General features: G+C 61.1%; 106 protein-coding genes, 2 tRNA genes and 7 pseudogenes. 62 read left to right on the top strand and 53 right to left on the bottom strand.

Annotated features, from left to right (window positions below):
* Positions 1 to 314: 314 nt before the first annotated feature.
* Positions 315 to 1079: a L,D-transpeptidase gene (locus tag KPG66_RS10425; protein WP_237070839.1), complete on the bottom strand. Its 765-nt coding sequence runs from the start codon at positions 1077 to 1079 to the stop codon at positions 315 to 317.
* 19 nt (positions 1080 to 1098) lie between these two features.
* On the opposite strand from KPG66_RS10425, the gene KPG66_RS10420 reads away from it, so the two are divergent.
* The 6 genes from KPG66_RS10420 (at position 1099) to groL (ending at position 7862) form a co-directional block, all read left to right on the top strand.
* On the top strand, positions 1099 to 1626 hold the full coding sequence (locus tag KPG66_RS10420) for a hypothetical protein (RefSeq protein WP_237070838.1): 528 nt from the start codon (positions 1099 to 1101) through the stop codon (positions 1624 to 1626).
* 367 nt (positions 1627 to 1993) lie between these two features.
* Positions 1994 to 2908: a glutaminase gene (locus KPG66_RS10415; RefSeq protein WP_041753785.1), complete on the top strand. Its 915-nt coding sequence runs from the start codon at positions 1994 to 1996 to the stop codon at positions 2906 to 2908.
* Between the two features lie 251 nt (positions 2909 to 3159).
* A complete protein-coding gene (locus KPG66_RS10410; RefSeq protein ID WP_237070837.1) occupies positions 3160 to 3339 on the top strand; it encodes a hypothetical protein in 180 nt (59 codons plus the stop codon).
* 246 nt (positions 3340 to 3585) lie between these two features.
* Positions 3586 to 5715 carry a TonB-dependent receptor gene (locus KPG66_RS10405; RefSeq protein WP_237070836.1) on the top strand — a complete coding sequence of 710 codons (2130 nt, stop codon included), beginning with the start codon at positions 3586 to 3588 and terminating at the stop codon, positions 5713 to 5715.
* A gap of 173 nt (positions 5716 to 5888) precedes the next feature.
* Entirely contained in the window at positions 5889 to 6179 is a 291-nt protein-coding gene (gene groES, locus KPG66_RS10400) for a co-chaperone GroES (protein WP_013436121.1), read from the top strand.
* Positions 6180 to 6221: 42 nt separating this feature from the next.
* Positions 6222 to 7862 carry a chaperonin GroEL gene (groL, locus tag KPG66_RS10395; protein ID WP_237070835.1) on the top strand — a complete coding sequence of 547 codons (1641 nt, stop codon included), beginning with the start codon at positions 6222 to 6224 and terminating at the stop codon, positions 7860 to 7862.
* A 178-nt stretch (positions 7863 to 8040) separates the two neighbouring features.
* Here groL and thiD read toward each other — a convergent pair whose 3' ends face one another.
* Positions 8041 to 8904: a bifunctional hydroxymethylpyrimidine kinase/phosphomethylpyrimidine kinase gene (gene thiD / locus KPG66_RS10390; RefSeq protein WP_237070834.1), complete on the bottom strand. Its 864-nt coding sequence runs from the start codon at positions 8902 to 8904 to the stop codon at positions 8041 to 8043.
* Positions 8905 to 9075: 171 nt separating this feature from the next.
* Here thiD and KPG66_RS10385 point away from each other — a divergent pair, with 171 nt between their 5' ends.
* The 9 genes from KPG66_RS10385 (at position 9076) to KPG66_RS10345 (ending at position 14901) form a co-directional block, all read left to right on the top strand.
* Entirely contained in the window at positions 9076 to 9246 is a 171-nt protein-coding gene (locus tag KPG66_RS10385) for a rubredoxin (protein ID WP_013436118.1), read from the top strand.
* A gap of 227 nt (positions 9247 to 9473) precedes the next feature.
* The gene (locus KPG66_RS10380) at positions 9474 to 9683 is read left to right on the top strand and encodes a hypothetical protein (protein ID WP_237070833.1); all 210 of its coding nucleotides are present in this window, start codon (positions 9474 to 9476) and stop codon (positions 9681 to 9683) included.
* Between the two features lie 8 nt (positions 9684 to 9691).
* Positions 9692 to 9964, top strand: a complete 273-nt coding sequence (locus KPG66_RS10375; RefSeq protein WP_237070832.1) for a hypothetical protein — start codon at positions 9692 to 9694, stop codon at positions 9962 to 9964.
* 31 nt (positions 9965 to 9995) lie between these two features.
* Complete coding sequence (locus tag KPG66_RS10370) at positions 9996 to 10574, top strand: YqgE/AlgH family protein (RefSeq protein WP_013436115.1); 579 nt, start codon at positions 9996 to 9998, stop codon at positions 10572 to 10574.
* Positions 10571 to 11011, top strand: coding sequence for a Holliday junction resolvase RuvX (ruvX, locus tag KPG66_RS10365; protein ID WP_237070831.1), 441 nt, complete (start codon positions 10571 to 10573; stop codon positions 11009 to 11011). Before KPG66_RS10370 ends, ruvX begins: the two co-directional genes overlap by 4 nt.
* Positions 10998 to 11510: a bifunctional pyr operon transcriptional regulator/uracil phosphoribosyltransferase PyrR gene (gene pyrR / locus KPG66_RS10360; RefSeq protein WP_237070880.1), complete on the top strand. Its 513-nt coding sequence runs from the start codon at positions 10998 to 11000 to the stop codon at positions 11508 to 11510. The genes ruvX and pyrR overlap by 14 nt, the downstream gene beginning before the upstream one ends.
* Before the next feature lie 112 nt (positions 11511 to 11622).
* Complete coding sequence (locus KPG66_RS10355; RefSeq protein ID WP_013436111.1) at positions 11623 to 12687, top strand: aspartate carbamoyltransferase catalytic subunit; 1065 nt, start codon at positions 11623 to 11625, stop codon at positions 12685 to 12687.
* A gap of 46 nt (positions 12688 to 12733) precedes the next feature.
* A complete protein-coding gene (locus tag KPG66_RS10350; RefSeq protein WP_237070830.1) occupies positions 12734 to 14023 on the top strand; it encodes a dihydroorotase in 1290 nt (429 codons plus the stop codon).
* Between the two features lie 5 nt (positions 14024 to 14028).
* Positions 14029 to 14901: a lysophospholipid acyltransferase family protein gene (locus tag KPG66_RS10345; protein WP_237070879.1), complete on the top strand. Its 873-nt coding sequence runs from the start codon at positions 14029 to 14031 to the stop codon at positions 14899 to 14901.
* A 5-nt stretch (positions 14902 to 14906) separates the two neighbouring features.
* On the opposite strand, the gene KPG66_RS10340 is transcribed toward KPG66_RS10345, so the two are convergent.
* The gene (locus KPG66_RS10340) at positions 14907 to 15773 is read right to left on the bottom strand and encodes a symmetrical bis(5'-nucleosyl)-tetraphosphatase (RefSeq protein WP_237070878.1); all 867 of its coding nucleotides are present in this window, start codon (positions 15771 to 15773) and stop codon (positions 14907 to 14909) included.
* 510 nt (positions 15774 to 16283) lie between these two features.
* Here KPG66_RS10340 and KPG66_RS10330 point away from each other — a divergent pair.
* The 8 genes from KPG66_RS10330 to KPG66_RS17575 all read left to right on the top strand — a co-directional run bounded on the left by KPG66_RS10330 (position 16284) and on the right by KPG66_RS17575 (position 23852).
* The gene (locus KPG66_RS10330) at positions 16284 to 16595 is read left to right on the top strand and encodes a hypothetical protein (protein WP_237070886.1); all 312 of its coding nucleotides are present in this window, start codon (positions 16284 to 16286) and stop codon (positions 16593 to 16595) included.
* 237 nt (positions 16596 to 16832) lie between these two features.
* Positions 16833 to 17912 carry a dTDP-glucose 4,6-dehydratase gene (gene rfbB, locus KPG66_RS10325; protein ID WP_013436106.1) on the top strand — a complete coding sequence of 360 codons (1080 nt, stop codon included), beginning with the start codon at positions 16833 to 16835 and terminating at the stop codon, positions 17910 to 17912.
* 2 nt (positions 17913 to 17914) lie between these two features.
* Positions 17915 to 18817, top strand: a complete 903-nt coding sequence (gene rfbA, locus KPG66_RS10320) for a glucose-1-phosphate thymidylyltransferase RfbA (protein ID WP_013436105.1) — start codon at positions 17915 to 17917, stop codon at positions 18815 to 18817.
* Entirely contained in the window at positions 18802 to 19353 is a 552-nt protein-coding gene (gene rfbC / locus KPG66_RS10315; protein WP_013436104.1) for a dTDP-4-dehydrorhamnose 3,5-epimerase, read from the top strand. Before rfbA ends, rfbC begins: the two co-directional genes overlap by 16 nt.
* Positions 19350 to 20288 carry a dTDP-4-dehydrorhamnose reductase gene (gene rfbD, locus KPG66_RS10310; RefSeq protein WP_237070829.1) on the top strand — a complete coding sequence of 313 codons (939 nt, stop codon included), beginning with the start codon at positions 19350 to 19352 and terminating at the stop codon, positions 20286 to 20288. The genes rfbC and rfbD overlap by 4 nt, the downstream gene beginning before the upstream one ends.
* Before the next feature lie 470 nt (positions 20289 to 20758).
* Positions 20759 to 22588: a glycosyltransferase family 2 protein gene (locus KPG66_RS10305; protein ID WP_237070828.1), complete on the top strand. Its 1830-nt coding sequence runs from the start codon at positions 20759 to 20761 to the stop codon at positions 22586 to 22588.
* Between the two features lie 72 nt (positions 22589 to 22660).
* Entirely contained in the window at positions 22661 to 23131 is a 471-nt protein-coding gene (locus KPG66_RS10300; protein ID WP_013436101.1) for a hypothetical protein, read from the top strand.
* Positions 23132 to 23723: 592 nt separating this feature from the next.
* Positions 23724 to 23852 carry a hypothetical protein gene (locus KPG66_RS17575; RefSeq protein ID WP_013436099.1) on the top strand — a complete coding sequence of 43 codons (129 nt, stop codon included), beginning with the start codon at positions 23724 to 23726 and terminating at the stop codon, positions 23850 to 23852.
* 262 nt (positions 23853 to 24114) lie between these two features.
* On the opposite strand, the gene KPG66_RS10295 is transcribed toward KPG66_RS17575, so the two are convergent.
* From KPG66_RS10295 to KPG66_RS18000, 6 genes and pseudogenes are all read right to left on the bottom strand, one after another.
* Positions 24115 to 24822, bottom strand: a complete 708-nt coding sequence (locus KPG66_RS10295; RefSeq protein WP_237070827.1) for an ABC transporter ATP-binding protein — start codon at positions 24820 to 24822, stop codon at positions 24115 to 24117.
* A 14-nt stretch (positions 24823 to 24836) separates the two neighbouring features.
* The gene (locus KPG66_RS10290) at positions 24837 to 25625 is read right to left on the bottom strand and encodes an ABC transporter permease (RefSeq protein WP_237070826.1); all 789 of its coding nucleotides are present in this window, start codon (positions 25623 to 25625) and stop codon (positions 24837 to 24839) included.
* Between the two features lie 445 nt (positions 25626 to 26070).
* Positions 26071 to 26925, bottom strand: coding sequence for a glycosyltransferase (locus KPG66_RS10285; protein ID WP_013436096.1), 855 nt, complete (start codon positions 26923 to 26925; stop codon positions 26071 to 26073).
* Entirely contained in the window at positions 26922 to 28073 is a 1152-nt protein-coding gene (gene glf, locus KPG66_RS10280; protein WP_013436095.1) for a UDP-galactopyranose mutase, read from the bottom strand. Before glf ends, KPG66_RS10285 begins: the two co-directional genes overlap by 4 nt.
* A 161-nt stretch (positions 28074 to 28234) precedes the next feature.
* Positions 28235 to 28456 (bottom strand): annotated as a pseudogene (locus tag KPG66_RS10275) (IS3 family transposase); the annotation flags it as partial.
* 12 nt (positions 28457 to 28468) lie between these two features.
* Positions 28469 to 29459 (bottom strand): annotated as a pseudogene (locus KPG66_RS18000) (IS110 family transposase).
* Positions 29460 to 30266: 807 nt separating this feature from the next.
* Between KPG66_RS18000 and KPG66_RS10255 the strand changes: the two are divergent.
* The 4 genes from KPG66_RS10255 (at position 30267) to KPG66_RS10240 (ending at position 34975) form a co-directional block, all read left to right on the top strand.
* A complete protein-coding gene (locus KPG66_RS10255; protein ID WP_237070825.1) occupies positions 30267 to 31088 on the top strand; it encodes a glycosyltransferase family 2 protein in 822 nt (273 codons plus the stop codon).
* A complete protein-coding gene (locus KPG66_RS10250) occupies positions 31085 to 32041 on the top strand; it encodes a UDP-glucose 4-epimerase family protein (protein WP_237070824.1) in 957 nt (318 codons plus the stop codon). Before KPG66_RS10255 ends, KPG66_RS10250 begins: the two co-directional genes overlap by 4 nt.
* Positions 32042 to 32103: 62 nt before the next feature.
* A complete protein-coding gene (locus KPG66_RS10245) occupies positions 32104 to 33099 on the top strand; it encodes an MraY family glycosyltransferase (protein WP_237070823.1) in 996 nt (331 codons plus the stop codon).
* Positions 33086 to 34975, top strand: a complete 1890-nt coding sequence (locus KPG66_RS10240; RefSeq protein ID WP_237070822.1) for a polysaccharide biosynthesis protein — start codon at positions 33086 to 33088, stop codon at positions 34973 to 34975. Before KPG66_RS10245 ends, KPG66_RS10240 begins: the two co-directional genes overlap by 14 nt.
* 18 nt (positions 34976 to 34993) lie before the next feature.
* Here KPG66_RS10240 and KPG66_RS10235 read toward each other — a convergent pair whose 3' ends face one another.
* The 7 genes from KPG66_RS10235 to KPG66_RS10205 form a co-directional block, all read right to left on the bottom strand.
* Complete coding sequence (locus KPG66_RS10235) at positions 34994 to 36046, bottom strand: O-antigen ligase family protein (protein WP_237070821.1); 1053 nt, start codon at positions 36044 to 36046, stop codon at positions 34994 to 34996.
* Positions 36047 to 36650: 604 nt separating this feature from the next.
* The gene (locus tag KPG66_RS10230) at positions 36651 to 37019 is read right to left on the bottom strand and encodes a response regulator transcription factor (RefSeq protein ID WP_013436086.1); all 369 of its coding nucleotides are present in this window, start codon (positions 37017 to 37019) and stop codon (positions 36651 to 36653) included.
* 30 nt (positions 37020 to 37049) lie between these two features.
* A complete protein-coding gene (locus KPG66_RS10225) occupies positions 37050 to 37244 on the bottom strand; it encodes a hypothetical protein (protein WP_237070820.1) in 195 nt (64 codons plus the stop codon).
* A 31-nt stretch (positions 37245 to 37275) separates the two neighbouring features.
* A complete protein-coding gene (locus tag KPG66_RS10220) occupies positions 37276 to 38376 on the bottom strand; it encodes an MraY family glycosyltransferase (RefSeq protein WP_013436085.1) in 1101 nt (366 codons plus the stop codon).
* Positions 38377 to 38400: 24 nt separating this feature from the next.
* Complete coding sequence (gene galE / locus KPG66_RS10215) at positions 38401 to 39423, bottom strand: UDP-glucose 4-epimerase GalE (protein ID WP_013436084.1); 1023 nt, start codon at positions 39421 to 39423, stop codon at positions 38401 to 38403.
* Positions 39424 to 39431: 8 nt separating this feature from the next.
* Entirely contained in the window at positions 39432 to 40256 is an 825-nt protein-coding gene (locus KPG66_RS10210) for a glycosyltransferase (RefSeq protein WP_013436083.1), read from the bottom strand.
* The gene (locus KPG66_RS10205; RefSeq protein WP_013436082.1) at positions 40253 to 41509 is read right to left on the bottom strand and encodes an oligosaccharide flippase family protein; all 1257 of its coding nucleotides are present in this window, start codon (positions 41507 to 41509) and stop codon (positions 40253 to 40255) included. The genes KPG66_RS10210 and KPG66_RS10205 overlap by 4 nt, the downstream gene beginning before the upstream one ends.
* A gap of 236 nt (positions 41510 to 41745) precedes the next feature.
* Here KPG66_RS10205 and KPG66_RS10200 point away from each other — a divergent pair, with 236 nt between their 5' ends.
* From KPG66_RS10200 to KPG66_RS10180, 5 genes are all read left to right on the top strand, one after another.
* Positions 41746 to 43128, top strand: coding sequence for a phosphomannomutase/phosphoglucomutase (locus tag KPG66_RS10200; protein WP_013436081.1), 1383 nt, complete (start codon positions 41746 to 41748; stop codon positions 43126 to 43128).
* Positions 43129 to 43337: 209 nt separating this feature from the next.
* Positions 43338 to 44357 carry a lipopolysaccharide heptosyltransferase I gene (gene waaC, locus KPG66_RS10195; RefSeq protein WP_237070819.1) on the top strand — a complete coding sequence of 340 codons (1020 nt, stop codon included), beginning with the start codon at positions 43338 to 43340 and terminating at the stop codon, positions 44355 to 44357.
* A gap of 10 nt (positions 44358 to 44367) precedes the next feature.
* On the top strand, positions 44368 to 45252 hold the full coding sequence (locus KPG66_RS10190) for a Kdo hydroxylase family protein (protein ID WP_041754447.1): 885 nt from the start codon (positions 44368 to 44370) through the stop codon (positions 45250 to 45252).
* 18 nt (positions 45253 to 45270) lie between these two features.
* A complete protein-coding gene (waaA, locus tag KPG66_RS10185) occupies positions 45271 to 46587 on the top strand; it encodes a lipid IV(A) 3-deoxy-D-manno-octulosonic acid transferase (RefSeq protein WP_013436078.1) in 1317 nt (438 codons plus the stop codon).
* Between the two features lie 682 nt (positions 46588 to 47269).
* Positions 47270 to 48373 carry a hypothetical protein gene (locus KPG66_RS10180; RefSeq protein WP_237070818.1) on the top strand — a complete coding sequence of 368 codons (1104 nt, stop codon included), beginning with the start codon at positions 47270 to 47272 and terminating at the stop codon, positions 48371 to 48373.
* Between the two features lie 123 nt (positions 48374 to 48496).
* On the opposite strand, the gene KPG66_RS10175 is transcribed toward KPG66_RS10180, so the two are convergent.
* Together KPG66_RS10175 and KPG66_RS10170 are read right to left on the bottom strand one after the other, a co-directional pair.
* Positions 48497 to 48820, bottom strand: a complete 324-nt coding sequence (locus tag KPG66_RS10175) for a rhodanese-like domain-containing protein (protein ID WP_237070817.1) — start codon at positions 48818 to 48820, stop codon at positions 48497 to 48499.
* A gap of 3 nt (positions 48821 to 48823) precedes the next feature.
* Positions 48824 to 49477, bottom strand: coding sequence for a protein-L-isoaspartate O-methyltransferase family protein (locus KPG66_RS10170; protein WP_013436071.1), 654 nt, complete (start codon positions 49475 to 49477; stop codon positions 48824 to 48826).
* 226 nt (positions 49478 to 49703) lie between these two features.
* On the opposite strand from KPG66_RS10170, the gene KPG66_RS10165 reads away from it, so the two are divergent.
* The 4 genes and pseudogenes from KPG66_RS10165 to KPG66_RS10150 all read left to right on the top strand — a co-directional run bounded on the left by KPG66_RS10165 (position 49704) and on the right by KPG66_RS10150 (position 51855).
* Entirely contained in the window at positions 49704 to 49964 is a 261-nt protein-coding gene (locus tag KPG66_RS10165; RefSeq protein WP_237070816.1) for a YkgJ family cysteine cluster protein, read from the top strand.
* Between the two features lie 123 nt (positions 49965 to 50087).
* Positions 50088 to 50360: pseudogene (locus tag KPG66_RS10160) on the top strand (DUF6691 family protein); the annotation flags it as partial.
* Positions 50357 to 50959, top strand: coding sequence for a DUF1439 domain-containing protein (locus KPG66_RS10155; protein ID WP_237070815.1), 603 nt, complete (start codon positions 50357 to 50359; stop codon positions 50957 to 50959). The pseudogene KPG66_RS10160 and the gene KPG66_RS10155, both read left to right, overlap by 4 nt.
* A 53-nt stretch (positions 50960 to 51012) precedes the next feature.
* Entirely contained in the window at positions 51013 to 51855 is an 843-nt protein-coding gene (locus KPG66_RS10150) for an undecaprenyl-diphosphate phosphatase (protein WP_237070814.1), read from the top strand.
* A 10-nt stretch (positions 51856 to 51865) separates the two neighbouring features.
* On the opposite strand, the gene trmB is transcribed toward KPG66_RS10150, so the two are convergent.
* On the bottom strand, positions 51866 to 52654 hold the full coding sequence (gene trmB, locus KPG66_RS10145) for a tRNA (guanosine(46)-N7)-methyltransferase TrmB (RefSeq protein ID WP_237070813.1): 789 nt from the start codon (positions 52652 to 52654) through the stop codon (positions 51866 to 51868).
* Positions 52655 to 53023: 369 nt separating this feature from the next.
* Here trmB and KPG66_RS10140 point away from each other — a divergent pair, with 369 nt between their 5' ends.
* Positions 53024 to 53197, top strand: coding sequence for a hypothetical protein (locus tag KPG66_RS10140; RefSeq protein WP_237070812.1), 174 nt, complete (start codon positions 53024 to 53026; stop codon positions 53195 to 53197).
* A gap of 391 nt (positions 53198 to 53588) precedes the next feature.
* Here KPG66_RS10140 and KPG66_RS10135 read toward each other — a convergent pair.
* The 4 genes from KPG66_RS10135 to KPG66_RS10120 form a co-directional block, all read right to left on the bottom strand.
* Positions 53589 to 53663: transfer RNA gene (locus KPG66_RS10135), tRNA-Gly, on the bottom strand.
* A 426-nt stretch (positions 53664 to 54089) separates the two neighbouring features.
* A complete protein-coding gene (locus KPG66_RS10130; RefSeq protein ID WP_237070811.1) occupies positions 54090 to 54653 on the bottom strand; it encodes a YggT family protein in 564 nt (187 codons plus the stop codon).
* Between the two features lie 56 nt (positions 54654 to 54709).
* On the bottom strand, positions 54710 to 55669 hold the full coding sequence (locus KPG66_RS10125) for a Rossmann-like and DUF2520 domain-containing protein (RefSeq protein WP_237070810.1): 960 nt from the start codon (positions 55667 to 55669) through the stop codon (positions 54710 to 54712).
* Positions 55670 to 55857: 188 nt separating this feature from the next.
* A complete protein-coding gene (locus KPG66_RS10120) occupies positions 55858 to 56217 on the bottom strand; it encodes a hypothetical protein (RefSeq protein WP_237070809.1) in 360 nt (119 codons plus the stop codon).
* A 402-nt stretch (positions 56218 to 56619) separates the two neighbouring features.
* Between KPG66_RS10120 and KPG66_RS10115 the strand changes: the two genes are divergently transcribed.
* The gene (locus tag KPG66_RS10115) at positions 56620 to 56943 is read left to right on the top strand and encodes a hypothetical protein (protein ID WP_041753771.1); all 324 of its coding nucleotides are present in this window, start codon (positions 56620 to 56622) and stop codon (positions 56941 to 56943) included.
* Between the two features lie 66 nt (positions 56944 to 57009).
* Here the strand turns inward: KPG66_RS10115 and KPG66_RS10110 are convergent, their stop codons facing one another.
* Entirely contained in the window at positions 57010 to 58584 is a 1575-nt protein-coding gene (locus tag KPG66_RS10110; protein WP_237070808.1) for a UbiD family decarboxylase, read from the bottom strand.
* A 578-nt stretch (positions 58585 to 59162) separates the two neighbouring features.
* Between KPG66_RS10110 and KPG66_RS10105 the strand changes: the two genes are divergently transcribed.
* On the top strand, positions 59163 to 60329 hold the full coding sequence (locus KPG66_RS10105) for a lytic transglycosylase domain-containing protein (protein ID WP_013436058.1): 1167 nt from the start codon (positions 59163 to 59165) through the stop codon (positions 60327 to 60329).
* Between the two features lie 54 nt (positions 60330 to 60383).
* On the opposite strand, the gene KPG66_RS10100 is transcribed toward KPG66_RS10105, so the two are convergent.
* The 9 genes from KPG66_RS10100 to hemL form a co-directional block, all read right to left on the bottom strand.
* Complete coding sequence (locus tag KPG66_RS10100; RefSeq protein WP_237070807.1) at positions 60384 to 61613, bottom strand: pyridoxal phosphate-dependent aminotransferase; 1230 nt, start codon at positions 61611 to 61613, stop codon at positions 60384 to 60386.
* A 32-nt stretch (positions 61614 to 61645) separates the two neighbouring features.
* Complete coding sequence (gene nusB, locus KPG66_RS10095; RefSeq protein WP_237070806.1) at positions 61646 to 62080, bottom strand: transcription antitermination factor NusB; 435 nt, start codon at positions 62078 to 62080, stop codon at positions 61646 to 61648.
* Complete coding sequence (gene ribH, locus KPG66_RS10090; RefSeq protein WP_041753769.1) at positions 62077 to 62595, bottom strand: 6,7-dimethyl-8-ribityllumazine synthase; 519 nt, start codon at positions 62593 to 62595, stop codon at positions 62077 to 62079. Before ribH ends, nusB begins: the two co-directional genes overlap by 4 nt.
* A gap of 84 nt (positions 62596 to 62679) precedes the next feature.
* Positions 62680 to 63831, bottom strand: a complete 1152-nt coding sequence (gene ribBA / locus KPG66_RS10085; protein ID WP_237070805.1) for a bifunctional 3,4-dihydroxy-2-butanone-4-phosphate synthase/GTP cyclohydrolase II — start codon at positions 63829 to 63831, stop codon at positions 62680 to 62682.
* A 66-nt stretch (positions 63832 to 63897) separates the two neighbouring features.
* Positions 63898 to 64434, bottom strand: a complete 537-nt coding sequence (locus KPG66_RS10080; protein WP_237070804.1) for a DNA-binding protein — start codon at positions 64432 to 64434, stop codon at positions 63898 to 63900.
* Positions 64428 to 64868: a flavin reductase gene (locus tag KPG66_RS17740; protein ID WP_237070803.1), complete on the bottom strand. Its 441-nt coding sequence runs from the start codon at positions 64866 to 64868 to the stop codon at positions 64428 to 64430. The genes KPG66_RS10080 and KPG66_RS17740 overlap by 7 nt, the downstream gene beginning before the upstream one ends.
* A gap of 59 nt (positions 64869 to 64927) precedes the next feature.
* Entirely contained in the window at positions 64928 to 65563 is a 636-nt protein-coding gene (locus KPG66_RS10070) for a riboflavin synthase (RefSeq protein WP_237070802.1), read from the bottom strand.
* A 12-nt stretch (positions 65564 to 65575) separates the two neighbouring features.
* Positions 65576 to 66724 carry a bifunctional diaminohydroxyphosphoribosylaminopyrimidine deaminase/5-amino-6-(5-phosphoribosylamino)uracil reductase RibD gene (gene ribD / locus KPG66_RS10065; protein WP_237070801.1) on the bottom strand — a complete coding sequence of 383 codons (1149 nt, stop codon included), beginning with the start codon at positions 66722 to 66724 and terminating at the stop codon, positions 65576 to 65578.
* A gap of 14 nt (positions 66725 to 66738) precedes the next feature.
* Positions 66739 to 68022, bottom strand: coding sequence for a glutamate-1-semialdehyde 2,1-aminomutase (gene hemL, locus KPG66_RS10060; RefSeq protein ID WP_237070800.1), 1284 nt, complete (start codon positions 68020 to 68022; stop codon positions 66739 to 66741).
* A 125-nt stretch (positions 68023 to 68147) separates the two neighbouring features.
* Between hemL and KPG66_RS10055 the strand changes: the two genes are divergently transcribed.
* Positions 68148 to 69365 carry a Bcr/CflA family multidrug efflux MFS transporter gene (locus KPG66_RS10055; RefSeq protein ID WP_237070799.1) on the top strand — a complete coding sequence of 406 codons (1218 nt, stop codon included), beginning with the start codon at positions 68148 to 68150 and terminating at the stop codon, positions 69363 to 69365.
* Between the two features lie 88 nt (positions 69366 to 69453).
* Here KPG66_RS10055 and hpaR read toward each other — a convergent pair whose 3' ends face one another.
* Positions 69454 to 69960: a homoprotocatechuate degradation operon regulator HpaR gene (gene hpaR / locus KPG66_RS10050; protein ID WP_013436044.1), complete on the bottom strand. Its 507-nt coding sequence runs from the start codon at positions 69958 to 69960 to the stop codon at positions 69454 to 69456.
* Positions 69961 to 70540: 580 nt separating this feature from the next.
* On the opposite strand from hpaR, the gene zwf reads away from it, so the two are divergent.
* The 3 genes from zwf (at position 70541) to KPG66_RS10035 (ending at position 74667) form a co-directional block, all read left to right on the top strand.
* Positions 70541 to 71998 (top strand): glucose-6-phosphate dehydrogenase, encoded by a 1458-nt coding sequence (gene zwf / locus KPG66_RS10045; RefSeq protein ID WP_041754435.1) that lies wholly within the window; start codon positions 70541 to 70543, stop codon positions 71996 to 71998.
* An 82-nt stretch (positions 71999 to 72080) separates the two neighbouring features.
* Positions 72081 to 72767 carry a 6-phosphogluconolactonase gene (pgl, locus tag KPG66_RS10040; RefSeq protein ID WP_041754434.1) on the top strand — a complete coding sequence of 229 codons (687 nt, stop codon included), beginning with the start codon at positions 72081 to 72083 and terminating at the stop codon, positions 72765 to 72767.
* Positions 72748 to 74667, top strand: coding sequence for a bifunctional transcriptional regulator/glucokinase (locus KPG66_RS10035; RefSeq protein ID WP_237070798.1), 1920 nt, complete (start codon positions 72748 to 72750; stop codon positions 74665 to 74667). Before pgl ends, KPG66_RS10035 begins: the two co-directional genes overlap by 20 nt.
* A gap of 123 nt (positions 74668 to 74790) precedes the next feature.
* Here the strand turns inward: KPG66_RS10035 and KPG66_RS10030 are convergent, their stop codons facing one another.
* The 3 genes from KPG66_RS10030 to KPG66_RS10020 are packed head-to-tail and all read right to left on the bottom strand — an operon-like array spanning position 74791 to position 77017.
* Positions 74791 to 75570, bottom strand: a complete 780-nt coding sequence (locus KPG66_RS10030) for an ABC transporter ATP-binding protein (protein WP_272907064.1) — start codon at positions 75568 to 75570, stop codon at positions 74791 to 74793.
* Between the two features lie 28 nt (positions 75571 to 75598).
* The gene (locus KPG66_RS10025) at positions 75599 to 76312 is read right to left on the bottom strand and encodes an ABC transporter permease (RefSeq protein ID WP_237070796.1); all 714 of its coding nucleotides are present in this window, start codon (positions 76310 to 76312) and stop codon (positions 75599 to 75601) included.
* 15 nt (positions 76313 to 76327) lie between these two features.
* Positions 76328 to 77017: an ABC transporter permease gene (locus KPG66_RS10020; RefSeq protein WP_013436039.1), complete on the bottom strand. Its 690-nt coding sequence runs from the start codon at positions 77015 to 77017 to the stop codon at positions 76328 to 76330.
* Positions 77018 to 77601: 584 nt separating this feature from the next.
* Between KPG66_RS10020 and KPG66_RS10015 the strand changes: the two genes are divergently transcribed.
* Together KPG66_RS10015 and KPG66_RS10010 are read left to right on the top strand one after the other, a co-directional pair.
* Complete coding sequence (locus KPG66_RS10015; protein WP_013436036.1) at positions 77602 to 78324, top strand: response regulator; 723 nt, start codon at positions 77602 to 77604, stop codon at positions 78322 to 78324.
* Positions 78308 to 79606, top strand: a complete 1299-nt coding sequence (locus KPG66_RS10010) for an ATP-binding protein (protein WP_041753764.1) — start codon at positions 78308 to 78310, stop codon at positions 79604 to 79606. The genes KPG66_RS10015 and KPG66_RS10010 overlap by 17 nt, the downstream gene beginning before the upstream one ends.
* A gap of 42 nt (positions 79607 to 79648) precedes the next feature.
* Here the strand turns inward: KPG66_RS10010 and KPG66_RS10005 are convergent, their stop codons facing one another.
* On the bottom strand, positions 79649 to 79915 hold the full coding sequence (locus KPG66_RS10005) for a double-stranded DNA-specific endonuclease (protein ID WP_041753763.1): 267 nt from the start codon (positions 79913 to 79915) through the stop codon (positions 79649 to 79651).
* A 292-nt stretch (positions 79916 to 80207) separates the two neighbouring features.
* Here KPG66_RS10005 and KPG66_RS10000 point away from each other — a divergent pair, with 292 nt between their 5' ends.
* Together KPG66_RS10000 and KPG66_RS09995 are read left to right on the top strand one after the other, a co-directional pair.
* A complete protein-coding gene (locus KPG66_RS10000) occupies positions 80208 to 81977 on the top strand; it encodes an ABC transporter permease (RefSeq protein ID WP_237070795.1) in 1770 nt (589 codons plus the stop codon).
* Positions 81978 to 81994: 17 nt separating this feature from the next.
* The gene (locus tag KPG66_RS09995; protein WP_041754432.1) at positions 81995 to 83341 is read left to right on the top strand and encodes an ABC transporter ATP-binding protein; all 1347 of its coding nucleotides are present in this window, start codon (positions 81995 to 81997) and stop codon (positions 83339 to 83341) included.
* Positions 83342 to 83700: 359 nt separating this feature from the next.
* On the opposite strand, the gene KPG66_RS09990 is transcribed toward KPG66_RS09995, so the two are convergent.
* Together KPG66_RS09990 and KPG66_RS09985 are read right to left on the bottom strand one after the other, a co-directional pair.
* A complete protein-coding gene (locus KPG66_RS09990) occupies positions 83701 to 83859 on the bottom strand; it encodes a hypothetical protein (protein ID WP_157864421.1) in 159 nt (52 codons plus the stop codon).
* 100 nt (positions 83860 to 83959) lie between these two features.
* The gene (locus tag KPG66_RS09985; protein WP_237070794.1) at positions 83960 to 85015 is read right to left on the bottom strand and encodes a sigma-54 interaction domain-containing protein; all 1056 of its coding nucleotides are present in this window, start codon (positions 85013 to 85015) and stop codon (positions 83960 to 83962) included.
* 352 nt (positions 85016 to 85367) lie between these two features.
* On the opposite strand from KPG66_RS09985, the gene KPG66_RS09980 reads away from it, so the two are divergent.
* From KPG66_RS09980 to KPG66_RS09955, 6 genes are all read left to right on the top strand, one after another.
* The gene (locus KPG66_RS09980; RefSeq protein WP_013436026.1) at positions 85368 to 86789 is read left to right on the top strand and encodes a sigma-54-dependent transcriptional regulator; all 1422 of its coding nucleotides are present in this window, start codon (positions 85368 to 85370) and stop codon (positions 86787 to 86789) included.
* Between the two features lie 139 nt (positions 86790 to 86928).
* Entirely contained in the window at positions 86929 to 87150 is a 222-nt protein-coding gene (locus KPG66_RS09975; RefSeq protein WP_237070793.1) for a hypothetical protein, read from the top strand.
* A gap of 232 nt (positions 87151 to 87382) precedes the next feature.
* Positions 87383 to 87592, top strand: coding sequence for a hypothetical protein (locus KPG66_RS09970; RefSeq protein WP_049786413.1), 210 nt, complete (start codon positions 87383 to 87385; stop codon positions 87590 to 87592).
* A gap of 154 nt (positions 87593 to 87746) precedes the next feature.
* On the top strand, positions 87747 to 89213 hold the full coding sequence (gene otsA, locus KPG66_RS09965; protein ID WP_237070792.1) for an alpha,alpha-trehalose-phosphate synthase (UDP-forming): 1467 nt from the start codon (positions 87747 to 87749) through the stop codon (positions 89211 to 89213).
* A 140-nt stretch (positions 89214 to 89353) separates the two neighbouring features.
* Positions 89354 to 90244: a YihY/virulence factor BrkB family protein gene (locus tag KPG66_RS09960; protein WP_237070791.1), complete on the top strand. Its 891-nt coding sequence runs from the start codon at positions 89354 to 89356 to the stop codon at positions 90242 to 90244.
* A gap of 52 nt (positions 90245 to 90296) precedes the next feature.
* Positions 90297 to 90644, top strand: a complete 348-nt coding sequence (locus KPG66_RS09955; RefSeq protein ID WP_237070790.1) for a BON domain-containing protein — start codon at positions 90297 to 90299, stop codon at positions 90642 to 90644.
* Between the two features lie 190 nt (positions 90645 to 90834).
* Here KPG66_RS09955 and KPG66_RS09950 read toward each other — a convergent pair whose 3' ends face one another.
* The 8 genes and pseudogenes from KPG66_RS09950 to KPG66_RS09915 form a co-directional block, all read right to left on the bottom strand.
* The gene (locus KPG66_RS09950; RefSeq protein WP_013436019.1) at positions 90835 to 91278 is read right to left on the bottom strand and encodes a PA2169 family four-helix-bundle protein; all 444 of its coding nucleotides are present in this window, start codon (positions 91276 to 91278) and stop codon (positions 90835 to 90837) included.
* A gap of 140 nt (positions 91279 to 91418) precedes the next feature.
* A complete protein-coding gene (locus KPG66_RS09945) occupies positions 91419 to 92018 on the bottom strand; it encodes a glycine zipper domain-containing protein (RefSeq protein ID WP_041753759.1) in 600 nt (199 codons plus the stop codon).
* A 43-nt stretch (positions 92019 to 92061) separates the two neighbouring features.
* On the bottom strand, positions 92062 to 92364 hold the full coding sequence (locus tag KPG66_RS09940) for a DUF1488 domain-containing protein (protein ID WP_013436017.1): 303 nt from the start codon (positions 92362 to 92364) through the stop codon (positions 92062 to 92064).
* Between the two features lie 415 nt (positions 92365 to 92779).
* On the bottom strand, positions 92780 to 93283 hold the full coding sequence (locus KPG66_RS09935) for a YbhB/YbcL family Raf kinase inhibitor-like protein (protein WP_237070789.1): 504 nt from the start codon (positions 93281 to 93283) through the stop codon (positions 92780 to 92782).
* 169 nt (positions 93284 to 93452) lie between these two features.
* On the bottom strand, positions 93453 to 94439 hold the full coding sequence (locus tag KPG66_RS09930; RefSeq protein WP_237070788.1) for a glycosyltransferase family 4 protein: 987 nt from the start codon (positions 94437 to 94439) through the stop codon (positions 93453 to 93455).
* Positions 94440 to 94717: 278 nt separating this feature from the next.
* A pseudogene (locus KPG66_RS09925) lies at positions 94718 to 95455 on the bottom strand (glycosyltransferase family 2 protein); the annotation flags it as partial.
* Positions 95456 to 95596: 141 nt separating this feature from the next.
* Positions 95597 to 95671: transfer RNA gene (locus KPG66_RS09920), tRNA-Arg, on the bottom strand.
* 152 nt (positions 95672 to 95823) lie between these two features.
* Complete coding sequence (locus KPG66_RS09915; protein WP_237070787.1) at positions 95824 to 96006, bottom strand: rubredoxin; 183 nt, start codon at positions 96004 to 96006, stop codon at positions 95824 to 95826.
* A 157-nt stretch (positions 96007 to 96163) separates the two neighbouring features.
* Here KPG66_RS09915 and KPG66_RS09910 point away from each other — a divergent pair, with 157 nt between their 5' ends.
* The 4 genes from KPG66_RS09910 to KPG66_RS09895 all read left to right on the top strand — a co-directional run bounded on the left by KPG66_RS09910 (position 96164) and on the right by KPG66_RS09895 (position 103168).
* Entirely contained in the window at positions 96164 to 98137 is a 1974-nt protein-coding gene (locus tag KPG66_RS09910; protein ID WP_237070786.1) for an ATP-binding cassette domain-containing protein, read from the top strand.
* 150 nt (positions 98138 to 98287) lie between these two features.
* Positions 98288 to 100276 carry a DNA topoisomerase IV subunit B gene (gene parE / locus KPG66_RS09905; protein WP_041753757.1) on the top strand — a complete coding sequence of 663 codons (1989 nt, stop codon included), beginning with the start codon at positions 98288 to 98290 and terminating at the stop codon, positions 100274 to 100276.
* Between the two features lie 80 nt (positions 100277 to 100356).
* Positions 100357 to 102693, top strand: coding sequence for a DNA topoisomerase IV subunit A (parC, locus tag KPG66_RS09900; RefSeq protein ID WP_237070785.1), 2337 nt, complete (start codon positions 100357 to 100359; stop codon positions 102691 to 102693).
* A gap of 19 nt (positions 102694 to 102712) precedes the next feature.
* Positions 102713 to 103168, top strand: a complete 456-nt coding sequence (locus KPG66_RS09895) for a CopD family protein (protein WP_237070784.1) — start codon at positions 102713 to 102715, stop codon at positions 103166 to 103168.
* A gap of 9 nt (positions 103169 to 103177) precedes the next feature.
* Here KPG66_RS09895 and KPG66_RS09890 read toward each other — a convergent pair whose 3' ends face one another.
* From KPG66_RS09890 to KPG66_RS09880, 3 genes are all read right to left on the bottom strand, one after another.
* Positions 103178 to 104578, bottom strand: a complete 1401-nt coding sequence (locus tag KPG66_RS09890; protein WP_237070783.1) for a chromate transporter — start codon at positions 104576 to 104578, stop codon at positions 103178 to 103180.
* Positions 104487 to 106835, bottom strand: coding sequence for a bifunctional diguanylate cyclase/phosphodiesterase (locus tag KPG66_RS09885; RefSeq protein WP_237070782.1), 2349 nt, complete (start codon positions 106833 to 106835; stop codon positions 104487 to 104489). Before KPG66_RS09885 ends, KPG66_RS09890 begins: the two co-directional genes overlap by 92 nt.
* Before the next feature lie 474 nt (positions 106836 to 107309).
* Complete coding sequence (locus KPG66_RS09880; protein WP_237070781.1) at positions 107310 to 107768, bottom strand: RidA family protein; 459 nt, start codon at positions 107766 to 107768, stop codon at positions 107310 to 107312.
* Between the two features lie 185 nt (positions 107769 to 107953).
* On the opposite strand from KPG66_RS09880, the gene KPG66_RS09875 reads away from it, so the two are divergent.
* The 4 genes and pseudogenes from KPG66_RS09875 (at position 107954) to KPG66_RS09860 (ending at position 111169) form a co-directional block, all read left to right on the top strand.
* Positions 107954 to 108121 carry a hypothetical protein gene (locus KPG66_RS09875; RefSeq protein WP_157864420.1) on the top strand — a complete coding sequence of 56 codons (168 nt, stop codon included), beginning with the start codon at positions 107954 to 107956 and terminating at the stop codon, positions 108119 to 108121.
* 87 nt (positions 108122 to 108208) lie between these two features.
* The gene (gene htpG / locus KPG66_RS09870; protein WP_013436004.1) at positions 108209 to 110107 is read left to right on the top strand and encodes a molecular chaperone HtpG; all 1899 of its coding nucleotides are present in this window, start codon (positions 108209 to 108211) and stop codon (positions 110105 to 110107) included.
* Positions 110104 to 110667, top strand: a pseudogene (locus KPG66_RS09865) (chorismate--pyruvate lyase family protein); the annotation flags it as partial. The gene htpG and the pseudogene KPG66_RS09865, both read left to right, overlap by 4 nt.
* A gap of 25 nt (positions 110668 to 110692) precedes the next feature.
* Positions 110693 to 111169: a DNA-deoxyinosine glycosylase gene (locus KPG66_RS09860; RefSeq protein ID WP_013436002.1), complete on the top strand. Its 477-nt coding sequence runs from the start codon at positions 110693 to 110695 to the stop codon at positions 111167 to 111169.
* A 54-nt stretch (positions 111170 to 111223) separates the two neighbouring features.
* Here KPG66_RS09860 and KPG66_RS17735 read toward each other — a convergent pair.
* Positions 111224 to 111340: pseudogene (locus tag KPG66_RS17735) on the bottom strand (hypothetical protein); the annotation flags it as partial.
* 105 nt (positions 111341 to 111445) lie between these two features.
* On the opposite strand from KPG66_RS17735, the gene KPG66_RS09855 reads away from it, so the two are divergent.
* Positions 111446 to 112390: a spermidine synthase gene (locus tag KPG66_RS09855; protein WP_049786412.1), complete on the top strand. Its 945-nt coding sequence runs from the start codon at positions 111446 to 111448 to the stop codon at positions 112388 to 112390.
* Between the two features lie 570 nt (positions 112391 to 112960).
* Here the strand turns inward: KPG66_RS09855 and KPG66_RS09850 are convergent.
* Positions 112961 to 113239, bottom strand: a pseudogene (locus KPG66_RS09850) (hypothetical protein); the annotation flags it as partial.

Genomic DNA, 113239 nt, shown 5'->3' with positions numbered 1-113239 from the left:
AGCTACGCGGTGGCGGTCAGCAGCACGCCACTTGCGCCGCATGCGAGCAAGCCGCGCATGACGGTTGGCCCGACAACTAGACAGCACCGGCGCACGACAGGCGCTGGCTGGCAGAGAGTGGCACGCACCCTCGACGCGCATCGGGGCGCGAGGCGCCCGCCGCCGTAGCGGTTGGACGGTATCATCGAAGGCGGTCGTCACAGGTTCGCGGCGGGCATGCCGTCGCCATCAGGCGGCCACCGTGCCGGCATCGCAACGATGATAGCGTGCGACCGCCGGTGTGTGTGTCAAGCCTCTATCGGACGTGGATCCTATCAGTCGGCGGTGTCAATCTGTGCACCATGCTTGACCCTGGGGCCGCGCGGCGCCGGCGACCACGTCGGACGCTGCGTCGCGCCGCCATCGACGATTACGATATAGCGCCCGGCCCAGCGCGATGCCTCGCGATCCGGCTTAAGCACCCACAGGAAGTGGCCTTCCCGGATGCGCATCTCATAGTCAGCATCTAGTATGCCGTAGTGATCCAGAAACGTGTTGAGTGTGCCTGGGATTCGGATACAGCCTTTCGAGTGCCGCATGCCGAGCAGCGATTCGAGCCGGTCGGGATCGGTAGAGTGCATTTGCAGCCGCATCTGGCTCGTTGCGCGAGGACCCCAGCCGCGCTGTGCCTGCGCCCATCCAAGGTCGTAAATTCGCTGGTCGTGCGCGCCATAGCCGCGAATGCCATTATCGTTGAGCGTGCCTTCGGCGCGAAAGTCCATATTGTCCGGAGTATGCCGGAACACTCCGAGCGGCGTGATGAAATGGTCATAGCGACCCGGCATGCCGGTGGAAACAGGCGATGCGCCGATCACCTGCCAAGGGTCCGACGACGCCTGACGCCACATCAACACAAATGCTTGTACGAACGGATTGCGGTCCACGACGGCGACGAATTCGTTTGCCGCGTCAGGCAAGCCGGCTTGGACGAGCGCGTTCTGCAGCAGTTGCCCATAGTGCGCTTGGGCAGTGGCGGGTATCGACAAGGTGCGGTTGACAGTCTGCTCATATAGTTTCCGATAGTCGAGCGCGGAGAGCACATTGGTATAGCGCGGCAGTATGGGGGTGTCGCACGGCGGTGCGTGGGTGGCCGAGGCCGTGGGTTGGGCCGGTGGCCGCACGGGCGACGAGGCCGGCGTTTGCACTGGAACCGGCACCGATGATGAGCCAACGGCAGATGATTGCCTCGGGGCAGCCGGTTGCTTGGGGGCAGTGGATGAGCCCGGGGCGGCCGGTGAGGCCGGGGCAGCCGATGAGCCTGAGGCAATCGATGAGCCCGGGATGGCCGGTGAGCCCGGGGCAGCCGACGAACCTAGGGTAGCCGACGAGCCCGAGGACGTAGATGACCTGGGGACGGACGACGTGACAGGTGTGAATGCCGTTTCGATTACCGATTTGACCGTGTCGAGGGTCGATTGTGCGCTCGATCTCGGCCGCAACGCAGGCTCGGCCGCTGTTGCGCCGGCGCTGGCGTCGGACTGCTGTGATGCGCCTACCGCGGGCATCGGCGTCCAGAGCGCCAGCGCAATCCATGCGAGCGCGAGCATACGGCCGTGCAGTAATCTGGCCGAAGTGCAGTCGAACTGAGAGAGGCCGCAAGCCGGGCGCTGTGCGTTGTGCGCTGATTGATGGAGAACAGGGGAAGGGTGGTGTGTTTTTTGCATCGCCGATAGACCGTGCTGCACTGCCGGAGTTCGCGCCACTTGCCGGCGTGCCGCTGGTTACGCGGCGGCGCTCGATCCCAAAGTGCCGGAACGCAGCGGCGGCGCATACGCGGCCGACATCAACCCGAATGCCGATATAGGGGGCAATGGACCGTCCCGGCAAGCCCGCCCGACGGGTTTCGTCGACGACGTCTACGTATGTATGGCGTATCGCGCATTCGACAATGGGTCGACAGCAGTGCGCGGCCCCGATAGAATCGCGGTCCCGCGATCTCCGACGGCCTGCCGCAATGGACTATCAGGCGATCCTCCATAAAATACAGCACGACATCACGCCGTGGCTCGGCAAAGGCCGCGTCGCGGACTATATTCCCGAGCTTGCGAAGGTTGACCCGTTGCACTTCGGCATGGCCATCGTCACGTTGCGAGATGAGGTCTTCTGCGTCGGCGACGCTTGGGTTCCGTTCTCGATTCAAAGCATCTCGAAATTGTTTGCGTGCACCTTGGCCTTCCAGTTGCAAGGCGACGCGTTGTGGCAACGTGTCGGCCGGGAGCCATCGGGCAATGCGTTCAATTCACTGGTGCAACTCGAACATGAGAACGGGGTGCCGCGTAACCCCTTCATTAATGCAGGTGCCCTGGTGGTCACCGACGTGCTGTGCCGGCGTTTCGTCCAAGCGGAAACAGCGCTCGTGCAATTCATGCGCCGTCTGGCCGGGCGCTCGGATATTGACTACAGCGCCAATGTCGCGGAATCGGAGCTCGCGCATTCGGACAGAAATCGCGCGATGGCGCATTTCATGAAGAGTTTCGGTAACCTGCAGATGTCAGTGGACACCGTGATCGACGCGTATTGCCGGCAGTGCGCTATCGAAATGAACTGCGTCGACCTGGCTAGGGCGGTCTTATTCCTGGCCAACGGCGGCGTGGTGCCACACAGCGGCGAGCGCGTGCTCGGCGCAAGCCCGGCGAAACGGTTGAGCGCATTGATGCTCACTTGCGGTACGTACGATGCCGCCGGGGACTTCGTCTACCATGTCGGATTGCCCGCTAAGAGCGGCGTCGGTGGCGGCATTGTTGCGGTATTGCCGGGGGAACTCGGCATTTGCGTGTGGTCTCCTGCGTTGGACGCGAATGGCAATTCACTGGCCGGCATGCAGGCGCTCGAGTGGCTGACGACACTCAGCGGACGGTCAATATTTTGACGCGTCGCGCAGGCCTGGCGCGGGCGGCGCCCATGTCGCGGCAGCGGGAATACATCGCATTGGATCGCCGATACGGCTCGGGCGGCGTTGATACTATGATGCTCTATAAGGATGGCGGGCCAGCCGTTGCCGGAGTGGAGCCCGTCGTCGAAGTGGATGCTGATGCTTGAGATGCAGGTGTTTGTGTTGCTTCAGTCGCCGCGGCGGCGGCCGCCTCGACGCTTGTGCCGGCCAAGCGGGCCCGCAGGGGCATGGCCGACGGAGTCGACACCACGGGTGTGTTCATCTTGAGCGGGGCGTCGGCTGGGGTGGCGGCTGGTTCGAGCAGCGGCGCAACCGGTTCCTTCTCGGCGGCCTTGGCGGCAGCTGGCGACATTGCACTGTTTAGCAACATCGACGTGCCCATCGGCATGATCAGCCTGGAGTCATGAATCGGCCAGGGCCGTACCGCGACGCGCAGCATGGGCGGCGCGATGTGCATCGTTGCGGCGCTGTGACATGTGTGGTTGCGATGCTGAGTATCGTGAGTGCGTAGCGACGCGCCGTGCCTATCATGCTATTGTGGTTGATAATGCAAATAATTATCATTAGTATTATAGTCCGTTCCAAGTGCCCGCGCTGCCCGGACGAGGGCTCTAGCGCGCCTTTTTCGCCGTAACTCGTAGGCATACTTATCAATGACGCGTAATAAAAAGACTTATCGCGCCCTGCTGATCGCCACTTTATTCGTCAGCGTAAAGTTGGGTTTTGCCCAGGACGGGGTTGCCCAGCCCGTGCTGCCCACGATTGCGGTCAGCGCGTCGGCCGAGCACGGATCATACGATGCAAGCCGTTCGCGCGCCGGGACTAAGACGGACATGTCCTTGATGGATGTGCCGCAGACCATCAACATCGTGCCACGCGCGGTGATCGATGACCAGAATGCGGCATCGATGCAGGACACGTTGCGCAACGTGCCGGGAGTCGGCTTTTCGGTCGGCGATGGCCAGCGCGATCAAATCACGATCCGTGGCTTCAACAGCATCACGGACCAGTATGTCGACGGCATACGTGACGACGCGATGTACTATCGCGATTTATCCAATGTGCAGCGGATCGAGGTCTTAAAAGGACCGGCAGCGGTACTGTACGGGCGCGGCTCGGCAGGGGGCATCGTCAATCGTGTGCTTAAGCGGCCACAAGCCGAGCCAGTGCGGGATATCGGCGTGATGCTTGGCACGCGTGGCGAGCGTCGCGGTGAAATCGACATGGGCTGGAACGTGAATGATGCGGCACGCTTCCGTATCACCGGCGCCGCTGAGAATTCGCATAGTTTTCGCGATCAGTTCGCGTTGAACCGCCAAGCAGTCGCGCCTTCGGCGCAATTCAAGCTGAGTCCGGATACGGTAGTGAACGTCGAACTCGACTACCTACACGATCGCCGCACGTCCGATCAGGGTTTGCCCGCCTATATGGGGCGGCCGGTCGATGTGCCGATCAACACTGCCTACGGCTCTGCCGATGCGGCGAATAGCTCGTACAATGACGCTTTGGCGAAAAGCGCAACGGTGTCGCTCGATCACCGTTTCAGCCATTCGCTAGCTTTCCACGGCGCGCTGCGGGCCTACGATTTCTCACTGGAGCGGAAAAACTATGTCACGTTCCAGCCGATCAAGGCGGCGGTGCGCCCGATCGTCACGCTCGACCAGTCGACGCGCCAGCGGACCGAGCATGGCGTGGATGGCGTCTTTGAGTTGACGCAGCAAACGACGCTGCTCGGCATGCGCCACGAACTGCTGTATGGGATCGAACTGTCGCAGCAGCAGAAATTCGACACGATCTATGGCGTATCGAAAGTGGCAACGTACGATCTGTACCATCCACAGTTGATCGATCTACCCGGCGTGCCGCCCGGGAGGCCGGCGCGCACGAATGCTGCGACGGTCGTCGGCTTGGCCGGCGTGTATGCGCAGGATCTGATGGCATTGACACCGCAGTGGAAGCTGCTCGCTGGCCTGCGCTTTGACTATTTGGATCAGATTCGCCACGATTACACGTCGTCCAACGTGAATCTTGCACGTACCGACCGTGCATGGAGTCCGCGCGTCGGACTGATTTACGAGCCGCTCGAGTGGCTGACGCTGTATGGCTCGTTTAGCCAGTCTTTCTCGCCGCTTGCCGATACCCTGATCAGCTCGGGTGCATTCGTCAATGGTGCAGCGCTGGCGCCGCAAAAGACCACCGCATACGAAATTGGCTCGAAGTTCGACCTCGGTGGCAAGGCGACGGCTACTGTTGCACTGTTCGACATGCGACAAACGAACCAGCAAATCGGCGATCCGGCCAATCCCGGGTATGCGCTACCGATCGGCACTCAGCACGTACGGGGCTTCGAAGTCGGCTTTTCTGGCGAAATTGCACCGAAGTGGTCTGTCTACGCCGGTTATGCGTATTTGAACGGCACGGTTGACGGATCGCCGCAATCGACGGCGGCTGGGCTGACGCTGGCCAGCAACACGCCAGGCCTGATGCCACGCCATAGCGCGAGCCTGTGGCTCAAACGCGAGCTTCCCTACGGCTTTTACGCGGCCGCCGGCGCACAGTTCCAATCAGCGCGCTACGCATCTGCGAGCGATCAGGTCACGCTGCCCTCGTTTACCGTATTCAATTTGGGCGCCGGCTATCGCAGCAAGAAAATGGATGTGACGCTGACGCTGGACAACCTGTTCGATCGCCGCTATTTCATCTCGGCGCATGGCAATGCCGACATGTTCAACATGCCTGGCGAACCCCGTACGCTGACGGCCACGGTCAAGTGGCATCTGTAAGCACGATGCTGTGCGCTAAAGAAAATTCGGGTTCTTGAAATAGTCCTCACCCGTCCATATAATTAGCACTCGCCGCACGTGAGTGCTAACAACCCGTGCCATCAGGGCGCCCGGCTTGCCGGGTGCCAACGTTAAAAAAGCGTTCTTCAGCCTGAAACACAAAAGGAGTATGTATGAACCTTCGTCCTTTGCACGATCGCGTCATCGTCAAGCGTCTGGACCAGGAAACCAAGACGGCGTCGGGCATCGTGATTCCCGATGCAGCGGCTGAAAAGCCTGATCAGGGCGAAGTCCTGGCCATCGGCCCGGGCAAGCGTGATGACAAGGGCGCGCAGATCGCGCTCGACGTCAAGGTGGGTGACCGTGTGTTGTTTGGCAAGTATGCTGGCCAAACGGTCAAAGTCGATGGGCAGGAGTTGCTCGTCATGCGCGAAGAAGACATCATGGCGGTCGTCCAAAAGTAACGGTCGCAGTTCGGCTTTCCAAAGATTTCAAGGAGTTAGAAGATGGCAGCTAAAGACGTTGTGTTTAGCGATTCCGCCCGTGCGAAGATGGTCGAGGGCGTGAACATTCTCGCCAACGCAGTGAAGGTGACGCTCGGCCCGAAGGGCCGCAATGTCGTGCTCGAGCGCAGCTTCGGCGGCCCGACGGTGACCAAGGACGGTGTGTCCGTCGCGAAGGAAATCGAGCTGAAGGACAAGCTGCAGAACATGGGCGCGCAAATGGTCAAGGAAGTGGCTTCCAAGACCAGCGATAACGCCGGTGACGGTACGACGACGGCGACCGTGCTCGCGCAATCGATCGTGCGCGAAGGTATGAAGTATGTCGCCTCGGGCATGAACCCGATGGACCTGAAGCGTGGTATCGACAAGGCGGTTGCCGCCGCAGTCGACGAGCTGCGCAAAATCAGCAAGCCGTGCACGACGAGCAAGGAAATCGCGCAAGTCGGCTCGATCTCGGCCAATAGCGACACGTCGATCGGCGAGCGCATCGCTGAAGCGATGGACAAAGTTGGCAAGGAAGGTGTGATCACCGTCGAAGACGGCAAGTCGCTCGCCGACGAACTCGAAGTCGTCGAAGGCATGCAATTTGACCGTGGCTACCTGTCGCCGTACTTCATCAACAACCCGGACAAGCAAGTCGCTGTTCTCGAGAACCCGTACGTGCTGCTGCACGACAAGAAGATCTCGAACATCCGCGATCTGCTGCCGGTGCTCGAACAAGTGGCCAAGGCTAGTCGCCCGCTGCTGATCATCGCGGAGGACGTCGAAGGCGAAGCGCTTGCGACGCTGGTGGTGAACAACATCCGCGGCATCCTGAAGACCGTCGCGGTCAAGGCGCCTGGCTTCGGCGATCGTCGTAAGGCGATGCTCGAGGACATCGCGATCCTGACCGGTGGCCAGGTCATCGCCGAGGAAACCGGCCTGTCGCTGGAAAAGGCTACGCTGCAGGAGCTGGGCCAAGCCAAACGGATCGAAGTCGCGAAGGAAAACACGACGATCATCGACGGCGCGGGCGAAGCGAAGAACATCGAGGCGCGTGTGAAGCAGATCCGCACGCAAATCGAAGAAGCGACGTCGGACTACGATCGCGAAAAGCTGCAAGAGCGTGTCGCGAAGCTCGCGGGCGGCGTGGCAGTGATCAAGGTCGGCGCGGCCACCGAAGTCGAAATGAAGGAAAAGAAGGCGCGTGTCGAAGACGCGCTGCACGCCACGCGTGCCGCCGTTGAAGAAGGCATCGTGCCGGGCGGTGGCGTCGCGCTGATCCGTGCCCGCACTGCGATCGCCAGCGTCAAGGGCGAGAACGCCGACCAAGAGGCCGGTATCAAGATCGTGCTGCGTGCGATGGAAGAGCCGCTGCGCCAGATCGTGGCGAACGGCGGTGAAGAGGCCAGCGTGGTGGTCGCGGCTGTGGCGGCCGGCAAGGGCAACTACGGCTACAACGCAGCGAGCGGCGAGTACGGCGACCTGGTCGAGGCCGGCGTGGTCGATCCGACGAAGGTCACGCGCACCGCGCTGCAAAACGCGGCGTCCGTTGCTGGCCTGCTGCTGACGACTGATGCGGCGGTGTGCGAGCTGCCGAAGGAAGACGCACCGGCACCGGCCGGCATGCCGGGCGGCATGGGTGGCATGGGCATGGACATGTAAATTCGGCTCGCCGGATGGAGTCCGAGCGGCGCCCCGTGGCGGGCGCCGCTCGCCCGACTATAAAAAAACCCGCATCGCTGCGGGTTTTTTTATAGTGCGCCGACTGCTGCCCGCCACCGGTCACGGTGACCAACACAGAGCGGTGTCTTGTCTCGCGTGAATGTTAGCGGGGCTCAGGTCAATGACGCAACGCGCCGGCGGGCGTGTTCGGCTTCGCAGCCGGCGGACTTTGACCTTCGTCTGTGGTGCGGGCCCAGAAGAAGCGGTCCAGCATGTATCCGCCCATGCCCGGTCGATAGGCGTGCTTGATGGCCTGGTGCACGTACTCCTGCGCCTCGCGCACTGCCTCGCCCGGGTCTTGACCATTGGCGAGCAGTGCCGTAATCGCAGCGCCCAGCGTATCGGCAAGCCCAATCAGCCGCTCGCTGCCGCGGTCCCATGCATCCTGACGGACCTGACCTTCTTCGCTGAACAACGTGTTGAGCAGTTGCGAAGGCCGCGCGTCGGTACACAACACGTATTCACAGCCCTGCTCGAGCAGGTGGGCGATGGCACCGTCGAGCGTGATCGGATCGGCATCGGCATCCGGCTGCGCCAACTGCATGAGCGTCGCCGGGTCTGCGATCAGCAACGTCGTCTGTGGCGCGAGCAGTTCCGCGATCGACTCGCGCAACTCGTCGCCGGCCAACACATGCTGCTCATCGAGCGTGAAGTCCGGAACCAGGATCAGCGGCAGATCGTCATAATCTGCGACAACTTCCGCAATTGCGCTGACAATTTCGGCCCGTGTTGTCGCGCCGACTTTAAAGGCAGCAACTGGCATGTCCTCGAGCAGCATCCGGGCTTGCGACGCGACCGCCTCGGGGTCCAGGCCGGTCACGTCGCCGGCGGCCGCCGAATCGCGCACCGCATAGCCGGTCAACACCGACACCCCATGGCAGCCGATGCTGGCCAGCGTGAGCAGGTCGGCCTGCAGGCCGGATGCGCCGGTCGGGTCCGACAGGCCAAAGGTAAGAACAATCGGAGGGGTGTCGCTGGACATGGAAGGCGTGAAGCGTTACAGGGGGATGGCGAGGGCTGCGGCATGGCGGCACAAACCCGCGTTTTCGAATCGGCCGGCCGCGCTGCATAACCGTTGCTAGGCAGCGACGCGGCGACAAGGTACCATCGTGCCTTTCATTGTAACGGATCACTCATTCGACGCGGCAACAAGATGGAATACAAGAGCTGGATGTGCCTGATTTGCGGTTGGATCTACGACGAAGAAGCTGGTCTTCCGGAAGAGGGGATCCCGCCCGGCACGCGTTGGGAGGATGTCCCGATCAACTGGACGTGCCCCGAGTGCGGTGCACGGAAGGAAGATTTCGAGATGGTCCAAATCTGAACCACCGAGCGCCAACACGTTGCATCGATAGCGAGCAGTGTGCACGCGCATCGATTGGGGGCATGGAGTCCCCGCTGTCGCTCGATGACCTCGCCCTGGTTGCACGACCGGTGTCGGCGGCCGTTCTGTATCCGATCAGCCGCCTGGAGGCGTGGTTGCTCCTGCGCGTGCGGTAGGAGCCACGCGCTGTTTGCTGGTGCTAGTGCTAGTGCCGGTGCCGGGTGCTGATGCCGGTGCTGCGAGCCCATGCCGACGACGCGCCGGCGCTGCTCGAGCAGATCGGCGGCTGCCTGAACGAGCTGCCGGATGGCGTCATGGAGTTGAGAGGTTCAGACCCTTACGGCGTGTGTTGGCTGGACGCCGGTGCGTTGCGCTGTCCGCGTTTCGACTGCGGCAGGATGGCAGCGACGTTGCGCAGGCCCATGCCAAGCGTGTGATTGCACGATTGGACTTGCTGCTTGCGCAGCACGCGCGCAGCATGAGCTATGCACCGTCCGGATTGGTGCGCGCCACGCTCGAGGCGGCGTGGCAACGTACGCGCTGGGCTGTGCGGGGAACGGGCGAGACGCTCAAGCGGCGGTTGTACCAGATTGCCGTCGGCATTCCGCTGCCCGATCCAGCTGCCGTGCTGTTCGACCTGGACAGTGCAATCGAAGGCAGGCCGGCGCGTGGCCGGGCTATAGTGGAGTCGGCAAAGTGCCATCATCGAAGTCGCTAGGGACCCCCGGGTCTTTGCTAAAATCTGAAACATGTCAAAGACCACTGATCGCATCAACCTGACCAACCAGTTCCTGATCGCCATGCCAAGCATGGCTGATCCCACTTTTTCCGGAACGGTGGTGTACCTCTGCGATCACAGCGAGCGCGGCGCGTTCGGGCTGGTGATCAACAGACCGACCGATATCGATCTGCAGGCGCTGTTTTCTCGCATCGATCTGAAGCTAGAGATCGAGCCGCTGTTGCACGTACCCGTCTATTTCGGCGGGCCGGTGCAGACCGAGCGCGGCTTTGTGCTGCATGAGCCGGTTGGCAGCGGCAACTATACGTCGTCGATGTCGGTGCCCAGCGGGCTGGAAATGACCACGTCGAAGGACGTGCTCGAAGCGGTCGCGAACGGCAACGGGCCCAAGCGCTTCTTGCTGACGCTTGGGCATGCTGGCTGGGGCGCGGGGCAGCTGGAGGACGAGATTTCGAAGAATGGCTGGCTGACCGTCGAGGCGGATCCGAAGATCGTGTTTGACGTGCCGGCCGAGCAACGTTTCGACGCGGCGCTCGCGCTGCTGGGCATCTCATCGACGATGCTCTCCGGCGAGGCAGGCCACGCATGAGTACGGCGGCGGCCACGCTGCTCGCGTTCGACTACGGACACAAGCGCATCGGCGTGGCGATTGGCAACACGCTGACCCGCTGCGCTCGGGCACTCACGACCATCGAAAACCGCAATCGCGAATACCGTTTCGCCGCGGTAGGCGAGTTGATCGGCCAATGGCAGCCGCTGCGGCTGGTCGTCGGGCTGCCAGTGCATCCCGATGGCGCACCGCACGAGATGACGCGGCAGGCGCGGCGTTTCGGCAACCAACTCAATGGGCGCTTCAACCTGCCGGTGACCTGGGTCGACGAGCGCTATTCGTCGGTTGCGGCCGAAGCGGCAGGCGCGCGTGGTGCCGTTGTGGACGCACAGGCCGCCTGCATCATTCTTCAGCAGTATTTTGACGAACAGAGCTATCCGAGAGTCGATGATGAGTGCCGCCATTGCGTCGATTGACGCGGAACAGTTGTATCGCGCGATGCGCGACCCGTTGCAGGCTGCGTTGGGCGATGTGATACGCTCGGGCACAACCGCGCTGGCGGGGATCTATAGCGGCGGCGCGTGGATTGCCGAACGGCTTGCCCAAGACCTGGGCGCGGCCTCTTTTGGCGTCGTCAATGTCGCGCTGCACCGCGATGACTATGCGAAAAAAGGCCTGCACAGCCAGGCGCAGCCCACGTCGTTGCCGTTCGGCGTCGATGGCATGCGCATCGTGTTGGTGGATGACGTGTTGTTCACCGGGCGCACGATCCGTGCCGCGATCAACGAGCTGTACGACTACGGCCGCCCGGCGTGCGTTGAGTTGGCCGTGCTGGTCGACCGCGGCGGCCGTGAGTTGCCGATTGCCGCGCGCTTCGCTGGCGCGGTGCTCGACGTGCCGGCGACCGAGACGCTCGTGTTGCGGCGTGACAGCCACGGCGCGCTGGCGTTCGTCACCGAAGCGCGAGCGTGGTGACGACAGCGTCGCGCCTATGGGCGTACCGCGCGTTGGCTAGTGTTGCATTGCTTATTTCATCCGGTGACGGCTACGCGGCTGTCACCCCGTTCATGATCGAACCGCGCTATCCATGAATACCGCTACTCCAGAGCCCGCCGAACCGACGCGCACCGCCGCGCCGCACGCTGATGGGCAGCGCCCCGCCGCGCCAGCACCCGGCGCATTCTGCCCGGGTTTCCTGCGCGGCCACCCGCAATTGAATCGGCATGGCGAGCTCAAGCATCTGCTGACGATCGAGGGCCTGCCCCGCGCGGTGGTCACGCATATCTTGGATACCGCGGCCCAGTTCGTCAGCGTGACGGACCGCGATGTCAAAAAGGTGCCGTTATTGCGCGGTAAATCGGTGTTTAACCTGTTCTTCGAGAATTCGACGCGCACACGCACGACGTTCGAGATCGCCGCGAAGCGGCTGTCCGCAGACGTGCTGAATTTGAACATCAATGCGTCATCGACGAGCAAGGGTGAGTCGCTGCTGGACACGATCAACAACCTGTCGGCGATGCATGCGGACATGTTCGTCGTGCGGCATGCGCAAAGCGGTGCGCCGTACCTGATCGCGCAGCACTGCGCACCGCACGTGCGTGTGATCAATGCCGGAGACGGTCGCCACGCGCACCCGACGCAGGGGCTGTTGGACATGTACACGATTCGCCACTACAAGCGCGATTTCACGCAACTGCGGGTGGCCATCGTCGGCGACATCCTTCATTCGCGCGTCGCGCGCTCCGATATCCATGCGCTGACCACGCTGGGTGTGCCTGAGATCCGCGCGATCGGACCCCGCACGCTGCTACCCGGTGGGCTGGAGCACCTTGGCGTGCGCGTTTTCCACGACATGCAGCAGGGCTTGCGCGACGTTGACGTGATCATCATGCTGCGTCTGCAGAACGAGCGCATGAGTGGCGCATTGTTGCCGTCGGCGCAGGAGTACTTCAAGACGTGGGGCCTGACATCGGAGCGGCTCGCGTACGCCAAGCCCGATGCGATCGTCATGCATCCGGGACCGATGAACCGCGGCGTCGAGATTGAATCAAGCGTCGCGGACGGCCCGCAGGCCGTGATTTTAAACCAGGTCACGTTCGGTATCGCGGTGCGCATGGCGGTGATGGGCATCGTCGCGGGTAACAACGACTGAAACGCAGCGAACACAGCGGCAAGCATTCGAGAGCATGTCTACGAGCATGAAGATTCATATTAAGGGTGGTCGCGTTATCGACCCGGCGGCGGGCACCGAGCAGCAGGCGGACATCTGGATCGCCGATGGCCGCATCGTCTCGATCGGCGCCGCCACGGCGCCATTGCACGATGCGCAAACCCTCGATGCCACGGGGCTGGCGATCGCCCCGGGACTGGTCGATTTGTGCGCGCGGCTGCGCGAGCCGGGATACGAGTATCGCGCGACGCTGGAGTCCGAGATGGCCGCGGCGCTAGCCGGCGGCGTGACTAGCCTCGTGTGCCCGCCCGATACTGACCCGCCGCTGGACGAGCCGGGGCTGGTCGAGATGTTGAAGTTCCGTGCCCGCAATTTGGACCAAGTCCATGTGTATCCGCTCGGGGCATTGACGGTGGGCCTGAAGGGTGAGGTGATCACCGAGATGGCCGAGTTGACCGAGGCGGGATGCGTCGGCTTCACGCAGGCGGAACGGCCGATCGTCGATACTACGGTGCTGCTGCGGGCGCTGCAATACGCGAACACGTTCGGCTACACGGTCTGGTTGCGGCCGCAGGACCCGTACCTGGGCCGAGGTGGTGTCGCCGCCAGCGGACCGGTCGCGTCGCGGCTCGGGCTGTCGGCGGTGCCGGTGGCCGCCGAGACGATTGCGTTGCATACGATCTTCGAGCTGATGCGCGCGACGGGCGCGCGGGTTCATCTGCAACACTTGTCGTCGGCGGCAGGCCTCGAGTTGGTGCGCGCGGCCAAGCGCGAAGGGCTGCCGGTCACGTGCGACGTCACAATCAATCACGTTCACTTGATCGACGTGGACATCGGCTACTTTGACGCTCAGTTCCGCGTCGATCCGCCGCTGCGCTCGCACCGCGACCGTGATGCGATCCGCGCGGCGCTCGCTGACGGCACCATCGATGCGATCTGCTCGGATCATACGCCTGTGGACGACGACGAAAAGCTGCGGCCCTTCGGTGAGGCGTCGCCCGGGGCGACCGGACTGGAGTTGCTGCTCTCGTTGACGCTCAAGTGGGCGGCTGAGGAGAAGCGGTCGCTGGCACACGCGCTGACCAAGGTCACCTGTGCGCCGGCTGGGTTGCTCGGGTTGCCGGCGGGCAGGCTCGAGCCCGGCGTCACTGCGGACCTGTGTATGTTCGATCCCGCCGCGCATTGGCATGTTGAGCCGCGGGCGCTGAAAAGCCAAGGCCACAATACGCCGTTCCTGGGCTACGAATTGCCGGCGCGGGTGCGCGCTACGATCGTCGCGGGGCGCGTCGCGTACGACAGCGGACTCCGGCAGGCGTGAACCGGTTGTCAGTCGCATGGCGTAAGGCACGGCTCGTCGCGCACGTGCTACATGGCGCATGGACGGTCGCGACGCGCTTTTCGCGCACCGACGACGACGGTCGCCGGGCATTGACGCGACAGTGGAGCCTGCGCTTTCTCGCGCTTGCCGGCGTGCGGCTCGTCGTACACCATGACGAGCGTCGCGTTGACGCAGGCACAATGGTGGTCGGCAATCACGTCTCGTGGCTCGACATCTATGTAATCAATGCCTGGCGGCCGACACCGTTCGTCTCCAAGGCGGAGGTGCGCGCCTGGCCGGTGGTCGGCTGGCTGGCCGCCAAGCTCGATACCGCATTCGTGCAGCGCGACAAGCGCAGCGACGCAAAGCGGATCATGCACGAACTGGCGCAGCGACTTCAAAGCGGGCGGCCGATCTGCGTGTTTCCGGAGGGCACGACGTCTGACGGTGTCGAGGTGCTGCCTTTTCATGCAAACCTGTTCCAAGCGGCGGTGTCGGCCGGTGCGCCGGTCCAACCGATTTGCCTGATGTACGAGGATGCGCATGGGTGCCAGTCCACCGCGCCCGCGTATGTGGGCGACATCACGCTTGGGCAATCGTTGGGCGCGCTATTGCGCCACGGGCCGTTGACCGTGCACCTGTACATCGGCGCCGCGCTCGAGGCGGGGACGCAGCGACGGGTCGTGGCGCGTGATGCGCAACGCGTGGTGAGCGATGCGCTGAGCGAGTTGCAGCAGCGTGTAAAGCCGCCGCTGACGCGTCCGGTGCTGGCGCAGGCGCCGACGTATGCGAAACGGCAGGGTGACGCGCGATCGTGCGATTCGGCGCCGCCCGCCGCCCCGACGCTGGGCGAAGAGCCGGACCGCGCCGCGATCTGAACGCCTCAGCGTTGCTTGTCGCAGTCGATTTGGATCACGGTCCGGTGCCGTGGATCGGCGTCCAATCGTACGGCGGACAGCTTTCCTCCCCAGACACAGCCCGAGTCCAGCGCGATCACGTCGTCGCGCACCACCAGGCCGAGCGCCGCCCAGTGGCCGAACACCACCAGCGTGTCGGCGCTGCGGCGCTGCGGCACATCGAACCATGGCATGAATCCAACCGGTGCAGCATTCGGGCTGCCGTTTGCGCCAAATTCCATCCGTCCGTGCGCGTTGCAAAAGCGCAGGCGTGTCATTGCATTGATGATCACGCGTGAACGCGCGTCGCCTTGCAGCGTATCGCGCCACGTGTCCGGCTCGTTGCCCCACAGCGACTGCAGGAACGCTTTCCAAGCGTCGCCCCGCAGTTGCGTTTCAATCTCGCGCGCCAGCTCGAGCGCGACGCGGGCATCCCATTGCGGCAGCACGCCGGCATGCACGAGCAACCGTTGCCCGTCGTAGTGCGCGAGCGGCCGATGCCGCAGCCAGTCGATCAAGTCGGCGGCGTCCGGCGCGGCGAGGATGTCATCGAGCGTATCGCCACGCTTGGGGCGATGCACGCCGGCCGCGATCGCCAATAAGTGAAGGTCATGGTTGCCGAGCACGGCCACTGCACGATCGCCGAGTCCGATGATGCGGCGTAGTGCCGCAAGCGACGCGGGGCCACGGTTGACTAGGTCGCCGGCGAACCACAGTTGTGTATCGGCCGACGGACCTAGCTTGTCGAGCAGCCGATCCAACGCGTTGCAGCAACCCTGGACATCGCCGATGCCGATCGGTGGGGGGGCGGCGGCGTTGTGGCCGGGGCTGGCTACGGCGTCCGGTTCGACCATGTAGTTGGTCGGCAGCGATTTCAAAATGCGTGTAAATGACTTCATAAGGGTCGGCTGAATAGGCGCCAGAACATCCATTCGGCGCTCGTTTTTTAGAGTATGTTAAAAATTCTCAAGTGCTCAATATCGTGCACTAGCATCTCGCCTGTGCCCTTAGAGCGTCAATAAAAGATCACGGGCTGCAATAGTATCGGCATTCGCATTTTTCTGTGTCGCTCAAGCGGGGCGCCGGCGCCCTTGCTTTATGGCTGGACGCCTCGCGTCAGCCAGCAACCGCGCGTGCTGCTTCACACTTTCTCGGGGATGGATAATGACAGACGAAACGCAGCGGGCCCTGCAATACAACGCAGATTAGCAATGTTTCCCAGGTCAACAATGTTCGCGCCAATGGCGGGGATTTCTCCACGCGCTGGCCGAGGAATTTGCCGCGCAACTCGATGCGCAGCAACTGCGTGCGTTGACGGGCCGCATCACAGGCGTGCCAAGCCTCGCGGCTGTAGTGGCGCCCGCATGGCGACGCGTTTCCCATGCGGCAACGGCAACTATACGTCGTCGATGTCAGTGCCCAGTGAGCTGGAGAGGGCCGCGTTAAAGGACGTGCTCAAAGCGGTCGCGAACGGCAACGGGCCCAAGCGCTTTTCGCTGACGCACGGGCAGACTGGACGAATAGCGATGAGAGACTCGATGATGATTGCCGGTACCCCTTCGATCGATGCAGAAATGCTGTATCGTGTGATGCGTGACCCACTGTGCGCGACGCTGGGCGACGTGGTCCGCTCGAGCGCGACTGCGCTAGCAGAGATTCACAGCAGCGGCGCATGATTGCCGAACGGCTTGTGGGGACCTTGGCGCGGCATCGTTTGGCATGGTCAACGTCGCGCATTGCATTGCGACGCATGCTTCACGGCCATGGGCGTACAGTCGGCCCGATGGGGGCTGTCAGCTCCTCCTTTATAATTTACTTTTAAATACTTGTTTTCGTGCACTGATTCGGCCCAAGCCGCGATAGGGGTAGCGGGCTCGTGCACATCCGTTGGCATCTAGACCGAAGGTAGTTCAATGATTCTTGTAACGGGAGGCGCCGGCTTCATTGGCGGTAATTTCGTTCTCGACTGGCTGCAACGCAGCGAAGAGGCGGTGCTCAATGTGGACAACCTAACGTATGCCGGCAATCTTCGCACGCTAAAGTCACTTGAAGGTAACCCGTTGCATTGGTTGGCGCGCGTCGACATTAGTGATCGGTCTGCATTGGATGCCTTGTTTGCGCGACACGCGCCGCGCGCGGTGGTCCATTTTGCTGCGGAAAGTCATGTAGACCGCTCTATTCATGGTCCAGCAGCGTTTGTACAAACTAATGTGGTTGGTACCTTTACGCTGCTTGAGGCAGCCCGTGCGTATTGGAGCGGCCTGAGTGCCGATGCGAAAACTGCATTCCGTTTTCTGCACGTATCAACCGACGAGGTCTTCGGTTCATTGTCGCCGGATGATCCGCAATTCTGCGAGACGGCGCCGTATGCACCGAACAGTCCGTATTCGGCGACTAAGGCCGCGTCGGACCATCTCGTTCGTGCATATCATCACACGTACGGCTTACCCACTGTCACGACACATTGCTCGAACAACTACGGGCCTTATCAATTTCCGGAAAAACTGATCCCGTTGACGATCGTTAGCGCATTGGCGGGCAAGCCACTTCCCATTTATGGCGACGGGCAAAACGTGCGTGACTGGCTGTACGTGCGCGATCACTGCTCGGCAATACGCAAGGTGCTTTTCTACGGCGAACCTGGCCAAACATACAATGTCGGCGGTTGGAACGAAAAGACAAATATTGAAGTCGTGCAATCGGTGTGCGACCTGCTCGATGCGCTCAAACCCAAAGCCAGTGGTTCGTATCGTGATCTGATTGCCTTCGTCGCGGATCGTCCAGGCCACGATCGCAGATATGCAATCGACGCGCGTAAGATTGAGCGCGAACTCGGCTGGAAACCCGCAGAGACATTCGAGAGCGGTCTGAAAAAAACAGTTCAGTGGTATCTCGATAACCAGGACTGGGTTAACGAAGTGCAGTCCGGCGAGTACCGCCAGTGGGGCGCAGTTCACTACACTTTCAATGCGCGTGATGGTCGAGGTCGTTAAGCATGGCGAGAAATACACGTAAGGGAATCATTCTTGCCGGCGGATCGGGTACGCGGCTTTATCCTATTACGCTATCGACTTCCAAGCAATTGCTGCCGGTGTACGATAAGCCGATGGTTTATTATCCGCTGTCGACGCTGATGATGGCCGGAATTCGAGACGTACTCCTGATTTCTACACCCGATGACATACCGCGCTTCGAGGTTATGCTGGGAGATGGTGGGCAGTGGGGGATGAACATACAGTATGCAGTGCAACCTTCCCCCGACGGTGTAGCTCAGGCATTCATTATCGGACGACACTTCATCGGCAACGATGCTTCGACGCTTATTCTGGGTGACAACATCTTCTATGGTCACGATTTGGTGAAGCAATTGGATCGTGCTAATGCGCAGCAGGAGGGGGCCACTGTATTCGCGTATCATGTACACGACCCAGAGCGCTATGGTGTCGTGGACTTTGATAACAACTTTCGTGCGTTGTCGATCGAAGAGAAGCCGGCTAAGCCTCGCTCCCACTATGCTGTCACAGGATTATATTTCTATGATAACAATGTCTGTGATATTGCAGCATCGATTAGGCCTTCGGCGCGCGGCGAGCTCGAAATTACCGATGTGAATTGCGCGTATCTCAGCGCTGGCAAGCTCAATGTTGAAGTTATGGGACGTGGCTTTGCGTGGCTTGATACGGGAACACACGACTCGCTCATTGACGCGGCGACGTTCATCGCGACGCTTCAAAAGCGTCAGGGACTTGTTGTCGCGTGTCCCGAAGAAGTCGCGTACCGCCTTGGATGGATTGGTGCAGACCAGTTGCGCAAGCTTGCAGCGCCCCTTGCGAACAGCCAGTATGGCAAATATTTGCAAACAATATTGACAGATCAGATCGCATGGCAATCCAGGTAATTCCTACTTCGCTGCCCGACGTTAAGCTCATCGAGCCGCAAGTGTTTGATGACGCGAGGGGCTTTTTATTTGAAAGCTTCAATGCACGCGATTTTGCACGACTGGTTGATGCCAATGCAGTTTTCGTCCAGGATAATCACTCGCGCTCGGCGAAAGGCGTCTTGCGCGGACTGCACTACCAGATTGAGCATGCGCAGGGTAAGCTTGTGCGCGTCGTGCATGGAGAAGTCTTCGATGTCGCAGTCGATATTCGACGAAGTTCTCCCCACTTTGGTCAATGGGTTGGCGTGTATTTGTCCGCTGCGAATCGGCGGCAGCTATGGGTGCCGCCCGGATTTGCTCATGGCTTTCTGACGTTGTCCGACAGTGCCGAGTTTTTGTACAAAACCACTGATTACTGGTTTCCCGAGTTCGAGCGCAGTATTTTATGGAACGACCCGGAACTGGGAATCGAATGGCCGCTACAAGGCGATCCTGTTGTTGCTGCAAAAGATGCCGGTGGTAAGCAGTTGAGTGAAGCGGAGCTGTATGCATGACGGTCGTTGAGCGGAAACGTCGCAGCGAAGCGACGATTCTGGTGACAGGTGTGACGGGGCAGATTGGCTCTGAATTGGTTCGCACAATGCAGGGCTTGGGCAAAGTGGTCGCTGTTGATAGGGCCACTTTTGACTTGACCGAACCAAATCAAATGCGTGCCGTCATACGCGCGATCAAACCCACCGTGATTGTGAATCCAGCGGCTTACACGGCAGTCGATGCTGCGCAAAGCAATCCCGATTTAGCAATGCAGGTCAATGCGAAGGCCCCTGGTGTGTTGGCTGAGGAAGCGAGGCGGGTGGGGGCTGCGATGATCCACTATTCGACGGACTATGTCTTCAACGGCGAAAAGGATTCACCGTACGTTGAAGAAGACGAGGCTGACCCCAAGAATGTTTATGGCTTCAGCAAGCTGGCCGGAGAGCGGGCAATTGCAAGCGCCGGCGCGCACCATCTAATCCTGCGCACAAGCTGGGTCTATGGCATGCGTGGCAGAAACTTTTTGCTGACGATGCTGCGTCTCGGAAGAGAACGAGACGAAATCAAGGTTGTGGCTGACCAATTTGGCGCGCCAACATGGAGCAACACCATTGCGACGCTGACCGCACATATCGTATCCCAGGCGCTAGCCGCCCATGATACGCGACAATGGTGGCAAGAGCGCTCAGGCCTTTATCACCTGACCGCAGCCGGCTCGACATCATGGCATGGTTTTGCCAAAGCCATCTTTGATGCAATAGCGTTGGAGCGTGTGCCGACTGTGATGCCGATACCATCATCTGACTTTCCCACACAAGCGGAGCGACCTGCGAATTCTTGTTTGTCTAACGGTAAGTTGGAGCGCGTGTTTGGCTTGCAGTCACCGCAATGGGACCAGGCGTTGAAGTTGTGTCTTCAAAGCCACGCTCGGCTCCGCGATCATCCCGTCAGCTGACGTTTTTTAAAGGCGGAATTCTCTTAGCAAAAAGGCCTGCCCTGAGCGGACAGCCTATATTGGAAGAAAACTGCGCCATCAGTCAAAGCGAGCGCGGGTTCGATCAATGTCAACGACAGCATCAACAGTGTATGATACGCGGTTACCCTAAAGCAATTCATCGATTTCCGCCAGTGTGACTCGAGGCTAGCCCCCAGGCAAGGGCTGATTTTATTCGTGCGAGCGCGACCATTCCTATTTGGCAGTGATTGTCCACCGGCATTCGGTTCCCGTTGCAGGATCCCAGCCAGATTACTGGCACGCCGCGTTGCCCTCAAGCTCTGTCTCCATAGCACCGTGAATGCATTTGCTTGGTTGCAGTGCAATTTCTCGCAGGATCGTGACAGCACTCCCACTAAGAGCACCAGTAAACTTCGGTTAGTCCATTACCAGCCTATCCCTCACGGAAACGTGTTTTCTGAGATACCATCATGCAAGCGAACACCCATCAACTCCTCCAGGACATTGTCTGGTCCACGGCCGAGGTTGGTGCCCCGGATGCGCTTTATTTCCGGGCAACCCCTCGAAACGCTTGGCGTATCCGACCCGAAAGCGGCGCAGCCTGGTCGGGAGATCCGGTCGAGATGGACGGGACATTAAATTTCAGCACGTTCTTCGGCGGTTTCTCACTCACGACGTGGTGCCGTGAATGCGGATTGAACGGAATCACGCTCGAAATCGCATTCGAAGGCGATGCGCTGCTCACTATTTGGCATGACAATGGGCGCGAGCCCCGTCAGTTACTGTGGTCTGGGGACGTCGAGGCGCTGCCGCGCATCGATTCCGGCCATGTTCACGTTAACCTGAACGGCCTGGCAGGAAAGAGCGGGCTGCTGTATCCTGAGTTTCAGCCAACCTCGCCCCGCTTCACGCTAAAATCGGTGCGATACATGACCGACCAGCCGCCGCGGCGCAAGGTCAGGTTGGCAGTGGTAATGCCGACGTTCAAGCGGGAAGCTTATGTCCGGCGAAGCATGGCGCTACTCGAGCGCATCATCCGCGCTAACCCTGCCGGCGCGATCGAACTCATCGTGGTCGATAACGGGCAGACGCTTGAGCGTGAGGCTCCGCCTGGCATCCGGATCGTGCCGAACCGGAATTACGGCGGCGCGGGCGGCTTTGCTCGAGGCGTGATCGAAGCGCTTTCGGAGCAGGATCCTTTCACCCATGTGCTGTTTTGCGACGACGACATCGCCGTCGAACCGGACTCCTATGCCCGCCTGTTTAATCTGCTGCATTATGTCGGCGACGACAGGATCGTCGCGGGCGGTATGCTCAACATGCAGGATAAGGGCAAGCTGCACGAGCTCGGTGCACGCGTCCGTGGCCTTCGGTTCTGGAGCGTCAAGGGTGGCGCAGACCTGACCTCCCAGGAAGACGTCATCCGCTACGATGAACCCGAGTACGCGACCTTCTACGGCTGGTGGTTCACCTGCTATCCTCTCGCGCAACTGCGCGAGAAGCTGATGCCGTTCCCGTTCTTCGTCGGCTTCGACGATGTGGAAATGGGCATGCGCCTGTCGAACGAGATGTCGACGGTCACGCTCACCGGGATTGCCGTATGGCACGAGGAGTTTCACAAGAAGGAAACGAATTGGCGCTGGTACTACCATGCACGCAACGGTCTTGCCGCCAATTACATATACGCTAACGATGACCGCGCGGTCACGGATGTATTCCGGCAAGTCCTCGGCGCACTGCTGACGTATCGTTATGAACGGGCGGCTAACCTCCTCGATGGTGTCCATGATGCGCAAAAGGGTCCGCAGTTCATCCGAGAGCTCGTACCTGACGAATTCCATGCGGCAAAGGCGAAGGCGCAAAAGCAGCTTATGCGCCCTGTTTCCGCCATGCAATTCGTGTCCGAGAAGTTTGCGCCTAAGATGGCAAATAGCCGACTGCGCAAGCTGCTCGTCATGGCGACGCTCAACGGCCACCTCCTTCCGTCTTTCATGATGCGCCGCGCTACGAATGCGTTCGACGATGGTTGGGCAATCGAACCCCTTCACTCAATGCGGCTGCAAGCCATCTTTCGCAAGCCGACCGTGCTATATTACGAGCCAACTACTCACCAGGGCTTGCTCTGTTCGATGGACCGCAAGCAGTTCTTTACACTGGCGATACGCGCAGCGAAATTGTACGCAAGCGTGAAGATCAACGCATCGAAAACCCGCCGACTCTGGCGTTTTGCCGGTAAGGAGATCACCTCAGAATCTTTCTGGAGGACTTATCTCAGTCTTCGAAAACAGGCTGACGCATGATTGACACGGATCGCGTTTAATTCATTGAGACAAAGAAATGTCAGGCGGGGTTTTTTAACCGGTCTCGATCACATGACCGACGCACGTCGAGTATGGATTCTCGACTATTTGTCAATCTTCCGCGACTCGACCGTCAGTGCAACAGGCTTTGTTTCGGATACGATTACCTGCAACGACGAGGGTACGCGCCTCATCGAGCGTGCTCGACAAGGCTCATGGGTGATTGGTCACGAAATTCCCTCCCGACTTGCTGCGGTGCTGACTGCACACGAGGTCACTTACGTTGACATTCGCGTGTCGCCGTTCCGCTTTCTCGCGCACGACTTCATCCTTGCGATGAGAACAAACTGCCCACGAATCTTTAAGCACATATTGCCGTTCAGGATTTTGGATGCACACCTTAAATTTAGCGCAAAATCCCTCGAGCTTTCATTTCGATACCGAAATCTGGGTCAGCATTCGATTCCTGAAAATTCTGCTGTCGTCCTGACAGACCAGCATCCCAACCGACAGTATCCATTGCGATGCTCCGTGCGCGCTTGAAGACTATCGAAGCCAGCTCATTGATATTTCTGCACAGTATTCACACGTCTTCTATCTCGCCCGCTGCAACGACTCCGTCGACGACAGGCGTTTCCTTGAAGCAATGGGCATTCCCAGACTCGATGCGAATCTTTATGGCGTTTTGAGTTCGGCAAACGTTTCGACGGTTGTAGGAATTCGTGGTGGTGCGCTCGAGGAAGCGTATTTTTGGCAAGTGTGCACGCGTGCTGGACCAGATCACGACGCCGATCTCATGTGACGGTGCAATTGGACACACGGCACTTCATCAACGTTTCAGTTGCGAACGTGATTGCGTCGACATTCTGGAAAACGTTGTACCGGTCACGCATCTCCAATTTGGTGCTGCGACTCTTAAAGCCCTCGCGGCCGGCAGTCCAGCAGATGTCTGATTTTCTGCGCAGAGCGGTCAACATCTGGAACGCAGCCGCAGCCGCAGCCGCAGCCGCAGCCGGATCGAATCTCGATACCGGAGTGGGGCACACCCTCGTCGGTCAACCAATCTCCAGTTTGTGGGATTTGCAAGAGGCAGGCATATTGAGGCGAGATTCCTGCAAATTTCGACGAGGTTCGGATGGGTCCGAAGACGCCGGTGCCAGAGGGAGATTTGTTTCGCCAACCGCTGCGCGAGCAGATCAACTTGAAGCATCCGTTGGTTCGTCTGGCCGATCTGATCGACTGGGACCGACTAGGTAGCCTATGAAGTACAACGTCAATGGCTGGCGGCGTGACGGCCGGCCGTTCATCGTGAAGACACTTGGCCGCCTTGGTGCTGATATATCCCGGCCTGAAACAAGGTATAGCGGAACCGTGGTGCTGGTACATTTCCATAGTACTATGAGGCCCCAGAATAAAAAGGTTGGCGTTTCTTCTTACCACATCGTAGGTACGTTCTCGCTTATTTCGAAGCTCTTCGGTTAACCTGCTAATCGACTTGCTGTGAGCTTGAACATGCTCGCTTATTCTTACGTGATAGAAGTGATCGTACCGTGTTCGAGAATTACACGACGGGTTGCTAATCTGTCAACGAGCCCGAGATCATGCGTTGCAATGACAAGGATACCAGCATCACCAACGAACTTTTCAAGCCGCTCTTCAGCCTTTTTCTTAAAGCGCTCATCACCGACGCTCATCCACTCGTCCATCAACAAAATCTCTGGCTTGAGGATGGTTGAGATTGAAAATGCTAATCGAAGTGTCATGCCGGATGAATATGTGCGGACAGGCATATCCAGAAAATGACCAAGCTCGCTGAATTCGGCTATTTCTTCAGATAATGCTTCAATTTTTTGGGGCGTTAACCCAAGAAATAGTCCACGCAAATACATATTTTCATAGCCTGTCGATTCACCGTCCATTCCAAGCATAGAATCGAGCAAACTGGTCACGTGTCCCTCTACTACTACCGTGCCTTCTTCAGGAACATATACACCGGCAAGTACCCGCAGTAACGTTGTCTTGCCAGCACCGTTTCCACCGATTAGTGCAACCCGTTCTCCTTTTTCAATGTTTAGGCTGATATCGTGAAGTGCTTCTACTATAGTTTTTTTTGTCGGATTGTTGTCAACGAACCGACCACCGGTTGCCGCCGCCATTACCGTGCGCTTGAATGAGCGCGCTCGGGCATCATAGATCGGGAAGCGGACCGTTACGTTTTCAAGTGAAATACGCATTTATTTAAACCTTGTCAGAGCCAATATGTGACTCTATGTCGATACCTTGCCAGCATATATGCTGCAATTGCGGTCCCAACGATGGCCATTGCAGACGCTCGAATCCAGATTGCCGCAGCGGGCATTGCGCCAAGCAATGGTTCGCGCATTAGCTCCAATAGGTAGAAAAATGGATTTAAATGGAGAAGATTTTGCCTTGCTTCCGGCAGCTGTTCTGCCTTCCATATAATCGGGGTAAGGAAGAACATAACCTGAATTAGGTTGCTGATTACGGGTTGCATGTCTCGAAAGCGTGTACAGAAAATGCTAACCAAGCAACCAATCCAAAACAAGTTCGCTAGTACCAGAACTGCGGCAAATGGTAGGCACAACAAACTGACATTCAAGTGCACTGGAAGGACTGCCCATATGAACACGTATACGAGAATATTGTGTGCAAGAATAATTGTATGCCGATACATAACCCGGAACACAAACATGGATAATGGTAGCTTCATCTGGCGAAGATAATGAGAAGAGGCGGAAAATGCTTCGCCAAAATCATTAATCTGCCCGGAGATGAATCCCCAGAACATTAGTCCTAGTGTCAGGTGGGGGATGAAGCTTGCTGGATCGTAACTGAAAAGTGCTCCATAGAGTGGTCCCATTGCAGCAATCATCACGCCCATGCTGACCGTTAACCACAACGGTCCCAACATAGAGCGACGATAACGCTGACGAATGTCCTGCATCCCTAGGGCTAGCCATAGTGTGCGTTTACGCAGTCCTTCCTTGACGTCTTTTATTGCGCTCGAATAATCCACATTCAGTAGCTGAAAAATTGAAAACGAAATTGTATTGCGGTGATATCCGCGTCGCGCTATGCACGTGAGCTAGATATCGCTAAATAGCTCGTTATATTCAACTGCGGCTGTTCCGATTTTCTCCTTTACGTCGCATTCCGTAAGCAAATTAATCGGCCAAAGCCTTCGACGCGTCGCTGTCGAGCGTGTCCAAACAGTGTCATGAGGAGATGTGTGCTTTAGATATGGCTTTACAGCCCCGCTAGCCGATGATTGTACGTGCTGAAGGTTGTACCGGTGGGTTCCCTACAATAGACTCAAATCCTGTTTAAAGTTTGCCAAGGTTGCCCATGTGCGGACGGATGCTTTAGAAACTAGCGTATTGTACCCCGAAAAGCCGAATGCCCGAAATTTTGCTTCGGGGGAGTGGGGCGCTCAAAAGGGCAGACTAGTGTCCTTCAGCAATCTAAATTGTGAGATGCCTGCTATCTCGAATGGAGCGTCGCCATAGGCTAAGCGATGAGATCTTGTGATCGCGTAGGGCTACGTATGCGTAGCGGACCATCGGTAGCCATAATCGCCACGGCCGGGCTCGACCATAGTGACGAAATACCGCAAGTTGATTGCGCAGGGTGTAGTAGTGCTTGATGCCAAATGGACCATGTCGCAAACGGGCCAGCGGCGAACGCATATGGTCGACAATACTACCGGGCGCTAGCAGCACTTTCCAGCCTCGTTTGCCTAGTCTTAACGAATATTCAGTATCGTCATACGCGAGAAAGAACTCATGCAGAGGCAATCCGACCTCGACGGCTGCGTGCGCGTTCAGCAGAAAGCCAACAAATGATGCAGTGTCTATGCCAGTAAATTTTGTCTGGTAAGCCGAAAATGGTACGGATGGCTCTGCCAACGTTGCTGGATCGAAATTGCGCCGATGCTGGGGAGCTAATTTGCCAAATTCCCACACAGCTGAACATACGGCGCCGGTTCTCGGTTGCGCGTCGTGGGCTACGTCGATGAGTTGTGCAAGTGCATTCGGACGAGCGATCGCATCATCGTCCATCAACCAGATCCAATCGGCGCCCGCTGCTAATGCGGTCTCGATGCCGACCGCGAATCCGCCTGCACCGCCAAGATTTTGTTCAAGTCGGCAGACTTTTACATCGCTACGAGTTGCCAATAACTGCTGTGTTTCCATGCCACTAGCATTATCGACGACGATGATGCCAGAGGGCGGCCGGGTCTGCCCGACTAGCGCGTCGAGTGCTTGAGCCAGCAATTGTGGACGATCGCGCGTTACGACGACGGCTACAATGTTCACTGCAACGGCTCCACAACAAACGCTGGCATTGGCTCACCTCGTTGCTGCGCAACGAAGAACCTATCCGCTGTTTCCAGCGCCTCTTGAATCGTGACGTGCATATCGAGGTAACGATACGTGCCAAGCCTGCCAACGAACGAGATGTTGTGCTCGCGACGGGCGAGTTCAACATAACGCGCTAGCAAGGATTTTTCGTCAGCTAGACGAATCGGATAGTATGGAACATCGTTCTCCCCACAAAATCGGCTATGTTCTTTGAATATCAAAGTGCGTTCGTGCTGTTCCCACGGTGCGAAGTGTTTATGTTCGGAAATGCGCGTCCATGGCACGTCCACGTCGCAGTAATTGATCACCGCATTGCCTTGATAGTCGCCATCGTGCCGGCTTGCTTCGAAGTCGAGAGTACGGTAGCCGAGTCGGCCTTCACCGTAATCGAACCAGCCATCGATCGGTCCGCTGTAGAAGATGTGGTCGAAGCCGGCTGCAAGTGTACGATCGAATTTGACATTCAGTTGCAAACGAATGTTTGCGTGATCCAGCAACTTTTCTACGATAAACGTGTAGCCGTGTTTCGGCATTCCTTGAAACGTGCTGTTATAGTAATTGTCATCGTAGTTGAATCTTACTGGTAAGCGTTTAAGGATGTTTGCAGTGAGTTTCGATGGTTCCAAACCCCATTGCTTTTTAGTGTAGCCTTTAAAAAAGGCTTCATAAAGGTCGCGCCCAACAAAGCGTAAAGCTTGCTCTTCAAAATTGCAGGGTTCTAAGATCGATTGGTCACCAATCGACCCGATAAAGCGCTGGGCCTCATCGGGAGAGAATGTCTTGCCGAAAAATTGATTAATGGTCAGAAGGTTGATTGGCAACGTATAAACTCGACCTTTTGCAATTGCTTTTACGCGGTTTACAAATGGCATAAACTCGTCGAACTCGTTGACGAATCGCCAGACTTTTTCGTTGCTTGTGTGGAAAATATGCGGGCCGTATGTATGGACCATGACGCCCGTCTCTGGATCGCGTTCTGAATGACAGTTACCTGCCACATGCGCCCGGTTGTCGAACACTTGTACTTGGTAACCGTGTGTGGCGAGGCGGTGGGCGATTACGGCGCCGGAGAAGCCCGCGCCTACAATACCAATCTTTCGCATGAAACAATCTTTCGATCCCCTGTCGGGGAGAGTCAAACTTCGATGTACGCCGCCGTAAAGCGGCCCGTAGCCGCCTATGATAACTGATTGCGTAGCGGTGGGGGCGACTATGACGGAACCAGTGGAATGAACCGCACCGGCAATCGTGGAGGCAGGTTGGTTTAAATGAATGCAGGCACGTCAGCGGCATTTTGGGTTGCCTGTAGTTGTTTCCTTCATCCTCAGCGGGCAGGTTATAGCCGAGCGGCTCCATCAGCCGATGATGGCTGTACCAGGTCAGCCACTGCAGTGTTGCCAGTTCGATGGATGCCCTCGTTTTCCAAGGGGCGCGCTGATGAATCAGCCCGCCTGTACAGGCCGTTGATCGTTTCAGCCAGCGCATTGACGTTCCTATGTCAAGTAGTGCGCCCCGAATCGGCCAAGTTGCCCAGAATGAGCGGGTACAGTTCCCTGGCGATATAGCGCTTCAGGCAGCGATGAATTTACTTCTTAGACATGTCCTCCTTAGTCCGTCGTTCGACGTAAGCCCGTGTTCTCGAATCGCTGCGCATGCGCATCATGGCAATGATCAACAAGGCGTTGTTTGCAGCGCGGTCGCCGTCCCGGTTCAGGCGATGTCGGACCGTTTTGCCAGAAGACGCCTACAATGGGCTTGTGTCCTAGAGCGCTGCGAGTGCAGCTTCACTTTTCAGGCGTTTGGGATTAACGCCCGCAACAGCAACAAGCACTGCCGCTGTCTGAGGCTCGGCGCCAAATCGTTGTGGAAGCCGGCTGGCATGCTGGAGGGCTAGCCGCTCGAGCATCGTATCAAGCGTCTTGATCTCTTCCGCAAGCGCAGCCTGGTAGCCAGCGTTTGCAACATAGGTGTATCGCCTAACGAGCGCAGCCGTGCGTAGTTTGCAATGCATTCGGCAGTACCGTCTTCAGAAGGCGTTCGCGGATGTCCTGTGGAGCACTCACCAACAACGCCCGCAACTGATTGATCGCCTGCGGCTTGGCTTTGACGGCGCTGCAACGAGCAACGGAAACAGCTCGCATCGCTTCGGCCGCTCCAGACTACTCTTTGGGAATTGCCGTTGCTTTTCCGGCGAGGACTCCTCGCGCAGCCTTTTCCGCATCGGTGGAATCGGACTTTCCACGCAATCGGCGCGTAGCTCGATCAGAACGATTAACCTTCAGCACCTCGACATCGTGATCGTGCAGCACGCGTGCTAGGCCTGAGCCATACGTGCCGGTTCCTTCAACGCCAGCGCGGTGCAGAGGGCCGAGAGAATTTGCCCAAGACAGGAATTTAAGGTATTTCGCCGTTTCGGTAGACACCGACAGCGTTCCGAGGAGCTTTCCTGTTTCGCTGATTACTGCTCCGACATGCGTGTCGACGCCCAGGCCTTTTTAACAGTTCATTGGCTTTCTTCAAGATGTCGTGTTCAAGCCGCAATTGCCGGATGTCGCCTCGAAGCGATTTGACCGCTCCAGTACTGCCCGTTCAGGGGGTGCGGCGAATCGTTGTGGCGTTTCATGGATGCCGGAACCTCACGACCAAGTAATTTATTTTTTCAGTTATATAATATCGGCCTGTTCACGCCTGTCCTTTGAGCAACCACGCGCGTACTTTCCTCTCGAGTGCACAGCTCGATGACTGCCGACTGCTTCAACTTTCGGGGATGCGGTATGCCTTCAGCTTTGCCGACAATGCATTTCCTGGTTCCAGGGCGCAGCTCGTTGACCCAGGCTGCGAGCGTTCCCCGCCCCAGATATCACAATGCCCTCAAGGTTCCAGAAAGGCAGTGACCATAGTTTAAATATTGCTCGACGGCCGCTTCTTCTGTTCGACAGAGTACTTCGGCCTTGACTGCACATAGCGCGCCGGCAGATCATGACATCGTTCGTACTCTCGATGCCAGCTTTTGAGAGCATTTTTTGTCGGGTAGCCCAACTGACGGATGGTAGCAGCGTTGCGTTTCCCGAGTCTTATGGACAGCTCAACCGCTCGAATGCGCTCTTCGTACGAGTACTTGGACTACCTCCAAGTAGTCCAAGTTTGTCTGCACCTCGGAAAAGTAAATTTTCAACTAACGTTGACAGTTCGACGCGAATGCTCGCGGTAAAATAGCAGCGCAGCACGGCGTGGGAAGGCTGCGTTGCGGCTGCCTCGATGGGGCGCTTCGATTAACTTATACATTGTAGAGCGCCATGCTGATCTCCGTTTCAATTGTCACCTATCGTCAGCCGCTGGAAGTTTTGCGCAATACGCTGACAAGTCTTGGCGCCGCATTGAGACGCTTGGAAGGCCTGAAGGGATTAGCCACCCAGCCTTACGCTATGCTGACACTGGTTGATAACGGTACAGACCTACATAATTTAGACTATAAATCTGCACTCGCAGATTTCAACATTAAAGTTTCGGTCCTCTCCGGCCACGGTAATATAGGTTATGGACAAGGGCATAACCTGGCTATCAATGGCGCAAAATCGCGTTTTCACTTGATATTGAATCCAGACGTTGAAATTGATGAAGATGCGTTTTGGAATGCAATTAATTTTCTCGACAAGCATGCCGATGTCGGACTGATAACGCCGCTGATCGTCGGTGGTGATGGTGCCCAGCAGTACCTCTGCCGCCGCTATCCCACCGTCACCGATTTACTATTGCGTGGATTTGCTCCTCCAGCGCTTAAAAGGTGGTTTGATTATCGTCTTGCCAACTACGAGCTGCGAGAAATCCTCAACAGCCGAGACGTGGTTTGGGATCCCCCAATCGTAAGTGGTTGCTTCATGCTATTTCGCACCGACATTCTCAAGAAACTTGGCGGTTTTGATCGACGCTATTTTTTATACTTCGAGGACTACGATTTGAGCCTGCGTACTCACGCCGTTGCGCGGATCGCATACGTGCCGTCCGTGCGCATCGTGCACCACGGCGGCGGAGCGTCGCGTAAAGGCGCTAAGCACATCGGTATGTTCGCCCAATCAGCGTTTAAATTTTACCGCCGCTTTGGCTGGAAGTGGATATGACCGGTTTCGTTGTAACTGGAGCGAATGGATTTGTTGGTCGGCGGTTGTGCCAAGCGTTGCTCGGGCTTGGTGGCCGGGTCACCGGGGTGGCTCGTCATGGTCAGCCTGCTTGCGAAGGCGTACATAATTGGTTGAGTGTAGGAAACGATTTTGATGGGCTCGAACGGATGTGGCCGCGTTGCATCCGCAGCGACTGTGTAATCCATCTCGCCGGCCGCGTTCATATTATGCGCGATGAGGCTGCGCACTCGCTTGCCGCGTATCGCGCAACTAATGTTGACGGCACAGTTCGCGTTGCAAAAGCAGCGCGCGCCGCAGGAGCGCGCCGCTTTGTCTTCGTCAGCAGTATCAAGGCAGCGGGCGAAACGGATGGCGGTAGCCCTTTAAAGGAAACAGTCACGCCTGCACCGGTTGATCCCTATGGTTTGTCAAAGTTGGAGGCGGAACGAGCGCTTACCCTATTCGGATGCAGCACCGGCATGGAAATTGTCATTGTGCGCCCACCGCTAGTGTATGGGCCGGGTGTGCGCGCCAATTTCTTGCACTTGATGACAGCGATTGACCGCGGGATTCCATTGCCACTTGGCTCCGTCGATGCGCGCCGCAGCATGGTCTTCTTAGATAATCTTGTAGATGCATTGATACATTGCGCGCTTCACCCATCTGCCGCAGGAGAAACGTTTCATGTGAGCGATGGCTCGGATTTGACGGTGGCGGAATTGGTGCGGACGCTTTCACAGCAGTTGAATGTACCCACGCGGCTTATTCCTGTCCCGGTGCGGATGCTGCGGATTGGGGGCCGGCTTACCGGCCGCTCAGAAGCGGTTGAGCGTCTAGTCAGCGACTTGCGGCTCGATATATCGCATATCAGCGAAGTGTTAGGGTGGCGTGTCCCATACTCTATTGAAGAAGGCTTGATGAAAACCGCTATGTGGTATCGAGCGACTCACTGAAACGAATGTCTCTTATGCAGGGTTTAAATCTCTCCCCTTTGGAGACGTGCGTGCTACTCGCCATGGCCGGGCTGGTCGCTGTTATTGCCATCTTGGCTTACCTACTCCAAACCGGCCTCGCGTGGCGTCTCGCCACAGATGTGCCGAACCACCGCTCGCTACATGTGCGGCCAACGCCACGCGTCGGGGGCTGGGGTATCGTTCCTGTCGTGGTGGTACTCATCTGGATGAGCGCACCAAAGCTATGGATGCCGGCCGCAGCGGCAGGTTTGCTGGCGGCGCTGTCACAGATTGATGATCGGCGCGGCTTACCTGCTCGGATGCGTTTTACTGGTCATTTGATTGCGGTGGTGTCGTTAGTGTTTGCCTATCGGACGCCTGTCCCCTGGTGGGAGCTGGCGCTCATGGCATTCTTGCTGTTGTGGCTAGTTAACCTTTACAACTTCATGGACGGTGCGGATGGCCTAGCGGGAGGCATGGCGTTATTTGGATTTGGCGGCTATGCATACGCGGCACTTTCCGCCAACCATCCGGACGTACAACTTGCCGCTGCGAGCGCAGCGATCTCCGGTGCTGCGGCTGGTTTTCTGCTTTTCAATTTCCATCCGGCCCGGGTCTTCCTTGGTGACGCCGGATCGATCCCGCTTGGATTCCTTGCTGGAGCGCTTGGCTATTGGGGATGGAGAGGCGGAGTCTGGCCTGTGTGGTTTCCGGCGCTGGCATTCGCCCCCTTCATTGGCGATGCTTCTGTGACGTTGTTGAAGCGGTTGTGGCGCGGCGAGCGATTTTGGCATGCTCACCGGGAACATTACTATCAACGGATGGTGCGTTCGGGGTTGGGGCATGCGACTACGGCGCTAGTTTGGTATGGGGTGATGGTGGCTGGCATAATGCTCGCCATCGTCGCTTTGCGATTAGTTTCCCTATATCAGTGGATGGCAGTGTTCGGCTGGGTGCTGGTGCTTGTGGCGATGGGTTATTGGGTTGACCGGCGTTGGCGTAGCTACGTAGCCAGTTCCACTCTTGTTGAAGGTCTTGGTGCCGATGATCAAACTTAAAGCCTCATGGCTATCAACCAGTGCTTTTGCGTTTGATTTATGCTCGGTTGCTTTGGCCTGGGCCTGCGCCTACATCATCCGGTTTAATGGAGCGGTTCCGGACGATTTTCTCACCGGCGCGTTGCATGCACTGGTTTGGGTATTGCCGCTGTATGGCGCCATGTTTCGGCTGCTTGGCCTATATCGCGGCATGTGGGTATTCGCGAGCTTGCCGGACCTGATGCGGATCGCCAAAGCGATCTGTTTCGGTGCCGTGCTGGTGATGGTTGCGTCCGTGATGATCCAACCGGTTCCTATCATTCCCCGATCTGTGTTGGCTGTCTCGCCGATGTTGCTTTTTCTGGGAATGGGCGGCGCTCGTGCGATCTATCGTGCAGCGAAGGAGTTTTATCTATACGGTGGGCTGGTCGGCCAAGGCAAACCAGTTTTCGTATTGGGAGCTGGCAATGCGGCGGCAAGTATTGTCCGTGAGCTAAAACGGTCGGGAGAGTGGCGGCTGGTTGGCTTGCTGGATGATGATCCTGTGAAGCACGGGCGTGAGCTTTATGGCTACCCAGTGCTTGGACCTATATCCGAACTGAAGCGATTTGCCGCTGAACTGAAGGTTGGGCACGTTATCATCGCAATTCCGTCTGCGTCGGTCGACGCACATCGACGTATCGCGACCGCGTGCGTACGGGCAGGAATCCAAGCCTTTGTTCTGCCGAGACTGACTGCATTGACGCAGGGTCAGTCGCCGTTGTCCAGAGTTCGTCAAATCGATCTGGAAGACCTGCTGGGACGCGATCCAGTGTCGATTGATACCGCACATGTCGAAGCGTTATTGAAGGGCCAAGTGGTGATGGTGACTGGAGCTGGCGGATCAATCGGGTCGGAATTGTGCCGGCAGATCCTGCGCTTCGGTCCCGTTCAACTGATTGCTTTTGACTTGTCCGAATATGCGATATACCGACTCAGCGAAGAGTTGCACGACCATTACCCAGACGTGTCGATCAAACCGGTAATCGGCGATGCCAAAGATTCTTTGCTGCTGGACCAGGTTATGGCCAGGTACGCGCCTCATATCGTTTTTCACGCCGCCGCATACAAGCATGTCCCGCTGATGGAGCAGCTTAACGCATGGCAGGCAATACGTAACAACGTGCTCGGCACGTATCGTGTTGCCAGCGCTGCAATCCGGCACAAGGTGTGCCGTTTTGTGCTGATATCAACCGACAAAGCCGTTAATCCAACCAACGTAATGGGTGCCAGCAAGCGGATGGCGGAAATGGTCTGCCAGGTGTTGCAGCAGAGCACGAGTGCGACCAAGCTTGAGACAGTGCGCTTCGGCAACGTGCTAGGCAGTGCGGGCAGCGTGATACCGAAGTTCCAGGAACAGATCGCGCGCGGTGGACCGGTGACCGTCACGCATCCGGGCATTACCCGCTTTTTCATGACAATTCCCGAAGCGTCGCAGTTGGTGCTGCAGGCGTCGAGCATGGGGCAAGGTGGGGAGATCTTCCTGCTTGACATGGGCCAACCGGTACGTATCGCCGACTTGGCGCGTGACCTGATCCGGCTGTATGGTTTTAACGAGGACCAGATAAAAATCGTCTTTACCGGCTTGCGGCCTGGCGAGAAGCTGTACGAGGAGTTGCTAGCCGACGAAGAAACGACGATTCGCACGCCACATCCGAAGTTGCGTATCGCACGGGCGCGTAAAGTACTGAGTAACTTACTGGATGATCTGCTGCCTTGGTTGATGCAACAGCGGATCCTGTCCGATGACGAAGTACGACGTGATTTGAGACGCTGGGTCCCCGAATATCAGCCAACTGGGGGCGCGATGCTGCACAGTGTGCCTACCAAAAATCGCGCTTCCCATGCCGCCGGATAGCACGGCCTCTATAATGCGTCAGCGCTCAGCCAGTTCCCTTCTTCGACTAGCGATGGTGGCTAGCAATGTCGCGGTCGTCAGGGCGTAAAACGCTGCATTCATCACAACCGCGAAAACATCGTTCGTCAGTCCAAACACGAAGGTTCCCAGCACCATAATCAGGCCCATATATGCTGCATTTGTAATGGTCGGGTCTGAATGTCGTCGGTATTTCCAAAAGTATCGTAGTGGTCCCCCATAAAGCAAGAGAAGGCACACAAAGCCCACTGTACCCACCTCGGCAAGCATAGACAGTATTTCATTATGCGCAAGGTGCATGTGGAAATCGGACACCAAGTATTTATACTTTGGAAAATGCATCATGCCTTCCTTTAATCGGCCTTTTCCGACACCGAAGACCGGCTGTTCGGCATACAGTTCCAGTGATGCTTTCCATAATTCAAGACGTATGCCCGTCGACGATTCGGTGTTGCCTGCTGAGAGCTTGCGTATGTCGGATTCAAGTGCGCTCACGCGTTCTTGAACCATATTTGTAGTCGAAAGCGCGCCTAGTGCTGCTATCAGTAGCAGTACTAGCCCGGCTGCAGTCCAACGATTGGACAACCAATGCCGTCCGGCCATCGAGGCCCACACGAGCACGGGTAACGCTATCCAAGCGCCGCGTGCGCCGGACAGGTACGAGGCGTAGCATCCACATAGCAGGGCAATGATTTTAAGAGCCCATTCGCCTAACCAGATTTTCCGGTCACGTTCAAGTGATGCAAAGGCAAGAAAGCCAAGCAGCAGGGCCGTTCCGCCAAAAGGGATGGGGTTCATGAACGCATTGCCGAGGCGTTCGGGCATGGACCAAGAGCCGGTGTGCAGCACCTCATAAAGCGCCCAGGCGCCAGTTGCAATGGCTCCGGCAACGAAGCCCCATTGTACCAAGCGGAGTCGGGCGGATGGCAGTGAGGCGAGCAGGAGGAAGCTGGGTACAATCAAACCAAACCGTAGTATGGAATCAAATGCCGATAGCTTGGCTGTGTGCAGTACGAGTACTTGAAATAGGACGGCCACCGGCAACGCCAGCATGCTAATAAGATAAAGTCGGTACTCGCGCCATATCGATCGACAACGTTCCCAGTTAGCCGGATGCGCTGTCCAACCTAGCGCCAACATGAGCAAAGTGAAATAGCAGTAACCGGTCCCCCCCTGCATTGTCAGCACTAGCGCAGGTGAAAGAATGATCGCGGCTGTGGCGACCCCTGTGACAAATCGGTTCGGGTACATGAATACGAGGCTGTGGGTTGTTCTTCAGCGCGGCGCGGGCGATGGCATCCTCGATGGACATGCCCGGCATCTTGCGTACAGGGCGCTCATTATAACTGCCGCCTCCGCGTCGATTGGCCACGCCGGCCATTAGCACGCGGACGGTCAATGGCGTGCACTTAAGCAGTTGGCTCGGTAGGCGCAACGTCGCAAAGGTCCGCGTGCTCCGCGGCTGCGCAACTCGGTTCACCCGCTGCAGCGCCTTCTAGTCTCCGAAGCGGATCAGGTAGCGCTCAGCAATGCCGTACAGGGTGTCCTTCGGCTGCGTCCGATAGACCTCGATGTTGTCGGCGCACCGGGTCTCGCATGCAGTGCGTCGTGTGAACGCAGCTGCAATTTGAGCGAATCATTGAAATATGCGTGTCAATTAGATAAGCGTGTCAATCGTGTGCGACGGAATATCCACGTCCTGTTTCCAGTTTCGCTCAAAAATGTGCGATCGTGACAGTGGTCGCGCGAGATTGCGAAACAGCAGTAGCGCCAGTTCAAACGCCTTGTTGGTCAGCGATGCCGGCGTGTCACGCACCTGCACCGGCTGCAGCGCGCTGTCGAACGTATAGTCGCCGAACTGTTCGCGCGAGCCCGACACCGACTGCCGGTACGCGTGACGCAGCAGCGTTTCGACGCACGCTAGCAGGATTTGCGCGGACACCGGCTGCACGATGTAGTCGTTCGTGCCGGCGTTGAGCATCGACACGATATCCGTCTCGTAGCTGTGGCTGGTCATGAACAGCATGGGCAGGGTGGGAGGCAGGTTTTGCCTGGCCTATCTGAGCACCTCGTCGCCTGGTATGTCGGGCACGTTCCAGTCCAGCACCAGCAGATCGAGGGTTTGCCTGAGCAACGGGTGCACGAAGGCCTGGCGTTTGGAGAATGAATGGCACATGTGCCCAGCTTTGCTCAGCGTTTGGCAAATGAATACCGCCTGGCTTGGGTCATCGCCCAGAACGCTGATTCTCATCCCGGCATAGCGGCCGGCGCACCGAGACGAATCAGCGCGGGCGCTTACGAAACACAAGCCAGCGGGGGGCCTTAAAGCGCACGATGCTCACGTACAGCCATACATAGGTTGCCACGAACAGCACGACAAAACAGAACAGGTGGACGGTGTGTCGCCAGAACAACGTTGCCGGGATCACAGCGATCAGGCAGAGCAACCATAGGTACGGCGAGGTCAGCGAATTGCGCCGGGTCAGCTCCCGTGCGGTGCGCGCGCCCACCACCCAGCGCATCAGCCGCTTGTAGACGAGCATGTGCAAATGCACGCCGTCCGGAATGCCTGGCGACATCCCCCGCACGAACCGCTTACGGTAGATCGAGAAACAGACCTCGAAGATCGGATACATGAATAGCAGCAGCGGATACCACGCGGAAACGTCGCGGTTGCGCATCACGAGCAGGATGGCCAACTCCGCCAGCATGAAGCCGATGAAATACGCGCCCCCGTCGCCCAGAAAGATCAGTCCGGCCGGAAAGTTCCACAAAAAGAAGCCAATGATTGCCCCCATCATGACCAGCGAGCCGGACAGCACGATCGGGTCGTGGACTTGGAATGCGACATACGCAAGTGAAGCGAACATCATGAAGCCGACCATCGACGCGAGTCCGTTGAAGCCGTCGATGATATTGATCGCATTGGCCAGACCGGCGACTGCGAGCACCGAGATGACCGCGGATACCCACGGATACGCGAGTGCAAAATCCAGCCACGGTACGCTAATACGGGTAATGGCCGCGTCGAGCAGCCAATACGCGAGTGCTGCGGCGACCATGGTCGCGACGAGCCGCGTAAAGGGGCTCACGCGCCTGGTCAGGTCCTCGATCAGCCCGGAGGCGAACGCGGGCAAGCCGCAGGCGGCCAGCAGCAGAATGCCGTCGGCCACCGATGGATACGCGCCGCGCAGCTGCATAGCGCCGCCCGCCAGTCCGAGCAGGATGCCGACGCCACCGATGCGCGGCACGGGCCGAACATGGAATTTTTGTACGCCCCTCAGATCGGTATCGGTCGACAGGTGCTGGTGCGTGTTCGCGTAACGGACGATGGCGAGCGTGACCAGCAGCGAAATCAAGAAGGCAATGGCGAAGCTGAGCATGGGTACTGCGTCTCCTCGCAAGGCTTAGGCGTAGCCGTTCGGATTGTTCACCTGCCAGCGCCAATGATCCGCGCACATCCTTTCGATGCCATGCTCGGCGCGCCAGCCGATGACCCGCTCGGCCGCCGCCGGATCCGCGTAGCAGGCCGCGACGTCGCCGGGACGGCGCGCGACGATCTCGTACGGGACTTCGCGGCCGCAGGCCCGCTCGAAGGCACGCACCACGTCCAGCACGCTGTAGCCCTTGCCGGTGCCCAAGTTCACGGTAAAGCTGCGGCTCTGCGCGAACAGTGTATCAAGTGCGGCAAGGTGTCCGCGCGCGAGGTCGACAACATGAATGTAGTCGCGCACGCCGGTGCCGTCCGGCGTATCGTAGTCCCCACCGAAGACCCGCAAACGCGGCAGCTTGCCGACTGCCACCTGCGCGACGAATGGCATTAGATTGTTCGGGATGCCGTTCGGGTCCTCGCCGATCAGCCCGCTCTCGTGCGCGCCGACCGGATTGAAATAGCGCAGCGTGGCGACCTTCCAGCCGGTATCGGCGTGCGCCAGGTCGCGCAGGATCTGTTCGGCCATCAGCTTCGTCTGGCCGTAAGGATTAGTTGCGGACAATGGGAATGACTCGTCGATCGGCACGCTTTGTGGCACGCCGTACACGGTGGCTGACGAGCTGAACACGATGTGTTTGACATCATGCTCATTCATCACGCGCAGCAGTGCCAGCAAGCTGTCCAGGTTGTTCGCATAGTAGTCCAGCGGTTTTTGCACCGATTCACCCACCGCCTTGAGCGCGGCAAAGTGAATCGCGGCGCGGATCGGGCGGTGTTCGAACACTTGCCGAAGCGCGCGGTCATCGCGCGAGTCGGCTTGGTGGAACTGAACCGTCTTGCCGGTGATTCGCTCGACGCGGCGCACCGCGTCAACCTTGCTGTTGACCAGATTGTCGATTACCACGACATCGTAGCCCGCGTTGAGCAACGCCACGCAGGTATGCGAGCCGATGAAGCCCGCACCGCCGGTGACCAGGATCGTGCCTTGATTCGTCATCGTTGTCCTCATGTTTGACGGGCACGCGCACGAAATAGTGCGCGCTTGATGGATTGCAACACCGGGTACGGCGTCACGCAATGCAGCAGGTTCTTACCTAGGCCGAGCCACCAGTAGGGATTGGCCGCCTCGAAGTAGGCAAGCTGCAGTCGCAGTGTCGAGACGATCTGCGTGCGTCGCTTTGTAGCACTGATGCCGCCTTCGTTCAGTTCGTAAACCAACCCGACTTCGGGCAGGTTCGCGCAGTCGTGCGCGCGCATTAGCCGCAGGAACAGGTCCAGGTCCTCGGCCGCGCGATATGCCGCGCGATAGTTGCCGGCCTGCTGGACCGCGTCCACGCGCAGCATGATTGTCGGATGGAGCAATGCGGTGCGCGCAAAACGCTGCCGCCGTATGTCGGCCGGCTTGCTCGGCGGGGTCAACGTGAACAGCGGCGCGCCGGTGCGCGTGGCGACCTGTGCCCACATGCCGACTGCGGCCACGTGCGGATGCGCATCCAGATAGGCGGCTTGCTTCGCCAGCCGGCGCGCACAGGCAAGATCGCCGGCGTCGATACGGGCCGCGTAGCGCACCGCGCGCGCTGCCAGTGCATCGATGCCGGCGGCCAGCGCCCGCTCGATCCCGCCATTGCGCGCCAGGCGCAGGACTTCGACCGACAGGCCATCGATAGCGGGCGCGATGATCGGCGGCGTGCTGCCGTCGTCGACAATCAGCACGTGCACTGGTGCTGGCTCTTTGAACGAGCGAAGCGTGCGCTCCAGGTCGGCTTGGCAATTGTAGGCGGGAATCAGCACGCTCACGCCCGCGAGCTCGTTGTGATCAACATCGTTCATGGCTTAAGCTTGAGCCGGATATAGTAGAAATTCACCGCGATCGCCGTGATGTAACCGGCGGCCAGTCCGCCTAGCGCGCCGCGTGCGCCAAATGTCGGGATCAGGACGAAATCCAACGCGAGCGCGACGGCCAGTGCCAGTATCCATTTGACCAGCAAGACAAATTTGGCCTGGTATTTGAGCACGACCAGATTGCCGATCGCCTCGATGCCGGCCGGCACCGATAGCCAGACCGCCACGCGCAGGATTTGCGCGGCGCCGTCGAAGCCGGGTCCGAACACGATCCGCACGACCCGGTCCGCCGTTAGATCCAGCAGCAGCGCGCCGGCGCCCATCAGCGCTGCTGTCATCCATAGCAGCCGTCCCATATTGCGCCGCAGCTGCGATAGGTCGGCGACGCGATAGACGAATGCCGGCGCAAGCGTTTGCGCAAGCATCAGCGCGAGCGCAATCCAGTTCTCATTCAATTGCTGTGCGGCGGCATAGTGGCCCAGTTCGGCAAATGACACATAGCGCTCCAGCACCAGCCGGTCCAGCTTCAGGAACAGGTACATGCAGACGAGTCCGAGCCAGAAAACCGTCCCGGCGCGGCCGAACGTGCGCAGTAGCGCGCGCTCCACACGCCAGTCCAAGCGGCCGTGGCGCGCGCGGTAATAGACGAGCAGCACGGAGGCGACAATCGCCGCCTCCGCCACCCACAGCCATGCGAAGCTGGCCGCCGACGCGGCGGCGTGCACCAGCAGCCAGACGCCACCGGCTTTGGCTAGCGCGGCGACCATGTTCGTGATCAACTGTGGCTTGGCATAGGTGATACTTTGCAGCCACGAATTAATCACGCCGACCAGTGGCTCGCGCAGCAGCATCGTCACGGCCAGCGCGGCCAGTATTGCGCCGACGGTCGGCTCAGTCAGTCCGGCAGCGATGCTGGTCCACGTTAGCGCGAGCGCAAGCGCCGATACTGCAAAGCGCAGCGCGAACGCGCTGCCGAGGATCGTGCCCAGGCGTTGCTCACCGCCGTGCACGATCATGGGGACTAGGATTTCCGCGCCGCACACCCAAGTCAGGGGTGCCAGCACGAGCAGCAGCGTGTTGGCATACTGCCATTTGCCGAACAACTCCGCACCGAAGTAGCGGGCGAGCAGACCGCTGATCAGGATCACGACCCCAATTTGCGTGAGCCGCTCCAGGCCAAGCCAACAAAGGTTGGCGACCGCGCGGGCGACATCCGGATTGTTCTTGATTCGGTTCAGCATGCGCCGGCGGGGCGGATAAGTACGCGTCCTGACGTGGTGTGGACCGCCATTTCGGCGATCATGACCTTTAACCACGTTAAAATGACCAGACAAAGGGGTCTGAGTAAGCTGCAATTATAGATTGGATCCGGTCCCGAACCGGCGGCCCGTGAGCGGCACTGCGAACAGACTGCGTAGGTTCGTTGTGCGACGCTTCGGCGGCCCCTCGAATTTTCGTTTCCAACAGGCACTCACTCATGATTTCTCAATCGATTTTCAAGGCTTACGACATTCGTGGCGTCATCGGCAAGACGCTTGATGCCGATGTGGCGCGGCAGATCGGCCGCGCATTCGGCAGCGAAGTGCGTGCGCAAGGTGGCGATGCGGTGGTGATCGGTCGCGACGGGCGCCTGTCGGGTCCGCAGTTGTCCGCCGCGCTGGTCGATGGCCTGCGCGCGGCGGGCGTGGACGTGATCGATATCGGCTTGGTGCCGACGCCGCTCGGCTATTTCGCGGCCAGCGTGCCGCTCGCAGGGCGGCAGGTGGATTCGTGCATCGTTGTCACGGGCAGCCATAATCCGCCGGACTACAACGGCTTCAAGATGGTGTTGCGCGGCGCCGCGATCTACGGCGAGCAGATTCAAGCGTTGTATAAGCGCATCGTCGAGGGCAATTTCGCCACGGGCGCCGGCAGCTACAGCGAACATGACGTGCGCGATGCCTACGTCGAGCGGATCGTGTCCGACATCAAGCCGGCTCGGCCGCTGAAGATCGTCGTCGATGCAGGCAATGGCGTGGCGGGATCGCTTGCGCCAAGGCTGTTCAAGGCGCTCGGATGCGAGCTGGTTGAGCTGTTCTGCGAGGTGGATGGCAATTTCCCGAACCATCACCCGGACCCGGCCCATCCCGAAAACCTGCAGGACGTGATTCGTGCGCTGAAGGAGACCGACGCGGAGATCGGCTTTGCGTTCGACGGCGACGGCGATCGGCTCGGTGTCGTGACCAAGGACGGCCAGATCATCTATCCGGATCGGCAATTGATGTTGTTCGCGCAAGAGGTGCTGTCGCGCAACCCGGGGGGGCAGATCATCTATGATGTGAAGTGCACGCGTAACTTGGCCAAGTGGGTACGCGAGCAGGGCGGCGAGCCGGTGATGTGGAAGACTGGCCACTCGCTGGTGAAGGCGAAGCTGCGCGAAACCGGCGCGCCGCTCGCCGGAGAGATGAGCGGGCACGTGTTTTTTAAGGACCGCTGGTACGGTTTCGACGACGGTCTCTATACCGGTGCACGGCTGCTGGAAATCCTGTCGCGTGTGGCTGATCCGAGTCAATTGCTTAACAGCTTGCCGAACTCAATCTCGACGCCCGAATTGCAGCTCAAGCTTAACGAGGGCGAAAACTTCGAGCTGATCGGCAAGCTGCAAAAGCATGCGACGTTCGACGGCGCCGATGACGTGATCACGATCGATGGCCTGCGCGTGGAGTACCCAGATGGTTTCGGGCTCGCACGCTCATCCAATACCACGCCTGTGGTTGTGATGCGCTTTGAGGCTGACAATGATGCCGCGCTCAAGCGGATCCAGGAGGACTTTAGGCGTGTGATCATTGCGCAGAAGCCGGACGCAAAACTCCCGTTCTAGGCGGTCCGGCACAACGCGGCCGTCGGGCCGGGCGACCCGTCTATCGGTGCCGCGTGGGGCCGGCCTACCGCCGATGCTCGGGTCCGACGCGATAGCTGTGTCGATCCGCGCTACAATTCGCTACTTTTCGCCCGGCGGTCCAGAGCCTGCCGGCAATCCTCTTTCGCCGGCGACATGGCCGGTGTGGTTCCCGTAGCGTATTGATCCGCGTGCAAAAGATTCTGATCGTTCGGCTGTCGTCGCTGGGCGACGTCGTTCACAACATGCCGGTGGTCGCCGACATCCGGCGGCGCCATCCCGATGCGGTCATCGACTGGCTGGTCGAGGAGAATTTCGTCGAGCTTGTCGAACTCGTCCAAGGCGTGCGTCGCGTCATCCCATTCTCTCTGCGTCGCTGGCGCAAGCGGCCGCTGTCGGCAGCGACGTGGCGTGAGGTGCGGCAATTCAGGCGTACATTGGCCGCTGAACAGTACGACGTGGTGATCGATTGCCAGGGATTGGTCAAGAGCGCATGGGTCGCGAGCTGGGCACGCGGCAACCTCGTCGGATTGGGCAATCGTACCGACGGTGCCGGCTATGAGTGGCCGGCACGCTGGTTCTACCGCACGTGTGTGCCGATCGAGGCGCGCACGCACGTGGTCGAGCGCTCCCGGCAACTGGTCGCGCGTGCGCTCGGTGATCCACCGCCGCGAGCCGATGGGCAGAAGCCGCGAGCCAATGGACAAAACATCGATTTCGGCATTGACCGGCGCCGTGCGGCGCTCGAACTGGCGCACACGGGGCTGAACTTGCCGGTGCCGTACGTGGTGTTCGTGCATGCGACCTCGCGCGAGGACAAACAATGGCCGCAACGCTGCTGGATCGAGTTGGGCCAGGCGCTCATTCGCCGCGGCGCGTCGATCGTGCTGCCCTGGGGCAGCGACGTCGAGCGTGCGACCAGCGAGCGGCTCGCGCAGCCATTCGGTGCCGCCGCGCTCGTGCCGCCACGCCTGTCGCTGCCGGCGGTTACCGGGCTGATTGATGGTGCGGCAGCGACCGTCGGCGTGGACACCGGTCTGGTCCATATCGCCGCGGCGCTCAAGCGCCCGACGATCGAGTTGTACAATTTCGCGACGGCATGGCGCACCGGCGGCTATTGGTCGCCTGCCATCGTCAACCTGGGGACGGCGGGCGCCTCGCCGGGCCTTGCCGACGTCAAGCGTGCACTGGCTGGCTTCGGATTGCTGTAGCGATATGTTCATGAGCGAATCACAAATCATCGAGGTCCAGACCGCCGATTGGCACGGGCAACACTTGTTGGTGCCCCGCGAGACGCTGCTGGCCGCGGTTGAGTCCGGCAAAGTGCTGTATTTCCCCCACTTGCGTTTTGTGATCGAAGGGGGAGAACAAGCGCTGCTGGATCCGGCGATCGCCGACCCCAAGCGCAAGAACATCAGCTTGGCGCCCAATGGCGGCGCGTTGCACGGCGCGTCGGGCGATGCGGTCACGCAGTCGGCCGTGCGTGCGCTGGTGTCGCGTTACCAACTCAATGCACGCGAACTGATCGACGGGCTGTTTCCGGAATATACGGGCAAGTTGCGCGTCGCGCCCACCAGCCTGCGGTTGCATCGTGTCGAAACACGCAAGACGTCATGGCGAAAGGACGACAGCCGGCTGCACGTGGATGCATTTCCGTCACGGCCGAACTATGGCGAGCGAATCCTGCGCGTGTTCACGAACGTCAACCCACACGGCGAGCCGCGCGTGTGGCGGGTCGGCGAGCCGTTCGAGGACGTGGCGCGCCGGTTCCTGCCTCATATACCGAAATTCGTGCCCGGAGCCGCATGGCTGTTGCAGCTGCTGCATGTGACCAAGACGCGGCGCAGCGAGTACGACCATTTGATGTTGCACCTTCATGACGCGATGAAGGCTGACCTAGACTACCAGCGCAACGCGCCGCAGCAGACAGTGCCGTTTGCGCCGGGCAGCGTCTGGGTGTGCTTTTCGGACCAGACGTCGCATGCCGTGATGTCCGGCCAATTCATGCTCGAGCAGACCTTCTTCCTGCCGGTGCGCTCAATGGTGCAGCCGCAGCGCGCGCCGCTGGGCATCCTGGAGCGTCTCGCGGGCCACGCGCTCGTCTGAACCGTTGGCCGACGATCGATGCTAAGAATTCTATATCGTGCACTCTGGTTCATCGTGGCACCGCTGGCCGTCGTGCGCCTGGTGGCACGCTCGCGGCGCGAGCGCAGCTACATCGAGCACATTGGCGAACGGTTCGGCCATGTGGCGGGCCGCGCGGCGCACGACGACGCCCCGCTGGTTTGGATCCATGCGGTGTCGCTCGGTGAGACGCGTGCCGCTCAACCGCTGGTGCAGGCGCTGCTCGACGAGCGTCCCGACGCGCGGGTGCTGCTCACGCACATGACGCCGAGCGGACGGGCGATCGGCGAGCAACTGTTCGGCTCGCGCGTGTTGCGCTGTTATTTGCCCTATGACATGTGCGGTCCGGTACGGCGGTTCCTTCGCGTATGGCGTCCTACATTGGGCATCGTGATGGAAACCGAAGTGTGGCCGACGCTGATCGACGAGTGCCGCCATGCGGGCGTGCCGCTGGTGCTGACCAACGCGAGAATGTCGGAGCGCTCATACCGGCGCGCCTCGCGTTTTGGCGCGGCGGGGCGTCAGGTATTCGGTGGCTTTACGCGCGTGCTGGCGCAGAGCCCGGCCGACGCGCAGCGCCTGAGCGCGCTTGGCGCGCGTGACGTCGCGGTGCTCGGCAACTTAAAGTTCGATATGGAGGCCCCGGCCGAGTTGGCCGAGCGCGGCCGTGCCTGGCATGCGGCAATCGGCCGGCGGCCGGTGTGGGTGGCGGGCAGCACGCGCGAGGGCGAAGAGGCGCTCGTGTTGGACGCATACCGCCAACTTGGCGTTGCTGATGCGCTGCTGGTGCTGGTGCCTCGCCATCCCCAGCGCTTCGATGAGGTCGCGGCGCTGGTCGAGCGCGCCGGACTCAAGCTGGCGCGCCGCTCGCAGTGGGCCGGCGCATCGGTCGCGCCGGGCTCGTGCGAAGCGGACGCAATTGAGCCGCTGCCGGCCGACGTGCAAGTGTTGCTCGGCGATTCGATGGGCGAGATGCGCGCTTATTACGCGGCGGCGGACGTGGCCTTCATCGGCGGAAGCTTGCTGCCATTCGGCGGCCAAAACCTGATTGAGGCATGCGCTGTCGGCGTGCCGGTCGTGATTGGCCCACATACGTTTAATTTTACCCAGGCGAGCGCTGACGCAATCGCGGCCGGCGCTGCGCTGCGGGTGCAGGATCCGGCCACGTTGGCGCGCGCCGTGCGTACGGTGCTGACCGATCGTGCGCGCTGTGTGACGATGGGCGCCGCCGGGGCCGCGTTCGCGGCGCGTCACCGTGGCGCAACCCGTCGCACGATCGATGCGCTAGAGGCGTTACTGCCGCCTGTCAAGCCGTGAACAGGCTGTTCTTCTCGATGAAGGGGGCACCTCGTTCAGTCTGCTTTGCTCGTTCAAATTCGTTATCGCGAATGGTTTGTCATCGCGAATGTTGCGGGTGCCCAATGTCATCGCGTCGAGCGATGCGCTAGTCATCGGCGCGCGATCTGTCTTGTCGATGATTAGCAAGGCGCCATTCATGATGGTAGGGGCCGGCAGGTCGCTCTGGTTCTGCGTACTCCCGTGCTGGCGCAGCGTCAGTTAGTTGTACATTTCAATGACGGGCGATGGTCCGATACGCACTTGCGGGCGGCGTGATGTCCATCAAAGCAGGCAGTCTGTCGCCTCGTCAAAATGACGTTTAATGATGCTTAATTGGCGATGTTGTAATGGTGTTTGTTCACGTTGCCATGCTGTCATGCGATAAGCAATGCAGTCTGATCGCAGCATGCCGGTCAAGCGAATGCATGTGATTGAAGAAGCGTTGGCAAAAACGCTATCGTATGTGGCGGATATAAAAATAGTTGCGTGTCCCACTATCTACTGGCTGCGCTCGTTATGTTAAGGATTCGTCTTATTTTCACCAACTCAGCGTAGTGGGAGTATGGTGTGATAGTGCAAGCCAGTTCGCTGCATGCGGATTTCTTCCAACGCTCGACGGAAGTTATAAAACATGGTGGCGTGGTGCGCCAAGGAGGTCTTTATGACAGCCGATTTAAAGACGACCGGTTGTTTCACCCCCTTTTTATCCTTTATCAAAAAAGCAAGAAATAGCGGTAAAGGTTGTAACCCGGAGAAACCAAGTATCAGTGCCAGCACACCGGCCGCTAACAGTAGGCTGAATGGTCTGGCGCCGTTAGGGCAATTATGCCTTGCTAGACCAGAAACCTTACGGATGGACGGCTATCCTGTACTTTCAAAACATGATGATCACAGCGAAGACGGCGTACAGATTAAGCGAAGCAGACCGGTAGCATGGAGCTTTAATGCGATGCCAGCGCCTCGTAACACCTTGTCTACGTTGTTATCGAGTCAGAGGAAGGCGAGATCAACGGCAGCATTGACGTCGCGCTCTGCTACTTTGATACAGCGTGGGCGGGCGGGGAGCAATGGTTTGTCTACCGAAGTAGAAGACAACAGCACTTCATTGTCGAACGGCGACAAGGCTAATGCGACGCAAATGCAGGACTGGACTGCGGGCGTATGGAAGAAACTGAAGCGTTCGAACTCAATGGTCCCATTGCGAAAGCGACTGCCCCGGCTAACTCGCTCCAAATCTGACCCCCTGCCCCTTTCACACGCCGAACTACGCAGGCAGATGGAACTTCAATACCGTCAGTTGCTTAGCACGCCGCTGAAAAAACTCAAGGACGCCAAAGCCGTAGAGGCAACCGTCCCAGCGCTGGTGAGCTCGGTGAAATGGGCGGAAAGCACAAATGACCCAACACTGCCTCTTTTCGTCGTTCTATGTGCGGCCTATAAAAAGGTTTGTGTGACAAACGGCCTCCCTAAGTTAGCCGACAGACGGAAGAGATGGAAGAAAGACGTCGAGGCATTTGAAAAAGACGCGGCTGATGGTGGAAAATGGGCGCCGTTCAGGGACCAGTACAACCAATACATAGCAGCACTAATTGAAAGGATTGCCGGACAAAGTCATCGTGCAACGGAGGTGACCGGGACCCTCGTTACTCGTTCTCCCAACGCGAGTTACTCGTTCCCCCAGCGCGAAGTCGATACCCTCGTGGACATCGACCCGCGCGTACGACGGTACCTCTTTGCCGTGAACGGTTGGGGCGTTCCGAAATAGCCCAACCCCCGCAATTCGTCATCGCGCCGGACGATGAACGCAGGATGCCCAACTGGGTCGGCCTTTTCTCCGGCACAGCCAACCACAGCGTACGAGGGTCGATGCGAGTGTGCCGGCGCTAGTTCAGTACGTCGGCACCGACGGATCAACTTGCCGCGACCACGCATCGATACCGCCTTGCAGGTTATAGACGTGCTTGAAGCCGCGTGCCTCAAGGAACATGCCCACGTTCGCGCTGCGGGCGCCATGATGGCAGATGCAGACAATCTGCGCGTCGTCGTCAAGCTCTTCGCTGCGTGCCGGAATGTCCTTCATGGGGATATGCACGATACCGTCGAGCCGGGCTGTCGATACCTCCCACGGTTCGCGCACGTCGAGCAACACGGGTGCGGCACGAGATGGGTCGGCAAGCCAGGCGGCGAGGTCGGAGGCAGTGAGGTTCTGCATGGCTTAAAATTTGAAGTGAGGCGGCTCGACCGCGTTGGTGAGAGGTGGGACGAACGTCTCGAAGACGTCGGCGATCCGGTATTGCTTGTCGTCCACACGGGTGACGATCTGTGCGCGCATGACTGGTGCCACGCCGACGAATGCCGCGAGCCGGCCGCCAATCTTCAATTGCTCCAGCATTTCTTGTGGCAGCATCGGCAGCCCGCCCGATACGCAGATGACGTCATACGGCCCTTGTGCGGGCCAGCCGCGGGAACCATCGCCGGTTTCCACTTGTGCATTGGTCACGTCGTTCGCCGCCAGATTGTCCCGGGCCAGCTCCGCTAGTTCCGGGACAATGTCCAGCGTCAGCACCGAGCGCGCGCGATGCGCGAGCAGCGCCGCCATATAGCCGGAGCCGGCACCAATCTCCAGCACCACCTCGTGCTTTTTCACGGCCAGCTCTTGTAGTATCCGCGCCTCGATCTTCGGCAACAGCATGTGCTGGCCCGCCGGCAGCGGCACCTCAAGATCGGCGAACGCAATGTTGCGATAAGCAGCAGGCACGAAATGCTCGCGCTTGACGATCGCCAGCAGGTTCAACACGTCCTGGTCCAGCACCTCCCATGGGCGGATTTGCTGTTCGATCATGTTAAAGCGTGCTTGCTCGATGTTCATGGTGTCTTGACGGTTTGAATCGACGAAGGTAGGCGTTGGAATTATACTCGACCCTTTGATGGCGTTGCCGGTTCCTCCGTCGCAGGCCCTCGTCGCAGGTCGTTGCTGTAGATCCCTGTCGCAGGCTTGATCGTAGGTCCCTGTGGCAAGTTTGGTGTCGTAGGCCGCACGTGCGGTACCGCTCCAATGCGCCGGCTGCGTAGCCGCTCGTCCATTGCCGGATTACATGAACTGCCGTTTCAGCTGCGGTGCCTGTTGCATCGCGCCATCCATCTCCAGTCCAATTCCCGGCATGCCGGGTGGTAAGCCCGCGGGCGTGGCGTGTGTCCAGCTGGATGCAGACATGCGTTGCCGGATTTTTGACGCACTTGACAGGCCGCGGTGCTGCAGTGGCCTGCAGGCGTCTGAGGAAATGTGCGGGCGCTCCCGCGCCTATGCGCTGCATTGGCTGACGCGGCTCGAGCGACTGACCGTCCCTTCGGCGTAACAGGCGTGTTGCGCCGGCACGTCGTTGAACGTGGTGCCCGAGCCGTAGTGAGCGTTCGGCGGCGTGTGCGAAACGCGTGTCAACGGTATAGACTGTTGTGCCGGCTGCCGCAAGAGGGGCGGTCGGCGCGCTTGCTCGCTGCTCGGGTCGCCCCTGCAGTTGCCGGCGAGCAGCGTGGTGACGTCGCGGCTGGTGCCGGGCAGTGCCGCGTTCGGCATCGGCTGTCGCTTGACGGGTTTCTGTCTGGTGCCTGCGCTCGTGACACTCGGCGCCGGCTATCCGAAGGCGACGGGTTTCGTGGCGGCGATGATGGCCGGCATGGCCGTCCGTCTTCGCGATCATCTCGCGGCGATATTCGGAGGGCTGCGTGCGAGCCGAAAGAGGAACATTGCATGATTGAAACGGTGGTCCGCGCACTGGTGCGGGCAGCGGTCACGCTATCGTTGATCGCGCCGCTTGGCGCGGTGGTGACGATAGCCGTGGCGCCCGGTGTCGCGCACGCCGGAATTTTCCCGTTCGTGCCTGATCATTACACGTTCTCGCAGCGGCAGGTGCAGCGTGCGATCGAACGCAAGTTTCCGTATCAGCGCAGCGTCGGTTCATTGTTAAACCTGACGCTGGCCAGTCCTGTCGTCGCATTGCGCGCGGACGCCAACCGCGTCATGGTTACGGTCGACGCACACTTGGCCAGTCCGTTGCTGGGGCGTCCGGTGGACAGTGTCGTGAGCTTGTCCAGTGAACTGGCGTACGACGCGCCTAGCCGCTCGGTCGTGCTGCGCAATCCGAATGTTGAGCGAGTCGACGTCGGCGACGACGCGGCACCGTACGTGCAACAGATCCATGCTGCCGCATCGATTGCCGTAGCCCAGTTGCTGGCTGACTACCCAGTTCACACGTTCAAGCCTGAACAATTGCAATTTGCCGGACAGCAATATGAACCCGGTACAATTAAAATTCTTTCAGATGGCATACGCGTGCAGATCGTCGAGAAGTAGCGGCGTCGCGCGCCGCCGCCCCAGCTCAGGTTGCTTCTTCAAAGGACGATGGGATGGATCTGCTGCTGTTGCTCAAGGCGCTGGTGCTTGGCCTGGTGGAAGGCTTGACGGAATTCCTTCCCGTATCCAGTACAGGACATCTGATCCTGGTGGGCGAATTAATTGATTTTACCGGCGACGGCAGCAAGGTCTTTGACGTTGCGATCCAGTTCGGCGCCATCCTCGCGGTGTGCTGGGAATATCGCGAGCGTATTGGCCAAGTCGTGCGGGGCCTGACTACCAAGCCGCCAGCCCGGCGTTTTGCACTCAACGTAATCGTCGCCTGTCTTCCCGCGGTCGTGATGGGGCTGCTGTTCGAGAAGCACATCAAGGCGCTGCTGTTTTCGCCGGTGCCGGTGGCGGTTGCGCTGATCGTCGGCGGCATCATCCTGCTGTGGGTGGAGGCGGCGCATCGCCGTCGTGATGGCGCCGCGTATGTTGCTCGTGTGCAGTCGATCGATGAGTTGACCGTCGTCGATGCATTGAAAGTCGGGCTCGCGCAATGCTTCGCACTGATCCCCGGCACGTCACGTTCGGGGGCGACGATCGTGGGAGGGCTGCTCACCGGGCTGGAGCGGCGTGTTGCGACTGAGTTTTCGTTCTTCCTCGCCATCCCGTTGATCTTTGGCGCCACTGTGTACGAATTGGTCAAGGCGCGCGACGCGCTGAGCGTATCGGACATGGGTCCGTTCACGGTCGGCTTCGCAACCGCGTTCGTCAGCGCATTCGCGTGCGTGCGCTGGCTGTTGCGCTACATTGCGACGCATGACTTCACGGTGTTTGCGTGGTATCGGATCGGTTTTGGACTGCTGGTGCTGGTCGCTAGCTATCTGGCGGGTGTCACGTTCAGCCACTGACCTTGGGTGCTCAACGCTTCGTGAACAGCAGATCCCATACGCCGTGGCCAAGTCGCAGTCCGCGGCGCTCGAATTTTGTCACCGGCCGATAATCGGGGCGCGGTGCATAGCCGCTTGCCTCGTCCGACGCATTGGTGAGCGTCGATTCCGCGCGCAGTACATCCAGCATCTGCTCTGCGTAGTTCTGCCAGTCCGTCGCCAGATGCAAATAGCCGCCGGCGCGCAGCCGCGACGCGAGCAGCTTGACGAACGGCGGCTGGATGAGCCGGCGCTTGTGGTGACGCGCTTTATGCCACGGGTCGGGGAAGAAGATGTGTATGCCATCCACGCTGTCCTCGGCCAGCATATGCGCGATGACCTCGACCGCGTCGTGCTGAATCACGCGGATATTGTTCAGTTGCCTTTCCCCGATCAGCTTCAGCAGCGCCCCCACGCCCGGCTCGTGAACTTCGATGCCGAGAAAGTCGTCGCCTGGCCGTTGTGCGGCGATATCGGCGGTTGTCGTGCCCATGCCAAAGCCGATCTCGAGCACGCGCGGCGCATCGCGACCAAAGATCGCATCCCAGTTGAGCGGCGCGCCGGTATAGGGCAGCTTGAATCGCGGACCCAGTTCGTCCAGCGCTCGTCGCTGGGCGTTGGATAAACGTCCCGCTCGAGTCACGAAGCTGCGGATACGGCGCAGCGGCGGGGTTGCCTCGGTGGCGGGTGTCGTGCCGTGGCCGCTGTCTTTGTGGGCTTCATTGTCGGCACGCTTGTGCGCGGCCGCGTCGTCGTGGCGATCGGAAGGGTCGTGAGTCATCGTGCGGCGTTTGCGGCAGACCGTCCGGCGCGGCAAATACGTCGGGCCGGTGTGCGGCTGATAAGCAAAAAGCCGTTCGCATATTGAACGGCTTTCGGTGTCTTGGTGTGGGCGATGCGGCATGAACGCATGGTCCCGGTCATTTCGGCGAAAGTAAAATCTTCGCGAAGAGCGGGGATTGTGGACCGGTTTTGCTATCCCGTCAACCGGCGGGCGCGATATGCGTCTGGCGTGCGCTCGGGGGCGAGCAACGCTAGACGACAATCTTGATCCATACAGGTAAGCCGATGGCGCACGAATGAACCCGCTGGCGTTCACCATGCTGCAATCGGTTTGCGGGGCGGCGGACAAGGCAAAGGGCTTGAGCATGTGCCCGTCAAGCACAGGGCGACGCTGATCCTTCATTTGCTGGCCGACTCCAATCCGATACCGATGGCCGCCCTAGTCGGCAACAATGAGGCGTCCCGAATCTCGATTCCCATTGCGTCTGTCCATCAGTTGCCCGACGCGGCGGCGCACGAGCAGCAACCGTCCGCGCAGTAACTCGACGATTACTAACCCGCTATATTCATCGCGATCCTGGCGGCTTATTCGTGTGAGTTGAACCGTTATCGAGTAGGAATGGCGTGGGATGGGTGCGCACCAGTCTGCAGCGCTGGCCGAGCGAGCCCGGCATAGATTTGCATAATTAAATTTGATAAAGCGCCGCTGGTATGAGGCGTTCCAACCTCTTTGGCCAATCAAGTAAGATCTGATTGGCTTGTCAGTTCTCTAGCAATACAGACGCCGGCAGTAGCCGCGCGACTTTGCGGGGCGGTGTGGCTGAACGTGCGCCGCGCCTATAGTGCCACTTTTGCTTACGACGGAGCGGTGTCTTGAACGGGCCGACCGTTTGTAGTGCACTTACTGCACTTGCAGGGCTGAAATCGTGAGGTGGAGCGGGCGATGGGAATCGAACCCACGTCTCCAGCTTGGGAAGCTGGGGTAATGGCCATTATACGACGCCCGCGAAGCCGATCATTTTACAGGGGTTTTGGCGGTTTGGGGAGCGCAATGTCGTGGCGGTGTCGTGAGCGCATGGGTTATCCGGGTCTGTAGCATGTCGCTTTTATGGCCATGGTATGGAGCCAACCACTGGCCGGGCACGTTGGTGGCAGGAAATTGAGGCTACCCCAAATCAGGACCGTTCTAAAGTGGAAATTTCCGGCTCTTCGGGGTGGGCCGGATCGGCCCAGGCCCGTACTGACCGTACGGTCAATCGCATACAGGTTTTCTAAATGCCCGATTCGGTTTCAAGAGTACTGGCGTCATTCGCTATGTCGGCCGTGGTGCGTCGGCCATGGCGCGAACAGTGAGCGTCGATGTGCAATAGAAGCCACGACGCGTCTAGTTCTACGGAGGCGCCACCCGCGTGCGCGTGTATCGCCCATCATGCTTAAAATCCGAACATCGTCACCGACACGGTGACGCGCGTGACGATCATCAATAATACCTCGACGATCAAGAGCAGCACCAACGGCGACAGATCGATGCCGCCGAACGTGGGCACCACGCGGCGCAGCGGGTTCAGCAACGGCGCGGTCAATTGCAGCAGGATCGCCATCGCCGGGGAGCGCGGGTTGACCCACGAGAGCAGCGCCATGATCAGCGTCAGCCAGATCGTCAGGTTCAATGCCCACTTGACCATCGTCAACAGCGCGATGATGAATCCAGCAGGCAACAGCGAGGTCGGGTCACCACCGGAGACGGTCACCATTAGGACAATGAACACGATTGCAGTGAGCCAGGCGGCGAACAGGCTCGTCCAGTCGGTGCCACGCGCGGCCGGAATGACCCGACGCAACGGCAGAACGAGCCAGTTGGTTGCCTGGAAAATGCCCTGCGAGACCGGGTTGTACGGCGTGAGCCTGACCACATGCAACCACGCGCGCAGCAGCAGCGCGGCACCGAACAACGTGAAAATCGTATTGAGCAGAAAGCGGGCAATATCCCCGAACATCTTGTTTTCCTTCGAGTGGCGCAGCCGACGAGTTGTAAGGTACCGGACGTGACGTGTCAAGGGCGCGGCGGCACGTGGTCGGATCGCTGCGCCGTGCCATCGTCGGGTGCCGGTGCGTCCGTGCCACGCTGCAGCGCTGCCGCGACGGTGGCTTCGATCGCGTCAAGCCCGGGCGGCGCCGGCGAGCGTCGGCGCGCCAGCGCGGCCACTCTGCGCGTGAGCATCGCATAGAGCGCCATGTGATCTTCGCCCAACGCGGCCAAGGTGTCGAGCTGGCTGCCGATCACTGAAACGTCGCCGCGCGACACTGGTCCAGCGATCGCGCCGGACAGGCCGTTGTCGCGCACCGATTGCAGGGTGCGCTCGAGCATGGGCAGCAATGCGGCCAGTGCGACATCTTCATCCAATCCGATATGTTTCCAGAGTGTGACGTTTTCGTACAGCGACGCCACCGCGAAGCTTGCCGCGTAGCTCGCCGCGCCATGATAAAGCATTCGCGCACCGGACGGGATCGACAGCGGCACGCAATCCAGGGCGCTGGCGAGCGCGCGCAGCGCGGCGTCCAGCGGCGCCGGAGCTTCGATCGTGATGGAGCAGCCCGCCAGCCGGTCCACGTCAGCCGCGTGTCCGGTGAACAGATACAGCGGATGGAAGCCGCCCGTCAAGACGCCTTGGGCTCGGGCCGGCTCGAGCAACTCGACGCTGGATGCGCCGCTGCAGTGCACGAGCGCACATGAACTGGCCCGCGCGGGGGAATAGCACAGTTGAGTGGCCACCGCGCCGATCGCATCATCCGGCACCGTCACGAAGACCAGCTCAGCGGCCTCGATAACGTGTCTCAGATCTGAGACGATTGGGCACCGTCCTGCTCGCTCGGCAAGTTGCTTGGACGATTCTTTTGAGCGGCTCATGACCGCGGCAATCCGGTAACCGCGTCGATGCCATGCCGCTGCAAGGGTTTGGGCGAGCCGTCCGGCGCCGATGAAGCCAATAGTCGGATGAGGCGGAAAAGGCATGGTTCATGCTTACGTAACAAGAATGGTGTCCATGATAGACCAGTTATGTATTGCTTCGCGTCAAGCGTTATAGCGACGCACTGGGTGCGCCCTTGGTTGCCGCTTGCGCGTTGAATATGGCAATGCAAGGCGTTTGAATACCTAACCAGGAGATTTGCGCCATGAGCCTCTTTTCGTATCGGAAACACCTACGATTCCTCAATACGACCCAGCGCCGCTTGTGGTGGGAGCAAAGGATGCGCTTGACGCCGCGCGTGCGGATCGGTGGCCTGTATGTGCCGCCGAACGTAAGTCGCGAGTTCGCTTATGTAAAAGTGGGCTGATGGTGTGGCTACCCAGTAGCGGGCGGGCGTCGGGTAAGCGGCGAGCCTCGGCTGGTGGATCAACGGCTGGCAGATCAACGGCTGGCGGGCCAACGGTTGGATGTTCGCTTGGGATAGGTTGCCCTTGTAATGGGCACGCTCCTTCACGTTGATCACTGCGCGCGTCAAGCGCGGCTCCTTGAGCTGTCGAGCGAGCAGCGAGCCGCCAACCAGCGTGCCCAACACGATGGCCCGAAACGATTTGTCACAGCGCGTGCTGGTCGGACGGCCTAGGGCGTCACGCGCATGTAATGTCCCCAGTTGAGCTCGACGAAAAATGCCCGTAGGCGACGGGCGCCCGGGTGATCCAGTAACTTTGTAAATAAACTTTAGCGACTTGCGACACCCTAGTCAGCCAATGTGGCGTGGCGAGCATGGCGAGTTGGCCAGGTGCTGCTCGCTCCACGTGTCAGCCGCCGCGCGCTCGGAATTCGATGATGGCGAGGCTGCCGGTAACCCCCACTGACTGCCTGTCTCGCCTGCGTCCTTATTGCATTTTGCAACAATTGAGCCCGACCGTGCGCGCGAATTTTCGGTACATTGCAATGGTGGTGCCGTAATAGACGGCATTGTGTTCAGGAGAGTGTAGTGAAAAAGATCATCCCGATCCTAGTCAGTGTCGCTACGCTGTGGGCGGGGGCGGGCGCCGCGCAAGCACATGTGTCAATCGGCGTGGGGATCGGAATTCCCGCTCCGGTGTACGCTACTCCAATCTATACGCCGCCGCCGATCGTCTATGCGCCGCTCCCGCCTCCGGTGGTCTACGCACCTCCACCCCCGGTCGTCTACGCACCTCCGCCTCCAGTAGCTTATGCGCCGCCGCCCGCGGTTGTGGTGGGCGGCTATGGCGGCTATTACCGGCCGTGGTATCCCCATCCTCATTGGCCCGGCGGTTACTATCGGCGCTGGTAGCGGGCGGCAGGCCTGCGCCGTCGTGATGATGTCAGGTTGCCGCGTGCATGCCCGCTGGCGCCATCCTTACCCCAGGCCGATCTCTGTCCATAGCGCATCGACACGCCGCTTGACCGCTGCGTCCATCACAATCGGCCGGCCCCATTCGCGGGAAGTCTCGCCGGGCCACTTGTTCGTCGCATCGATGCCCATTTTGGAGCCGAGTCCGGCCACCGGCGACGCAAAGTCGAGATAGTCGATTGGTGTGTTGTCGACCAGCACCGTGTCGCGGCTCGGATCCACACGCGTCGTCAGGGCCCAAATCACCTCTTTCCAGTCGCGCACATTCACGTCGTCGTCCACCACGACAATGAACTTCGTATACATGAATTGCCGCAAGAAGCTCCAGACACCGAACATCACGCGTTTGGCGTGGCCGGCATAGCTTTTCTTCATCTGCACGATGGCCATCCGGTAACTGCATCCTTCCGGCGGCAGATAGAAGTCGGTGATCTCCGGAAACTGCTTTTGCAGCAGCGGCACAAATACCTCGTTCAGCGCGACGCCGAGCACGGCCGGTTCGTCCGGCGGCTTGCCCGTGTACGTCGAATGGTAGATCGCGCCGCGCCGCATCGTGATGCGCTCGACGGTGAACACCGGAAACCACTCCTGCTCGTTGTAATAGCCGGTGTGGTCGCCATAGGGGCCCTCCAGTGCATGTTCGTAGCGGCCGGCCGGTCCGGCCACGCGAGCGCGCGGCGACACGGGTCCCGGCTGTGCCGGAACGTCTTGCGCTGCGCCTGCATCGGGATGGATGAACCCCTCCAGGATGATTTCCGCGCGGGCTGGCACTTGCAGATGCGCCAGTCCGGGCGTCAAGCAGTGGGCCAGCTCGGTTTTGCCGCCGCGCAGCAAGCCGGCGAACTGATATTCGGACAATGTGTCGGGTACCGGCGTGACGGCACCGAGAATCGTCGCCGGATCGGCGCCGAGCGCGACGGCGACTGGATAGGGCTGGCCAGGATGGGCTAGCGCAAATTCGCGAAAATCCAGCGCGCCGCCGCGATGGGCGAGCCAGCGCATGATCAGCTTGTTGCGCCCGATCACTTGTTGCCGATAGATGCCCAGATTCTGACGCGGCTTGTTCGGCCCCCGCGTGACGGTGAGGCCCCAGGTAATCAGCGGCGCTGCGTCGTGCGGCCAGCAGGTTTGGATTGGCAGCCGCGCCAGGTCGACATCGCCACCTTCAATCACGATCTCCTGGCAAGGCGGTGCGCTGACCGTGCGGGGTGCCATGTCCCAGACGGCCTTGGCCAGCGAAAGCAGCCGTGTCGCATCCTTCAGGCCCTTCGGCGGCTCCGGCTCCTTCAGCGACGACAATAGGTGACCGATATCGCGCAGCGACGTTAAGGCCGCGTCGTCAGCCTCGGCATCGACGCCCATGCCGAGCGCGACGCGACGTGTCGTACCAAACAGGTTGCCAAGCACAGGCATCGTGTGCCCGGCCGGATTCTCGAACAGCAGCGCGGGGCCGCCCGCATTGAGCACGCGGTCGCATAGCTCGGTCATTTCAAGCACTGGCGAGACAGCGGCGCGAACCCTTCGCAGTTCTCCCAATGCTTCGAGGCGGCTCGCAAAGTCACGCAGGTCTTTGTATTTCATCACACTATACGAACGTTGCCGGCCATGCCGGGCACAAGGGGTACATTTTAGCTTGTGTGCGTGCGCGACACATTTGTTGCAAATTGGACCACTTGCCGCCCGGGGCACGCGGCATGCTTCATCTCCACGTATTGACTGTTTCCTTTATAACTAAAGGTATTGACTTTTCGAACCCTTAGTTTTGACGCTCTATAAAACCCTGCTAAAATCCGACTTTATCAGTGGTGGGACCGCCTTGTAGTCCGCCATCCTGTTTGGCGCTTCGCGTCACGCCGACTCTACTCGCTAAGGGCGGCGCAAACTGACCTCGGCTGGCCCAATACGCCGGCTTTTTGGTGCGGGTGGCCCGCGCGGCTTGATTGACGCGCGCGCAGTGTGTGTCACGAATCCTGACGCCCCCGTCTCCGCAGATGGCACCTCGCCATCTCTTCCCGGCATCGTCTCGCGGCTAACCAACGCAGGCGACGCCTTGGCCTGTCGTGCACATCGGCTGCGACTGCGCTTGCGTGCTCGCACGGATGTCGTCGTCGCTGCAAAGCACGGCGCGACCGGCCATGAACCCTGGGAGCTTGTGAAGTATGAATACTTGGTTAGGTTGGCGACCGAAGAGCGATGTTGTGCAAACGGTACGCGAACTGCTACGCCGCGGCACGCGGCTTTCTTCCACGCTGTTGAGCCTCGTCGGCGCGCTGGCGGTGCTCACGAGCCTGGCATTGTGGTGGCAGCCGGCGCTGCGCGGCACCTTGGCCGCGAAGGTCATGCCGTTGATTGTGGAGGCGGTGCATAACGGCCCGGCGCGATTGCTGTCTGGCCAACCGTTGCCGCCGTTCGCGCCGCACGCCAGACCGGAGGGCGACGCTGCCCCGCTGGGGATGACGCCCGTATCCGCTACGCCCGGCGGCAAAGGGTTCCTCGCGGCGACGCTCGATCTGGGATATGACGACCTACCCGGCAGGGCTGGTCTGGGTCCGGCCACGCTCAACGGGCTCGATCCGCGCACACTGCCGTCGGTCGGTACGTTGGCCCGGCTCATCCCGTCCGAGCGTGTTGCCCCCGATGCGCGGGACGATCGCGTGCTGGTGTCGGCGCATGAGCAAGCGCTGGTTACCGCTTACCTTGCACGGCGCTATCGCGTCGCGCAGGAGCCGGTCCGCCAGTTGGTCAAGGCGGCGTTTAACACCGGCCGTGAGGTCGGGCTCGACCCGCTGCTTTTGCTGGCGGTGATGGCGATCGAATCAGGATTCAACCCGTATGCGGAAAGTGGTGTCGGCGCCAAGGGCCTGATGCAGGTGATGTCCAGGGTTCATTCCGACAAGTTTGATTACTTCGGGGGACAGAGCGCCGCGCTGCAGCCGCTGGCCAACATCAAGGTCGGAGCCTTGGTGCTCAAGGACTGTATTGCTCGTGGCGGCTCTGTAGCGGGCGGCTTGCGGCGTTATGTCGGCTCGACATCGCCGAACGACGGTGGCTATGGCGCGAAGGTGTTGGCCGAGCGCGCGCGACTGCGGGATGTTGCGCGCGGACGCAGGGTGCCAGTTAACGCCCCGCAATCGCCCGCGCCAATGCTCGCATCGACGCCGCCGCAGACCAATGCATCGACGCAACGAGTGCCGGTCACGCTGGGTGCTGAGCCTGCGGCGGTCACGCAAAAGGCGCTTGTCGGCGCTGATACGCATGCGCAGAATGAAGCCGGCGCCAGTACCGTGTCGAAACATACCGAGCAGTTGGCCGATATTGGTGCTTGATCGGTGGCGGGCGCGCTGCACAGCCGGTGGGGAAGAGGCGGTGGCAGCGCCCAATTACGACGCGCCAAACAGGGTGTGTAGCCGTGCGATAGCCTGTTGTAGCCGCTCGTACGACGTCGCGTATGAAATTCGCAGGTAGTCGTGCGGCGCATGCACGCCGAAGTCCAGGCCCGGCACCATGCTGACCTTCGCTTCTTGAAGCATCGTGGACGCGAGCGCCGCGCTGTCCGACGCAGCCGGGTGCGCGATGCCGCGGCAGTTCGCATAGACGTAAAACGCGCCATCCGGCAGGACCGGTATGCCGAAACCCAATTCGCGCAACGCCGGTACCAGGAAGTCGCGCCGTCGCTTGAACTCGAGCCGCCGTTGCTCGTAGATCTCGAGTGACGCGGGCTCGAAGCATGCGAGCGCCGCGTGCTGCGCGAGCGCGGACGCGCAGATGAATAGATTCTGCGCGAGCTTCTCGAAGGCCGGCACCCAGTGCAGCGGCACCACGAGCCAGCCCAGGCGCCAGCCCGTCATGCTGAAGTACTTCGAAAAACTGTTTACGGTCACGACATGATCGTGTGCGCCGTGTAGTGACAGCGCCGAGACGGGCGGCGCATCATAGGTCAGTCCCTGATAGATTTCGTCGACGATTGCGAAACCGTCTTGGGCGCGGACCGTATCGACAATGCGTTGCAGTTCGCTCGCGTCGATCGATGTGCCGGTAGGGTTCGACGGCGACGCGAGCAGCACGCCGCGTGTGTTCGCACCCCAATGCTGCTGCACGTGCGCCGCGCTTAATTGAAAGCGCTGCGCCGCGTCGCTCGGCACTAGAACCGCCCGGCCCTCGAAGGCGGTGACGAAGTGACGGTTGCACGGATAGGTCGGATCCGGCATTAGCACCTCGTCGTCGCGATCGACAAGCGCCGCGCAAGCGAGCAACAACGCCGCGGAGGCGCCGGCTGTTACGACGATGCGTGCCGGTTCGACATCGACGTTGTACATACGCCGGTAATGCATTGCAATGGCTTCGCGTAACGGCGTGATGCCCAGCGCCGGCGTGTACTGCGTGAGGCCTCGGCGCAGTGCCGAGGCTGCCGCTTCGGCGACGGCCGGTGGAGCCGTGAAATCGGGCTCGCCGATGCTCATGTGGATCACGTCATGGCCTGCCTGCTCGAGGCGGGTGGCTTGCTTGACGAATTCCATGACCTGGAATGGCTCGATCCGCTCGATGCGTGAAGCGAGCCGACCGGCCCGGGCGGTGACAAGCGGATCCGGCATCGAATCAGTGTCGGTCATGCAGCATCCCTGGCGAACGCGACAGCGCGCATTCAACCGCGAGCCTTGACTTCGTCGGCGCGCATGGTCACCGCGAGCTTGTCGAGGACGCCGTTCACATACTTGTAGCCGTCGGCACCGCCAAATGTCTTAGCCAACTCGACGGCCTCGTTGATCACAACCCGGTACGGGATCTCGAAATGATGCTGGAATTCGTATGCCGCAATGAGCAGCACCGCCCGTTCGACCGGCGACAGTTGGTCGATCGGGCGATCCAGGAACGGCATGAGCGCTTCAGTCAGCGTCGCAGCCTGCTTGATCACGCCATGTAGCAGCGCATCGAAATGGTCGCGATCCGCTTTGTCGAAGCCGGGCTGCTCGCGCATGGCTGCGTCGATCTCGCCCGGCGCCGCGCCCGACAGCAGCCACTGATACAAACCTTGCGTGGCCAACTCGCGCGAGCGACGGCGAGCACTTCTCGTTGTCATGCTCGATCCTCGTCTGCTGCTTCGTCTTCCTCGTCCTCGTCGTCATCTTGACCGAGTTGGTCGAGAGCGGACGATAGGTTTGCCATTTCCACCGCAACGCGTGCCGCATCGCGGCCTTTCTCGGTCATTCTCGCGATCGCCTGCTCGTCGTTTTCGGTGGTCAACACCGCGTTGGCGATCGGCACGCCGAAGTCCAATGCAATCCGGCTGATGCCCGCGCCGCTTTCGTTGGATACCAGCTCGAAGTGATAGGTCTCGCCGCGAATCACCGCGCCGAGCGCGATCAGCGCGTCGAACTGGCCGCTCTCGGCGAGCTTTTGCAGTGCGAGCGCAATCTCCAGTGCGCCGGGCACCGTGACGAGCAGCACGTCCTCGCCCGCGACGCCAAGGCGCTCGAGTTCCTCGACGCAGGCGTCGACCAGCCCGTTGCAGACCGGCTCGTTGAAGCGGGATTGGACGATGCCGATGCGCAGTCCGTCACCCTCGTGATTCGGTTGATATTGTCCGATTTCCATGAATGTTCCGTTGATGTGTGGGGCGAGGCGGGACGCTGGCCGCCGGGCCATGATCCAGAATAGGCAGATACCGCGCGCGTCGCCCTATCCGTGCGAACGCGGGCCGCTGCTCGCGAATCCGTGTGCTGCTGCCGGCATGGGCTCGAAACCGGTGACCTCGAGGCCGTACCCCGACATGCTGCCCATCCTGCGCGGATTCGACAAGACCCGCATTTTGCCGACATGCAACTCATGCAGGATCTGCGCGCCGACGCCGTACGTCTTGAAGTCGACTGGACGGCGCTTGAGTTCGGCTGCCTTGTCCTGCCGCTCGAATGCCTCGAATACATCCAGCAGCCGCTCGCCAGACTCGTGCACGTTCAGCAACACCACGACGCCGGTTTCCCGCTGAGCAATCTCGCGCAGCGCCGCATCCAATGTCCAGGAGTGTGTACTGACACCCGTTTCAATCAAGTCGAGGATCGACAGCGGCTCGTGTACCCGCACCAGGGTCTCGACCTCAGGCGAGGGTTGCCCGCGCACCAGCGCCAGATGCGGCGCGCCGCTCGGCTTGTCGTGGAACAGCACCGCATTGAACGGTCCGTGCGCAGTATGCATCGTGCGCTGCGCCACGCGTTCGATGATCGATTCGGTGCGACTGCGGTACTGGATCAGGTCCGCGATCGTGCCGACCTTCAACCCGTGCTGCGCGGCGAACTCGACGAGGTCGGGCAAGCGGGCCATCGTGCCATCGTCCTTAATCACCTCGCAGATCACCGATGCCGGCGTGAGCCCGGCCAGCGCCGTTAGGTCGCAACCGGCCTCGGTATGGCCGGCGCGCACCAGCACGCCACCGGGCTGCGCCATGATCGGAAACACGTGTCCAGGCTGCACGATATCCTCGGCTCGGGCATCGCGCGCGACGGCCGCCTGGATCGTGCGTGCGCGGTCGGCAGCGCAGATGCCGGTGGTCACGCCTTGCGCGGCCTCGATGCTGACCGTAAACGCCGTGCCGTATTGCGTGCCATTGCGATGCGTCATCAGCGGCAGGTTCAATGTGCGGCAGCGCTCCTGCGTCAGCGTCAGGCAGATCAGCCCGCGGCCATAGCGAGCCATGAAGTTGATCGCTTCCGGTGTGACGAAATCAGCGGCCAGCACCAAGTCGCCCTCGTTCTCGCGATCTTCTTCGTCGACGAGGATGACCATTCTGCCGGCCTTGAGTTCGGCAATGATCTCTTGCGTGGAAGCGAGTGTCATGGTGGGCGATGGTGGCATGATAGGAAAACCGCTATTTTACGTCAGCACCGCGTCAAGAGCCGATTTCTATGCTGGTTCTGCGAGTACGGAGGCAATGAAGCGGGCGACGCCGTCCACACAGGATACACACGCAGCGGTATAGCCGATCCGTGCAAAGGCGCTGGTGGGGCCGACGCATACCAGCGGCTTGCGCCAGCGTCGCGCCAACGAGATTTCGTCGGCAGTGCCGTGGCCGCCCGGCAACGCGACGATGACGTCGCTGCTCAGCACGTTGACGTGGTTGCGACTGACGCGATTCGGCGGCGCCCCGGCGTCATGACGGGGCAGTGGCGTGATGATCGGCAGATCGACAAACCGATTCGGATAGCCGTCCAGCGGTACGAAGCCGGCTACCAGATCGGCGCGTGTGGGCACGATTGCAATTGAGCGGCCCGTGCGTGGGCTGACGCTGCAGAAGCCGCGTGCGACGCTGAGCATCACACCCTGGCCGCCGCCGGTCAGCAGGTTGTAGCCGTTTTCGGCGATCCATCGGCCGAGCGGCTCGGCCAGTTCCGTCCAAGGCTCGGTGCCCGAGCCCATTACACCGATTGTCTTGGTCAGCATGAGGAGGCGACGACGTGATAATGACGAGGGAAGTACACCAAGGCGTCAATTGACGCCGGGCCGAGCCGCAGATTGAATACATCGGCGACGATGACGCTATGCGTGCCATGTCGAGTAACGTTCGCGATGCGACAATCGAGTGTGGCCAATGCGTCGTCGAGCACCGGCGCGCCAGTGTACATCGTGCGCCAGCGCGCGTGCCTGACCAACGTGATTTGGCCGTTGAGTCGCGATTCGATCGGATAAATTGGCGATACTATTGCGCAGGCCGGTGATTCCCACCACCCGTGGCCATGACGGCAAGCGACTTTAAACCGGCGTTGCGGCGCATGCAGTAGAGCGGCGACTTTGAATGCGCGTTTGCTGTCGTCGCAATGATCGTCAATACCGCGTTTGACGAAGTGCGTCGCGTGGCCATCGAGCGGTTCGATCACCCCACACACGGCTGGTTTTGGCGCGACGCCGGCAGACGATCAGCCCTTGAAAAAACCGATTACTTCAATGATGGGTAGCCGTTCTGAGACGTGCTGAGCATCCGCTCGACATACCGCGCAATCATATCGACTTCGAGATTGACCGCGTCGCCAACGCGCAGGTGCCGCAGCGTGGTCATCTGTATCGTGTGCGGAATCACGTTGATCGAGAACTCGCATCCATCGTCCCGGTCCTGTACGGCATTGACGGTCAGGCTGACACCGTTGACCGTGATGGACCCCTTGTACGCGAAGTACTTTGCGAGCGAGGACGGCGCGACGATGCGCAATTCGTGTGACTCTCCCACCGGCTCGAAGCGGCTGACCTGGCCGAGCCCGTCGACATGTCCGCTGACTAGGTGGCCGCCCAGGCGTTCATGCGCACGCAGCGCTTTTTCGAGGTTCACTTCGCCGGGCTGGGCGAGCCCGGTGGTGCAGTTCAGCGTTTCCCGCGATACGTCGACCTCGAACTGCGTCGATGTCTTGTCGACGACCGTCAAGCACGCACCTTGCACTGCGATGCTGTCGCCCAACCCGACATCGGACAGATTGAGCGTGCTGGCGGCGATCGATAGGCGCGCGCCGTCCTCGACAGACGCGCCCAGCGGGGTGACCGATTCAATGCGGCCGACCGCCGCGACGATGCCTGTGAACATACGAGAATCCCTTTATTGTGAGCGCGGCTCGCCCGTTTGCAGTGCGTTGTCGGATTCGGCCGCCACGAGCCTGGCAAGGACCCGTAGATCCTCGCCGATCCGCTCGATCGAATGATATTGCAGCCGTACTCGTTGATCGAGCGTCGGCGGCGGCTCGAGGTTGAACATGCCGGTCGCGTTGCCAAGCAGGGCTGGGGCGATGTAGAGCAGCAACTCGTCAACGCAGCCTTCGCGCAACAATGAGCCGTTGAGCTTGTAGCCCGCCTCGACATGCAATTCGTTGATGCCACGCGCAGCAAGCAGCCGTAGCGCAGCCGGCAGGTCAACCTTGCCGGACTGGTTCGGCAACGCAATCACTTCGGCGCCCGCCGCGCGTAACGCATGCGCACGCGCGGCGAATGCTGCGTCGTCGCGCGCGCAGATTACCAATGGTGGCGCGCCGGCTAGAATCCTTGCATCCAGCGGCACGTCCAGACGGCTGTCCACCAGCACGCGCAGCGGTTGGCGAGGCGTGGACACTGCGCGCACGGTCATCTGCGGATCGTCCTCGCGCACCGTGCCGATACCGGTAAGGGTCGCGCACGCGCGGGCGCGCCATGCGTGTCCGTCCGTGCGCGCGGCACTCGACGTGATCCACTGGCTTTGGCCGTTCGGCAACGCGGTGCGACCGTCCAGCGTTGCGGCGATCTTGAGTCGCACCCACGGAACGCCACGCGTCATCCGCGACACAAAGCCGACGTTTAACTCCTGCGCCTCGTGCGCAAGCAGTCCACAGCGTACGTCCACGCCCGCATCGCGCAGACTGGCCAGGCCACGGCCGCTGACCTGCGGGTTCGGGTCTTCCATCGCGGCAATCACCCGCGTGATGCCGGCCTCGATCAGCGTATTCGCGCAGGGTGGCGTGCGACCGAAGTGGCTGCAAGGCTCCAGCGTCACATAGGCGGTGGCGCCGGCGGGGGTGTGCCCGCGCAAGCGTGCGTCTTTCAGCGCGCAGATTTCCGCATGGTCTTGTCCGGCCGGCTGCGTGAAGCCTTCGCCGATGACTTCGCCATCCTTGACAAGCACGCACCCCACGCGCGGGTTCGGCGACGTCGTATATAACCCGCGCTCGGCGAGCACGAGCGCGCGCTGCATCTGCAAGCGATCAAAGTCTGAGAACATGGCAGGGTCGGCGCTCAGCGTTGCAGCGCAGTGAACACGGTGCGGGCGATCGACAGCGTTTCGTCGATGACCGCGTCGTCGTGCGTGATTGACACGAAGCCGGCCTCGTATGCTGAGGGGGCGAAATGCACGCCGGCATCGAGCATTGCGTGGAAGAACGCGTTGAAGCGGGGTACGTCGCAGCGCATCACCTCGGCAAAGCTGCGCGGCACCTGCGAGGCGAAATACAGGCCGAACATGCCGCCCAGCGAGTCCGCGCTGAATGGCACGCCCGCGTCGCGCGCGGCGGCCTGCAGCCCACCGGCGAGCCGCGCAGTCTGCTGGGACAGGCGGTCATAGAAGCCGGGCGCCTGAATCTGGCGCAGCGTTTCGAGGCCAGCGGCGACCGCGAGTGGGTTGCCTGACAGGGTGCCGGCCTGGTAGACGCCGCCCAATGGTGCCAGGTGCGCCATGATGTCGCGTCGGCCACCGAACGCGGCAATCGGCATTCCGCCGCCGATCACCTTGCCCAGGCAGGTTAGGTCCGGCACGATATTGAATAGCTGCTGCGCGCCGCCAAGCGCGACGCGAAAACCGCACATTACCTCATCGAAGATCAGCACGCTGCCGTGCTCAGTGCACTGCTTGCGCAACGCGGCGAGGAATTCGGCCGACGCCCGCACGAGATTCATGTTGCCCGCGACCGGCTCGACAATCACCGCTGCGATTTCCTTGCCAAATGCGCTGAATGCTTCGTTCAACTGCTCGACGTTGTTGTACTCGAGCACGGTGGTGTGATGCGCGATGTCGGGCGGCACACCGGCCGAGGTGGGGTTGCCAAACGTCAGCAGTCCGGACCCGGCCTTCACAAGCAGGCTGTCGGCATGGCCGTGATAGCAACCTTCGAATTTGACGATGCGGCTGCGCCCGGTGAACCCGCGGGCGAGCCGCAACGCGCTCATCGTGGCCTCGGTGCCGCTCGAGACCATGCGGATTTGCTCAATCGATGGCATGAGGCGGCAAATCTCCTCGGCGATTTCGATTTCCGCCTCGGTCGGCGCGCCGAATGAGAAGCCCGACGCGAGCGCGCGCTGTACCGCGACCAGTACGTCTGGATTGAGGTGTCCGAGGATCATCGGCCCCCACGAACCGATGTAGTCAATGTAGCGCTGCCCATCTGCGTCCCATAAATACGGGCCGTGCGCGCGTGTGATGAAGCGCGGCGTGCCGCCGACCGAGCGGAAAGCGCGCACCGGCGAATTGACGCCGCCCGGAATCGTGAGCTGGGCCCGTTCGAAAAGAAGTTGGCTCTTGGACATTGAATCCATCCCGCATTGCAGCAATGATATCCATGCATTGTACCGGAGCGGTGCGCGGCGCCGGCGCGTACAATGAAGTACTTAATTTATGAAATGTTTTGTGCGCGGTTTCCCGCAGCGTCTCCATGCCTGATTCCCCGACTGCTCGCCGCCGGCCCGATTGGCGCTTGATTCTCTTGCTTGGCGCGCTCGCCGCGTGTGGCCCGATCTCGATTGACATGTATCTGCCGAGCCTGCCGTCGCTGGCAGCGGCATTCGACATCAGCGCCTCGGCCGCACAGGTGACGCTGACCAGCTTCATGTTCGGCTTTTCGATTGGTATGCTGCTGTATGGCCCATTGTCCGACGTCTATGGTCGGCGCCCGGTCTTAATCGGCGGCATCGTGCTGTATGGGCTGGCCAGTATGGCCTGTGCGCTCGCGCCGTCGATCGGCTGGCTGATCGCGGTGCGCTTCCTGCAGGCGCTGGGCGCCGGCGCGGCGTCGGTGCTCGCGCGCGCGATTGCGCGAGATGTGCATGGCCCCACCGATGCGGCCCGCGTGCTGTCGATGCTGGCCATCGTGACCTCGATTGGGCCATTGCTTGCGCCGCTGGTGGGCGGGCAGCTGCTGCTGCTCGGCGGCTGGCGTGCGGTGTTTGGGGCGCTGGCGCTGTTTGGCGCGGCCTGCGCCATCACGGCGGTGCGCAAGGTGCCGGAAACGTGGCCGCCGCACAAGCGGCATGAAAACGCGCTTACCGCGTCATTCGCCGTGTACGGGCGCTTGCTGACCGATCCGGTGGCGTGGGGCCATATACTTTGCGGCGGTATGGCGTTCGCGGGCATGTTCGCGTACATCACGGCCACGCCGTTCGTCTACATCGATTACTTCCATGTGTCGGCGCAGGCCTATGGGTTGTTTTTTGCGCTGAACATCGTCGGCATCATGGCGGGGAATATCCTCAATGTGCGGCTGGTCGGCGCGCTCGGCGCGCTGCGCATGATCTCGGTCTCATCGCGGGTGTGCCTGCTCGCCTCGCTTGGGGTGTTCGTGGCCTGCACCACCGGCTGGGGTGGCCTGTGCTCGATCGTCGCGACACTATTTTTCGTGGTTGGCATGGTCGGTGTGCTCGGCGCGAACTGCACAAATGATCTGATGCACCGCTATCCGCGCAACGCCGGCGCGGCGGCGGCGGTGTTCGGCGCGATGCAACTGGCGCTCGGCGCGCTGTCGAGCCTGGCGGTCGGCGCGTTGCAGGACGGTTCGCCACGCGCCATGGGGATCGTGATCGGTGCCTGTGGCGTGTTGACCTATATGGGATATCGGCTTATGGCCCGCTCGCACCGGCGGCCGGCCATGGGTTGAGGCCGACTAACGATCGAGTGTCGGCCAGCGGCAGCGGGCGCGCAGGCCATAGGGCACAAGGGCTGACGACGCTCCGGTCAAGCGGGTTTCAGTCAGCCGTATTGCTCATTGCGCGCTTGGTCGAATGCGACGCGTCGCCGCCACTGTCAGCGGGTGCATCGCCGGGCAGCGTCTCGATCAGCGTGTCGAGCAGGCGGTAGGCCTCGGCCAGGGTCTTCGCACCGATCTTATGTTCCAATGACCGGTATTGTTCGTCGATCAGCGGACTAATCCGCTTGACGAGCGCTTGGCTTTGCGGCGTCAGACTCACGATCACTTTGCGCTGATCGGACGCGACGCGCGAACGGCGGATCAGCCCGTCCCGATCCATCCGTTCAAGCACCCCGGTCAAGCTCGGACTGAGAATGCAGCAAACGCGCGCGATCTGCCCCGCTTCCATTTCCTGACGCGGATGATCGTTCAACGCGCGTATGATTCGCCACTGCTGCTCGGTCAGCGAGAACTGCTTGAGCACCGGGCGGAACATGCCCATGACGCTTTCGCGCGCCTGGAGTAGGAGCATCGCAAGGTTGCGATGGTTAAATTCACCGGTCATCGTTGTATGGAATCAGGCGGGTGGCGAAGCAGCCTATTATACGTTCCACAACGCAGCGCTCTCGCGCGGTGTCCGATCCTGGCGCCAATCATGCTGATCGGTATAACAGCCATGCAACTGGCGCATCACCGGGCGTCGCGTGGCGATGCGCGGCGCAGCAATGCGGGCAGGTGATGCGTATTTGCGTGGGAGGACGAAAAAATGGTTGTGCGCCAGCCGTCATGCAATGCGTGGCTAGGTCTTCGGTGCGCGGAATTTTATTGTTTCTCGCCTCCAGAACACCAATGAAACTAGGGCCCGCCTTGCCGGTCACGAGGTCATGGCCGCGGCGACTGCCACGTTTCATGACGAACGGTGTTGAGGGACCATTCGCTGGCCGCTGCCTGACCGCCAGGTTGCACTGCAACTGGTTGATAAGACGAAGCTTTCTTTGCCCTGATGGATCGCTTGATATCGCTTGATTGGGATTGTAGTTAAACTACAATTTAGTGCCAAAATATTTTTATCGGGCTACGATCGATTGCGCGCCTTGCGCGACGGCCTGTCCGAGCCAGGTTTCCAACGTCACCGTCAACACACAATGCAAGTTGATCCAGGCTTTACGTTCGTCCTTTTCGGCGGCACCGGCGACCTGTCGATGCGCAAAATCCTGCCGGCGTTGTACCAGGCGCACCGCGGCGGCATGCTGCCTGCGGCAGGCAGAATCGTTGCGGTCGCGCGTGGCATTGGCGACCGCGATGCGTACGCGCAATGGATGCACACGCACGTGCGCCAGCACGTGAAGCCGACCGGCGACGATGCCTCGTGGAACAGCTTCCTTGAGCGCATCTTATTCGTGCAGATCGACCTTGGACAGCCGGACGACTATGCGCTGCTACGCGAGGCGATTTCACCGCTGCCCGGCATTCGGGTGTTCTACCTGGCTACTGGGCCGTCACTATTCGTGTCGATCTGTCGTGCGTTGGCGACCGTGGGCTTGAGCGATGGCGCGCGCATCGTGCTGGAAAAGCCGCTTGGCTACGATCTGGAGTCGTCCAATGCGATCAACGACGCGGTCGGCGAGATCTTCGCGGAAGGGCAGATCTACCGGATCGATCACTACCTGGGCAAGGAGCCCGTTCAGAACCTGCTCGCGCTGCGTTTCGGCAACGCACTGTTCGAGCCGCTGTGGCGCCGCGAGTGGGTCGAGAGCATCCAAATCACGATTGCCGAGGAATTGGGCGTCGAGGGACGGGGCGATTTCTACGACCATACCGGCGCGTTGCGCGACATGGTGCAGAACCATCTATTGCAGCTGCTATCGATCGTGGCGATGGAGCCACCTCACTCGATGGATGCCGATGCGGTGCGCGATGAAAAACTGCGTGTGCTGCGCGCGCTCAAGCCCGTCGAGCGTCGTGACATCAGTCGCGTCGCGGTACGTGGCCAGTATCATGCGGGCGTGGTCAAGGGTGTCGCGGTGCCCGCCTATGTGACCGAGCACGGCGTGAGCGCATCAAGCACGACCGAGACCTTCGTCGCGTTGAAGGTCGAGATCGAAAACTGGCGCTGGGCCGGCGTGCCGTTTTTTCTGCGCACCGGCAAGCGGCTTGCCGATCGCGTCGCGGAAATCGTCGTCAACTTCCGCGCGGTTCCACACTCGGCGCTCGGCCCGATGGCGCTGTGCAATGGCGCCAATCGTCTGGTGATCCGGCTGCAGCCCAACGAATCGATCCGGCTATATTGCCTGGCCAAGCAGCCCGGTGAGGGGATGAACCTGCAAAGCGTGCACCTGGATCTGGCGTTCGACCAGTTCTTCAAAGAAGATCGCATGGAAGCATACCAGCGCCTGTTGCTAGATGTGATTAATGGCCGGCTGGCATTGTTCGTGCATCGGGACGAGCAGGAGGCGGCGTGGAAGTGGGTCGAGCCGATCCTGGAAGAATGGGCTCGTCCCGGCACGTCGCCCAAGCCGTACGCAGCGGGGACGTGGGGACCGGCTGCGGCGAGCGCGATGCTCGCTCAGCATGGTACATGCTGGCTCGAAGAAGAGAACTAGCCGGTGCGTTGTGTTTGCTTGAATAGCAGGAATCGGCCCGTCCGCCATGTCGGTGGGCGGTCGCAGGAAGTACGGAGGAGAAGTGATCGAGCTTCACGCTTTTGATGACCCGCGCGCGCAGCAAGACGCGCTGTCGCAGGCGGTCGGCGACGCGCTGCAGTCGTCGCTGGCCGCGCATATCGGCGCGGGCCGTGCCACGCTCGCGGTGTCGGGCGGCACCAGCCCGCGACCGTTTTTGCAGACTTTGTCGCGACGCCCGCTCGACTGGGCGCGCATCGACGTTACCCTGGTCGACGATCGCTGGGTCCCGCCGATGCATGCCGACAGCAATGCGCGACTCGTGCGCGACACGTTGCTGCAGCACGCGGCGCGCCAGGCCGTGTTCCGGTCGCTGGTCGACGTCGATCAAGCGCCCGCTGCCCACGTCGCGGCACTCAACGCGGATGCTTCGCGCGCGCTGCCCGACGTGGCCGTGCTCGGCATGGGAGAAGATGGCCACACGGCGTCGATCTTCGCCGACGCGCCGCAGTGGGAGCTGGCCACACAAACCCGCGAGCGCTATGTGCTGGTCGAGCCGCGGCAGGCGCCGCATCTGCGGGTCAGCTTGTCGCTGTCGGCGCTCAGGCAAATCGGCCGGTTGTTTCTGTTGGTCTCCGGGCAGCGCAAGCTGGATGTGCTGCGCGCTGCGATCGAGCATCCACAGCACAACGCCATCTCCAAGCTGGCCAACGATACGGGAGTCAACGTCGATGCCTACTGGTGCGCCTAAAGCGGTGCTCGCGCGCCAGAGTCCACATTCGGATGGCCCGCGGCTGCTTGCCGACATAGGTGGCACCAATGCGCGCTTCGCACTGGAATTCGGACCGGGACAGATTGACGGTATCCGTGTGTATTCTTGCGCGGATTATCCGGGCATCGCTGCGGCGATCCGCAAGTTCTTGAAGGACAGCGGGGTCGGTCGCGTGAACCACGCGGCCATTGCGATTGCCAATCCCGTCGATGGCGATCAGGTGCAGATGACCAACCACAACTGGAGTTTTTCAATCGAGGCCACGCGTCGCGCGTTAGGTTTCGATACGCTGTTGGTGGTCAACGACTTTACCGCGTTGGCCATGGCGCTGCCGAGCCTGTCTGATGCGCAACGCGCGCAGATTGGCGGCGGCGTGCGCCGGCAGAACAGTGTGATCGGGCTGCTCGGACCTGGCACGGGGTTGGGCGTGTCAGGCTTGATTCCCGCAAACGAGCGCTGGATCGCGCTGGGCAGTGAGGGCGGGCATGCCACCTTCTCGCCGCAGGACGAGCGCGAGGATCGGGTGCTGCACTATGCGCGCAAGAAGTGGCCGCATGTGTCGTTCGAGCGGGTTTGCGCAGGACCGGGACTGGCACTGATCTACCGCGCGCTGGCCGAGCGCGACAACAAGCGGCTGGACACGCCGCTCGAGCCGGCCGACGTGGTGCGGCGCGCGCAGGCGGCCGAGCCGCTCGCGTTGGAGGCAGTGGAGTGCTTCTGTGCGGTGCTTGGCACGTTTGCTGGCAATATTGCAGTCACACTCGGCGCGCTGGGCGGCGTTTATATCGGCGGCGGCGTCATCCCCCATCTGGGCGAGTTGTTTTCGACTTCGCCGTTTCGTGCACGGTTCGAGGCGAAGGGCCGTTTCCAGGCGTACTTGGCGAATATCCCAACCTTCGTGATCACCGCGCAATATCCGGCCTTGCTCGGCGTGTCCGCGATCCTGGCCGAGCAGCTCGGGCATCACGCCGGCGGCGGATCAGCCGTGTTCGAGTGCATCCGGCAGATGCGCGACGTGCTCACGCCGGCCGAGCGGCGCGTGGCTGATCTGGCGTTGAACCACCCGCGCTCGATCATCAACGATCCGATCATCGACATCGCGCGCAAGGCCGAGGTGAGCCAGCCGACCGTAATCCGCTTCTGCCGCTCGCTTGGCTGCCAAGGATTGTCCGACTTCAAGCTGAAGCTGGCCACCGGCCTGACTGGCACGAACCCGGTGAGCCACAGCCAGGTCCACCTGGGCGACTCGGCGACTGACTTTGGCGCGAAGGTGCTCGACAACACCGTGTCGGCCATCCTGCAGCTGCGCGAGCAGATGAACTTCGATAACGTCGAGCGCGCGATCGACATGCTGAACAGCGCACGGCGCATCGAATTCTACGGCCTGGGCAATTCGAACATCGTCGCTCAGGATGCGCACTACAAGTTCTTCCGCTTCGGGATCCCGACCATTGCATACGGTGACCTTTACATGCAGGCCGCGTCCGCCGCGTTGCTGGGCAAGGGCGATGTGATTGTCGCCGTCTCCAAGTCCGGCAAGGCGCCGGAGTTGCTGCGCACGCTGGAGGTGGCGATGCAAGCTGGTGCGCAAGTGATTGCAATCACGTCGAGCAACACGCCGCTGGCCAAGCGCGCGAGCGTCGCGCTGGAGACGGACCCTATCGAGATCCGCGACGCGCAGCTGTCGATGATCTCGCGTGTGCTGCACTTGTTGGTAATCGACATATTGGCGGTCGGCGTCGCGATCCGGCGCGCGTTACCCGACGCGGGCATGCAGCAGGTGGTCGAGGCGGTACGTGGGCATGCCGACGAAGACTGCGCCGCGGTGCTGGACTGGCTCAGCCACGGCGCGGCATTGGAACGGCGCGATACGCAATAAAAAAACGGTACGGTCCATGCCGATCCGCACCGATACGTGCCTCTCGCAGCAGTGTAAAAACTGGGGCCGTTCGCGTGGCGGTGTGGTGGCGGCCCCCTCTGTCATTGCCGCGCCAGCCAATGGCTATTTTAGGCTGCCGGATAGGAATTGCTTGAGCCGCTCGCTCTTCGTGCGGCCGAATACCTCGTGCGGCGGCCCTTGTTCTTCAACGCGGCCCTGGTGCAGGAACATCACATGGCTTGACACGTTGCGCGCAAACGCCATTTCGTGCGTCACGACAATCATCGTGCGGCCTTCTTCGGCCAGCGTCTGCATCACCTTCAGCACTTCGCCGACCAACTCGGGGTCCAACGCCGAGGTCGGCTCGTCAAATAGCAACACATCCGGGTGCATCGCCAGCGCGCGGGCGATGGCCACTCGCTGCTGCTGCCCACCGGACAGGTGCGATGGGTATTTCTGCTCGACTGATGCGCCGAGCCCAACCTTGTCCAGGTACTGGCGCGCCCGCTCCTGCGCCTGCGCGGGCGACAAGCCCAGCACATGCACGGGTGCCTCGGTGAGGTTTTCTAGCACCGTCATGTGCGACCACAGGTTGAAGTGCTGGAAGACCATCGCCAGCTTGGTGCGCACGCGTTGCAACTGCCGGGTGTCGATGACTTTCAGGTTGCCGTTGCGATCCGGCGCGGTCTTGACCTCGACGCCGTCTACATAGATCCGGCCCGCATTGGGCTGTTCCAGAAAGTTCACGCATCGCAGGAACGTGCTCTTGCCAGAGCCTGACGAACCGATGATGCTGATCACATCGCCGGCCTTGGCTTTGAGCGAGATGCCCTTGAGCACCTCATGGCTGCCATAGCGCTTATGCAGATCATCGACGAACAACTTGGACATGGGCGAATTCATCGCGTGTTGAGCCTTTCGCGGATTGAACTTATTGACCTTGCGGCCGCAGATAGGCCAGCCAGCGCTGCTCGGCGCGCCGGAACAGACCCACCAGCGTGAACGAAATGCCCAAATAGAGCAGCGCGGCGATGCCGAACGCCTCGAACGATTGATACGTGGCCGAATTGACGTCGCGTGCGACCTTCAAGATGTCCGGCACCGTCGCGGTGAAGGCGATCGTGGTAGCGTGCAGCATCAGGATCACTTCGTTGCTATAGTACGGCAGCGCCCGGCGCAGCGCCGAGGGCAGAATGACGCGCCGGTAGAGCGCGAAGCCGGACATGCCGTACGCGCGCGCGGCCTCGATCTCGCCGTACGGCGTCGCGCGGATCGCGCCGGCGAAAATCTCGGTTGTGTAGGCACAGGTGTTCAGCGTGAACGCTAGCAGCGTGCAGTACATTCCCTGTCGGAAGAACGCATTGAGAAAGTCGTGCGAACGCACGAACTCCAGACTGTAGATGCCGGTGTAGCACAGCAGCAGCTGCACGTAGAGCGGGGTACCGCGGAATACGTAGGTATACAACCAGACCGGGGCGCTGATCCATTTGTGTCGAGATACGCGCGCGACCGCAAGCGGAATCGACAGGCAGAAACCGATGCCGATCGACACGACCAGCAGCCACAATGTGATGGCCACGCCGGTGATGTTGTAGCCATCGGTAAACAGATAGGCTTTCCAGTAGGTATGCAGCAGTTCAATCATCGTCGCGCCCGGGTATCAGAGATCCGCACGGCGAACGCCGGTTGAGTAGCGGCGCTCCAGGTACAGCAACACGACATTGGAAAGCGTCGTGATCGCTAAGTAGATCGCGCCGGCGACGACCGTGAAAAAGAAGAAGCGCATCGTGCCCTTGCCGGCGTCCTGCGACGCCTTGACCACATCGGCAAGACCAATGATCGATACCAGCGCGGTCGACTTGACGAGCACCTGCCAGTTATTGCCGATGCCGGGTAACGCAAAGCGCATCATCTGCGGGAACATGACCCGCGAAAACGCTTGCCAGCTTGTCATGCCGTACGCCGCCGCCGCCTCCATCTGGCCGCGCGGCACCGACAGGAACGCGCCGCGGAATGTCTCGGTGAAGTATGCGCCATAGATAAAGCCCAGCGTCAGTACACCGGCGGTGAATGGGTCGATGTCGATCTGCTCGATCTGCATCAGGTCGGTTAGGTGATTCAGCCAGATCTGCATGCTGAAGAACACCAGCAGCATCAGCACCAGATCGGGCACGCCGCGGATCAACGTGGTATAGACCGTGCCGACCATGCGCGGCATGCGGCTGCGCGAGAGCCTGGCTGCGGCGCCGAGCAGCCCGATCATAAAAGCGACCGCGAGCGACAGCAGCGACAACTTGATGGTTTGCCACGTGCCCGCTGCGATGACCGGGCCATACCCTTGCAGGAACATGGTGAAGTCAGTAGCCTAATGTCTAATAATGAGTCAAATATCCGGCGCACTTTGGGACAACCGCCTATGTCAGTTGGCCAAAAATGCGCGCAACACGATGCCGGTGCGCAGCATGCTTGTGTGATGCTCGATACGCGAAGGGCGGTATTCTAACTCAACGGCACACGAGGACCGCCACGCGTGGGGCGGGCCGGGCTGGCGCAGCGCCGGCCCGGCAGGGGCGTTTATTCGGGTTGCGCGTCAGCGGCCGCCGGCGGTGATACCTGGGCGGGCCATACGCGTCGCGCGCGCTCCAGCACTCATGCATCTTCGCCTGCCTCTGCTCCATTCGTGCCCAGTGCGTCTTCAGTATGCCGCTGCCGGTCGTTTTTGCTGATCGTTTAGCGTATTGTAGACGTTCAGCTACGCGGCCACGGTTTGCTCACGCAATTTTTCGCGCTGTGCGGCGAGGCGCTGCTGCGTCGCGTGCCCTCAGTGCAGCGTTTGTTACGCGCGATTACGTCTGGCTGACGCAGTAACAACCGGTAACGACGGATACGCATTGCAGCGGCGATCCGGTCCGTGGTAACGGTAAACTGCCGCTTATGGCTACTCAAATCCTCGTAATCGACGACGATCAGGAGTTGCGCGACCTGTTGCGCGATTATCTGACCCGGCAGGGCATCGAAGTGTCGGTACTGCACGATGCGGCTTCACTGGAGCGGCGGCTCGAGCGGGAACGGCCCGACTTGATCGTGCTCGACCTCATGATGCCTGGCGTGGACGGCTTGACGGCGCTGCGGCAATTGCGCGCCGCGGGCGACGACATTCCGGTGATCATGCTGACTGCGCGTGCGGACGACGTCGACCGTATCGTCGGGCTGGAGCTGGGCGCGGACGACTATCTCGGCAAGCCGTTCAACCCGCGCGAGTTGCTGGCCCGCGTGCAGGCGGTGCTGCGGCGGCGTCGCAGCATTCCGTCGGCCGCGCCGGAGCAGCGCGAGCCGTTTAACTTCGGCCGTTTCACACTTGATTTTCAGACCCGCTCGCTCATGCAGGACGGCAAGCCTGTGGCTTTGTCGGGCAGCGAGTTCGCATTGCTGAAGATCTTTGCCAACAATCCGATGCGCACGCTGACGCGCGAGCGGTTGCTCGAGTTGCTGCACGGGCCCGAGTACGACGGCACCGACCGCGGGATCGACGTGCAGGTGTGGCGGTTGCGGCGCACGTTGGAGACCGATCCGTCCGCGCCGCGTTTCATCCAGACAGTGCGCGGCCGTGGCTACGTATTCGTGCCGGACGGCGAAGGCCATGCGGCGTCCGTTTGATTCGTTGTTCGGACGGCTGGCATTGCTGGTGGTTGGCGTGCTCCTGCTCGCGCATTTTGCATGGTTCGCGCTAATCCGGTTGCAGCGCAGCGAGTGGCAGGCGCGCTATGCGGTCGAGGAAACGATGTTCCTGATCGAGGCAGTACGCCAGCACGTCGAGCGCACGCCCGAGCAACCGCTGCCGTCGCGAGTCAAAGTGGTGCCCGATACCCCGGGCGTGGCGTCCCCGGCGGATCCGCCCGTGCCGCCACCGGTTGAGCATTTCCTGTCTGAACTGGAGGATCGCTTGCCGCCCGGCACGCAGATCCGGGCCAAGGGCGGCAACAAGCCGTCCAGCCTGTGGGTGCTCGAACCGGGGTTTAAGCGCTGGATCGTCGTGCCGCTGCAACCGTTGCGTTCGCCGCGCCGTCCGTTGGACCGCACGCTGATGTGGCTTGGGCTGATTTTCACTGGTGCGGTGCTCTCGGCGCTGTTCGCCGCCTGGCAATTGCAGCGCCCGTTGCGCACGCTGGCGCAGGCTGTCGCTCGGTTCGGTCGCGGCCTGCCCGTCGCCCCCGTGCGCGAGCGCGGCCCACTCGAGTTGCGTCAGCTCACGCGCGGCTTCAACACGATGGTCAGCAATCTCGCGCAGACCGACAAGGACCGCAACGTGATGCTTGCCGGCGTTGCGCACGATTTACGCACGCCGCTGGCGCGGTTGCGGCTGCGCGCGGAGATGCTCGACGATGTAAAGGCGCGTGACGGCGTCGTGCGCGACGTCGACTCGATGACCCACATCGTCGATCAGTTCCTGGTGTTTGCGCACGATGGCACCGATCGCAGCGAGCCAGTCGGCGTGGACCAGCAGTGCGACCGTATCGCGCGGACCTATCGCGCGGTGTCGCCGTCGGCGCACGCCGTCTGCACCGACCTGCGCGCCGGCCCGGACTTCGTGCTGCCGGCCGCGACACTGGAGCGCGTGTTGTCTAACCTGCTGGACAACGCACATGCCTACGGTGCGCCGCCCGTGGTGATCGAAACCGTCCGTACGGCGCGAGGTTTCACGTTGACGGTCAGCGACCAGGGTGGCGGCATTTCGCCTCAGGACCTGCTCAATGCAAGCCGTCCGTTCGTGCGGCTGGACCCGGCGCGCGGCGGCAACGGTCATAGCGGGCTCGGGCTGGCCATCGTCGAGCGGCTCACAAACCGGCTGGGCGGCGAATGCCGACTTGGCAACCACGAGTGCGGCGGCCTGCGCGTCGAACTGGCGTTTCCGGCTCAGTCGGGCACCGCGCAGGCCTGACTCGCGGCGTGCATCCGCGCGCGCGGGGACGGCATGGCCGCGTCAATTACCGAACAGGGCATTTAATGCCGCGGCGGCTTCGCTGTCGATCGTGTTGTACGTGACGCTGTTGGCCTCAAAAATATAGTGCGTGGTGTACTTGCCCAGTCGTGCCAGGATCTCCTCCTGGATCACGTCGGGCGCCGCGTCGAACTTCAGGTACCACGCGGTCGACGATAATCTCGTTTGGAAGGCGCCGTATTCGGCCATCAGCGCGTCAAACTCATGGGCGTCCTGGTCACGACAGATGATGACGAGATTTCCCTTCATGTGGCCTCCTGCATTCATTCAGTGACCCATCATGATAACCGCTAACAGCGGCCGCGCCGCGCCGCGCGTGCGGCGCGCAAGGTAATCGATGCGGCTGGGTCCCCTGAGCTGCGTGACGCGCGTGCCGCCTCTGCGCAACGGCGGAACAATTCAAACACGTTAAAAGGTTGTAACGGTCAGGGTGCTTAGTGTAGTGTCGGGGCGGTCTTAAAAATGGGCGGCGTTTGCCATCGCGCTCCGGCGCGGCGGCGCGGTCCATCCGCATGCCCGAGAGCGCCGGGGAGTTTGTCTGATGGATTTCGGTTTTAAATTCGGTTTTCGCTTCGATCCGAAGCGCGACGCCGCGGCGTCCGCTTGGCGCTTGTTGCCCAATCGGTGGGATTTCGTGGCCTTTCCGCTGATCATCGGCCTGATCGCGATGGCGGCGATCGGCTTCGAACAGACGATGGCGCCGATCTCGACGCTGAAGACTCAGGCGATCTCGCTGGACCCGATTTATTTGCCGGAATATGCGCTGCGCACCACGTTGCGGATGCTCGCCGCGATGCTCGCCGCGTTCGTGTTCACGCTCGCTTACGGCACGCTTGCCGCAAAAAGCCGGCGAGCGGAGAAAGTGCTGGTGCCGATGCTGGATATCCTGCAATCGGTACCGGTGCTTGGCTATATCTCGTTTACGGTCGCCTTCTTCATTGCGTTGTTCCCGACGCGGGTCGCCGGAGCGGAGTGTGCGGCGATCTTCGCGATCTTCACCAGCCAGGCCTGGAACATGACGTTCAGCTTCTACCAGTCGCTGCGCACGGTGCCGCGCGACCTGGACGAAGTGTCGCGCGGCTTTCACCTGACGGGCTGGCAGCGCTTTTGGAAGCTCGAGGTGCCGTTCTCGATGCCGGGCCTGATTTGGAACATGATGATGTCGATGTCCGGCGGCTGGTTCTTCGTCGTCGCGTCTGAGGCGATTACCGTTGGCAACCACACGATCACGCTGCCCGGCGTGGGTGCGTACCTGGCGCAGGCGATCACCGAGCGCAATCTGCCGGCGATCGGTTGGGTAATCTTGACGATGACGCTCGTGATCCTCGCGTACGATCAGTTGCTGTTCCGGCCGCTGGTCGCGTGGGCTGACAAGTTCCGCATGGAGAACACCGCATCGGCGAGCGCGCCCCAATCGTGGCTGCTCGACCTGGTACGTCGCACCCGGTTGATTCACCAGTTGCTGGTGCCGGCCGGATGGCTGTTTGCACGCATGGCGCGCTTGCCGCTGCGTTGGCGCAAGCTGCCGCTGGTCGGGCCCGCGGTGGGGCCGCACCGCAAGCCCTCACGGCTTGGCGATCTCGCCTGGGGCGGGTTGGTGCTGGCTGGCACAGTGTACTTGTTGTGGCGCGTCATCGGCTATGTGAGCACCGGCGTGACGTGGGATGAGGTTTGGCACGTGCTCGCGATGGGGTGCATAACGTTGGCACGCGTGCTCGTGCTGATCGCGATTGCCTCGGTCGTATGGGTCCCACTGGGCGTGCTGATCGGCTTGCGTCCGGCGCTGGCCGAGAAGCTTCAGCCGCTCGCGCAGTTTTTGGCGGCGTTCCCGGCCAATCTGCTGTTCCCGGTATTCGTAATCGTGATTGTGCGTTTCGGGCTCAATCCAGACATCTGGCTTTCCCCGCTAATTGTGCTGGGCACGCAGTGGTACATCTTGTTCAATGTGATCGCCGGCGCGAGCGCGTATCCGAACGATTTTAAGGAGGCCGCGACCAATTTTCGCATTCGCGGCTGGCAATGGTGGCGTCAGGTGATGCTGCCGGGTATTTTCCCGTACTATGTGACGGGGGCGATCACCGCTTCCGGCGGCGCGTGGAATGCGAGCATCGTGTCCGAAGCGGTGCAATGGGGAGATACACACGTAGTCGCGCATGGGCTCGGTGCTTACATCGCGCAGATGACCACGAACGGCGATTATCCCAAGATCATCCTCGGCATCGCGGTGATGTCGTTGTTCGTCACACTCTTCAATCGCTTGTTGTGGCGTCCGATGTACGCCTACGCCGAGAACAAGCTGCGCCTGGATTGATCAATACGGTGGTTGCCATGCAAAATCCCACGAATGCCGCTGCGCCGGTCACAGTAGCGCCCGCCATGAGCGCGCCCACGCCCGGCGATGTCCTTTTGTCCGTCGACCACGTGCGGCGTGGGTTCGAGAAGACCCAGGGCGAGCTGCTGGTGCTCGACGACGTCAACCTGTCGATCCGCGAGGGCGAGATCGTCGGCTTGCTCGGACGCTCCGGCTCCGGCAAGTCCACGCTGCTGCGCATCATTGCAGGGCTGATTTCGCCGTCGGGGGGCGAGGTGTCCTATCGCGGTCAGCCGCTGCGGGGCCCAGCGGAAGGCGTCGCGATGGTTTTCCAGACCTTTGCGCTGTTCCCGTGGCTTACCGTGCTGCAGAACGTCGAAGCGGGCCTGGAAGCCCAGGGCGTACCCGCGCGCATCCGGCGTGAGCGCGCGCTGGCTGCGATCGACTTGATCGGGCTGGACGGGTTCGAGAACGCGTACCCGCGCGAGCTGTCCGGCGGGATGCGCCAGCGCGTGGGCTTTGCCCGTGCGCTGGTGGTGGATCCGACGCTGTTGCTGATGGACGAACCGTTCTCGGCGCTGGACGTGCTCACCGCCGAGACGTTGCGCACCGACATGCTGGACTTGTGGACGCAAGGCCGCATGCCGATCAAGGCCGTGCTGATCGTCACGCACAATATCGAAGAGGCGGTGTTCATGTGCGATCGAATCCTGGTGTTGTCGTCCAACCCGGGGCGCGTACTAGCCGAGATCCAGGTGCCGTTCAAGCATCCGCGTAACCGGCTCGATCCGGCGTTCCGCCGCCTGGTCGATGACATCTACGCGAAGATGACGGCGCGTCCGAGCGCCGGCGCGCCGCGCAAGGGCCTGGAGCTGCACAGCTGGTTGCCACATGTGTCGACCAACTTGATGGCCGGCTTGATCGAGACGCTGGCGACCGCACCGTACCACGGCCGAGCCGACATGCCCGAGATCGCTCGCACGCTGCACCTGGAGGTCGACGACCTGTTCCCGATTGCCGAAGTGCTGCAATGGCTGGGCTTTGCCGACGTGCGTGAGGGCGATATCTTCCTGACGCCGCCGGCCCGTGTATTTGCCGAATGCGGTACGCAGGAGCGCAAGATGATGTTCGCCGATCATCTGCTGCGCCACGTGCCGCTGGCAGCGCGGATCAAGCGGGTCCTCAATGAACGGCCCGGCCATCGTGCGCCGCGGGTGCGTTTCGAGCAGGAGCTCGAGGACTACTTGTCGGATAGTGCCGCGGAGGAAACGCTCGACGCGGTCATCAATTGGGGTCGCTACGGTGAGATCTTTTCGTACAACGACCAGACTGAGATCTTCAGCCTGGAGGACGTTGAATCCTGATAGGCGTCGAGCCTTGAGGGACGTCAGGTCTTGATAGGGGCGTCGGGTCTTGAGCGCGGCTGCTATTGCAGCGAACCTCAGTGCTCGACGGTCGGCTCGGCGACTGCCCACTTCCAGCGCCCGCCTTGTCGGCATGCGCTGGCAAACTACCAGCAGGCATGCATCTGCGGGTCGCGTCCGTTGCCGCGTCGGCGAAACCGCCAATCGACTGAGCGCCGCGCAGCGCGCATACGGCGGTCAGCGTCGCGATGCCAGCCGTGCAGGCGCCGGCGCGGACGCGCGCGGAACGATCATTGCCGTGCTCTCCAGCGCGGCATGGCCGGCTTCGCCGACGCCTAGCGCCATGCATTGCCGTCGCGTCAAATCGCCGCGACATAAAACCCGTCCGCGCTCCCGCCGTTGCCCGACGCCTTTTTCGGCGAGTCGACCGAAAACACGATTTCCTTACGGTCCAGCGCACCGGTGCTGATCACACGGCTGACCGTGACGCGACCTCGTTCGTGGAGCTCGATCTGCACTACATGCGGGCTGGCCCAGGGGACCTTTGGCCCATCGGAGCGACCCGGCGGCGCGCGCGATCTTGTCCTGGTAGACGCTGCGCCGCACGTACGCAACGGCTCAGCCTTCGTTGCTCTCGGGTGAGTCCGTGCACGCCTGTGCCTCGTACGTGCCCAGACGGTTGTATAGCGTCTTCAGGCTGATGCCCAGGGTTTGGGACGCGCGCCGCTTGTCGCCGCCGCAGTGCTTCAGGGTTGCCAGGATGATTTGCTTTTGCGCGTCGGCAAGCGGCGTGCCGACCCAGATGCTCATTGCCTCACCTTGCAGCACCGGCTTCTTGACCCGCGACGTCAGATGCGGGTGCTGAATCTCAACGGTTTTCTCCGCCAGAATGAAAGCACGATAGACCGCATTTTTCAATTCGCGCACGTTACCCGGCCACGAATAAGTACGCAACGTGTCGAGCGCGCGCTTGCTGAATGCCTTATTGGTATTTTCCTGTGCGTTCAACTCGGCCAAAAAATGCTGCGCGAGCAGTTCGCGGTCGCCATCACGTTCGCGCAGCGGCGGCGCGCGCAACGGGAAAACCGCAAGCCGGTACATCAGGTCTTCGCGCAGCCCGTTTTCCTTGACCGCGGTAGCTGGGTCGCGATTGGTCGCGGCGATCACGCGCACGTTGGCGCTAATCAACTCGTTGCCGCCAACCCGATAGAACGTGCCGGTCTCCAACGCACGCAGCAGCTTGACCTGACGCACCGGCGACATCTCGGTGACCTCGTCTAGAAACAGCGTGCCGCCGTGCGCATGTTCGAAGTAGCCGATGCGGCCTTGCACGGCGCCCGTAAAGCTGCCCTTTTCATGGCCGAACAACTCGGCCTCGATCAGGTTGTCCGGGATGGCGCCGCAATTGACCGCGACGAACGGGCCCTGCTCGCGGTGGCTGGCGTCATGGATCGTGCGCGCGATTAACTCCTTGCCGGTTCCGGACTCGCCGACGATCAACGCGGTCGCGTCGGTGGCCGCGACCCGCTCGATTTGCTCGTACAAATCCAGCATGGCGTCGGACGAGCCATACAGCAGGCCGAACGACTTCAGGCCCGGCACGCTCGGGTGCGGGAACTTAAGTGATTGCTGTTCATCGGACGCTACTAGCGCGTCCGCCTCGCTTGACGACATGGTGTATTGCTTTCTGGTGCAAAGAACCCTATTTAACCACCCGCGCCAACCCAGCCGCAATTGCTTATTTTGAAGCGTCAGGTGTTTTGGCGTAAACGAATTGCGTTTTGAGCGGCCGACCGGAAGCGGTTACACTGGGTGCCCCGAGCGTGTCGATTATTCTTTATAATCAAGTTTACGCACCGAATAAGACTTCTAAATGGCAATTATTACGCAATTGGCGTAATAGTCCTGGATGGGGCAAGCAAATTTTTCAAATTGGCAGGACGGCGGCACGTCGCATGCGCGTTGACGCGCAACGTCCGTGGGGGCTGCCGACTTGCCGCTTTTTTCCGGACACGATTTCTTTCTCATGCCGCATATACTGATAGTCGATGACGACCCCAATTCCCGTAATGCGTTGGCGGAGATCGTCACGGGCGATGGTCTGACCATCGCGATGGCCGGCGACGTGCGCGAGGCGCGTATCCAGATCGTCAGGCAGGTGCCAGACGTCGTCTTTACCGACTTGAAGCTGCCGGATGGCAGCGGCGTGGACTTGTTCAACGATCTGGATTTACGCTCCGGCGTAGAGATCGTGGTCATTACCGGGCACGCTACCGTGGAGTCCGCGGTCAGTGCGCTGAAGATGGGCGCAACGGATTACCTCGTCAAGCCGATCAATGTGCAACGGGTTAAGGCGATCCTCGGCAGGATCCCGCGTACCGGCGACCTGCGCGCCGAGATTGGCACGCTGCGTGGCGAGTTGCGCCGCTTTGGGCGTTTTGGCTTGATGCTAGGCAATTCGGCGGCGATGCAGCAGGTCTATGACCAGATCAACCGGGTGGCGCCGACCTCCGCTTCGGTGCTGCTGGTGGGTGAATCCGGCACTGGCAAGGAAGTGGCCGCGCAGACCTTGCACGAGTTGAGCTTACGACGCAAGCAGGCGTTCCTGGCCGTCAATTGTGGCGCGGTGTCGCCGACGCTGATCGAGTCGGAAATGTTCGGTCATGAGCGGGGTGCGTTCACTGGCGCGGACCGACAGCACAAGGGCTATTTTGAGCGCGCCAGCGGCGGTACGTTATTTCTGGACGAGATCACCGAAATGCCGATCGAGTTGCAGGTTAAGCTGCTGCGCGTACTCGAGACGGGCGTATTCATGCGGGTCGGTACTACCAAGGAGATCGAGACCGACGTGCGGCTGATCGCGGCGACCAATCGCGATCCCGAGCAGGCGGTGCTCGAGGGCAAGCTGCGGCTGGATCTTTATCATCGGCTGAACGTATTTCCGATTAGCCTGCCGCCGCTGCGCGAGCGCGGTAAGGATGTCGAGTTGCTTGCACAGAGCTTTCTGGACGAACTCAACCAGCGCTACGGCACGGACAAGCACTTTCCGCCTTCGGTCAAGGAAACGATGCTGTCGTACACGTGGCCCGGCAATGTGCGCGAACTCAAGAACTACGTGCAGCGCGCCTACATCATGTCGCCGGCTGATTCGTCCGCGACCGCATCGGTGCCGCTGCAGATCTCATTGTCCAAGCCGTCCGCTGGCACTGCGGTAACCATCCCATTCGGCACGTCACTAGCCGAAGCGGACCGCCAACTGATTCTGGCCACATTGGAGCAATGCGGTGGTGTGAAGACGCGGGCTGCGGAGATTCTCGGCATTAGCTTGAAGACGCTGTACAACCGCTTAGTCGAATATGGCGATGACGCGCGCAACGCATCGGGCGAGGACGCCGGCGACAGCGACGACGCATCAGAGAACGTCGGGACGAAGTACGCCGATAACTGACGGATAGATAGGCTTGGCCGGTGATTGATGAACAGGCGTTGGGGCGTGAGCGGGACTGAGCGGCCGGTTCTTCAGCAGCAGGGGGTAGCCGGCATATGCGTTGCTAAAGGTCGTATTATCTCTTTTGAGGAAGCGACCTATGTCAACGCTCGAATGGCGCGCCCATGCGCCGCAACCCGATCCACCCACGCCCACGCCGCCGCATCCGCCCGAGGTGCCGCCGCCGGACATGCCCCCGGACGAAGCGCCGCCTGACCCGACGCGCGATCCACCCGGGCCTGATATGCCGCCGATTGGCGATCCGCCGCCGCAAGGCCCGGACATGCCGCACGTGCAAACACCGACGTTCCACGCGTCTTGACGGCGTCGCCTGCGTGGGCGCGCCGCGTGGCTCAATGGCTCGCGCGAACATTGATCTAGGGACTCACGCGACGACACAGGCCGCGGCGCCCGGGAAGGCTCGTCAGTTCACCTGTCGTTGTAAGGGTTACAACCCGGGGCGTAACGCTTACTGCGACATGCGAAGACGGTGCGAAAGCCCGCCGGACGGGTACGCTACAATCAGGAACCACGCAGTGCAAGTTGGAGGCGCAATGAGCCGACCAAACACACAAGCCGGCCAACGGCCGGACCGGTTGCCGACCACCGGCACGGGTAACGCGGGCGACCACGAAAACAGCATATCGGCCGGGCAGAACCGGCCTGCACCCGACACGCCGGCAGATGGCGTCGACAACCAGGGCGGCGCTCGTCGTGCCGACCTGGACTATCAGCGAGAAATCGGGACAGAGCAGGACGCGTAACGCGAGTCTGGCCATTTCCTTGGGGCTTTGCGCCATCGCGCCCTTCGGGGCGTGGATTGTGCTCGGCCTTTTTTTGTGCACTGCGGCAATCGGCATGAAACTTGCATGATGGTGCCGGTCGCTTCATTTAAACAGACAGCAGGTGGCAATCCCTATGAGCAGATTGATCGTGGTATCCAATCGGGTCGCCCCGGCGCAGGAGGGCCGTCCCGCGGCAGGAGGGCTGGCAATCGGCGTCTACGATGCGCTGAAGGAGGCCGGCGGCGTATGGTTTGGCTGGAATGGCGAGATCGGCAGTGAGGCGGGCAAGCCCACGATCGAGACCCGAGGCAACGTGACCTACGCAACAGTCGGCCTTAGTCGGCGCGACTATGACCAGTACTATCGCGGTTTTTCGAACGCGACGCTGTGGCCTGCTTTTCATTATCGAAACGACCTGACGCGGTTCGACCGCGCCGATTACGAAGGCTATATGCGCGTCAACGGGATGCTCGCCCGGCAGTTGCAGAAGCTGGTTCGGCCGGACGACCTCATCTGGGTGCACGACTACCACTTGATCCCGTTCGGCAAGGCATGCCGCGAACTCGGCATGCGCAATCCGATTGGGTTTTTCCTGCATATTCCGTTTCCGGCACCCGAGGTGCTGCATACGATTCCGCCGTACGCCACACTGCTCAAGGCGCTGTGCAGTTACGACGTGGTCGGCTTCCAGACGGACAGCGATCTGCAGTCTTTTACTGACATTGTGCAGCGCGAATTCGGCGGGCAGTTGCTTGGCAATGGGATGGTCCAAGCATTCGGCCACCGATTCAAGGCCGCCGCGTATCCGATCGGCGTGTACCCGGATGCCATTGCGAAAGCTGCGCAGCAAAACGCCAGCCGCAAGCAGGTGGTCGGGTTGCGCGACAATATGCGCGAGCGCAAGCTGATCATCAGTGTAGATCGGCTCGACTACTCGAAGGGGCTGGCCGAGCGGCTTCAGGCATTCGAACGGCTGTTGCTGGATTCGCCGAGCCTGGCTGGGCACGTGTCACTGATGCAGATTGCACCGCCTACGCGTACCGACGTACAAAACTACCAGTCGATTCGCAAGAACCTGGAGGCGGAGGCGGGCCGGATCAACGGCCGTTTTGCCCAACTGGACTGGACCCCGATCCTGTACCTGAACCGCAACTATGAACGCAACTTACTGATGGCGCTGTTCCGCGCGGCCCAGGTCGGGTGTGTGACGCCGCTGCGTGACGGCATGAATCTGGTGGCGAAGGAATACGTCGCGGCGCAAGACCCCGCCGATCCTGGCGTGCTTGTGTTGTCGCAGTTTGCCGGTGCAGCAGACCAATTACCGGGTGCCTTGATTGTCAACCCGTTCGACCTGGTGCAGGTCGCCGACGCGATGCGCCGCGCGTTGTCGATGCCTTTGGTGGACCGGCAACAGCGGCACCAGGCGATGATGGCAGTATTGCGGCAGAACGACCTGTCTGTATGGCGCGATTCATTCATGCGTGATCTGCGTGAAGTGGTGGACCGCGATGACGCGTTGACGCTGCGTGTGATGGCGCAGCCGTCGGCGTTCGCGCGGCCCGGTGTGCCGGTGCGGTTGCCCGCCAGCACGTTGTCTTGATAGGCTGAAAAATACGGAGGGTGGCGGTCGTGCTCCGCTGCGGTGGCGTGCCGTGCGGCAGCGCTGTTGCCGCACACGATGGCGGTGGGCCGCGGCGCCGTACGCCCACCGCACGTTGTTGTACAACGGGGAACACGAGTATGGCCAAACCGACCCTCGCGGCCCGCGCTCAATCGATGCGCTCGCGCACGATGGACCTGCTGGCTTGGGTATCAGATCCGGTCACGCACTGGATCAAGGACCGCTGTCCAACGATGGCGGCGTCGATCGCGTTCTATACCGCATTTTCACTCGCACCCACCCTGGTCATCGTTATCGCAGTGGCCGGCTTTTTTTTCGGTCAGGATGCGGTGCAAGGCCGGTTGTTCGGCGAAATACGCGGCGTGGTCGGCGACGAAGCCGCACAAGGCGTGCAGGCCATCGTGGCGAACGCGTGGCATGCCGATAGGGCAACGCATACGACCATGGTGTCGATCCTGGGTATCGTGATTGGCGCATCTGCAACATTCTCGACATTGAACAGCGCGTTGAACGCGATTTGGCCGGCGCCGGAACCCGATACGCGCGCCAGCCTGCTCAGCGTGGTACGGGTGCGCTTGATCTCGTTTGGCCTGGTGCTTGGCGTGGCATTCTTGATTGTCGTGCTGTTGATTCTGGATACGGTAATCAGCGTGGCCGGGCACTGGTTCTGGGGACCGCAAAGCGCCTCGTACCTGATAGCGAATGCGGTGCAGCACGTGGCCACGCTCGGCTCGCTATGGCTGGCATTCTCCGCGATGCTCAAGTTCGTCCCCGATGCGTCGCTCCAATGGCGCGATGCGTTGGCGGGTGGCTTGGCGGCGGCACTGCTGTTCTCCGGCGGCAAGAATATCTTTGCGTTTTACTTGGCACACGTGGGCACTGCCAATACGTTTGGCGCTGCGGGCTCCCTCGCCGTGCTGCTGATGTGGCTGTATTTCTCGTCGTCGGTGTTCCTACTCGGTGCGGAAGTGAGCGCGACCGCCGCGCGCCGACGCAACGACACGCATTGACCGCGGGTACGACCCTTGCAACACCCTTGCCATCTCAATCTGGGAGAAAACAATGCAAACGACACCATGGATCCGCATTACCATCGGCATGATCTGTGCAGCTCATATGGCCGGGCTGGCCGCGCAGACTGTGAGCAGCAACAGCGCTACGCAATCGTCGGCTTCCGAGACGGTTAGCGAGAAAATCAGCGATGGCGCCATTACTACGAAGGTTAAGGCCGCATTGCTGAACGCAAAGGACGTGAAAGGCTTTCAAAATATCCATGTGAAGACCACGGCTGGCGCGGTGCGCTTGACCGGGACAGTGCCTAGCCGTGAGGCAAAGGAGGCCGCCACCACGGCGGCTAGGACGGTTGACGGCGTGACCCGCGTGCATAACGAGCTGCACATTGCGAATTAACGCTATTTCGCCACACGCTAAGACGTCGCGTGGTGATGCGCCACGACTGTGGCGAAGCGGCCTGATGGATGCGTCCCCATGCGTCCTCTAGATGCCGCGTCCGTCAGACGTGGCACCCGCCACATCTGACAGACGCCAGATGTGGCGGGTGCCAGACGCGGCGTGTGGCGCCGCATCCGGGATAGCCAAACTATCGTGCTGTAGCATCACGCAATTCGCGTACGCGATCGTGAGTCTTGAGTACGCCTTCGTATTGCCGCTCGACGAGCATCCGGATGTCCGCGGGCAATGCTTCATCGAGTGCCTGGCGGTAGTGTTTCTTGGCTACGTCCTCACCTTTTTCGCAGTCCGCCAGGATCTCGTGGTCGCTGCGGCCCTTGATGGCTGACTTTAGGTCCATCCAGCCACGGTGCAGCGCACCGGACGCGGACCCGTGGTCTTCGGCCTTGCCACCGATTGAATGAATGGCGGCTTGCAGTTCGCTGACCGCTTGCGCGCACGATTGCGCGCGGCTGGTAAACAGCGCCTTCAATTCCGGGTTCGATGTGTCCTCTGCCGCCTTGCGAAAGCCAGCTTCGCCGTCTTTGGACGTTTCAATCAGGTTGTTTAGAACGGAAACAATATGAGTTGCCATCGTGTACCTCCGTTGGTTGTGGTTGAGCGGAAACTGCGCACCGCGCAGATCCGGTGTGCGGGTGGCCGTTCCACCTGTTTGGCTACCGGTAGCCTCGCCTATCCGGCTACCGGTGGCCTGGCCAACCGCAATGCGGCGGACTAAGTGTGCCGCTCGTTGAGATCAGACTGGCTGTCACGCTCCACGTGTGGCGCGCGAGTCGGGTCGAAGTCAGCCCAGCGTCCGTCGCGCCAGCGTCCGGATGCGCGCTCGATATCTAGCGCACCTGCGTCGCGCAACACACGCGAGGCGTTCTCCTGCGTGGCCGCGTCCACATGCACGGCAACCAGTACGCCGGCGTCACGCGCCTCGCGGTCGACGAAGCGCTCACGCCCCTGATGCTGCTCGAGCGCGCGCCGAGTATGGCTCATCGCGCCGATCATCGAGCCGACGTAAGCGCCGACCCCGGCGGCGATGATCGATACGAGCATTGGCGCGCTCGCCAGCGCAAAGATCGCGACGCCAACGACCGCACCCACGACAGCACCCAACGCGACGCCCTTGGCTGCCCCCTTCGGCGCTTCGCGTGCGCCGGGGTCGGTCGATACGTCGCCGCCGATCGGAAAGCGCGCGTGCTGGCCGGGTGGGTTAACGAAGAAGAGGGTAACGTCCTCTTGGACAAAACCGTGCTCGAACAGCGCCTGCGAAGCGCGTTCGGCTTGAGGGAACGAAGTGAAGCGTCCCGCAACGATTAGTGACATGAAGCCTCCTTTGCAGGATGAGTGGTCAGTTCGCCTGACGGCGCTAGTTTGCCGAGATCCGGAATAAACCACTGTGCAGCACGACAGGTTGACCGCCGTTGTCCTCCAGTGCGAGCCGGGCGACTCGATGGATGGGGTCGCGTCCGCGCTCGAACGCCTGCAGTAATGCGCTCTCGAGCGCGGACGCGGCGCCGAAGTGGTCCTCGAGCGCTTCGGCGCTCACTGAGCACCGCACTGGGCGCCCATCGACAGACGCGATGAAGTCAAGCATCATCCGTGCGCCATCGAAGGAGGGTGGCGCGTCCTCGAAAGTGATATGCCGTGATGGTTTGGGTGATTCGTTCATGCCCCTCTTTCAAGCAAGCAGCATGCCTATAGCCGATTAGCCGCGATGCACTGGAACGACGCCGCGTCAACGCACAAGGTTTATCGCTGCCGCCAGTGTTGAAAAGATGGCCGCCACCGTCACCATGGAGACGGTCCCCTGGTTGCCGGTGACATTGAAAAATCAGCGCAACGAGGGCTGCGCCGGCAGTTTGACTGGTTAGTGGTACCGTGCCGAACATGCCACTCACGCCGTCGCCGCGCTTGCGTGGCGACGGCGCGAGCATGGGGCGTTTGTTGGGCGATTGGAACAGGCGAAGCCGAAGCTGCACAGCGCCTGCGTGACACGATGTGAGTCGTGCACGGGTGTGCGTTGAGCGTGGCCAGCAGCGCGAGGCTAGTGGTAAGCCCTCGTTAGGTCTCGCGTGCGCGTCTAATTACTTCAACTCGTACAGACCTGTATAGGTGGCCGAGTCGATTTCGTTTAAGTGGATCATGAAGCGCGCCACTGCGTTGGTTGCGTCCGTGCCAAGCGGCAGCGCGTCGACCTTCAGCGCGTGGATGCGGAACACGTACCGATGCGGCGTGTCACCACGTGGCGGCGCCGCACCGCCAAAGCCCACCGTGCCATAGTCGTTGCGTAGCTGCAGCGCACCGGCTGGCAGCAGGCTGCCGTCGGCCTTGCCGGCGTCATCCGGCAGTGAGCGCACGTGCGCCGGAATATTGACGAGAACCCAGTGCCAGAAACCGCTGCCGGTCGGCGCGTCCGGGTCGTACACGGTCAGTGCGAAACTCTTCGTATCGGCGGGCGGGTCGGCCCATTGCAGCGCGGGCGACACGTTGCCGCCGTCGACGCCAAACGAGCGGTTATCGTATTCCTGCTGCTTGGGCATGAATCCATTGTGCGAGAACCGATCGGACCAAATGCGAAATTCAGCCATGGACGTTGCTCCGGTAGGTTGACGGCGCGCGGCGCCGCGACGTGACGGCGGCCGCATGGCATTGCCGTGCGACGCGCGTGTCGCCGCGTTCGCGCCAGACGAGCGAGTGTAGCATCACGCGTGACGCCACAGGGGGCGGGCGCCGCGCGCGGGGCGATGAGATGCAGCGCTACGCGCGGCGGCCGGCGAGTTCTGAGGCCAATGCCAGCAAGTGCGCGGTGTGGGACGCCACGTCGTAGTCGTACAGCAGGTGCTCGCTAGGCCGGGTGAGCCGTGCGGTGCCGGCGCGCCAGCGCGTGAGCGCCTGTTCGACCGCCGTAGCAAAACTGTCCGCGTCCAGGTGCGAGAAGCGCCATTGCGCGTCGTCGCGGATGACTTCGGCGCAGCCCACGTTACCGGCGGTGAGCACCGGCGTGCCGCACAGTATCGATTCGATGCCTACTAGCCCGAACGGTTCATAGGGCGCAGGCACGATCGTGAAGTCGGCCGCGCCGAACACGCATTGCATGTCCTTGCGATAGCCGAGCGAGCGGATCCGCGGTGATGGGCTGGCGACTGGGCGGCCCGCAACCAACAGGCAGACCGGCTCGGTGCTCGCCTCGAAGTACGCACGCAGCAGCTCGAAGCCTTTGCCGGTGTTGGCCACGAACACAAACACGGCGTATCCGTCGGGGATGCCGAGCCGCGCCCGCATCGCATCGCGCTGTGCCGGCGCCATCGGCGCGAAGCAGTCGCTGCGCACCGGGGGATAGATGACACGGATCTTGTCCGGCGCGATGCCGAAATACTGCTGGATTTCTTGCGCCATCATCCTGGAGTGGGCGACGACCACGCCCGCGTTGTGATAGGTGCGGCGCTCCAGCGCGGTTTGCCAGCCGTCGTTCCACTTTGGCTTGTTGCGACCATGGTGCAATGCGCCCGGATGCGTGCCGCCGCATACGACGATGTCGGCTGAGTCGACTCGATTGCATGCAATCACGATGTCCGCTTGGCTGCGTGTGCGGCGCGCACGCAGCCGCCAGGAGAACGCCACGTCGCGCAGCGCACGCGGCAGCCACTTGACTCGGATGGTTTGCGCGTCGACGAGTCGGTACTCGGGCAGCGTTTTATCGAATTTGCGGGCGAAGACGATGGGGCGGACGTCCCGCGCTACCATTGCGCCAATGATGTCGCGCGCGTAGCGCTCGAAGCCGCCGGCGTGGCGCAACGCCTGGCATGACAATCCGATGCGCAGCCCCTGCCAGGTGCCGCCAGTGTCACTAGTGCTGCTAGTGCTGCTAGTGCTGCTAGTGCCACTAGTGCTGCTAGTGCTGCTAGTGCTGCTAGTGCTACTAGTGCTACTAGTGCTACTAGTGCACTAGTGCTACTAGTGCTACTAGTGCTACTAGTGCCGCTGTCGCTGAACGCCGATGGGTCTGCGCGCCGCGCATAGTGGTACTTCAGGAACGTCGCTCTCGCATTCATCCGCGCGATGCCTAAGCCCGTCAGCCCGTCGAGAAATCCAGCTCGCAACATGAACGTGCGCACGAAAGCAAAGCCGCCGTGCGCGAGGGGGGCCAATGCGCTGATGCGGCGCGCGCGCGCGCGCAACATCCGGGCGCCGGCGCGAGCATAGGCCAGTGTCTTGTCCGCTACCTCTTCGCCAGAGCGATAGCTGTAGTGCAGCAACTGGCCGTCGAGGCGCCCGGTGGGGCCTTCGACGATGGGTCGCTCGTGCACGGCATCGTCCGAGAATCTGACTGCTTCGCGGCGGAACAACCGGACCACCCAATCCGGCGACCAGCCCGAGTGATTGACCCAGCGGCCGCAGAATTGTGAGCGGCGGGACATCGCATATCCCGTACAGCCGGATGGGCCGCGCCCAGCCAGTACCGCTTCGATCGATTTCCTCAGCTGCGAGGTCACGCGCTCGTCGGCATCCAGCGACAGCACCCACGGCCGGGTGGCGAGCGCGAGTGCCCGATTCTTCTGAGGGCCGAACCCTGGCCAATCTGTTGTGACGACGCGTGCGCCGAAGCGCTCGCAGATCGGCACCGTCGCATCGGTGCTGCCGGCGTCGACCACGATGATCTCATCGGCCAGGCCGTGTACGGACGCCAAACATGCTTCGATGTCGTGGGCCTCATTGAGCGTGATGATGATCACACTGAGCGGTTCGCGATGCACGGTCATGACGATGGGGAAGGTAACGGCGAAACCGGCAATATTAATGGATCTTGCCGCGACGACCCGTACGCTGACCATTGCTTGACCCAGTGCGCGGCCGCCCATACCACAGCTTCGTGACAATGCAATGCGCGCCGTCAGGCAATATGGTCCCGCCGTCAGGAATCGAACCTGAATCTCACGCTTAGGAGGCGCGTGCACTATCCATTGTGCTACGGCGAGAAGGCGCCATCATCGGCGCCACGCGATCCGATGGCCTGTGCGCAGCCGCGTATCGGCAGCATGGCCGTGCTGCCTGCTGCCAGGCGTCGTCGGGATCGCGGGGTCCGTAAGGATACCACGAGCGCCACCGCTGGGTCGCATCGGCGCGGCGCTCAGAATTCCACCACGGCGAAGTCGGCCTTGCTGACGTCGCACAGTGGGCAGCGCCAGTGCGCCGGGATGTCGGCAAAACGCGTGCCGGGAGCAATACCTTCGTCCGGCAGACCGTCTGCCTCGTTGTAGATCCACCCGCAAATCAGGCAGACCCAATTCCTGTATTCGATCACGTCAGACACGACTACCGCCCTCGGCCTTTCCGGCCCACTTGCAAAGCCGCTATTTTACCGTAAGGCCTGGTGTGGCCTGCATCGGCCAACCGCCCGATACGGGTCCACGCGCGGTGGCTTGCGTCCGGCCGGTACAATGGGTGTTTTCTATCCTTTCCCTGAACCGATGTCGCTGTTTTCCATCACCGGCGCGCAACTCGCGTTCGGCCATGTCGCGTTGCTCGACCACGCGGACTTCTCGATCGAACCGGGCGAGCGGGTGGGCCTGATCGGCCGCAACGGTGCAGGCAAGTCATCGTTGCTGAAGATCGTCGCCGGCCTGGCCAAGCCCGACGACGGCTTGATTACCCGCACGCAGGCGCTCACGACTGTCTACGTGCCGCAAGAGCCGGTCTTCGACGCCGGCATGCGCGTGTTCGATGCGGTGGCGGCGGGGCTGGAACACACCCGTGCGCTGCTCGACGAGTACGACCGCGTGGCGCACGAGCTGGCCGATACATCCGAAGGCCCGTCGCATGACGCGTTGCTGGCACGCATGAATGCGCTACAGGGTGCGCTGGACATGCATGACGGATGGGCATGGCGCACCCGGGTAGCGACTACGCTTGCCCAATTGGGCCTGGAGGGCGATGCGCAGGTGGATCAGCTCTCTGGCGGCCTGCTTAAACGCGTTGCGCTGGCACGCGCGCTAGTGACGCAGCCCGATGTGTTACTGCTGGACGAGCCGACCAACCATCTCGATTTTGATTCGATACGCTGGCTCGAGGCGTTATTGTTGTCGCTGCGCGGCAGCGTGTTGTTCATCACGCACGATCGCGCGTTCCTCGATCGCGTCGCGACCCGCATCGTCGAACTCGATCGCGGGCGCCTGTTGTCATATCCGGGCAACTTCTCGGCCTATCAGACCCGCAAGGCGCAGCAGCTCGAAGTGGAGGCGGTCGAGAGCGCGAAGTTCGACAAGTTGCTCGCCCAGGAGGAAATCTGGATCCGCAAGGGCGTCGAGGCGCGTCGCACGCGCAGCGTCGGGCGCATTGCGCGCCTCGTGCAGATGCGCAACGAGCGCGCGCAGCGGCGCAACGTGCAGGGCAACGTGCGCCTTGACGTGAGCCAGGCTGACAAGTCGGGCAAGATCGTCGCCGAGCTTACCGACGTGACCAAGCGCTACGGCGGGCGGATGGTCGTCGCAGGTTTTTCGACCACCGTGATGCGTGGCGACAAAATTAGCTTCGTCGGCCCGAACGGCGCGGGCAAGACCACGCTGCTCAAGCTCATGCTCGGCGAGATTGCACCGGACGAAGGCCGGGTGCGCACCGGCACGAATTTGCAGGTTGCCTACTTCGATCAGATGCGTGCGCAACTAGACCCTGAGCGCAGCCTCGCGGACACGATCAGTCCAGGCAGTGACTGGGTGGAGATCAACGGCGCCCGCAAGCATGTGATGAGCTACCTGGGCGACTTCCTGTTTTCGCCGGAACGCGCCCGCTCGCCAGTCAAGTCCTTATCCGGCGGCGAGCGCAACCGGCTGTTGCTGGCGCGATTGTTCGCGCGGCCCGCGAATGTGCTGGTATTGGATGAGCCGACCAACGACCTGGACATTCCGACGCTCGAGCTGCTCGAGGAGCTGTTGACCGACTATGACGGCACGGTGCTGCTCGTGAGCCACGATCGCACGTTCCTAGACAACGTTGTGACGTCGGTGATCGCGGCGGAAGGAAACGGTCAGTGGCGCGAGTACGTCGGCGGTTTCTCGGACTGGCAGACGCAGAAGGCGCGTGCCGATGCGTTGGCGCAGGCCGGTGCTGCGTCGCCGGCGAAAGCCGCCGCGGACATCCCGGCCGCACCGAGCGGCGCTGGTGTATTGCATGACGCCCCCAGCGCCGCCTCGGGGCGCAACGAGAAGCGCAGCGTCAAGCTGACGTTCAACGAGCAGCGCGAGTTGGATGCGTTGCCGCAGCGGATTGCACAACTCGAGGCGGAGCAGCAGTCCATCAGTGCGCAGCTGGAAGACGGGTCGATCTTTGCGACGGATCCGGCCGAAGGCACGCGGCTCACCGAGCGCTATGCGGCGATCGACGACGAACTGCTGGCCGCGCTCGAGCGCTGGGAGATGCTGGAGGCCAAGCGCAAGCCGGTAAAATAGCGCCCGTTCCCGCCCCGGCCGCCGGCAGCGCGCACGATTCGCGGGCATCGTGACGAGCGAGTTGTTTCGGCAGGGCTTTTTCAAGAACTCAACGAATTGTCCACGCATTTGTCCACAGCAACTGTGGACAAATGCGGAATTTATCGGAACATGGCTACAAAGAAATCCGGTCCCGCATACAGCGAAGCGTCGATCAAGGTGCTCAAGGGGCTCGAGCCGGTGAAACAACGGCCGGGCATGTACACGCGCACGGAGAATCCGCTGCATATCGTGCAGGAAGTGATCGACAATGCGTCGGACGAGGCACTGGGCGGATTTGGCACGCAAATCATCGTGACGCTGCATACCGATGGCTCGGTTAGCGTCGAGGATGACGGGCGGGGTATTCCGTTCGGCCTGCACCCTGAAGAAGGCGTGCCGGTGGTGGAGATCGTCTTTACCCGGTTGCATGCGGGCGGCAAGTTCGACAAGGCTGCCGGTGGCGCATATACGTTCTCCGGCGGCTTGCATGGCGTGGGCGTGTCCGTGACCAATGCCTTGTCGCAGCGACTCGATGTCACCGTATGGCGGGACGGCAAGGTAGCCGACATCGGCTTCTCGCACGGCGACGTGGTGCGTGCGCTCACCGTGCGCGCGGCCAATGGTCGCGTGGACAAGAAATCCGGCACCCGGGTCACGGCATGGCCTGACCCAAAATACTTCGACTCGGCTAACCTGCCACAGTCCGAGCTGCAGCGTTTGTTGCGCTCCAAGGCCGTGCTGCTGCCCGGCGTCGAGGTGGTGTTGATCACTGAGAAAACCGGCGAGCGACAGTCATGGAAATATAAGGATGGGCTGCGCGGCTATCTGCTCGAGGGTCTAGCCGGCTACGATACGCTGATCCCGCTGTTTGAAGGCGAGCGGTACGCCGGGTCGTCGCGCACGACCGATGATACGTTTGCTGAGGGCGAGGGCGCATCGTGGGTCGTCGCCTGGTCCGAGGAGGGCCCGCTGTTGCGCGAGTCGTATGTGAACCTGATCCCGACGCCGGCGGGCGGCACCCACGAGTCCGGGCTGCGCGACGGCTTGTTCCAGGCGGTCAAGAGCTTTGTCGAGCTGCATAATTTGCAGCCCAAGGGCGTCAAGCTGCTCGCCGAGGACGTGTTTGCACGGGTCTCGTTCGTGCTGTCGGCGAAGGTGCTCGATCCGCAATTTCAAGGTCAGATCAAGGAGCGACTCAACAGCCGGGACGCGGTCCGGCTGGTATCTTCGTTCGTGCGACCGAGCCTGGAGCTATGGCTTAACCAGCATGTCGAGCATGGACGCAAGCTGGCCGAATTGGTGATCAAGCAGGCGCAGGCGCGCACCCGTGCTGGCCAGAAGGTCGAGAAGCGCAAGAGTTCCGGCGTGGCGGTGTTGCCCGGCAAGCTGGTCGATTGCGAGTCGACTGACGTGGCGCGCAACGAGTTGTTCCTGGTCGAGGGCGATTCCGCGGGCGGCTCTGCGAAGATGGGGCGCGACAAGGAGTTTCAGGCGATTCTGCCGCTGCGCGGCAAGGTCCTCAACACGTGGGAGACGGAGCGCGACCGGCTGTTCGCAAACAATGAAGTGCACGATATCGCGGTGGCGATCGGCGTCGATCCGCACGCGAGTGACGATGCGATCGATCTGTCGAATCTGCGTTACGGCAAAATCTGCATCCTGTCGGATGCAGACGTGGACGGCTCGCATATCCAGGTGCTGCTGCTCACACTGTTTTTCCGCCACTTTCCCCAGCTCATCGAACGCGGCCACGTGTATGTAGCGCGCCCGCCGCTGTTTCGTGTGGACGCACCGGCCCGGGGCAAGAAGCCGGCGCAGAAGCTCTATGCGCTGGACGAAGGCGAACTCGAGGCGATACTGGACAAGTTGCGCAAGGATGGCGTGCGCGAGTCCGCGTGGACGATTTCGCGCTTCAAGGGACTGGGTGAGATGAACGCCGAGCAGTTGTGGGACACGACGATGAACCCGGATACGCGGCGGCTGATGCCCGTGCAACTGGGCGGCCTAGATTTCGATGCGACCATCGGGCGCATGACGATGCTGATGGGCAAGGGAGAAGCCGCTGCCCGCCGCGCGTGGCTCGAGGAAAAGGGTAACGAGGCGCAGGCGGACATCTGACGCATGGGGTGCGACGCGCGACGCCGCTAGGCGCCGCTGCGCGCGATGTCCGCTGGACTTGAATTTGAGGCTGTCACCCAATGAGTAAAGAACTGGAATTGGATTTTTCGCCGCCGTCCGACGGCGAGTACCTGACGCTGGGCGACTACGCTGAGCGTGCCTACCTCGACTATGCGGTGTCGGTGGTCAAGAGTCGTGCGCTGCCCGAGGTGACCGACGGTCAGAAGCCGGTGCAGCGTCGCATCCTATACGCGATGCACGAAATGGGGCTGGCGGCCGACGCGAAGCCGGTCAAGTCGGCGCGCGTGGTCGGCGACGTGCTCGGCAAATACCATCCGCATGGCGATTCGTCCGCGTACGAGGCGCTGGTACGGCTGGCGCAGGATTTCTCGATGCGCTACCCGCTGATCGACGGGCAGGGCAACTTTGGCTCGCGCGACGGCGACGGCGCCGCGGCGATGCGCTATACCGAAGCGAGGCTCACGCCGATCGCACAATTGTTGCTCGACGAGATCGATCAGGGCACCGTCGACTTCATTCCGAACTACGATGGCTCGTTCGAGGAGCCCAGGTCGTTGCCGGTGCGCTTGCCGTTCGTGCTGCTCAACGGCGCATCCGGCATTGCGGTTGGCATGGCCACTGAGGTTCCGCCGCACAATCTGCGTGAGGTCGCACAGGCGGCCATCGAACTGATCCGCAATCCGAACCTGGATCACGCAGCACTGATGGAGTGGATACCGGGCCCGGACTTCCCGGGCGGAGGCCAGATCATCTCGAGTCCGGCGGAGATTGCCGCGGCATACGAAAGCGGCCGCGGCAGCCTGAAGGTGCGCGCGCGCTGGAAGATCGAGGAGTTGGCGCGCGGGCAGTGGCAACTGGTGATCACGGAGCTGCCGCCCGGCACGTCGTCGCAGAAGGTGCTAGAGGAAATCGAGGAGTTGACCAACCCGAAGGTCAAGCTGGGCAAGAAGACGTTGACGCCGGAGCAACTGCAGACCAAGCAAAGCCTGCTCGCGCTGCTCGACGCGGTGCGCGACGAGTCTGGCAAGGACTCGCCGGTGCGGCTCGTGCTTGAGCCGAAGTCCAGCCGCATCGACCCGACCGAGTTCGTCAATACGTTGCTCGCGTACACGAGTTTGGAATCCAGCGCGCCGATCAACTTGGTGATGATCGGCGCCGATGGCCGGCCGCGGCAAAAGGGGCTGGGCGAGATTCTGCGCGAATGGATCGGCTACCGCTTCGCGACCGTGACGCGGCGAACACGGTTCAGGCTGTCCAAGGTGCAGGATCGGATCCATATCCTAGAAGGCCGGATGATCGTCTTTTTGAACCTGGACGAAGTGATCCGGATCATTCGCGAGTCCGACGAACCAAAGGCGGCGCTCATCGCGGCCTTTGGGTTATCGCAGCGGCAGGCGGACGACATTCTTGAAATCCGTTTGCGCCAATTGGCGCGTCTGGAAAAGATCAAGATCGAGAAGGAGCTGGGCGAGCTGCGCGACGAAAAAGCCCGGCTCGAGCAGTTGCTGGGCAGCGACGTGGCGATGAAGCGGCTGATCATCAAGGAAATCGAAGCCGATGCGAAGCAGTTCGGCGATGCGCGCCGCACGCTGATTCAGCAGGACAAGCGCGCGACGTTCGAGGCGCGGGTCGTCGATGAGCCGGTGACGGTCGTCGTCTCGCAGCGCGGCTGGGTCCGTACGCTGAAAGGACACGGGCTCGATGCGTCAGGCTTCACGTTCAAGGCTGGCGACAGCTTGTATGCCGCGTTCCAGTGCCGTACGCCCGATACGCTGATTGCGTGGGGCAGCAATGGTCGCGTGTATTCGGTGCCGGTCGCGGCGCTGCCGGGGGGGCGCGGCGACGGCGTTCCGGTCACGTCGTTGATCGAGTTGGAGGCTGGCACTCATCTCATGCACTATTTCGCTGCGCCGCTGGAACAGCCGTTGCTGCTCGCATCGAGCAACGGCTTCGGTTTTATCGCGCGGATCGGCGACATGATCAGCCGCGTGAAGGCCGGCAAGTCTTTTATGACAATCGATGCTGGCGCGCAGCCGCTCGCGCCGATGCCCATGTGGCCGGATGCCTCGCAGGTCGCATGCTTGGCGCTTGGCGCGAAGGATGAGACACGCCTGCTGGTATTCGGACTGGACGAGATGAAGACATTGTCCAGTGGCGGACGTGGCGTGACATTGATTGGCCTGGATGGCAACGAGCAGTTGCTCCAGGCGTTGGCGATCGGTCAGGCCGGGTTGTTGCTCAGCGGCGCCGGGCGGGGCGGCAAGCCGCAGCAGCAGAGGCTGGTTGGCGATGCGCTCGCGCCCTACGTTGGCAAACGTGCGCGTCGTGGTAAGGCACCGGCGGTCAAGTTCAAGGTATCGGGCATGCGCCCGGTATTGCCCGGGCAGCCGGCATGACGATTAGGGAGAAACGAACGTGTTGAAAGTGCTGGAGGTGGCGATGTTCTTGCACATCGCCGCGGTAGTGATATGGGTTGGCGGCATGACGTTCGTGCAATTTTGCCTGCGTCCAGCGTTGTCCGACGTGTCGCCGCAATTGCGCCTGCCGTTGCTTGATTCGGTGTTCGGCCGGTTCTTCCGACTAGTCGCGGTGGCGATTGTTGTGATTCTGGCCACTGGCGTATTCATGTGGGTGACGCTGGGCGGCGCGCAGGCGAACTGGCCGATGCATGCGATGGCCGCGATCAGTGTACTCATGATGCTCCTGTTTGGCCACATCCGCTTCGCGTTATACCCGCGGCTGCAGCGCGCGGTCCAAGCGCAAAACTGGCCGGACGGCGCCCGCGTCGTTGCGGGCCTGCGCCGGCTAGTGGCGGTCAACCTCGCGCTCGGTATAGTGGCCATTGCGCTGGGCGTGATCGGGCGTTTCTGACCGTGGCTGCTACGCGGTTTGCCAGAGGACCAGCATGTAGGTGAGCGCCACGGTCGCGTACACCGCATAGACCGGCACCTTGGTGCGACAGAAGCACGTCAGCGCGAATGCGGCGGTGACCGCGTAAATCGGCTCCATGGGTACTTGCCACGCGATCTTGGCGACGGCCGATACAAGAAATGCCGTTGTCGCCACGCGCAACACCCGCATCGCGGATTTGAAACGCGGATGCGATTCGAGCGTCTTCAAGTTGCGCTGCGCGATGACCACCAGCGTCGCCGATGGCACGAATACCGAAAAAGTGGCGAGCAGTGCGCCGGGGATGTGTCCGACCAGATACCCGAAAAACGGCACCACGTTCAACAACGGACCAGGCGAGACCGGCGACAGCGCGAAGACAAAAGTAAACTCGCTGTCGGAGATGTCCAAGACCGGCGGCACGAACAACGTTTTGAATACCGGCAGTGCCGAGAATCCGCCGCCGAACAGCGTCAGGCCCGCACCGACCAGCCGGGGCCACAGCCACAGCATGGCGCTGCTCGATGGCAGCGGCAGGGGCAAGGCGTACAGTCCGAGCAGCACGGCGAGCAAGATCAGCAGCAGTGAGTCGGTGCGGCACAGCACGAATGCTGATTTCGTCTGCTGCTCGGACGCCGGACTCGTGAACCAACCCAGTATGAACGCGGCGCCAAGCAGCGCGACATAGACGGCCGGGCTATGTAGGAACAGCAGCGTGACGCTGGCTACGATGGCCGTGGCCCAGTCAATCGGGCCTCGTACCAGGGTGCGCACCTGTTTGATCCAGGTCATGCCGATCAACGATGCCAGTACGACGCTAAAGTGCGTGACCAACGATTGCGACGCGAGCGATGCCACGGTCGGCGTGCGATAGAACATCGCCATCACGGTCATCACGATCGCGAAGGGCAGCACGCTGCCAAGACCGGCCATCCACGCGCCCCGCCAGCCTCGCAGTGCGGCGCCGACCTGGACCGCGACATTGCAACCGACCGGCCCGGGAATCAGCCAGGCCAGCGCGACCAGATTCAGGTAGTCGAGCCGGTTGAACAGTTGCTTGCGCTCAACATAGTGACGCTCCAGTTGCGCAATCAGTGACAGCCCACCCCATGAAACGGATGACAGGCCGGCGATGACCAGCAGCAGCGACCACAATGGCTCTTGGCGGGAGCGCGCATTCTGTGCCGCCTGCGGCTGAAGCGCTCCGCCATCGACGCCGGTGGCAGAGGAGGGCGCCGGCGCGGCCGGTGGGGAGGTGACGGACGGAAGGTGAGATCGATTATGCGGCACGGCACGAGATTCAAGCGGACACACGTGGTTGCACGGCGTGCGTTGCTGCGACGCCTCCTGGTTCAGAAAGTGAACACACCCCGAAGCGCTCGAGCAGCGCATGCACTTCGTCGGGCGGTACTGGGTGCGAGAACAGGAAGCCCTGTGCCTCGATGTTGCCCAGTCCCGAGAGCCATGCGATTTGCTCTTCGGTTTCCGTGCCTTCGACGACCACGGTCAACCCCAGCGAGCGGGCCAAATTGACGATTGCCGACACCATGACGCAGACATTGCGGTCCGCGGGGATGGCCTGGACGAACGAGCGATCGATCTTCAGTGTGTCGACGGCAAAACGATTCAAGTAGGACAGCGACGAATAACCGGTGCCGAAGTCGTCCAGCGCAATGCGCACGCCAAGCCGCTTGAGCGCGGCGACCTTCTCTGAGACGATTTCAGGATACTCCATCATCGCCGTTTCCGTGATCTCGAGTTCAATGCGCCGTGCGGGCAAATTGTGGCGGCGCAGCGCCCGCTCCACGGTCCCGAACACGTCGCCGCGCCAGAACTGCACGGCCGAGATGTTGATGGCCAGCGACAGCGTGTCGTAGCCGAGCGAGGTCCAATGCGCGAGCTGCTGGCACGCGCTGTCAATCACGTATTCGCCGATCGGCACGACCAGGCCGGTGGACTCGGCGATCGTGATGAACTCGCTTGCGGTGATCTCACCATGCTGCGGGTGGTTCCAGCGCAGCAGTGCCTCGAAGCCGGTGATGCAGCGGCGCGTCAAGTCGATCTTAGGCTGATAGGCGAGGAACAACTGTCCCTCGGCAAGCGCGACGCGCAGTTGCTGCTCCCATTTCATCAAATGGTCGGCGCGGTGCGCGAGCTGCGGCGAATAGAACTGGTAGCACCCGCGGCCGGCATCCTTGGCGCTGTACATCGCCAGGTCGGCCTTTTTTAGCAAATCGATTTCGCTTTCGTTGGGACTGGAGAGCAGTGCGATGCCGATGCTTGCGTGCAGCACGAATGAGCTGCCGCGCACGTCGAACGGCCTCATGAAACTGCCGGCAATCGCCTCGGCCAACTGAACCGCCTTCGGTTCGACGTGATCCTCCTTGACGATCACAACGAACTCGTCGCCGCCGATGCGTGCGAGGATGCCGTTGCCATCGACCGTCTGCGCGAGCCGGGCCGATGTCATTTGTAGCACGATGTCGCCGGCATTGTGGCCGAGCGTATCGTTGACCGTCTTGAAATTGTCCAGGTCGATGAACAACAATGCGAGCCGGCCGACGTTTGCCGGCTGCGAGACTTCGGTGCGCAAAATCTGCAGCGTCTGGTAGCGGTTTGGCAAGCCGGTCAACAAGTCATACTCGACTAGGTGCGTCATCTCGCGCTCGCGGCCGAGCAGCTTGCGGATCAAGCTCGTGGCCACACCGAAGAAGCCGAGAATCGCGATCGAAATGCACCCAGCCATCAATAGGTAGATATTGCGGGTGTGTTCGTAGTCGGCAAATTCTTCCTTTTGCGACAGGCCAACCATGACGCCGAGCGGATAGCCGTCGATGTGGCGGTACGACACGATGCGCATCACACCGTCGATCGGATCGCGGTAGGTGCCGGACACATGCTCGGACAGCGGGTAGCTGCCGGTCGCGGAAAATGCGCCGGGTGCGTTCAGCGTGTTGCCAGTGCGGCGCGCCAGCACCGCGCCGGTGTCGGCGATTACCGATATTACGCCGTTGCGGCCGATTGCCGCGCTGTTGTAGAAGTCGTTGGTGAAATAGCTCGGATCTTCCGACACTACGACTACGCCCGCGAACGAGCCGTCGCGATGGTTGAGCCGGCGCGTGAGTTGCAACGTCCATTGGTGCGATACGCGGCCCAGTACCGGCTTGCTGATATACAGTTGGTCGAACGTCTCGTGCTTATGGACCTGAAAATGCTCACGATCGGACAGGTTCAGCGGCTTGGGCCGTGAATCCTCCGTATTCGCGATCAGGTAGCCATGCTCGTCGACCAGCGAGACCTGGATCAGTGTGTCGCTCTGGATCACGCCTTTCTCGATCGTGCTGGCCAAGTTAAAACGCTGCGGCGACTTCTCGAATTCGTATTTGACGAAGCGGGTGATCTGGTCGACCTGGTGAATAGCCTTGACCGTATGCTGTTCAAAAGCCGCGGACAGCAGCGCGGCCGAGGCCGTGGCTTCGCGCTGGGCGTTGTCCCGCTCGACTTGTAGCCGCGTATAGATCACCGCCCACAGCAGGATCAGCACCAGCAATCCGAGAAACGGGATGACCCACAAAGAGCGCTGCCTGGACACCGCCGCGTCACGGCGCAAACGCGCCTCACGTGCGGAGGGAGTCAGCGGAAGAGTCATGGAGCCAGGCCGTGATAGGGGTGAATATCCCCGCGCGGCGGCGTGTCCAATGCGATGGCGGGGCGTGATGCAGAACCGCCAAAGGCTGTGCCGCGCGGGCGCTCAAATGATGGTAATCAAAACAGCGCCGCGCGCAAAACGACCCGACCTTGGGATAGACGCGCAACGCCCGAATGCTGCCTGTAACGCTAGCAGATTATGCGCGAAGAATGGCGGCGCGCCTACGACGCCCGCTCGGGATGTGTAAGGATTCTGTCCGAAGTCGTCTAAATCGTGTCCAGAAAGTTCTGTCTATGGCCGTTATCGCATTGCTGCCGATCCGCAGTTCTCGCTTCCTGTCGTTGGCGCGCCCCGCCATCGCGCCCTAGGATCGTGCGTTGCCCCGTCTCGTGGTTGACCTGCTCGAATCTGTTGCGTTGGCGCGGGTTGTTCCAAGCACCGGAAAAGAAACGGCGCGCCGCGGGGCGGATGCCGTTATTCGACTTCGGCGATCAGTTCGATTTCCACGCAGGCACCCAGCGGGATCTGCGCGACGCCGAACGCCGAGCGGGCATGCTTGCCGCGTTCACCGAACACCGCCGTGAATAGCTCCGACGCGCCGTTCGTCACCAAGTGCTGCTCGGTAAAGTCCGGTGTCGAATTGATCAAGCTCATCACCTTAACAATGCGCTTGACGCGGTTCAGGTCGCCCACGTGCGCGTGCAGCGTCGCAATCAGATCGATGGCAATGCTGCGCGCCGCCTGTTGTCCTTCTTCCGTGCTGATCGTGTCACCGAGCTTGCCGGCCCAGACTTGTCCGTTCCTTTTGGCGATATGGCCGGACAGGAACACCGTCTTGCCTGCCTGCGCGCTCATCGCGTAAGCGGCCGCCGGTGCGCCGGCCGTCGGTAGCTCGATGCTGAGCGCTTTCAGTTGATCGTATACATTCGACATGGGGACTCCAAAGGGTTAAGAAAATACAAGGGGCGAGACCGGCCGAGCCAGATCAGGTTTGGGCCTGGACTAGGCTGGCCAGGCACGCAATGCCCTCGTCGATCTGAGCGGGCGGCACGGTCACGAACGACAATCGTAACGTGTTGCGCCGTGCAGCACTTGCGAGGCGCACATTTAAGGGCGCTGTGACGCGATACATAGGTGGCAATCCACTCGCGCATTTTTTTGACGGCGACCGTGGCGATCACGCCCAGCGCCATCACCGCCAGACCCTTGAGTTGCCGCCGCGTTGGCCAGCACACGCGGCGCTGGGGCTGTGCGCGTTTCTGTCGCGGTACCTGGGCAAGTCTTGAATTTGGTGCGGGCCGTCCCCATTTGCGCGGACACGGGTAAACCTGGCCTCGTGCTGTTGACGTCAACTCGCTGAAAGGACCTAGACTATGGCGCAAGAAACCATGAGCTTCCAAGCGGAAGTCAAGCAGCTTCTGCAACTGATGATTCACTCGCTGTACAGCAACAAGGAAATTTTCCTGCGTGAGCTGATTTCGAACGCGTCCGACGCGGCGGACAAGCTGCGTTTCGAGGCGATCGCCGATGCCGGTCTGTATGAAGACGACTCGAACCTGCATATCCGGATCGCATACGACAAGGCCGCACGCACGATTACGATCGACGACAACGGGATTGGCATGAGCCGTGACGACGCGGTCTCGCACCTAGGCACGATCGCGCGCTCGGGCACCAAGGAGTTCTTTGCCCAGCTGTCCGGCGACCAGCAAAAGGACGCGGCATTGATCGGCCAGTTCGGCGTTGGCTTCTATTCTGGCTTCATCGTCGCGGACCGGATCACCGTGGAATCGCGCCGCGCCGGCCTGCCTGCCGACCAGGCGGTGCGTTGGGAAAGCGCGGGCGACGGCGAATTTAGCGTTGAGACGATCCAACGCGCGCAGCGCGGCACGTCGATCACATTGCATCTGCGCGAGGGCGAAGACGAGCTGCTGTCCTCCTACCGGCTCAAGTCGATCATCCAAAAGTACTCGGACCATATCGGCCTGCCGATCCTGATGAAGAAGGAGGAGTGGGACGCAGAAAAGAACGAGATGGTCGTCAAGGACGAGGACGAGACCATCAACCAGGCCAGCGCCCTGTGGACGCGTGCCAAGAGCGAGATCAGCGACGAGCAGTACAAGCACTTCTACGAGCATTTGTCGCATGATCATGAGGCGCCGCTTGCCTGGACCCATAACCGCGTCGAGGGACGCAGCGAATATACCCAGTTGCTGTACGTGCCCGGTCGCGCTCCGTTCGATATGTGGAACCGCGATCATCGCGGCGGGCTGAAACTGTATGTGAAGCGCGTATTCATCATGGATGAGGCCGAGCAGTTGTTGCCCAATTACCTGCGCTTCATCAAGGGCGTGGTCGATTCAAACGACCTGCCGTTGAACGTGTCGCGTGAGATTCTGCAGGAAAGCCGCGACGTGAAGGCGATCCGCGACGGCGTCACCAAGCGGGTGCTGTCGATGCTCGAGGAACTGGCCGGTGCCGACGACGACGCCGACAAGCAGAAGTACGCGACGTTCTGGCGCGAATTCGGTCAGGTGCTCAAGGAGGGCCTGGGTGAGGACTTCGCGAATCGGGAGCGCATCGCCAAGCTGCTGCGCTTCGCGTCGACGCAGGCCGACAGCGCCGAGCAGAATGTGTCGCTGGCCGACTACGTCGCGCGGATGAAGCCAGAGCAGACGAAGATCTACTATGTGACCGCTGACAGTTGGCAAGCCGCGCGCAACAGTCCGCACCTGGAGGTATTCCGCAAGAAGGGTGTTGAGGTGCTGCTGTTGACCGATCGCGTCGACGAATGGATGCTGTCGTTCTTGCATGAGTTCGACGGCAAGCCGCTGGCCAGCGTCGCCCGTGGCGATCTGGATCTGGGTGCGTTGAACGACGAGGAGAAAAAGGCTCAGGAAAAGGTCAGTGAGGACCTGAAGCCGCTGGTCGAGCGGATGAAGGACGTGCTCAAGGAAAAGGCCAAGGACGTGCGCCTCACATTCCGCCTGACCGACTCGCCGAGTTGCCTGGTGGCCGACGAGGGACAGATGAGTGGCTACCTGCAGCGAATGTTGAAGGCGGCCGGCCAGAAAGCGCCCGATTTCCATCCGATCCTCGAAGTGAACCCGGATCACGCGTTGATCAAGCAGTTGTCGCCGGACGCAGCGGACTTTGCCGACTGGTGCCACTTGCTGTTCGACCAGGCGCTGCTCGCCGAGGGGGGCGCGCTCGATGATCCAGCGAGCTTTGTCAAGCGCACCAACACATTGTTGCTGTCGGACGCGCATTGAACGGCACGCTTGAGCGGCGCTCGGGCGGACGGTTTTCGGCGCACGGCGACGGTTGGCGGGCGCGACCGCGTGCCGCCTTCAGTGCCGCGCAGAAGGACTGGGTAACCCGCGCGGGCTCGCTTACGCGTCATTTGGGCACGCTCGGTCGGGTGACCGTGCGGGTCGCCTGCGAGAAGGTGGGTGTTGCGTGGCGCGACGAGGCGCGCGTGTTGCGCCTCGCACGCCGCGCGCCGGTGTGGATTCGCGAGGTCGTGCTCGCGGTGGATGGCGTGGCCGTGGTGGCCGCGCACAGCGTCACGCCGCTGCGTGCGAGCCGCGGCGTATGGCAGGCCGTGCGACGGTTGCGTACGCGAGCGCTGGCCGAGCTGTTGTATGCGGACATGACGGTGACACGCTCGCCGATTGTGAGCCGGCGCGTCGATGGCGCCCATCCGCTGTACCGGTTCGCCGTCGCGCAGCTAGGCCGGGATCGGCCGCACGCGTGCGTCGCGCGGCGCTCGGTGTTTACCCGTCATCGGCTGCCGCTGATGGTGACCGAGTGCTTCCTGCCAGCAATGTGGACCCTGACTACTGATTAAACTGCTCATGTTGCAAGGTTTTCCGCCGGTGATCAGGCTCGATACGACGATTCTGATGCTGGGCAGTTTTCCTGGCGAAGCATCGCTCGGGGCAGGGCAGTACTATGCCCATCCGCGCAATCAGTTCTGGCGGTTGTTGGGAGCCGTGCTGGGCGAGCCGGCATTGCACAAACTCGATTACGGGGCGCGGCTTGAACGCGTGCTGATGCACGGAATCGGGGTCTGGGATGTGCTTGCTGCCTGTCATCGAGAAGGAAGTTTGGATTCGGCGATTCGAAATGCGAAGCCGAACGACTTCAAGTCATTGAGAGAGCATGCGCCGAAGTTGAAGAAGGTATGTTTCAACGGGAAGACGGCGGGGCGGTTTGCCGATGTGATTGGTGCCGCCGGCTATGAGACGCTTGTACTGCCTTCGTCGAGTCCGGCGTATGCGATGCTGTCGTTTGAACAGAAGCTCTCGTGTTGGCGGAAGATTCTTTCCTGACCACACCGCGATGCCGCGGGCAATGCATTCGCTTGGATTGCGACGGCGCTCGATGCCCTCGCGGATCGATTGTTCGGCAAGACTCGACAGCGTTTCTCCTTTGCCGAGGGCGCTTTTAGCGGCGTTACGCAGTTCCGGTTTGACCCGAATGGCCGCGCGACCTGTGGACAACCGCCGGTCGTCCCAACTCAATTACGGGTTGCGTAACCCGGCGCGCGGCTTCGGATGCTATGCTTCGGGCGAACAAAAACTGTGCAACACGCAAGACTTCGTTACATGACATCCTTGATCAAGCGCGCGTCGGCGGAAGCGCGCGCCTTCCAGCGCGGTGAGCGGGCCGCGCAACCATCGCGCGGCGCCGCCCGATGCACGGAACGCGACGAATACGTTAGCGCAGCGCAGCACGGGGCCGCGCCCATGCTCAAAGTCCCGCGCAAGGCCCGTTTTGCGCCGGTGACGTTTTCCGAAGAAGGGGGCGTGCGCTACCTGCATTTCGGCACGGAATGGATACAGGGCGCGATGCGGCTGAAAAAGCCGTTCGATATCGAGCTCGAATACGCGCAGCAGATGATGGCGTGGTTGCTCTTTCTCGCGCCGCCCAAGCGCATCGTGCAACTAGGCTTGGGGGCGGCAGCCTTGACCAAGTTTTGCCATCGGCATTTTTTGCGCTCGCATGTCGATGCGGTGGAATTGAACCCGGCGGTGATCATTGCCGCGCGCAGCATGTTTGAGTTGCCGCCCGACGACCGCCGCTTGAGCGTGCTCCAGATCGATGCATGGGATTTTGTCAATGACCCCGCGAATCACGGTACGGTCGGCGCGATGCAGATCGACCTGTATGACGCAACCGCACGCGGCCCGGTGCTCGATTCCGTCGCGTTTTATCGCGCGTGCCGCGCGTGCCTCGGCGCCGCCGCAGTGGTGACGGTTAACCTGTTCGGCGACCATCCGAGCTTTGTGCGCAACTTGCGCCATTTACGCGCGGCGTTCGATGCGCGGGTCATCGCGTTGCCCGAGGTGCATGAGGGCAACCGCGTCGTGCTGGCTTTCTCCGGGCCCGCGTTGTCGATTGATTGGAACGTACTGACCGACCGCGCGAAGGTCATTGAGAAGGCGTGCGGGTTGAGCGCCCGTAAGTGGGTCGCCGCGCTACGTGAGGTGTCCGACGCACCACGCCGCGACGCGCAAGACAGCGCCGTTGGCGGGCATTTCATGATCTGAGTGCGTTCCCGCCATTCCCTCGTTTTCTCGTCTTGATCGCCGAAGGTGCGCTCCTAGACTCGGCGTTGCCGCGGCGGACGACGCGATCGCTGCTTGGTCTCCGGCTGCCTACCGAAGCCGGCTGCTGTGGCGAGCACGGCGAGAAGAAGTTGAGCTACGCCAATTATGTAAGCTACTCACCGAATGGCGCAACGGGCCTGAAACGTCGTGGCTGGCCGATGCACTGACGCATCCGCTGCAACAGACGCTCAAGAACTAGGGACGTGCCTACGCCAACTTTTTTGCCAAGCGGGCCGGCTTGCAGGCAATGCGCGATATTGCAGGGAAGCGCCCGTAAAGCTGTACGGGCCGGCCTTGCCGTCTACGTGGATCATTGTGATTACGGCTTGTAATACGCAATGGCTTGCGTGCAGTAATAGCCCGGTGATTAGATAAACTGGCTTAGGATTGGACGTTCTAGTGCGTTTACCGATTACTTGACTGTGAATTTCCGTCTTCCGAGAGGTCGATATCCGCTGCCTCGATGCAGCAAAATTCCCCAACGATTATGTACTTGAGTTGCTGTGGCGGTTAATCTGGCTCACTTCTGAGCCAGGTCGCACTGTCTTGGATGCGCGCCTGGGCGGGTTTGGAAAACTGGTTGGCTTTCATAAAGCGCGTGATCTCACCCATCGCCACTTTCCATTTGCGATTGTTCAGGTGCCATAGCACCCCATTGGCCCGAAGCTCGCTCAGTACCTCCCATAAAGCAGCTTCGCCCGCCCCGTTCAGTAGACTCAATCCCTGCTGCCATCCCCGCTTGGCTAGCGTGTCATTGATGAAATAGATACTTCTGATTAACCCGACTGC

Source organism: Mycetohabitans sp. B2 (assembly GCF_021733735.1).
In the GTDB taxonomy this organism is placed as follows: Bacteria; Pseudomonadota; Gammaproteobacteria; order Burkholderiales; family Burkholderiaceae; genus Mycetohabitans; species Mycetohabitans rhizoxinica.
Note: the sequence above shows the minus strand (reverse complement) of the source record. Positions and strands in the feature narration are given on the sequence as shown.

Bases quoted from the DNA above. Each gene is read 5' to 3' on its own strand.
- KPG66_RS10420 (WP_237070838.1), top strand. From the start codon at position 1,099: ATGGGGGTGTCGCACGGCGGTGCGTGGGTGGCCGAGGCCGTGGGTTGG.
- KPG66_RS10415 (WP_041753785.1), top strand. From the start codon at position 1,994: ATGGACTATCAGGCGATCCTCCATAAAATACAGCACGACATCACGCCG.
- KPG66_RS10410 (WP_237070837.1), top strand. From the start codon at position 3,160: ATGGCCGACGGAGTCGACACCACGGGTGTGTTCATCTTGAGCGGGGCG.
- KPG66_RS10405 (WP_237070836.1), top strand. From the start codon at position 3,586: ATGACGCGTAATAAAAAGACTTATCGCGCCCTGCTGATCGCCACTTTA.
- groES (WP_013436121.1), top strand. From the start codon at position 5,889: ATGAACCTTCGTCCTTTGCACGATCGCGTCATCGTCAAGCGTCTGGAC.
- groL (WP_237070835.1), top strand. From the start codon at position 6,222: ATGGCAGCTAAAGACGTTGTGTTTAGCGATTCCGCCCGTGCGAAGATG.
- thiD (WP_237070834.1), bottom strand. From the start codon at position 8,904: ATGTCCAGCGACACCCCTCCGATTGTTCTTACCTTTGGCCTGTCGGAC.
- KPG66_RS10385 (WP_013436118.1), top strand. From the start codon at position 9,076: ATGGAATACAAGAGCTGGATGTGCCTGATTTGCGGTTGGATCTACGAC.
- KPG66_RS10380 (WP_237070833.1), top strand. From the start codon at position 9,474: ATGCCGGTGCTGCGAGCCCATGCCGACGACGCGCCGGCGCTGCTCGAG.
- KPG66_RS10370 (WP_013436115.1), top strand. From the start codon at position 9,996: ATGTCAAAGACCACTGATCGCATCAACCTGACCAACCAGTTCCTGATC.
- ruvX (WP_237070831.1), top strand. From the start codon at position 10,571: ATGAGTACGGCGGCGGCCACGCTGCTCGCGTTCGACTACGGACACAAG.
- KPG66_RS10355 (WP_013436111.1), top strand. From the start codon at position 11,623: ATGAATACCGCTACTCCAGAGCCCGCCGAACCGACGCGCACCGCCGCG.
- KPG66_RS10350 (WP_237070830.1), top strand. From the start codon at position 12,734: ATGAAGATTCATATTAAGGGTGGTCGCGTTATCGACCCGGCGGCGGGC.
- KPG66_RS10340 (WP_237070878.1), bottom strand. From the start codon at position 15,773: ATGGTCGAACCGGACGCCGTAGCCAGCCCCGGCCACAACGCCGCCGCC.
- KPG66_RS10330 (WP_237070886.1), top strand. From the start codon at position 16,284: ATGGCGACGCGTTTCCCATGCGGCAACGGCAACTATACGTCGTCGATG.
- rfbB (WP_013436106.1), top strand. From the start codon at position 16,833: ATGATTCTTGTAACGGGAGGCGCCGGCTTCATTGGCGGTAATTTCGTT.
- rfbA (WP_013436105.1), top strand. From the start codon at position 17,915: ATGGCGAGAAATACACGTAAGGGAATCATTCTTGCCGGCGGATCGGGT.
- rfbC (WP_013436104.1), top strand. From the start codon at position 18,802: ATGGCAATCCAGGTAATTCCTACTTCGCTGCCCGACGTTAAGCTCATC.
- rfbD (WP_237070829.1), top strand. From the start codon at position 19,350: ATGACGGTCGTTGAGCGGAAACGTCGCAGCGAAGCGACGATTCTGGTG.
- KPG66_RS10305 (WP_237070828.1), top strand. From the start codon at position 20,759: ATGCAAGCGAACACCCATCAACTCCTCCAGGACATTGTCTGGTCCACG.
- KPG66_RS10300 (WP_013436101.1), top strand. From the start codon at position 22,661: ATGACCGACGCACGTCGAGTATGGATTCTCGACTATTTGTCAATCTTC.
- KPG66_RS17575 (WP_013436099.1), top strand. From the start codon at position 23,724: ATGGGTCCGAAGACGCCGGTGCCAGAGGGAGATTTGTTTCGCCAACCG.
- KPG66_RS10295 (WP_237070827.1), bottom strand. From the start codon at position 24,822: ATGCGTATTTCACTTGAAAACGTAACGGTCCGCTTCCCGATCTATGAT.
- glf (WP_013436095.1), bottom strand. From the start codon at position 28,073: ATGCGAAAGATTGGTATTGTAGGCGCGGGCTTCTCCGGCGCCGTAATC.
- KPG66_RS10255 (WP_237070825.1), top strand. From the start codon at position 30,267: ATGCTGATCTCCGTTTCAATTGTCACCTATCGTCAGCCGCTGGAAGTT.
- KPG66_RS10250 (WP_237070824.1), top strand. From the start codon at position 31,085: ATGACCGGTTTCGTTGTAACTGGAGCGAATGGATTTGTTGGTCGGCGG.
- KPG66_RS10245 (WP_237070823.1), top strand. From the start codon at position 32,104: ATGGCCGGGCTGGTCGCTGTTATTGCCATCTTGGCTTACCTACTCCAA.
- KPG66_RS10240 (WP_237070822.1), top strand. From the start codon at position 33,086: ATGATCAAACTTAAAGCCTCATGGCTATCAACCAGTGCTTTTGCGTTT.
- KPG66_RS10235 (WP_237070821.1), bottom strand. From the start codon at position 36,046: ATGCTGGCGTTGCCGGTGGCCGTCCTATTTCAAGTACTCGTACTGCAC.
- KPG66_RS10230 (WP_013436086.1), bottom strand. From the start codon at position 37,019: ATGCTGTTCATGACCAGCCACAGCTACGAGACGGATATCGTGTCGATG.
- KPG66_RS10225 (WP_237070820.1), bottom strand. From the start codon at position 37,244: ATGAGAATCAGCGTTCTGGGCGATGACCCAAGCCAGGCGGTATTCATT.
- KPG66_RS10220 (WP_013436085.1), bottom strand. From the start codon at position 38,376: ATGCTCAGCTTCGCCATTGCCTTCTTGATTTCGCTGCTGGTCACGCTC.
- galE (WP_013436084.1), bottom strand. From the start codon at position 39,423: ATGACGAATCAAGGCACGATCCTGGTCACCGGCGGTGCGGGCTTCATC.
- KPG66_RS10210 (WP_013436083.1), bottom strand. From the start codon at position 40,256: ATGAACGATGTTGATCACAACGAGCTCGCGGGCGTGAGCGTGCTGATT.
- KPG66_RS10205 (WP_013436082.1), bottom strand. From the start codon at position 41,509: ATGCTGAACCGAATCAAGAACAATCCGGATGTCGCCCGCGCGGTCGCC.
- KPG66_RS10200 (WP_013436081.1), top strand. From the start codon at position 41,746: ATGATTTCTCAATCGATTTTCAAGGCTTACGACATTCGTGGCGTCATC.
- KPG66_RS10190 (WP_041754447.1), top strand. From the start codon at position 44,368: ATGAGCGAATCACAAATCATCGAGGTCCAGACCGCCGATTGGCACGGG.
- waaA (WP_013436078.1), top strand. From the start codon at position 45,271: ATGCTAAGAATTCTATATCGTGCACTCTGGTTCATCGTGGCACCGCTG.
- KPG66_RS10180 (WP_237070818.1), top strand. From the start codon at position 47,270: ATGACAGCCGATTTAAAGACGACCGGTTGTTTCACCCCCTTTTTATCC.
- KPG66_RS10175 (WP_237070817.1), bottom strand. From the start codon at position 48,820: ATGCAGAACCTCACTGCCTCCGACCTCGCCGCCTGGCTTGCCGACCCA.
- KPG66_RS10170 (WP_013436071.1), bottom strand. From the start codon at position 49,477: ATGAACATCGAGCAAGCACGCTTTAACATGATCGAACAGCAAATCCGC.
- KPG66_RS10165 (WP_237070816.1), top strand. From the start codon at position 49,704: ATGAACTGCCGTTTCAGCTGCGGTGCCTGTTGCATCGCGCCATCCATC.
- KPG66_RS10155 (WP_237070815.1), top strand. From the start codon at position 50,357: ATGATTGAAACGGTGGTCCGCGCACTGGTGCGGGCAGCGGTCACGCTA.
- KPG66_RS10150 (WP_237070814.1), top strand. From the start codon at position 51,013: ATGGATCTGCTGCTGTTGCTCAAGGCGCTGGTGCTTGGCCTGGTGGAA.
- trmB (WP_237070813.1), bottom strand. From the start codon at position 52,654: ATGACTCACGACCCTTCCGATCGCCACGACGACGCGGCCGCGCACAAG.
- KPG66_RS10130 (WP_237070811.1), bottom strand. From the start codon at position 54,653: ATGTTCGGGGATATTGCCCGCTTTCTGCTCAATACGATTTTCACGTTG.
- KPG66_RS10125 (WP_237070810.1), bottom strand. From the start codon at position 55,669: ATGCCTTTTCCGCCTCATCCGACTATTGGCTTCATCGGCGCCGGACGG.
- KPG66_RS10110 (WP_237070808.1), bottom strand. From the start codon at position 58,584: ATGAAATACAAAGACCTGCGTGACTTTGCGAGCCGCCTCGAAGCATTG.
- KPG66_RS10105 (WP_013436058.1), top strand. From the start codon at position 59,163: ATGAATACTTGGTTAGGTTGGCGACCGAAGAGCGATGTTGTGCAAACG.
- KPG66_RS10100 (WP_237070807.1), bottom strand. From the start codon at position 61,613: ATGACCGACACTGATTCGATGCCGGATCCGCTTGTCACCGCCCGGGCC.
- nusB (WP_237070806.1), bottom strand. From the start codon at position 62,080: ATGACAACGAGAAGTGCTCGCCGTCGCTCGCGCGAGTTGGCCACGCAA.
- ribH (WP_041753769.1), bottom strand. From the start codon at position 62,595: ATGGAAATCGGACAATATCAACCGAATCACGAGGGTGACGGACTGCGC.
- ribBA (WP_237070805.1), bottom strand. From the start codon at position 63,831: ATGACACTCGCTTCCACGCAAGAGATCATTGCCGAACTCAAGGCCGGC.
- KPG66_RS10080 (WP_237070804.1), bottom strand. From the start codon at position 64,434: ATGCTGACCAAGACAATCGGTGTAATGGGCTCGGGCACCGAGCCTTGG.
- KPG66_RS10070 (WP_237070802.1), bottom strand. From the start codon at position 65,563: ATGTTCACAGGCATCGTCGCGGCGGTCGGCCGCATTGAATCGGTCACC.
- ribD (WP_237070801.1), bottom strand. From the start codon at position 66,724: ATGTTCTCAGACTTTGATCGCTTGCAGATGCAGCGCGCGCTCGTGCTC.
- hemL (WP_237070800.1), bottom strand. From the start codon at position 68,022: ATGTCCAAGAGCCAACTTCTTTTCGAACGGGCCCAGCTCACGATTCCG.
- KPG66_RS10055 (WP_237070799.1), top strand. From the start codon at position 68,148: ATGCCTGATTCCCCGACTGCTCGCCGCCGGCCCGATTGGCGCTTGATT.
- hpaR (WP_013436044.1), bottom strand. From the start codon at position 69,960: ATGACCGGTGAATTTAACCATCGCAACCTTGCGATGCTCCTACTCCAG.
- zwf (WP_041754435.1), top strand. From the start codon at position 70,541: ATGCAAGTTGATCCAGGCTTTACGTTCGTCCTTTTCGGCGGCACCGGC.
- KPG66_RS10035 (WP_237070798.1), top strand. From the start codon at position 72,748: ATGCCTACTGGTGCGCCTAAAGCGGTGCTCGCGCGCCAGAGTCCACAT.
- KPG66_RS10030 (WP_272907064.1), bottom strand. From the start codon at position 75,570: ATGAATTCGCCCATGTCCAAGTTGTTCGTCGATGATCTGCATAAGCGC.
- KPG66_RS10025 (WP_237070796.1), bottom strand. From the start codon at position 76,312: ATGATTGAACTGCTGCATACCTACTGGAAAGCCTATCTGTTTACCGAT.
- KPG66_RS10020 (WP_013436039.1), bottom strand. From the start codon at position 77,017: ATGTTCCTGCAAGGGTATGGCCCGGTCATCGCAGCGGGCACGTGGCAA.
- KPG66_RS10015 (WP_013436036.1), top strand. From the start codon at position 77,602: ATGGCTACTCAAATCCTCGTAATCGACGACGATCAGGAGTTGCGCGAC.
- KPG66_RS10010 (WP_041753764.1), top strand. From the start codon at position 78,308: ATGCGGCGTCCGTTTGATTCGTTGTTCGGACGGCTGGCATTGCTGGTG.
- KPG66_RS10005 (WP_041753763.1), bottom strand. From the start codon at position 79,915: ATGAAGGGAAATCTCGTCATCATCTGTCGTGACCAGGACGCCCATGAG.
- KPG66_RS10000 (WP_237070795.1), top strand. From the start codon at position 80,208: ATGGATTTCGGTTTTAAATTCGGTTTTCGCTTCGATCCGAAGCGCGAC.
- KPG66_RS09995 (WP_041754432.1), top strand. From the start codon at position 81,995: ATGCAAAATCCCACGAATGCCGCTGCGCCGGTCACAGTAGCGCCCGCC.
- KPG66_RS09985 (WP_237070794.1), bottom strand. From the start codon at position 85,015: ATGTCGTCAAGCGAGGCGGACGCGCTAGTAGCGTCCGATGAACAGCAA.
- KPG66_RS09980 (WP_013436026.1), top strand. From the start codon at position 85,368: ATGCCGCATATACTGATAGTCGATGACGACCCCAATTCCCGTAATGCG.
- KPG66_RS09975 (WP_237070793.1), top strand. From the start codon at position 86,929: ATGTCAACGCTCGAATGGCGCGCCCATGCGCCGCAACCCGATCCACCC.
- KPG66_RS09970 (WP_049786413.1), top strand. From the start codon at position 87,383: ATGAGCCGACCAAACACACAAGCCGGCCAACGGCCGGACCGGTTGCCG.
- otsA (WP_237070792.1), top strand. From the start codon at position 87,747: ATGAGCAGATTGATCGTGGTATCCAATCGGGTCGCCCCGGCGCAGGAG.
- KPG66_RS09960 (WP_237070791.1), top strand. From the start codon at position 89,354: ATGGCCAAACCGACCCTCGCGGCCCGCGCTCAATCGATGCGCTCGCGC.
- KPG66_RS09955 (WP_237070790.1), top strand. From the start codon at position 90,297: ATGCAAACGACACCATGGATCCGCATTACCATCGGCATGATCTGTGCA.
- KPG66_RS09950 (WP_013436019.1), bottom strand. From the start codon at position 91,278: ATGGCAACTCATATTGTTTCCGTTCTAAACAACCTGATTGAAACGTCC.
- KPG66_RS09945 (WP_041753759.1), bottom strand. From the start codon at position 92,018: ATGTCACTAATCGTTGCGGGACGCTTCACTTCGTTCCCTCAAGCCGAA.
- KPG66_RS09940 (WP_013436017.1), bottom strand. From the start codon at position 92,364: ATGAACGAATCACCCAAACCATCACGGCATATCACTTTCGAGGACGCG.
- KPG66_RS09935 (WP_237070789.1), bottom strand. From the start codon at position 93,283: ATGGCTGAATTTCGCATTTGGTCCGATCGGTTCTCGCACAATGGATTC.
- KPG66_RS09930 (WP_237070788.1), bottom strand. From the start codon at position 94,439: ATGGTAGCGCGGGACGTCCGCCCCATCGTCTTCGCCCGCAAATTCGAT.
- KPG66_RS09910 (WP_237070786.1), top strand. From the start codon at position 96,164: ATGTCGCTGTTTTCCATCACCGGCGCGCAACTCGCGTTCGGCCATGTC.
- parE (WP_041753757.1), top strand. From the start codon at position 98,288: ATGGCTACAAAGAAATCCGGTCCCGCATACAGCGAAGCGTCGATCAAG.
- parC (WP_237070785.1), top strand. From the start codon at position 100,357: ATGAGTAAAGAACTGGAATTGGATTTTTCGCCGCCGTCCGACGGCGAG.
- KPG66_RS09890 (WP_237070783.1), bottom strand. From the start codon at position 104,578: ATGCGCTGCTCGAGCGCTTCGGGGTGTGTTCACTTTCTGAACCAGGAG.
- KPG66_RS09885 (WP_237070782.1), bottom strand. From the start codon at position 106,835: ATGACTCTTCCGCTGACTCCCTCCGCACGTGAGGCGCGTTTGCGCCGT.
- KPG66_RS09880 (WP_237070781.1), bottom strand. From the start codon at position 107,768: ATGTCGAATGTATACGATCAACTGAAAGCGCTCAGCATCGAGCTACCG.
- htpG (WP_013436004.1), top strand. From the start codon at position 108,209: ATGGCGCAAGAAACCATGAGCTTCCAAGCGGAAGTCAAGCAGCTTCTG.
- KPG66_RS09860 (WP_013436002.1), top strand. From the start codon at position 110,693: ATGTTGCAAGGTTTTCCGCCGGTGATCAGGCTCGATACGACGATTCTG.
- KPG66_RS09855 (WP_049786412.1), top strand. From the start codon at position 111,446: ATGACATCCTTGATCAAGCGCGCGTCGGCGGAAGCGCGCGCCTTCCAG.